Origin of the sequence: Pseudomonas hormoni (genome assembly GCF_018502625.1) — a bacterium.
GTDB lineage: Bacteria > Pseudomonadota > Gammaproteobacteria > Pseudomonadales > Pseudomonadaceae > Aquipseudomonas > Aquipseudomonas hormoni.
The window spans coordinates 3,742,514-3,857,224 of record NZ_CP075566.1 but is presented as its reverse complement, the minus strand read 5'-3'; the positions used below and the strand labels follow the sequence as shown (position 1 = coordinate 3,857,224).

General features: G+C 60.1%; 102 protein-coding genes and 2 pseudogenes (2 of these 104 only partly in view). 43 read left to right on the top strand and 61 right to left on the bottom strand.

Annotation, left to right across the window (positions count from 1 at the left end):
- From KJF94_RS17880 to KJF94_RS30260, 4 genes and pseudogenes are all read left to right on the top strand, one after another.
- Positions 1 to 138 carry the 3' portion of a hypothetical protein gene (locus tag KJF94_RS17880; protein ID WP_007898892.1) on the top strand. 234 nt of this gene lie to the left of the window's left edge, so the window shows 138 of its 372 coding nt (coding positions 235–372); its start codon lies beyond the left edge, outside the window; the stop codon is at positions 136 to 138.
- On the top strand, positions 139 to 546 hold the full coding sequence (locus KJF94_RS17875; RefSeq protein ID WP_214377589.1) for an SEL1-like repeat protein: 408 nt from the start codon (positions 139 to 141) through the stop codon (positions 544 to 546).
- A gap of 72 nt (positions 547 to 618) precedes the next feature.
- Positions 619 to 1,653: an alpha/beta hydrolase family protein gene (locus KJF94_RS17870; protein ID WP_214377588.1), complete on the top strand. Its 1,035-nt coding sequence runs from the start codon at positions 619 to 621 to the stop codon at positions 1,651 to 1,653.
- Between the two features lie 164 nt (positions 1,654 to 1,817).
- Positions 1,818 to 1,958: pseudogene (locus tag KJF94_RS30260) on the top strand (short-chain dehydrogenase); the annotation flags it as partial.
- 137 nt (positions 1,959 to 2,095) lie between these two features.
- Here the strand turns inward: KJF94_RS30260 and KJF94_RS17865 are convergent.
- Positions 2,096 to 3,886, bottom strand: coding sequence for a bifunctional diguanylate cyclase/phosphodiesterase (locus KJF94_RS17865; protein WP_214377587.1), 1,791 nt, complete (start codon positions 3,884 to 3,886; stop codon positions 2,096 to 2,098).
- Positions 3,887 to 4,032: 146 nt separating this feature from the next.
- Entirely contained in the window at positions 4,033 to 6,114 is a 2,082-nt protein-coding gene (locus KJF94_RS17860; protein WP_214384894.1) for a carboxy terminal-processing peptidase, read from the bottom strand.
- 138 nt (positions 6,115 to 6,252) lie between these two features.
- Between KJF94_RS17860 and KJF94_RS17855 the strand changes: the two genes are divergently transcribed.
- Positions 6,253 to 7,215, top strand: a complete 963-nt coding sequence (locus KJF94_RS17855; RefSeq protein ID WP_214377586.1) for a zinc-binding dehydrogenase — start codon at positions 6,253 to 6,255, stop codon at positions 7,213 to 7,215.
- Positions 7,216 to 7,329: 114 nt separating this feature from the next.
- On the opposite strand, the gene KJF94_RS17850 is transcribed toward KJF94_RS17855, so the two are convergent.
- From KJF94_RS17850 to KJF94_RS17825, 6 genes are all read right to left on the bottom strand, one after another.
- Entirely contained in the window at positions 7,330 to 7,983 is a 654-nt protein-coding gene (locus KJF94_RS17850) for an HAD family hydrolase (RefSeq protein WP_084321105.1), read from the bottom strand.
- A 34-nt stretch (positions 7,984 to 8,017) separates the two neighbouring features.
- Entirely contained in the window at positions 8,018 to 9,007 is a 990-nt protein-coding gene (locus tag KJF94_RS17845) for an ABC transporter ATP-binding protein (protein WP_214377585.1), read from the bottom strand.
- Positions 9,004 to 9,804, bottom strand: a complete 801-nt coding sequence (locus KJF94_RS17840; protein WP_214377584.1) for an ABC transporter permease — start codon at positions 9,802 to 9,804, stop codon at positions 9,004 to 9,006. The genes KJF94_RS17845 and KJF94_RS17840 overlap by 4 nt, the downstream gene beginning before the upstream one ends.
- On the bottom strand, positions 9,791 to 10,627 hold the full coding sequence (locus tag KJF94_RS17835) for an ABC transporter permease (protein ID WP_214384893.1): 837 nt from the start codon (positions 10,625 to 10,627) through the stop codon (positions 9,791 to 9,793). Before KJF94_RS17835 ends, KJF94_RS17840 begins: the two co-directional genes overlap by 14 nt.
- 5 nt (positions 10,628 to 10,632) lie before the next feature.
- The gene (locus KJF94_RS17830) at positions 10,633 to 11,439 is read right to left on the bottom strand and encodes an alkaline phosphatase family protein (RefSeq protein WP_214377583.1); all 807 of its coding nucleotides are present in this window, start codon (positions 11,437 to 11,439) and stop codon (positions 10,633 to 10,635) included.
- A 128-nt stretch (positions 11,440 to 11,567) separates the two neighbouring features.
- Positions 11,568 to 12,635, bottom strand: a complete 1,068-nt coding sequence (locus KJF94_RS17825) for an ABC transporter substrate-binding protein (RefSeq protein WP_214377582.1) — start codon at positions 12,633 to 12,635, stop codon at positions 11,568 to 11,570.
- Positions 12,636 to 12,985: 350 nt separating this feature from the next.
- On the opposite strand from KJF94_RS17825, the gene KJF94_RS17820 reads away from it, so the two are divergent.
- Positions 12,986 to 13,699 carry a UTRA domain-containing protein gene (locus KJF94_RS17820; RefSeq protein WP_214377581.1) on the top strand — a complete coding sequence of 238 codons (714 nt, stop codon included), beginning with the start codon at positions 12,986 to 12,988 and terminating at the stop codon, positions 13,697 to 13,699.
- A 23-nt stretch (positions 13,700 to 13,722) separates the two neighbouring features.
- On the opposite strand, the gene KJF94_RS17815 is transcribed toward KJF94_RS17820, so the two are convergent.
- Positions 13,723 to 14,490 (bottom strand): DODA-type extradiol aromatic ring-opening family dioxygenase, encoded by a 768-nt coding sequence (locus KJF94_RS17815; protein WP_214377580.1) that lies wholly within the window; start codon positions 14,488 to 14,490, stop codon positions 13,723 to 13,725.
- Positions 14,491 to 14,593: 103 nt separating this feature from the next.
- Between KJF94_RS17815 and KJF94_RS17810 the strand changes: the two genes are divergently transcribed.
- Positions 14,594 to 15,250, top strand: a complete 657-nt coding sequence (locus tag KJF94_RS17810; protein ID WP_214384892.1) for a thiopurine S-methyltransferase — start codon at positions 14,594 to 14,596, stop codon at positions 15,248 to 15,250.
- Between the two features lie 171 nt (positions 15,251 to 15,421).
- Here KJF94_RS17810 and htpX read toward each other — a convergent pair whose 3' ends face one another.
- A complete protein-coding gene (htpX, locus tag KJF94_RS17805) occupies positions 15,422 to 16,309 on the bottom strand; it encodes a protease HtpX (RefSeq protein WP_214377579.1) in 888 nt (295 codons plus the stop codon).
- A 318-nt stretch (positions 16,310 to 16,627) separates the two neighbouring features.
- Entirely contained in the window at positions 16,628 to 17,839 is a 1,212-nt protein-coding gene (locus tag KJF94_RS17800; RefSeq protein ID WP_008030363.1) for a pyridoxal phosphate-dependent aminotransferase, read from the bottom strand.
- 225 nt (positions 17,840 to 18,064) lie between these two features.
- On the opposite strand from KJF94_RS17800, the gene msrB reads away from it, so the two are divergent.
- The 3 genes from msrB (at position 18,065) to KJF94_RS17785 (ending at position 19,591) form a co-directional block, all read left to right on the top strand.
- Positions 18,065 to 18,460 (top strand): peptide-methionine (R)-S-oxide reductase MsrB, encoded by a 396-nt coding sequence (gene msrB / locus KJF94_RS17795; protein WP_033059242.1) that lies wholly within the window; start codon positions 18,065 to 18,067, stop codon positions 18,458 to 18,460.
- Positions 18,461 to 18,647: 187 nt separating this feature from the next.
- Complete coding sequence (locus KJF94_RS17790; RefSeq protein ID WP_145314951.1) at positions 18,648 to 19,133, top strand: glutathione peroxidase; 486 nt, start codon at positions 18,648 to 18,650, stop codon at positions 19,131 to 19,133.
- On the top strand, positions 19,130 to 19,591 hold the full coding sequence (locus KJF94_RS17785) for a MarR family winged helix-turn-helix transcriptional regulator (RefSeq protein WP_214377578.1): 462 nt from the start codon (positions 19,130 to 19,132) through the stop codon (positions 19,589 to 19,591). The genes KJF94_RS17790 and KJF94_RS17785 overlap by 4 nt, the downstream gene beginning before the upstream one ends.
- On the opposite strand, the gene KJF94_RS17780 is transcribed toward KJF94_RS17785, so the two are convergent.
- Positions 19,575 to 21,896: a hybrid sensor histidine kinase/response regulator gene (locus KJF94_RS17780; RefSeq protein WP_214377577.1), complete on the bottom strand. Its 2,322-nt coding sequence runs from the start codon at positions 21,894 to 21,896 to the stop codon at positions 19,575 to 19,577. The two genes, KJF94_RS17785 and KJF94_RS17780, sit on opposite strands and share 17 nt — an antisense overlap.
- A gap of 168 nt (positions 21,897 to 22,064) precedes the next feature.
- On the opposite strand from KJF94_RS17780, the gene KJF94_RS17775 reads away from it, so the two are divergent.
- Positions 22,065 to 22,955 (top strand): ATP-binding protein, encoded by an 891-nt coding sequence (locus tag KJF94_RS17775; RefSeq protein ID WP_214377576.1) that lies wholly within the window; start codon positions 22,065 to 22,067, stop codon positions 22,953 to 22,955.
- A complete protein-coding gene (locus KJF94_RS17770; RefSeq protein WP_017337388.1) occupies positions 22,952 to 23,434 on the top strand; it encodes a GAF domain-containing protein in 483 nt (160 codons plus the stop codon). The genes KJF94_RS17775 and KJF94_RS17770 overlap by 4 nt, the downstream gene beginning before the upstream one ends.
- On the opposite strand, the gene KJF94_RS17765 is transcribed toward KJF94_RS17770, so the two are convergent.
- From KJF94_RS17765 to KJF94_RS17725, 9 genes are all read right to left on the bottom strand, one after another.
- The gene (locus tag KJF94_RS17765) at positions 23,435 to 26,377 is read right to left on the bottom strand and encodes an HD domain-containing phosphohydrolase (RefSeq protein WP_214377575.1); all 2,943 of its coding nucleotides are present in this window, start codon (positions 26,375 to 26,377) and stop codon (positions 23,435 to 23,437) included.
- A 50-nt stretch (positions 26,378 to 26,427) separates the two neighbouring features.
- Positions 26,428 to 29,733, bottom strand: a complete 3,306-nt coding sequence (locus tag KJF94_RS17760; RefSeq protein WP_214377574.1) for a transporter substrate-binding domain-containing protein — start codon at positions 29,731 to 29,733, stop codon at positions 26,428 to 26,430.
- A gap of 8 nt (positions 29,734 to 29,741) precedes the next feature.
- Entirely contained in the window at positions 29,742 to 30,368 is a 627-nt protein-coding gene (locus KJF94_RS17755) for a response regulator transcription factor (protein ID WP_214377573.1), read from the bottom strand.
- 244 nt (positions 30,369 to 30,612) lie between these two features.
- Entirely contained in the window at positions 30,613 to 31,017 is a 405-nt protein-coding gene (locus KJF94_RS17750) for a response regulator (protein ID WP_214377572.1), read from the bottom strand.
- Between the two features lie 171 nt (positions 31,018 to 31,188).
- Complete coding sequence (locus KJF94_RS17745; protein ID WP_214377571.1) at positions 31,189 to 32,517, bottom strand: deoxyguanosinetriphosphate triphosphohydrolase; 1,329 nt, start codon at positions 32,515 to 32,517, stop codon at positions 31,189 to 31,191.
- Between the two features lie 68 nt (positions 32,518 to 32,585).
- Positions 32,586 to 33,749, bottom strand: a complete 1,164-nt coding sequence (locus KJF94_RS17740; protein WP_214377570.1) for an EAL domain-containing protein — start codon at positions 33,747 to 33,749, stop codon at positions 32,586 to 32,588.
- Positions 33,750 to 33,872: 123 nt separating this feature from the next.
- Entirely contained in the window at positions 33,873 to 34,214 is a 342-nt protein-coding gene (locus KJF94_RS17735; RefSeq protein WP_214377569.1) for a hypothetical protein, read from the bottom strand.
- Positions 34,211 to 34,600, bottom strand: a complete 390-nt coding sequence (locus KJF94_RS17730) for a phage holin family protein (RefSeq protein WP_214377568.1) — start codon at positions 34,598 to 34,600, stop codon at positions 34,211 to 34,213. Before KJF94_RS17730 ends, KJF94_RS17735 begins: the two co-directional genes overlap by 4 nt.
- A gap of 2 nt (positions 34,601 to 34,602) precedes the next feature.
- Positions 34,603 to 34,917, bottom strand: a complete 315-nt coding sequence (locus tag KJF94_RS17725) for an ElaB/YgaM/YqjD family protein (protein ID WP_017340000.1) — start codon at positions 34,915 to 34,917, stop codon at positions 34,603 to 34,605.
- Between the two features lie 305 nt (positions 34,918 to 35,222).
- On the opposite strand from KJF94_RS17725, the gene KJF94_RS17720 reads away from it, so the two are divergent.
- Positions 35,223 to 36,431: an ammonium transporter gene (locus tag KJF94_RS17720; protein ID WP_214377567.1), complete on the top strand. Its 1,209-nt coding sequence runs from the start codon at positions 35,223 to 35,225 to the stop codon at positions 36,429 to 36,431.
- 1 nt (position 36,432) lies between these two features.
- Here KJF94_RS17720 and KJF94_RS17715 read toward each other — a convergent pair whose 3' ends face one another.
- Positions 36,433 to 38,145, bottom strand: coding sequence for a cation:proton antiporter (locus KJF94_RS17715; RefSeq protein WP_214377566.1), 1,713 nt, complete (start codon positions 38,143 to 38,145; stop codon positions 36,433 to 36,435).
- A gap of 209 nt (positions 38,146 to 38,354) precedes the next feature.
- Here KJF94_RS17715 and KJF94_RS17710 point away from each other — a divergent pair, with 209 nt between their 5' ends.
- The 3 genes from KJF94_RS17710 (at position 38,355) to KJF94_RS17700 (ending at position 40,038) form a co-directional block, all read left to right on the top strand.
- Positions 38,355 to 38,591, top strand: coding sequence for a glutaredoxin family protein (locus KJF94_RS17710; protein WP_214377565.1), 237 nt, complete (start codon positions 38,355 to 38,357; stop codon positions 38,589 to 38,591).
- Positions 38,592 to 38,755: 164 nt separating this feature from the next.
- On the top strand, positions 38,756 to 39,076 hold the full coding sequence (locus KJF94_RS17705) for a transcriptional regulator (RefSeq protein WP_214377564.1): 321 nt from the start codon (positions 38,756 to 38,758) through the stop codon (positions 39,074 to 39,076).
- Positions 39,077 to 39,147: 71 nt separating this feature from the next.
- Entirely contained in the window at positions 39,148 to 40,038 is an 891-nt protein-coding gene (locus tag KJF94_RS17700) for a pseudouridine synthase (protein ID WP_214377563.1), read from the top strand.
- 71 nt (positions 40,039 to 40,109) lie between these two features.
- On the opposite strand, the gene KJF94_RS17695 is transcribed toward KJF94_RS17700, so the two are convergent.
- Together KJF94_RS17695 and mobA are read right to left on the bottom strand one after the other, a co-directional pair.
- Positions 40,110 to 40,331 (bottom strand): YgdI/YgdR family lipoprotein, encoded by a 222-nt coding sequence (locus tag KJF94_RS17695; protein WP_214377562.1) that lies wholly within the window; start codon positions 40,329 to 40,331, stop codon positions 40,110 to 40,112.
- A 78-nt stretch (positions 40,332 to 40,409) separates the two neighbouring features.
- Positions 40,410 to 41,012, bottom strand: coding sequence for a molybdenum cofactor guanylyltransferase MobA (gene mobA, locus KJF94_RS17690; RefSeq protein ID WP_214377561.1), 603 nt, complete (start codon positions 41,010 to 41,012; stop codon positions 40,410 to 40,412).
- Between the two features lie 81 nt (positions 41,013 to 41,093).
- Between mobA and moaB the strand changes: the two genes are divergently transcribed.
- Both moaB and KJF94_RS17680 read left to right on the top strand, forming a co-directional pair.
- Positions 41,094 to 41,633, top strand: a complete 540-nt coding sequence (gene moaB, locus KJF94_RS17685) for a molybdenum cofactor biosynthesis protein B (RefSeq protein ID WP_214377560.1) — start codon at positions 41,094 to 41,096, stop codon at positions 41,631 to 41,633.
- A gap of 22 nt (positions 41,634 to 41,655) precedes the next feature.
- Positions 41,656 to 42,843: a molybdopterin molybdotransferase MoeA gene (locus KJF94_RS17680; RefSeq protein ID WP_214377559.1), complete on the top strand. Its 1,188-nt coding sequence runs from the start codon at positions 41,656 to 41,658 to the stop codon at positions 42,841 to 42,843.
- A gap of 66 nt (positions 42,844 to 42,909) precedes the next feature.
- On the opposite strand, the gene KJF94_RS17675 is transcribed toward KJF94_RS17680, so the two are convergent.
- Positions 42,910 to 43,215 (bottom strand): hypothetical protein, encoded by a 306-nt coding sequence (locus tag KJF94_RS17675; RefSeq protein WP_214377558.1) that lies wholly within the window; start codon positions 43,213 to 43,215, stop codon positions 42,910 to 42,912.
- Positions 43,216 to 43,441: 226 nt separating this feature from the next.
- On the opposite strand from KJF94_RS17675, the gene yegS reads away from it, so the two are divergent.
- A complete protein-coding gene (gene yegS / locus KJF94_RS17670; RefSeq protein WP_214384891.1) occupies positions 43,442 to 44,359 on the top strand; it encodes a lipid kinase YegS in 918 nt (305 codons plus the stop codon).
- Here the strand turns inward: yegS and KJF94_RS17665 are convergent.
- The 3 genes from KJF94_RS17665 to KJF94_RS17655 form a co-directional block, all read right to left on the bottom strand.
- On the bottom strand, positions 44,343 to 45,002 hold the full coding sequence (locus KJF94_RS17665) for a response regulator (RefSeq protein WP_214377557.1): 660 nt from the start codon (positions 45,000 to 45,002) through the stop codon (positions 44,343 to 44,345). The two genes, yegS and KJF94_RS17665, sit on opposite strands and share 17 nt — an antisense overlap.
- A complete protein-coding gene (locus tag KJF94_RS17660; protein WP_214384890.1) occupies positions 44,999 to 45,892 on the bottom strand; it encodes a sensor histidine kinase in 894 nt (297 codons plus the stop codon). Before KJF94_RS17660 ends, KJF94_RS17665 begins: the two co-directional genes overlap by 4 nt.
- Before the next feature lie 341 nt (positions 45,893 to 46,233).
- Positions 46,234 to 46,701: a hypothetical protein gene (locus KJF94_RS17655; RefSeq protein ID WP_214377556.1), complete on the bottom strand. Its 468-nt coding sequence runs from the start codon at positions 46,699 to 46,701 to the stop codon at positions 46,234 to 46,236.
- Positions 46,702 to 47,163: 462 nt separating this feature from the next.
- On the opposite strand from KJF94_RS17655, the gene KJF94_RS17650 reads away from it, so the two are divergent.
- Entirely contained in the window at positions 47,164 to 48,099 is a 936-nt protein-coding gene (locus KJF94_RS17650) for a chemotaxis protein CheV (RefSeq protein ID WP_084321141.1), read from the top strand.
- A gap of 205 nt (positions 48,100 to 48,304) precedes the next feature.
- Complete coding sequence (locus KJF94_RS17645) at positions 48,305 to 49,111, top strand: MOSC domain-containing protein (protein WP_214377555.1); 807 nt, start codon at positions 48,305 to 48,307, stop codon at positions 49,109 to 49,111.
- Between the two features lie 72 nt (positions 49,112 to 49,183).
- Here KJF94_RS17645 and ppnP read toward each other — a convergent pair whose 3' ends face one another.
- The 9 genes and pseudogenes from ppnP to KJF94_RS17605 form a co-directional block, all read right to left on the bottom strand.
- Positions 49,184 to 49,468 (bottom strand): pyrimidine/purine nucleoside phosphorylase, encoded by a 285-nt coding sequence (gene ppnP / locus KJF94_RS17640; protein ID WP_214377554.1) that lies wholly within the window; start codon positions 49,466 to 49,468, stop codon positions 49,184 to 49,186.
- 69 nt (positions 49,469 to 49,537) lie between these two features.
- Entirely contained in the window at positions 49,538 to 50,080 is a 543-nt protein-coding gene (locus KJF94_RS17635) for a 3'-5' exonuclease (protein WP_084321143.1), read from the bottom strand.
- A 71-nt stretch (positions 50,081 to 50,151) separates the two neighbouring features.
- Positions 50,152 to 50,673, bottom strand: a complete 522-nt coding sequence (locus KJF94_RS30610) for an acyl-CoA carboxylase biotin carboxyl carrier protein subunit (protein WP_446000273.1) — start codon at positions 50,671 to 50,673, stop codon at positions 50,152 to 50,154.
- A pseudogene (locus KJF94_RS17630) lies at positions 50,646 to 52,113 on the bottom strand (acetyl-CoA carboxylase biotin carboxylase subunit); the annotation flags it as partial. The gene KJF94_RS30610 and the pseudogene KJF94_RS17630, both read right to left, overlap by 28 nt.
- Positions 52,114 to 52,232: 119 nt before the next feature.
- Entirely contained in the window at positions 52,233 to 53,030 is a 798-nt protein-coding gene (locus KJF94_RS17625; RefSeq protein ID WP_214377552.1) for an enoyl-CoA hydratase/isomerase family protein, read from the bottom strand.
- Positions 53,027 to 54,184, bottom strand: coding sequence for a citronellyl-CoA dehydrogenase (gene atuD, locus KJF94_RS17620; RefSeq protein ID WP_214377551.1), 1,158 nt, complete (start codon positions 54,182 to 54,184; stop codon positions 53,027 to 53,029). The genes KJF94_RS17625 and atuD overlap by 4 nt, the downstream gene beginning before the upstream one ends.
- A 24-nt stretch (positions 54,185 to 54,208) precedes the next feature.
- Positions 54,209 to 55,825 carry a geranyl-CoA carboxylase subunit beta gene (atuC, locus tag KJF94_RS17615; RefSeq protein ID WP_214377550.1) on the bottom strand — a complete coding sequence of 539 codons (1,617 nt, stop codon included), beginning with the start codon at positions 55,823 to 55,825 and terminating at the stop codon, positions 54,209 to 54,211.
- 3 nt (positions 55,826 to 55,828) lie between these two features.
- On the bottom strand, positions 55,829 to 56,698 hold the full coding sequence (locus tag KJF94_RS17610) for an SDR family oxidoreductase (protein ID WP_214377549.1): 870 nt from the start codon (positions 56,696 to 56,698) through the stop codon (positions 55,829 to 55,831).
- Between the two features lie 12 nt (positions 56,699 to 56,710).
- The gene (locus KJF94_RS17605) at positions 56,711 to 58,501 is read right to left on the bottom strand and encodes an acyclic terpene utilization AtuA family protein (RefSeq protein ID WP_214377548.1); all 1,791 of its coding nucleotides are present in this window, start codon (positions 58,499 to 58,501) and stop codon (positions 56,711 to 56,713) included.
- A gap of 175 nt (positions 58,502 to 58,676) precedes the next feature.
- Here KJF94_RS17605 and KJF94_RS17600 point away from each other — a divergent pair, with 175 nt between their 5' ends.
- The 3 genes from KJF94_RS17600 (at position 58,677) to KJF94_RS17590 (ending at position 61,295) form a co-directional block, all read left to right on the top strand.
- Positions 58,677 to 59,303, top strand: coding sequence for a TetR/AcrR family transcriptional regulator (locus KJF94_RS17600; RefSeq protein ID WP_084321150.1), 627 nt, complete (start codon positions 58,677 to 58,679; stop codon positions 59,301 to 59,303).
- A gap of 93 nt (positions 59,304 to 59,396) precedes the next feature.
- Positions 59,397 to 60,215, top strand: a complete 819-nt coding sequence (locus tag KJF94_RS17595; protein ID WP_214377547.1) for a substrate-binding periplasmic protein — start codon at positions 59,397 to 59,399, stop codon at positions 60,213 to 60,215.
- 75 nt (positions 60,216 to 60,290) lie between these two features.
- On the top strand, positions 60,291 to 61,295 hold the full coding sequence (locus KJF94_RS17590) for a GNAT family N-acetyltransferase (protein WP_214377546.1): 1,005 nt from the start codon (positions 60,291 to 60,293) through the stop codon (positions 61,293 to 61,295).
- 110 nt (positions 61,296 to 61,405) lie between these two features.
- Here the strand turns inward: KJF94_RS17590 and KJF94_RS17585 are convergent, their stop codons facing one another.
- Positions 61,406 to 61,954 (bottom strand): RNA polymerase factor sigma-70, encoded by a 549-nt coding sequence (locus tag KJF94_RS17585; protein WP_017339972.1) that lies wholly within the window; start codon positions 61,952 to 61,954, stop codon positions 61,406 to 61,408.
- 373 nt (positions 61,955 to 62,327) lie between these two features.
- On the opposite strand from KJF94_RS17585, the gene KJF94_RS17580 reads away from it, so the two are divergent.
- Together KJF94_RS17580 and KJF94_RS17575 are read left to right on the top strand one after the other, a co-directional pair.
- On the top strand, positions 62,328 to 75,326 hold the full coding sequence (locus KJF94_RS17580) for a non-ribosomal peptide synthetase (protein WP_214377545.1): 12,999 nt from the start codon (positions 62,328 to 62,330) through the stop codon (positions 75,324 to 75,326).
- Between the two features lie 181 nt (positions 75,327 to 75,507).
- Entirely contained in the window at positions 75,508 to 76,320 is an 813-nt protein-coding gene (locus tag KJF94_RS17575; protein WP_214377544.1) for an alpha/beta fold hydrolase, read from the top strand.
- 142 nt (positions 76,321 to 76,462) lie between these two features.
- On the opposite strand, the gene dsbG is transcribed toward KJF94_RS17575, so the two are convergent.
- The 4 genes from dsbG to KJF94_RS17555 form a co-directional block, all read right to left on the bottom strand.
- Positions 76,463 to 77,233 (bottom strand): thiol:disulfide interchange protein DsbG, encoded by a 771-nt coding sequence (dsbG, locus tag KJF94_RS17570; protein ID WP_214377543.1) that lies wholly within the window; start codon positions 77,231 to 77,233, stop codon positions 76,463 to 76,465.
- Positions 77,209 to 78,075, bottom strand: coding sequence for a TlpA disulfide reductase family protein (locus tag KJF94_RS17565; protein ID WP_214377542.1), 867 nt, complete (start codon positions 78,073 to 78,075; stop codon positions 77,209 to 77,211). Before KJF94_RS17565 ends, dsbG begins: the two co-directional genes overlap by 25 nt.
- Complete coding sequence (gene dsbD / locus KJF94_RS17560) at positions 78,075 to 79,811, bottom strand: protein-disulfide reductase DsbD (protein ID WP_214377541.1); 1,737 nt, start codon at positions 79,809 to 79,811, stop codon at positions 78,075 to 78,077. The genes KJF94_RS17565 and dsbD overlap by 1 nt, the downstream gene beginning before the upstream one ends.
- A 98-nt stretch (positions 79,812 to 79,909) precedes the next feature.
- Positions 79,910 to 80,623: a hypothetical protein gene (locus KJF94_RS17555; protein ID WP_214377540.1), complete on the bottom strand. Its 714-nt coding sequence runs from the start codon at positions 80,621 to 80,623 to the stop codon at positions 79,910 to 79,912.
- 358 nt (positions 80,624 to 80,981) lie between these two features.
- On the opposite strand from KJF94_RS17555, the gene KJF94_RS17550 reads away from it, so the two are divergent.
- The 5 genes from KJF94_RS17550 to KJF94_RS17530 all read left to right on the top strand — a co-directional run bounded on the left by KJF94_RS17550 (position 80,982) and on the right by KJF94_RS17530 (position 85,489).
- Positions 80,982 to 81,665 (top strand): response regulator, encoded by a 684-nt coding sequence (locus tag KJF94_RS17550; RefSeq protein WP_214377539.1) that lies wholly within the window; start codon positions 80,982 to 80,984, stop codon positions 81,663 to 81,665.
- On the top strand, positions 81,662 to 82,987 hold the full coding sequence (locus KJF94_RS17545; protein ID WP_214377538.1) for an ATP-binding protein: 1,326 nt from the start codon (positions 81,662 to 81,664) through the stop codon (positions 82,985 to 82,987). Before KJF94_RS17550 ends, KJF94_RS17545 begins: the two co-directional genes overlap by 4 nt.
- Positions 82,988 to 83,204: 217 nt before the next feature.
- A complete protein-coding gene (locus KJF94_RS17540; RefSeq protein WP_214377537.1) occupies positions 83,205 to 83,726 on the top strand; it encodes a GNAT family N-acetyltransferase in 522 nt (173 codons plus the stop codon).
- Between the two features lie 41 nt (positions 83,727 to 83,767).
- Complete coding sequence (locus tag KJF94_RS17535; RefSeq protein ID WP_214377536.1) at positions 83,768 to 85,180, top strand: aspartate aminotransferase family protein; 1,413 nt, start codon at positions 83,768 to 83,770, stop codon at positions 85,178 to 85,180.
- An 81-nt stretch (positions 85,181 to 85,261) separates the two neighbouring features.
- Positions 85,262 to 85,489: an MbtH family protein gene (locus KJF94_RS17530; protein WP_027925781.1), complete on the top strand. Its 228-nt coding sequence runs from the start codon at positions 85,262 to 85,264 to the stop codon at positions 85,487 to 85,489.
- Positions 85,490 to 86,509: 1,020 nt separating this feature from the next.
- Here KJF94_RS17530 and KJF94_RS17525 read toward each other — a convergent pair.
- The 8 genes from KJF94_RS17525 to KJF94_RS17490 are packed head-to-tail and all read right to left on the bottom strand — an operon-like array spanning position 86,510 to position 92,754.
- Complete coding sequence (locus KJF94_RS17525) at positions 86,510 to 87,412, bottom strand: metal ABC transporter substrate-binding protein (protein WP_214377535.1); 903 nt, start codon at positions 87,410 to 87,412, stop codon at positions 86,510 to 86,512.
- Complete coding sequence (locus KJF94_RS17520; RefSeq protein WP_214377534.1) at positions 87,412 to 88,311, bottom strand: metal ABC transporter permease; 900 nt, start codon at positions 88,309 to 88,311, stop codon at positions 87,412 to 87,414. Before KJF94_RS17520 ends, KJF94_RS17525 begins: the two co-directional genes overlap by 1 nt.
- Complete coding sequence (locus KJF94_RS17515) at positions 88,311 to 89,159, bottom strand: metal ABC transporter ATP-binding protein (RefSeq protein WP_214377533.1); 849 nt, start codon at positions 89,157 to 89,159, stop codon at positions 88,311 to 88,313. Before KJF94_RS17515 ends, KJF94_RS17520 begins: the two co-directional genes overlap by 1 nt.
- Positions 89,156 to 90,082: a metal ABC transporter substrate-binding protein gene (locus tag KJF94_RS17510; protein WP_214377532.1), complete on the bottom strand. Its 927-nt coding sequence runs from the start codon at positions 90,080 to 90,082 to the stop codon at positions 89,156 to 89,158. The genes KJF94_RS17515 and KJF94_RS17510 overlap by 4 nt, the downstream gene beginning before the upstream one ends.
- Positions 90,083 to 90,117: 35 nt before the next feature.
- Positions 90,118 to 90,690, bottom strand: a complete 573-nt coding sequence (locus KJF94_RS17505) for a DUF6162 family protein (protein ID WP_214377531.1) — start codon at positions 90,688 to 90,690, stop codon at positions 90,118 to 90,120.
- Positions 90,687 to 91,016: a hypothetical protein gene (locus KJF94_RS17500; RefSeq protein WP_214377530.1), complete on the bottom strand. Its 330-nt coding sequence runs from the start codon at positions 91,014 to 91,016 to the stop codon at positions 90,687 to 90,689. Before KJF94_RS17500 ends, KJF94_RS17505 begins: the two co-directional genes overlap by 4 nt.
- The gene (locus tag KJF94_RS17495) at positions 91,013 to 91,555 is read right to left on the bottom strand and encodes a thiamine pyrophosphate-binding protein (RefSeq protein WP_214377529.1); all 543 of its coding nucleotides are present in this window, start codon (positions 91,553 to 91,555) and stop codon (positions 91,013 to 91,015) included. Before KJF94_RS17495 ends, KJF94_RS17500 begins: the two co-directional genes overlap by 4 nt.
- Positions 91,552 to 92,754 carry a PepSY-associated TM helix domain-containing protein gene (locus KJF94_RS17490; protein WP_214377528.1) on the bottom strand — a complete coding sequence of 401 codons (1,203 nt, stop codon included), beginning with the start codon at positions 92,752 to 92,754 and terminating at the stop codon, positions 91,552 to 91,554. Before KJF94_RS17490 ends, KJF94_RS17495 begins: the two co-directional genes overlap by 4 nt.
- A 300-nt stretch (positions 92,755 to 93,054) precedes the next feature.
- On the opposite strand from KJF94_RS17490, the gene leuC reads away from it, so the two are divergent.
- Together leuC and leuD are read left to right on the top strand one after the other, a co-directional pair.
- Positions 93,055 to 94,476, top strand: a complete 1,422-nt coding sequence (gene leuC, locus KJF94_RS17485; RefSeq protein WP_214377527.1) for a 3-isopropylmalate dehydratase large subunit — start codon at positions 93,055 to 93,057, stop codon at positions 94,474 to 94,476.
- A complete protein-coding gene (gene leuD, locus KJF94_RS17480) occupies positions 94,473 to 95,087 on the top strand; it encodes a 3-isopropylmalate dehydratase small subunit (RefSeq protein ID WP_214377526.1) in 615 nt (204 codons plus the stop codon). Before leuC ends, leuD begins: the two co-directional genes overlap by 4 nt.
- A gap of 114 nt (positions 95,088 to 95,201) precedes the next feature.
- Here leuD and KJF94_RS17475 read toward each other — a convergent pair whose 3' ends face one another.
- The 3 genes from KJF94_RS17475 to KJF94_RS17465 form a co-directional block, all read right to left on the bottom strand.
- A complete protein-coding gene (locus KJF94_RS17475) occupies positions 95,202 to 96,152 on the bottom strand; it encodes a LysR substrate-binding domain-containing protein (protein ID WP_214377525.1) in 951 nt (316 codons plus the stop codon).
- Positions 96,153 to 96,170: 18 nt separating this feature from the next.
- Positions 96,171 to 97,046, bottom strand: a complete 876-nt coding sequence (locus tag KJF94_RS17470) for an alpha/beta fold hydrolase (RefSeq protein ID WP_214377524.1) — start codon at positions 97,044 to 97,046, stop codon at positions 96,171 to 96,173.
- 239 nt (positions 97,047 to 97,285) lie between these two features.
- A complete protein-coding gene (locus KJF94_RS17465) occupies positions 97,286 to 97,744 on the bottom strand; it encodes a VOC family protein (protein WP_214377523.1) in 459 nt (152 codons plus the stop codon).
- A 267-nt stretch (positions 97,745 to 98,011) separates the two neighbouring features.
- Here KJF94_RS17465 and KJF94_RS17460 point away from each other — a divergent pair, with 267 nt between their 5' ends.
- The 3 genes from KJF94_RS17460 (at position 98,012) to KJF94_RS17450 (ending at position 100,739) form a co-directional block, all read left to right on the top strand.
- Complete coding sequence (locus KJF94_RS17460; RefSeq protein ID WP_214377522.1) at positions 98,012 to 99,226, top strand: SfnB family sulfur acquisition oxidoreductase; 1,215 nt, start codon at positions 98,012 to 98,014, stop codon at positions 99,224 to 99,226.
- A 2-nt stretch (positions 99,227 to 99,228) separates the two neighbouring features.
- Positions 99,229 to 99,894 carry a methionine ABC transporter permease gene (locus KJF94_RS17455; RefSeq protein ID WP_214377521.1) on the top strand — a complete coding sequence of 222 codons (666 nt, stop codon included), beginning with the start codon at positions 99,229 to 99,231 and terminating at the stop codon, positions 99,892 to 99,894.
- A 74-nt stretch (positions 99,895 to 99,968) separates the two neighbouring features.
- A complete protein-coding gene (locus KJF94_RS17450) occupies positions 99,969 to 100,739 on the top strand; it encodes a MetQ/NlpA family ABC transporter substrate-binding protein (RefSeq protein ID WP_214377520.1) in 771 nt (256 codons plus the stop codon).
- A 158-nt stretch (positions 100,740 to 100,897) separates the two neighbouring features.
- Here the strand turns inward: KJF94_RS17450 and soxR are convergent, their stop codons facing one another.
- Positions 100,898 to 101,347: a redox-sensitive transcriptional activator SoxR gene (gene soxR, locus KJF94_RS17445; RefSeq protein ID WP_214377519.1), complete on the bottom strand. Its 450-nt coding sequence runs from the start codon at positions 101,345 to 101,347 to the stop codon at positions 100,898 to 100,900.
- A 95-nt stretch (positions 101,348 to 101,442) separates the two neighbouring features.
- Between soxR and KJF94_RS17440 the strand changes: the two genes are divergently transcribed.
- Positions 101,443 to 101,808, top strand: a complete 366-nt coding sequence (locus KJF94_RS17440) for an antibiotic biosynthesis monooxygenase (RefSeq protein WP_214377518.1) — start codon at positions 101,443 to 101,445, stop codon at positions 101,806 to 101,808.
- Here the strand turns inward: KJF94_RS17440 and KJF94_RS17435 are convergent.
- From KJF94_RS17435 to msuE, 4 genes are all read right to left on the bottom strand, one after another.
- Complete coding sequence (locus KJF94_RS17435; RefSeq protein ID WP_084323532.1) at positions 101,805 to 102,908, bottom strand: sigma-54 interaction domain-containing protein; 1,104 nt, start codon at positions 102,906 to 102,908, stop codon at positions 101,805 to 101,807. The genes KJF94_RS17440 and KJF94_RS17435 overlap by 4 nt on opposite strands.
- 20 nt (positions 102,909 to 102,928) lie before the next feature.
- Positions 102,929 to 104,116 (bottom strand): acyl-CoA dehydrogenase family protein, encoded by a 1,188-nt coding sequence (locus KJF94_RS17430; RefSeq protein ID WP_214377517.1) that lies wholly within the window; start codon positions 104,114 to 104,116, stop codon positions 102,929 to 102,931.
- 209 nt (positions 104,117 to 104,325) lie between these two features.
- Positions 104,326 to 105,471, bottom strand: coding sequence for an FMNH2-dependent alkanesulfonate monooxygenase (ssuD, locus tag KJF94_RS17425; protein ID WP_214377516.1), 1,146 nt, complete (start codon positions 105,469 to 105,471; stop codon positions 104,326 to 104,328).
- A gap of 10 nt (positions 105,472 to 105,481) precedes the next feature.
- A complete protein-coding gene (gene msuE / locus KJF94_RS17420; protein WP_084323526.1) occupies positions 105,482 to 106,045 on the bottom strand; it encodes an FMN reductase in 564 nt (187 codons plus the stop codon).
- A gap of 514 nt (positions 106,046 to 106,559) precedes the next feature.
- Between msuE and KJF94_RS17415 the strand changes: the two genes are divergently transcribed.
- From KJF94_RS17415 to KJF94_RS17400, 4 genes are all read left to right on the top strand, one after another.
- A complete protein-coding gene (locus KJF94_RS17415) occupies positions 106,560 to 106,829 on the top strand; it encodes a hypothetical protein (RefSeq protein WP_214377515.1) in 270 nt (89 codons plus the stop codon).
- 98 nt (positions 106,830 to 106,927) lie between these two features.
- Entirely contained in the window at positions 106,928 to 107,542 is a 615-nt protein-coding gene (locus tag KJF94_RS17410) for a LysE family translocator (protein WP_214377514.1), read from the top strand.
- Between the two features lie 161 nt (positions 107,543 to 107,703).
- Positions 107,704 to 108,861 carry a cysteine desulfurase family protein gene (locus KJF94_RS17405; protein ID WP_214377513.1) on the top strand — a complete coding sequence of 386 codons (1,158 nt, stop codon included), beginning with the start codon at positions 107,704 to 107,706 and terminating at the stop codon, positions 108,859 to 108,861.
- Positions 108,862 to 108,926: 65 nt separating this feature from the next.
- A complete protein-coding gene (locus tag KJF94_RS17400; RefSeq protein WP_214377512.1) occupies positions 108,927 to 110,735 on the top strand; it encodes an aminopeptidase P family protein in 1,809 nt (602 codons plus the stop codon).
- On the opposite strand, the gene KJF94_RS17395 is transcribed toward KJF94_RS17400, so the two are convergent.
- Entirely contained in the window at positions 110,728 to 111,648 is a 921-nt protein-coding gene (locus KJF94_RS17395) for a LysR family transcriptional regulator (RefSeq protein ID WP_214377511.1), read from the bottom strand. The genes KJF94_RS17400 and KJF94_RS17395 overlap by 8 nt on opposite strands.
- A 104-nt stretch (positions 111,649 to 111,752) precedes the next feature.
- On the opposite strand from KJF94_RS17395, the gene KJF94_RS17390 reads away from it, so the two are divergent.
- Positions 111,753 to 112,751: a zinc-dependent alcohol dehydrogenase family protein gene (locus KJF94_RS17390; protein ID WP_214377510.1), complete on the top strand. Its 999-nt coding sequence runs from the start codon at positions 111,753 to 111,755 to the stop codon at positions 112,749 to 112,751.
- Here the strand turns inward: KJF94_RS17390 and KJF94_RS17385 are convergent.
- Positions 112,748 to 113,338: a 2-hydroxychromene-2-carboxylate isomerase gene (locus KJF94_RS17385; RefSeq protein WP_214377509.1), complete on the bottom strand. Its 591-nt coding sequence runs from the start codon at positions 113,336 to 113,338 to the stop codon at positions 112,748 to 112,750. The two genes, KJF94_RS17390 and KJF94_RS17385, sit on opposite strands and share 4 nt — an antisense overlap.
- Before the next feature lie 36 nt (positions 113,339 to 113,374).
- A complete protein-coding gene (locus tag KJF94_RS17380) occupies positions 113,375 to 114,103 on the bottom strand; it encodes an SDR family oxidoreductase (protein WP_214377508.1) in 729 nt (242 codons plus the stop codon).
- 92 nt (positions 114,104 to 114,195) lie between these two features.
- Here KJF94_RS17380 and KJF94_RS17375 point away from each other — a divergent pair, with 92 nt between their 5' ends.
- Positions 114,196 to 114,711, top strand: the 5' portion of a protein-coding gene (locus KJF94_RS17375; protein WP_214377507.1) for a TetR/AcrR family transcriptional regulator. It continues 45 nt past the right edge of the window; only the first 516 of its 561 coding nucleotides appear in the window; the start codon lies at positions 114,196 to 114,198; the stop codon falls past the right edge of the window.

Sequence of the window (114,711 nt, the reverse complement as noted above, 5' to 3'; positions counted from 1 at the left end):
CGCACCGGTTTTTTCGAATGCGTCGAGCGTCTGGGGCGTTTCTCCGGGCCGTCAGATGGTGTCGCTGCTGCGTCCTGGCATGCCTCGGAAGTGGTGCGAGTGTTCGAGTACGAATACCCCGAATCGGCCGAGGCCTGAGTGTTTTTGCGACTCAAGGCGCGGGCTGGTTACTGGCTGGCCCGTCGGCTTTTTCACTGGTCGTGGTTCGTCCGCCAACCCCGTGGCTGGAGTTGGCTCGAAGGCCAGTTTGCCCGCATGGCCAACTTGGGTGACGTCGGCGCTCAAAGCTTCTATGGCCACATTCTGGCCTTTCGCGGCGTTGGCTTGGGGGCTCGTGAGGAAGGTGTCCGATTGTTGCGCCTGGCGGCGTTGGCGGGGGATGGCAAAGCGGCGTATCAGGTGGGTGTGATCTGCCTGGCCGGGACGGCGAGCAAGGCGCCGGATCCGGTGGAAGCAGCGCGGTTTTGGCGGATTGCGGTGCAGGCTGGGCATCCGTTGGCTGAGATTAAGTTGAAGGGATTGCTGAGCAATAGTTCTTCTCAGTGATCCATTGGGGAACGCACCTGGCGATGGACGTCAGGTGTTGATGAGTCGATCTAATCAAGGAAGATAAAAACATTGAAAACAGCTCTCTGCGCTCTGTTATTGGTTTGCCTGACCGCAAACGCACTCGCAAACGATAACTTTATCGGCTTCCAGGCCTTCACGCTGCCCGACCCGCAAAACGACCGCCCACTGGAAATGGTCGTCTGGTACCCCGCCGCAACCACCGCTACCCCTCAATTGTTCGGCGACAACCCAGTGTTTGTCGGCGTCCTCGCCGTGCCCAACGCGCCACCGACCGCCGGTGAACATCCATTGGTGGTGCTCTCCCACGGTTTCGGCGGTAACTGGATCCACCAGACATGGCTGGCCAGCGCACTCGCCCAGAAGGGTTACATCGTGGCAGCGGTCAACCACCCCGGCACCACCAGCCGCGACCGTAGCCCTCAAGCCGCCGCACAGCTATGGCAACGCCCCGCCGACCTAAGCCGAGCCATCGACGCGGTCACGGCTCAGCCACAACAATTCGGCGCAGTCGCCAAGCATCGAATCGCAGCAGTGGGCCACTCACTCGGAGGCTGGACCGTCCTGGAAATCGCCGGCGCACGTTTCGATCCTGACCGCTTCACCAAGGACTGCAACGCCCACCCGAAGTTGGCCAGTTGCACCGCTTACAAACAGATTAACCCCGCAGGTACCCCGGAATCGAAGGCCCGGTTGGCCGCCGACTTGAGCGATAAACGCGTCACCGCCGTTGTTTCATTGGATCTGGGCTTGTCGCGCGGGATGACCGATGAAAGCCTTGCGGCGCTGCCGGTTCCGATACTGGTGATCGCAGCGGGCGTGCCGTCTGAAGAACTTCCTGCTCAGTTGGAGTCTGCCGACTTGACCAAACGCCTGCCTCAAGCATCGAAGCGCTACGTTGAGATCAGCGATGCCAGTCACTTTAGCTTTATGGCGGTGTGCAAACCTGGAGCGGTAGCGATGCTTGAAGAAGCGGTGCCGGGTGATGGGATTATTTGTGGAGATGGGGAGGATGGGAGGCCGCGTGAGGTGATTCAGGAGCAGGTTATTTCGCTGATTGATGAGTTTCTATCGCGGTCTCTATAAATCACAACGCTATGCAATCCTGCCTCCGCTGTGGATCAACAGCACGTCAGAAACAAGGCAATCTTGATAGGAGCAGCAAGTCCAAAGAAATGCTTTAACGAGGAGGAAAAGCGGGCTATCGAAGGTTGGAGCATCTGGCAGTGGGTGAATGCGATCCTGCTGAACTGACCATGCGCGGTTCTATTGAGTGCGATTCCATGATTCTCAGCGACTGCGCGTTGCTTTGCGCCATTCCGTTGCGTGATGGTTGTGATGTGCTGGATGTGGTTGGGCGGGGGTTGGGCGCGCGGTCAGCGGCTGACTAGATCCAGAGATTTTGGTTGTCTGGTCGGGCCTCTTCGCGGGCAAGCCCGCTCCCACAGGGTTTTGTGTCGTTCACCATAATCACGAACGACACAAAACCCTGTGGGAGCGAGGCTTGCCCGCGAAGGCGTCCGTTCAATCACCGCTGCCCAATGATCAAATCCTCGTTTGGCACCGGCACCACCAAACTATCAATCACATGCACGCTATACCCCGGCACATTCTTCGCGTGATGCTTGGCCTGTGACGCCATTTCGGCCAACTGGCTCGCATCGAGTTGTCCACAGGCCTGTGGATGTAAATGCACCACGCCGATCGACAGTGACAGCAGCGGAAACTCCTGCCGCACACCCTGACGGTTCGGGGCGATGAAGCAGCCGGCCTCCAGGTGTTCGCTGCGGTAGAAGCGCCGGCACTGGCTCTGGAAATCGTCGAGCAACTGGTTCAAACGTTTGCGCCAGTCTTCCGGCCCGAGCACCAGCAGGAAATCGTCACCGCCGATATGGCCGACAAAGTCGCGGGAAGGGTCGACGCGGTCATTCAGACATTGCGCCAGGCACAGCAGGACTTCGTCCCCACGGCCGTAGCCGTAAATGTCGTTGAAGGGTTTGAAACTGTCGATGTCCACGTAGCAGATCACCGATTCCCGTTGCTGTTGCAGCAGGCGCGTCAGGCACTGCTGGATCGGCACGTTGCCGGGCAGCAGGGTCAGCGGATTGGCGTAGCGGGCCTGCTGGATCTTCAGTTCGGTAATCAGCTTCAGTACATCGATCACCCGGCCCAACCCCAGATACCCGCCGTTCAGGGTAATGATGAAGTCTTCTTCAATGCGTTGTCGGGCGCGGCTGGTGATCAGGCGGCTGACCTGTTGCAGCGACTGGCTCATCTCGACGGCGAGGAAGTCGTCATTCATCAGCCGGCTGATCGGCTTGCGGGCGAACAGGTCGGTGGCAAAGGGTTTGAGCAGCGCGTCAGAGAGCGAATGCCTGTGAACGATGCCGCAGGGATGGCCGTAGTCGTCGAGCACCGCCAGCGAGTTCAGGTTGGCCTGGCGGCGGAAGGCTTCCAGTACCGTCGCTGTCGGCGTATCGCGCGCGACCGCTGGCTGATCGTTCAAAAGGTCGCTGAGGTCGCTGCCTTCGTCGTTCAGCGCCACGGCGGAGCTGTCCTGCTTGGGCATCAGGCTTCGAGCATCCCTTGGCGGATGTTCCTGGGGCCGACAGAGCAAATAGCCCTGGACCAGATCGACGCCCATATCGGTCAACACCGCGAGTTCCTCCGGCAGCTCGATACCTTCAGCAATCACTTGAGCCCGAGAGGCTTTGGCGATTTGCATGATTGATCCGACAAATTCGCGTTTGAGGGCATCCTGATGAATGCCGTCGATGAAGTGCCGGTCGATCTTCACATAGTCAGGCCGCAGCTCGGACCACAGGCGCAGGCTCGAATAACCCGCTCCCAAATCATCCAGCGCAATGGAGAAGCCCATCGCCCGATAGTGATGCAGGGCGTTTTGCAGCAGCTGGAAATCGTCGGTCGGGGTCTGTTCGGTGAGTTCGATGACCACCTGGCTGGGCGGTATGCCGAAATCCTGCAGCAGTTGCAGGGTACGACCCGGTTGGTGAGCCGCTTCGAGCAGGGATTCCGGTGATACGTTGAGAAAGAGTTTGCCGGGCAGTTGCTGTTCATTGAAGCGTCGGCAAGCGCTCTCACGGCAGGCAATTTCCAGCTCGTTCAAACGGCCGGCCTGACGGGCGACGGCGAACAAGGCGACAGGCGAGTGCAACGGGCTGTTGGAGGGGCCGCGGCTGAGGGCTTCGTAGCCGATAATTCGTCGTTCAGAGAGCGAAATGATTGGCTGGAACAGGCTGTGCAAACCGCTTTGAGTCAGTATTGAACTCAACGCACTCAGCTGTTCGGTAGTGGTCATGGCGATCTCTGGCGATAAAAAAAGGACTGGGAGCGCTCTTGGATAAAAAGAGGCTCCCAGTCCTTTATTTCACGACAGAATGATGACTGTTTGATGACGCTACGGAGGCGTCAGCATTAAATTGCCATCATCTTGCTTGTCACCCCTTAGTGCTTGGCGACCGCGGTATTGAGTTTCAGGTAGTCCAACAGAATCCGACCGGTCTCGCTCAGGTAGGCATCGTCTTCTGGTTTGGTCTTGTCCGGCTCGGCCGCAAGGGCGTCTTCGTCTTCTTTCTTCAGCTCTTTGAGCGGCTCTTCGCCTTTGGCCTTGCGACGGATATTCTCCATGGCAAGCTGCTTGGCTTCGATATCGGCGTGTTGTGCACGACGATCGGCTTCATTGAGGCTGACGGTTTTTTCCGCCATCAGTTTCTGCGCCAGGGCCAGTTTGTCGCGGATGAATACGAACTCCGCATCCTTGGCCGAGCGCACGTCATGCTCGGATTTGAGCTGGGTGATGTACGGTTTGAACGGATCGGTCGCAGGCTTGATCGCCGCGCGGATGGTGTCCCACGGCATGGCTTCCGGCAGGGCACTTTCACCGATTTCCTTGGTGTCGATGATCGACGGGTAATCGATGTCCGGCAGAACGCCTTGATGCTGCGTGCTCTGACCGGAAACCCGATAGAACTTGGCCAGGGTCAGTTTCAGTTCGCCATGGTTCAGCGGCTGAATGGTCTGCACGGTGCCTTTGCCGAAGGTCTGGCCGCCGATGATCAACGCGCGGTGATAGTCCTGCATGGCGCCGGCGAAAATCTCCGAAGCCGAGGCGGACAAGCGGTTGACCAGCAACGCCATCGGGCCTTTATAGAACGCGCCCGGGTTTTCATCTTCCAGCACATCGACCCGGCCATCGGCGTTACGCACGAGAACGGTCGGACCTTTGTCGATGAACAGACTGGTCAACTCGGTGGCTTCCTGCAAGGAACCGCCGCCGTTGTTGCGCAGGTCGATGACCACGCCGTCGACTTTGTCTTTCTGCAGCTCGGTCAGCAGTTTCTTGACGTCGCGCGTGGTGCTCTTGTAGTCCGGATCACCGGCACGGAAGGCCTTGAAATCCAGGTAGAAGGCCGGGATCTCGATGACGCCGAGCTTGTAGTCCTTGCCGTCCTGTTTCAGGTTGAGGACTGACTTCTTCACCGCCTGGTCTTCAAGCTTCACCGCTTCGCGGGTGATCGGCACGATCTTGGTGGTCTGGTCGTTCGGCGCATTGCTGGCCGGGATGACTTCCAGGCGCACAACGGTGCCTTTCGGACCACGGATCAGCTTGACCACTTCGTCCAGACGCCAGCCAACCACGTCGACCATCTCTTTGTTGCCCTGGGCAACGCCGATGATCTTGTCGGCCGGTGCGACCTGCTTGGTTTTGTCGGCCGGGCCGGCCGGCACCAGACGCACGACTTTCACCTGATCGTTGTCGCTCTGCAACACGGCGCCGATGCCCTCGAGGGACAGGCTCATGTTGATGTCGAAGTTCTCCGCATTATCCGGCGACAAATAATTGGTGTGCGGGTCATAGGACATGGCGAAGGTGTTGATGTAGGCCTGGAAGATGTCTTCCGCACGGGTCTGGTCCAGACGCGCAAGCTGATTCTTGTAACGCTTGGTCAGGGTTTCCTGAATCTGCTTGGAATCCTTGCCAGCAATTTTCATCCGCAGCACTTCGTCCTTGACGCGTTTGCGCCACAGGTCGTCGAGCTCTGCGGTGGACTTGAGCCAAGGGGCGTCCTTGCGGTCGATCAGCAAGGTTTCCTTGGTGGTGAAGTCAATCTTGTCGACGCCCTTGTTCAGCTCCGCAAGGGCAAAGTCCAGACGCGCTTTTACGCGGTCCAGGTAGCGCTTGTAGATGGTGAAACCGGCGTTGAGGTCGCCGCTTTTGAGGAAGTCGTCGAACTGGGTTTTCCACTTGTCGAATTCGGCAATGTCGCTGGCCATGAAGTAGCTGCGCGACGGATCCAGCAGCTTGAGGTAGCTGTCGTAGATGATCACGGAGCGCGCGTCATCGAGCGGCGGCTTGCTGTAGTGGTGGCGCTTGAGTAACTCGACGACATTCAGGCTGGCGATCACTTCGTCACGATCAGGCTGAAGCTTGTCCCAACTATTGGCTGCGAACGTATTGCTCGACATCGGCATCAGGCCGATACCAATAAATAGGGCGAGGGCGGTGCTGGGGAACAGATGCTTCATGCTGATTCGACGCGGGGACAATTGATAACGCATATTAGGCCGTCTTTGAAGTCGCCGGTTCCACAAGGGCCGGTCGCATAATGCAAAAAGCCCGGCGATACAGCTTCGGGCTCAGTCCAGACTCACTATGGAGGCACTGTGAAAGCATTGCAAGGCGTGGAAGGTCAAGTGGAGTGGCTTGAAGAGCCCAGTCCTACATGTGATGTAGGGCAAGTTCGCATTCGTGTGGCGGCAGCGGGCCTCAATCGCGCCGATTTGTTACAGAAGGCGGGACTTTATCCGCCACCGCCGGGGGCCAGTCAGGTACTGGGTCTAGAGTGTTCCGGGGTGATCAGCGAGGTCGGCCCGGGGTCGTCGTGGCAGGTCGGTGATCGGGTCTGCGCCTTGCTGGCCGGGGGTGGGATGGCCGAAGAGGTGGTAGTCGACGGACGGCATGTGCTGGCGGTGCCAGAAGGATTGTCCCTGACCGAGGCGGCAGCGCTACCCGAAGTCTATGCGACCGTTTGGCTGAATTTGTTTCAATTGGCTGCGCTCAAACCGGGTGAGAAAGTTCTTCTGCACGCCGGAGCAAGTGGAATCGGTTCAGCTGCCATTCAGCTGTGCAAGGCGTTTGGCAACCCATGCTGGGTCAGCGTCGGTTCTGCCGAGCGGCTGGCTTACTGCGAAGCGCTGGGTGCTCAGGGGGGCGTGGTACGCACCGACGATCTTGAAAGTCTGAGCGACCTGGGTCCGTTCGATGTGGTTCTCGACCCGGTCGGCGGCAACTACGCCGCACTGAACCTGAAACTGCTGGCCCGCGATGGCCGTTGGGTGCTCATCGGCTTGATGGGCGGCCGTGAAGCGAAGCTGGATCTGGCGCAGGTGCTGGCCAAGCGTGTGCAGCTGCTGGGTTCGACTTTGCGCAGTCGTGACGATCAGTTCAAGGCGGATTTGTTCACTGATTTGAGCCAGCATGTCTGGCCGCTGTTTGCCGAAGGGCGGTTGAGTCCGCAGTTGGCCAGGACGTTTCCGATCAAGGATGCGGAAGCGGCGTTTGCCGAGTTGGCGAGCAATAAGGTGGCGGGGAAGTTGGTGCTGGTGATCGACGAGAGCCTGACCTGATATCACCGATCCCTGTAGGAGCGAGGCTTGCCCGCGAAGAACGATGACGCGGTGTGTCAGTTAAACCTCGTTATCGTTCTTCGCGGGCAAGCCTTGCTCCTACAGGGTTCTGCGTTATTTCCAGATATGGATCGGCCAGCCGGCTTTTTCGGCGTGTTCGAGCAATACCGGATCAGGGTTTACCACGTGTGGGAAATCTACCTTCAGCAGCAGCGGCAAATCGTTGCGTGAGTCGGAATAGAAACTCGCGCCCTCAAGGTTTTCCTCTTCCGCATCCAGCCATTCCAGCAAGCGCGTGATCTTGCCTTCGCGGTAGGTCAGCGTACCGACGGTGTGGCCGCTATAAACCCCATGCAACACTTCCAGCTCGATGCCCAGAATCTCGTCGATGCCCAAACGATCGGCAATCGGTCTGACCAGGTGCGTACCCGACGCCGAGATCACCAGAATCCGGTCACCCGCCTTGCGATGCGCGGCGATGGCTTTGGTGGCGTCACTGAAAATGATCGGCTCGATGAAGTCTTCCACCCACGGCCCCACCAGATGGTCGACCTCTTCCGGTGTGCGGCCGATCATCGGCTCGAGGCTGAAGGTCATGTAATCCTCCATGCGCAGCTTGCCGTGGCTGTAAGCGTCCATCAATTCGTTGTTCTGACGCATGAACGACTCGGGATCGACCCAGCCCAGGCGGCCCATTTGCTCGCTCCAGAGGGTGGCGCAGTCGCCGTGGATCAGGGTTTCGTCCAGATCAAAAATTGCCAGGGCCATCAGTGCAGTTCTCTCTTCAACATCAGCAAAGGCATCAGGCTACCTCACACAGGGCCGTCGGATCGATGGAAAGCGCCAGACGCTGACCATCGGGATGCAAATCGGCCGCCGAGCGGTTGAGCACATCCACCACCAGTTCCACGCCCCGGGCCTCGACCCGGTAGCGGATCACGTTACCCAGCAGGCTGTGGCTGCGCACTTGTGCATCGAGTTCGCCGTTCAGGCTCAGTTCGATGGCTTCCGGGCGAATCGCGATGCGATGGGTGATTGGGCGTTGCAGCAGTTTCGTCGCGCTGTCGGCGTCCAGCAGGTTGTAGTTACCGATGAAGCCGGCGGCAAAAACATCCACTGGCGCGGTGTACAGGGTTTCGGCGTCGCCGCTCTGTACGATCTTTCCCTGATTCATCAAGAAAATCCGGTCAGACATGGTCAGTGCTTCTTCCTGATCGTGTGTGACGAAGATAGTGGTCAGGCCGAGTTCGCGCTGGATCTGACGGATCTGTTCGCGCAAGTGCTTGCGAATGCGCGCATCGAGGGCCGACAGCGGTTCGTCCAGCAGCAACAGGCGTGGACGAGTCACCAATGAGCGGGCGAGGGCGACACGCTGACATTGACCGCCGGACAGTTGATGCGGATAGCGCGAGGCAAAGTCGTTCAATTCCACCAGTTTCAACACTTCGGCAACGCGCTTGTGGCTGTCGTCGCTGTTGACCTTTTGCATGCGCAAACCGAAGGCGACGTTTTGCTCAACGGTCATATTGGGGAATAAGGCGTAACTCTGAAACACCATGCCGATTCCGCGCTTCTGCGGACTTAACGGCACGATATCGACACCATCCAGCAAAATCTTCCCGCCATCTACCGAGGTCAGACCGGCGATGCAACGCAGTAGCGTGGATTTGCCGCAACCGGACGGGCCGAGGAGGGTGACAAATTCACCCTTCTGGATTTCGCAGTTGATGTCGCTGAACACCGTGGTGCCGGCGTAGTTTTTCTGTAGATGTTGGACGCTGACATAGCTCATTCGCTTTTGTCCTTGTTCAAGATATTGGCCACCCAGGTCAGAACCAGCACAAATAAGAAGTAGGAAATCACCAGCGCACTGGTGAAGTGGCCGCTGCTGTTGCGCATGTTGTTGAGGTAGACCTGCAGCGTTTCGTAGCGGGTGCCGACGAGGATGTTGGCGAACACGAATTCACCGAACAGGAACGAGAATGACAGCAGCAATGCCACCATCAAACCCTTGCGCAGGTTCGGCAGTACGACCAGGAACGCCGCTTGCCAGGTGCTGGCGCCGAGCAGTTGGGCGGCGTCCATCAGGTCGCGCAGGTTGATGGCTTGCAGGTTGTTGGTGATGGCCCGGTACATGAACGGCAGTGCGATGGTGAAGTAGCAGCCGATCAGAATCCACGGCGTACCGACCATCGCAAACGGTCCCGAACCGTAGAGCTGCAGCAGCCCCACCGCCGACACCACTGGCGGCACCGCGAAAGGCAGCAGGATCAGAATGTTCATCAATGCATCGAGTTTCGGGAAGTGGTAATGCACCACGAACAACAGCGGCAGAATCAGCACCACCGCCAGGATCAGCGAGCCGACGCAGACCAGCAGCGATTGGCCGAAAGCACTCAAGAAACGCGGATCGCTCCACAGCTGCACGTACCATTTGATGCTGAAACCGCTGGGCAGAATGGTTGCCGACCAACTGCTGGAAATCGAGTAGATAAAGGTGCCGAGCAGCGGCAATATCAGAATGGCAAACAGCACGTAGACCACTACCCGATGGTAGATGCCGACAGAACCCGATTCAGCGCGAGACATGGTAGCTCCTCTTCAACAGCAGCTGATGCACAACGGTCACCAGAGTCATCAACGCCACCAGCACCACGGCCAGGGCGCTGGCCAGGTTCGGGTCCAGGGAAATGTCGCCGGAGACCATCGCCGCAATACGGATCGTCATCACGTTGAAGTTGCCCGTGGTCAGGGCGTACACCGTGGCGTAGGCGCCGAGGGCGTTGGCCAGCAGGATCACGAAGGTGCCGAGCAGCGCAGGCGTCAGCACCGGCAGACCGATGTGGCGCCAGAACTGCCAGCCGTTGGCGCCGAGCAGTTCGGCGGACTCCCGCCAGTCTTCACGCAGGGCATCAAAGGCCGGGTAGAGCAGCAGCACGCCCAAGGGAATCTGGAAGTAGGTGTAGAGAATGATCAACCCGGTTTTCGAGTACAGGTTGAAGTCCTGAATGATCCCGGCCTGCTTCAGCATGATGGTGAAGCTGCCGTTGAAACCCAGCAGGATGATGAACGCGAAAGCCAGGGGGACGCCGGTGAAGTTGCTGGTCATGTTGGCGAAGGCGTTGACGAAGTTGCGCAGCTTCGAGTCGACCCGGCGCAGGGAGTAAGCGCCGAGCACGGCGATAATGATCCCGAATACACTGGACCAGAAACTGATCTCGAGGCTGTACTGGATCGCCTGTAAGTAGAACTTCGAGCTGAAGATCCTGGTGAAGTTGGCGATGCCCCAGCCGGACTCTTCCGATTCCAGACTGTTGATCATCACCCACAGTAGCGGGGCGATCTGGAACACGATAAAGAACAGGGCGAAAGGCACCACGCACAAGGCTGCCAGCCATTTTCCGCGAGTCATGGCGTTCACTTGAGCAGCTCCCGGCACACTGGTTTGTCGTGGGCCACGCCCAGCAGTTCGCAGACGGTGCCGCAAATCTCGGTTTGTTTCGGTGCGGCGCTGGCGTTGAAACTGAAGGCATCACCGAGCACAAACAATGGAACTTCGCGCTCTTCGGGCAGCAGGCCGTTGTGGGAGCGATCGTTGTTCATGCCGTGGTCGGCGGTCACCAGTACCTGATAGCCGGCGTCGAGCCAGCCTTGCAGGTAGTCGGCGAGGATGATGTCCGCCGAGCGGGCGCTGTTGCGGTATTGCGGGGTGTCGAGGCCGTGCTTGTGCCCGGCGTCGTCGATGTTCATGGGGTGCACCAGCAGGAAATTCGGCGCATGGCGCAGGCGCAGGTTTTCCGCGTCGGCGAACAGGTGCGAATCCGGGTAATGGTCGCTCCAGTAGAAATGTCCGTGCTGAATCGGCAACTCGGCGTTGTCGGTGTGACGGTCCCGGGCGGGCACGAACGGCGAACGGTTATACAGCTCGCTGACCCAGTGATAGGCCGCAGCGGCGGTTTTCAGTCCCGCGTCAGTAGCGTAGTGATAGATGCTGCGCTGATTGGACAGGCGCGAAACGTTGTTGTGGACAATGCCACTGTCGATGGGCGTGACGCCGGTCAGGATGCATTCATACAGTGGACGGGACAGGGCCGGCAGTTCGCACTCCAGTTTGTAGAGCGCCGCGCGTCCTGCGCCAACATAAGCCTGCAGGTGCCCCATGGCGTGGCGCGCAACCTCGTAATTGAGGCCGTCGAGCACGACAAGGATGACGTTGTGCTTCATAGGGGCGGAACTCCGCGAAACAGGTGGATCGATAAAATTTGCAGAAGCCGGCTTGCTGGCGATCCATACGCTGCGGTCTGTCTGAGCACCGCAGTGATGCAATCGCCAGCAAGCCGGCTCCTACAGTGTTACTTCATCTCAACGATGACTTCTTCGTTCCACTTCTGCGGCAGGGCCTTGGAGGTCTTCTCCCACGCGTCCGCGTCCTTGATCGGCGTTACTTTTTTGTACTGCTCGTTCGGCAGCAGGTTGGCCTTGACGTCATCCGGCAGTGTTATGTGCTCGGCACGGATCGGACGGGCGTTGCCGCGCGCCAGGTTGATCTGGCCAGCGTCGCTGAAGATGTATTCGCGGGCCAGTTTGGCGGCGTTCGGGTGCTTGGCGTATTTGTTGATGATGGTGGTGTATCCGGAAATCACCGCGCCATCGGAAGGAATCAGCACGGTGTAGTCATCCGGGTTCGCCATCTTCGCCTTGTAGCTCAGACCATTGAAGTCCCAGACCACGCCGACTTCGATTTCACCTTTTTCCATGGTGGCAATCACCGGATCGGTCATCGACAGACGACCTTGCTTGGCGATTTCGGCGAACATCAGCAGGGCGGGCTTGATGTTTTTCTCATCGCCACCGTTGGCCAGCGCGGCGGACAGAACGCCGTTTGCCGCTTGGGCCGAGCTGCTTACGTCACCAATGGACACTTTGTACTTGCCGTTTTTAAGGTCGGCCCATTTGGTCGGTGCCTCTGAACCATGCAACAGCTTGTTGTTGATGATAAATGCGATGGTACCGGTGTAGGCCAGCGCCCAGTTGCCGTCCTTGTCCTTCGCCCAGCTCGGGATCTGGTCCCAAGTGCTTGGCTTGTAAGGCTGGACAACCTCTTGCTTGACCGCAATCGGACCGAACGCTGCACCGACGTCGCCGATGTCGGCGGTGGCGTTGTCTTTTTCCGCTTTGAACTTGGCGATTTCCTGGGCCGAGCTCATGTCGGTGTCGATGTGTTTCAGGCCGTAGTTCTTGGCCAGGTCGTCCCAGGTACCTTTCCAGTTGGCCCAGTTGTCGGGCATGCCGACACTGTTGACCTCACCTTCCGCTTTCGCTGCGGCTTCCAGGGTTTTCAGATCGGTATCAGCCGCCATGGCGGCGGTGCACAGGGCGATGGTCGAGCCTAACAGTGATGCCAGGAAAAGCTGTTTCATTCCGAAGCTCCTTTGGTCGTTATCAACGCTGGGATTGCGGTGGTGTTGGTCTAGGTCAGCAATACCTGATCCAATCTAGGCGCCTCTGATGACATTTTGATGTCGACCAGCGGTACTCCTCTATTTTTTGTGCAACAAGGCTCAGGCTTCTGGATAAGCGTAGACCATGACTAAAGAGCTGATATAAAAGGACTTGGCGATGAAATTGCAGTCGCCTGACCGAACCGTTCAGCGCCTTTGTCATCTGTCAGTCATGTGCAGTGCCTAGGCTTGCTGAACGTTGACAGAGCCGTTTCAAATGACGGTTTCGCTTTGAAACAGTGCTGGTCTAGTCCAGATAGGTAACATTGATGCGCATTGAGACAACCAAAGCGGTGACAGCCATCGGGCAGGTTCTTCAGGAACAGCTCGATCACGGGCTGCTGGCGCCCGGCAGCAAGTTACCGGCGGAGCGCAAGCTCAGTGAGTTGTTCGGCACCACACGCATTACCGTGCGCGAAGCGTTGTTGCAGTTGGAGGCCCAAGGGCAGATTTATCGGGAGGAGCGTCGCGGCTGGTTCGTGTCGCCGCCGCGCCTGGCTTATAACCTGATGCAGCGCAGTCACTTTCACGCCATGGTCAGTGCTCAGGGGCGGGTGCCATCCACCGAGGTGATTTCGGCGCGGCTGCAGCCAGCGTCGGCAGCGGTCTGTGCCTGGCTGCAGTTGCCAGCGTTGTCGAGCGTGATTCAAGTCTGCCGGGCGCGGCGAATTGATGGGCGGCTGGTGCTGTACGTGGAGCACTACCTCAATCCGCAGTATTTTCCGGGGATTCTGGAGTTCGATCTGAATCAGTCGATCACCGAACTGTACGCACGGCATTACGACTTGCATTACGGGCGGGTGCGTTTCGAGATCGTGCCGACGGCGCTGTCGGTGGATGCGGCGGCGGCTTTGCGAGTGTCGGTCGGGAGCCCTGGATTACGCATCGCCCGGGTCAATTACGACCAGCATGAGCGGCTGATCGATTGTGACCTGGAGTTCTGGCGGCACGATGCGATTCACGTCGGTGTCGATGTGGTCTGAGCCTGGCCGCCGAAGATTTTTCATCAACCGAAGCGATAGATATCCATACCCAGGGCACCCATGGTGAACCCCTTATGGCTGACGCTGAAAGTCCCGCCAGCACCACGGGCGAAGTACAGCGGCAACAAATGTTCATCACTTGGGTGGTTGCGCACAGCGTTCGGTGCTTGCTGACGATAGTCGTGCAACGCGGCTTCGTCGTTCGCTTCGAGTTTCTCGATCATCCAGTCGCGGAATTCCCTGGCCCACGGTTCAACGCTTTCCGGGCCGGCATGCCAGTCCAGTTCTCGCAGGTTGTGGGTGATGCTGCCGGAGCCGATCAACAGAACGCCCTGTTCGCGCAGGCTGCCCAGTGCGCGCCCTACGCGGGTCTGCAGGGCAGGGCCGCCGCGTGTAGGCAGCGAGACTTGCACCACCGGGATATCGGCCTGCGGGTACATCAACGACAAAGGCACCCACACGCCATGGTCGAAGGGACGTTTGGTGTCGATGCGTGCAGGCAAGTCACTTCGCTTCAGCCACTCGACAACCTCAGCCGCCAGTTGTGGATCGCCAGGTGCCGGGTATTGCACCTCGAACAATGCCTTGGGAAAGCCACCGAAGTCATGCCAGGTTTCAGGTTGCGGATTGCCGCTGACCAGCAGCTCATTGCTTTCCCAGTGGGCGGAAACAATCACGATGGCCCTGGGTTTCGGCAATTCGGCAGCCAGGCGCACGAGGGCCGGCCCGCTGGCGCCGGGTTCCAGGGCCAGCATGGGTGAGCCATGGGATATATACAGGCTGGGCAACATCAATGAGCTCCTGAGAGTTAAGATGGCGTCATCTTCAGTCAGATCATTGATCTAAATCTAATATAAGTTTTAGGGTGTTTTGATCGAATTTTCGGAGATATTTATGCAGCCGGAGTTTTGGCACAAGCGGTGGACGTCGAATCAGATCGGCTTTCATCTGCCGGAAGTGAATCCATATCTGCAACGGTACTGGCCTCAGTTGGGCCTGGAGGACGGGGCGCGCGTACTGGTGCCGTTATGTGGGAAAAGCCTGGATTTGCTATGGCTGGCGAAATGCGGTCACGAAGTGTTGGGTGTCGAGTTGTCGGAAAAAGCAGTGGAAGACTTTTTCCACGAGCACCAATTTGACCCGGACGTCAGCGATCAAGGGCCTTTTACGGTGTATCGGGCGGGTTCGATCGAGATCTGGTGTGGTGATTTCTTTGCCTTGACTGCCGGCGATGTTGCCGATTGCAGCGCACTGTACGACCGCGCTGCGTTGATTGCCTTGCCACCGAAGATGCGAGAGCAATACGCCGCTCATTTGAACCGGATTCTCCCGAAGGACGCTTCAGGGCTTTTGATCACGCTGGATTATGACCAGACGCAAAAGGACGGGCCGCCGTTTGCCGTGCTTGATGATGAAGTGCAGCGGTTGTTCGGCGCGGTGTGGTCGCTGAAGATTCTGGAAGACCAGGATGTCCTGGGTGAGAGCTGGAAGTTTATCGAGAGCGGAGTGACGCGGCTTGAAGAGCGGGTTTATCGGGTTTCCAGTCGTTAAGTTGTGTTGATTGTGCTGGCCTCATCGCGAGCAGGCTCGCTCCCACAGGAGAATGCATTCCAATGTGGGAGCGAGCCTGCTCGCGAAGGGGCCAGAATGAGCGCCTCAACAATCAAGCAGACAAAAAAAAGGCCCGCATTACTGCGGGCCTTTTCTTTAGTGCGGAACCTCTCAGCCCCGGCGACGCAGTGCGTCGATGCGCGCTTCCAGCGGCGGGTGGCTCATGAACATGCGGGCGAACCCTTGTTTGATGCCACCATTGATACCGAACGCATTCAGGGTGTCCGGCATGTGCACCGGCAGGCCTTGTTCTGCACGCAGTCGTTGCAGGGCGCCGATCATCGCGTTGGTACCCGCCAGGCGTGCACCGGCTTCATCCGCACGGAATTCGCGTTTACGCGAGAACCACATGACGATGGAGCTGGCGAGAATGCCCAGGACCAGTTCGGCGAAAATGGTCGCCACGTAGTAGGCGATGCCCTGGCCTTCTTCGTTCTTGAAGATCACCTTGTCGACAAAGTTGCCGATGATCCGTGCAAAGAACATGACGAAGGTGTTCACCACGCCCTGGATCAGCGCCAGCGTGACCATGTCACCGTTGGCCACGTGGCCGATTTCGTGGGCCAGAACCGCTTTCACCTCATCGGGCGAGAATCGTTCGAGCAGGCCCTGGCTAACGGCGACCAGCGCGTCGTTCTTGTTCCAGCCGGTGGCGAAGGCGTTCGCCTCGTAGGCCGGAAAAATCCCGACTTCCGGCATCTTGATCCCGGCTTCGCGGGACAGTTGCTCGACCGTTTGCAGCAGCCATTGCTCATGACGTGTGCGCGGCTGGGTAATGATCTGGGTGCTGGTGCTCATTTTCGCCATCCACTTGGAGATGAACAGCGAGAACAACGAACCGGCGAAACCAAAGACCGCACAGAAAATCAGCAGCTGATTGAGGTTGAGATCAACCCCATTGGCCGCCATGAACCCGTTGAAGCCGAAAAGGCTCAGGGTGATGCTGGCAATCAGCACGACCGCCAGGTTAGTGGCCAAAAACAGCAGGATGCGCATCATGGTTGTAAAAATCTCCTTTTGCTAAAGATGTAGCGTACTGCGGGGTATATAAGGTGCTGCACCGGGCTATTCAACCGGGTGACTATTTCAAACTGTGTCCTACAGCAGAAGTCTAGCCGCTTGCAGGGCGTTTCCGACGTGGATACGGGAAGCGATTGTCAGCCGATTCGCATCGTAAGCCCCGTCAGTGTTGGACGCGGTCACGAAACGGGGAGTCGGTGGACAATTGAAGCGGGGATGCCCGGCGAGGGATAAAGATATGTTGCTGAATTGATCCGCGTGCGACTTTCGTAAAAAAGTCGCACGCGGCCAGACCGATTACTGGCGATAGGATTTGAGGAAGTTGCCGATCCGTCCGATGGCCATGTCCAGGTCATCGACGCGCGGCAAGGTCACGACGCGGAAGTGGTCCGGCCATGGCCAGTTGAAGGCGGTGCCTTGCACCACCAGCAGCTTTTCCGACAGCAGCAGATCGAGCACGAATTTCTCGTCGTTGTGGATCGGGCAGACTTTCGGGTCAATGCGCGGGAACGCATACAGCGCGCCCATCGGCTTGACGCAGCTCACGCCGGGAATGTCGTTGAGCAGTTCCCAGGTTCGGTTGCGCTGTTCCAGCAGACGCCCCTGCGGCAGCACCAGGTCATTGATGCTCTGGTAGCCGCCGAGGGCAGTCTGGATCGCGTGCTGGCTCGGCACGTTGGCACACAGGCGCATGTTCGCCAGCATGTCGATGCCTTCGATGTAGCTTTGCGCGTGATGTTTCGGGCCGGAGATGGCAATCCAGCCGGAACGGAAACCGGCGACGCGGTAGGACTTGGACAGGCCGTTGAAGGTCAGGCACAGCAGGTCCGGCGCCAGCGAGGCGGTGCAGATGTGCACGGCATCGTCGTACAGAATCTTGTCGTAGATCTCATCGGAGAACACCACCAGATTGTGCTGACGGGCCAGCTCCAGCATGCCCAGCAGGACTTCTTTCGAATAGACCGCGCCGGTCGGGTTGTTCGGGTTGATGATCACCAGCGCTTTGGTGTTCGGAGTGATCTTGGCCTTGATGTCGGCCAGGTCCGGCCACCAGTTGGCCTGTTCGTCGCACAGGTAATGCACCGGATTGCCGCCGGACAGGCTCACGGCGGCGGTCCACAGCGGATAGTCGGGAGCCGGCACCAGCACTTCGTCGCCGTTGTTGAGCAGGGCCTGCATCGACATCACGATCAGTTCGGAAACGCCGTTGCCCAGGTAGATGTCTTCAATGCCGACGCCTTCTACCTGCTTCTGCTGGTAGTACTGCATGACGGCTTTACGCGCGCTGAACAGACCCTTGGAGTCGCTGTAGCCCTGGGCCGTCGGCAGGTTGCGGATGACGTCCTGGAGGATTTCGTCCGGCGCTTCGAAACCAAAGGGCGCCGGGTTGCCGATATTCAGCTTGAGGATGCGATGGCCTTCCTCTTCCAGGCGTTTGGCGTGCTTGAGCACTGGGCCGCGAATGTCGTAGCAGACGTTGGCGAGCTTGTTCGATTTGCTGACCTGCATGGCGATGTGTTCCCGAAAATGAACGATCCAGGCGGCGTTTGAACAACCGTGCTGGGAATCCTGCGTATTCACACAGGCTGACGCCTTGAGAGGCAGCACTCATAAATCCGTTTGAATGCGCGTGGTCTGGCTGCCAGACTGGCGTTTGACGAGGCGCAATCATACGTGCCGCCCGATCCGTGGAAAAGGTACAGATCGGGCTTTTTCAGCTGCCGAGGTGTGATGATGGAAAAGTTGGAAAAAACCCTGGAAGAATGGCGGGCGATGCTCGATCCGGAGCAGTACAACGTTTGCCGCCTCAAGGGCACCGAACGCCCGTTCTCCGGCAAATACAATGACAGCAAGGTCGACGGTGTTTACCACTGTATCTGCTGCAACGAGCCGCTTTTCGACTCCAAGACCAAATTTGATTCCGGTTGCGGCTGGCCGAGCTTCTATGCACCGATCGGCGACAGCGCCATGGTCGAGATCCGTGACGTCAGCCACGGCATGATCCGCACCGAAGTGGTCTGCGCCAAATGCGATGCGCACCTGGGGCACGTGTTCCCGGACGGTCCGCCGCCGACAGGCCTAAGGTATTGCATCAACTCGGTGTGCCTGGACCTGGTACCGCGCTCGTAATGCGAGCCCTGTAGGAGCGAAGCTTGCTCGCGAAGGCGTCGGCTCAGTCAACATCAGTGTTGAATGTTAAGACGCCTTCGCGAGCAAGCTTCGCTCCTACAGATATTCAGCGTCCAACAATTTAAATTGCACACAATTCAATTGCTCGCTATGTTTGCCTCATCTTCCCCCACATAGAGCGCACATCATGAGCGACAACCTGCTGAGCATCCCGTGCACCACCATCAAGGGCGAGCAAAAAACCCTGGCTGATTTCGCCGGCAAAGCCGTGCTGGTGGTCAACACCGCGAGCAAATGCGGTTTTACTCCGCAATACAAAGGTCTCGAGGAACTGTGGCAGACCTACAAGGACCAGGGCCTGGTGGTGCTCGGTTTTCCCTGCAACCAGTTCGGCAAGCAGGAGCCGGGTAACGAAGGGGCGATTTCCGAGTTTTGCGAGCTGAACTACGGTGTCAGCTTTCCGTTGTTCAAAAAGATCGACGTTAACGGCACCGGCGCCCATCCGCTGTTCGTGCAGTTGAAAAAACGTGCGCCGGGTGTACTGGGTTCCCAGGGCATCAAGTGGAACTTCACCAAGTTCCTGATCGGCAAGGACGGCCAGCTGGTCAAGCGTTTCGCTCCGGCGACCAAGCCGCAGGACCTGAGCCGCGAGATTGAAGCCCTGCTCAAATGAACACCTTGTCCGTCGATTCCCTGAAGCTCGACAGCCAGCTGTGCTTCAAGCTGTACGCCGCCTCGCGGGCGGTGATCCGCGCGTACAAGCCTATGCTTGATCAACTCGGCCTGACCTATCCGCAATACCTGGCGATGCTGGTGTTGTGGGAATGGCAGGAGGCAGCGCCGGAGCAGCCTACGGTCAAGGCTCTGGGCGAGCGCTTGGCGCTGGACTCCGGCACGTTGACGCCGCTGCTCAAGCGACTTGAACAGTTGCAACTGGTTCAGCGCCAACGTTCGGCGCGGGATGAGCGTGAGGTGCACCTGAGCCTGTCGCCAACCGGCAAGGCGTTACGTGATCAGGTCGGACCGCTCAAGGCCCGTCTGCTGTGCGACAGCGGCGTCGATCTGGACCGGCTCAATGACTTGCGCGATGGCCTCGATCACCTGTTGGGGCAGATCAGGTCACTGTCGTAGTCGGCATCCATAAATCCAGCAGCGCGGCCAGTTCTTCCCGCCGGAATGGTTTGGCCAGGTAGTCGCTCATGCCCGCCGCACGGCAGCGTTCGCGCTCTTCGGACATGGCGTTGGCGGTCAGGGCGACGATGGGCAACTGCGGCCAGCGCCCGCTGCGACGGATTTGCCGACTGGCTTCGTAGCCGTCCATCACCGGCATGTTGCAGTCCATCAGGACCAGATCGAACTCACTGTGTTCCAGCTGATCCAGCGCTTCACCGCCGTGAGCCGCGACAATCACCTCGCAGCCGAGTTTTCCGAGCATGCCCTTTGCCACCAACTGATTCACCGGATTGTCCTCCACCAGCAGCACCCGACCCCGTCGCTGAGGTGAGAGGGCTTCCAGGCGTGCATCGTTGAGGATGTTGATTTCCGGCTGCAGGATTCGCCGCAGTGTCTGGTACAGCGCATTGCGCGCCAGCGGGCGCGCCTGTTGTTGCAGAGGCGCCAGGGCGCTGGCCTGTTCGCTGGGCATGAAACTGCCATAGGCGGTCACCAGCAAAATTGGCGCGGTACAGTTGGGGCGCAGGCCAAACAGGCATTCCGGGCAATCGGTGATCACAATGTCGGGCTTCAGACCGATCATTGAGTCATCGATCGAACGCTGCTGGTAATCGAGCCCCCAACCCGGCAACAGGCTTTTCAACAGTTCTGCCAGGCCGCTGCTTGCAGCGGTAATCGCGATGACCTTGCCGCGCAGCGTCATCGGTGGCAGGGCGCGGGTGTGGCAGGGCAGGGGCAGATCGGCGCAGAACTGGCTGCCGAAACCCGCTTCCGAGCTGATGGTGAGGCGCCCCTGCATGGCTTCGCAGAGGTTGTAGGTCAGCGCCAGCCCCAGCCCGGTGCCGCCGAATTGTCGGGTAATGCCAGCGCCGGCCTGGGTAAAAGGCTGGAAAATCTTGACCTGGGCGTCCTGGGCGATACCGATGCCGGTGTCGCAGACTTCGATTCTGACGCCTTCTTCGAACGTCGACAGGCGCACATCGACCCGACCGAATCGGGTGAACTTGAGCGCGTTGGACAAGAGGTTGCTGACGATCTGCCGCACGCGAGTCGGGTCACCGAGCACCAGTGCCGGAAATGCCGGATCGATCAGGCACGTCAGCTCGACGCTGGGCGCCGCGTTCTGCGACAGCAGGTTGGCGGTGTCCTCGATAAGGGAGCCGAGGTCGAACGGAATGTGTTCGAGTTCGAGCTGGCCGGCGTCGAATTTCGACAGGTCGAGAATATCGTTGAGCAATTCCACCAGCACTTTGCCCGAGTCATGGGCGATGGACAGTTGTTGCTGTTGCTCGGCATTCAGCGGGCCGTCCAGGGAAAGGGCGATCATCCCCAACAAGCCATTGAGGGGCGTGCGGATTTCGTGGCTCATGTTGGCGAGGAACGCCGAGCGCGCCTCGGCCATGTCCAGGGCCGTACTGCGCGCGACTTCCAGTTCCTGATTGGACTGGCTGAGCCGACTGTTGATCGCCTTGAGCTCAGCGGTGCGAGCCGACACGATGTTTTCCAGTTGCCCGAGGTAGTCGGTCAGACGGTTTTCGGCATTGCGTCGCTGCTGGATTTCGGTGGCGATGTTTTCGAACTGCTGGTTTGCAACTTTGACGAGCACACCGATCTCATCGTTTTCATGGCCCGCCGGGTACTCCAGCCAGGTGGGTTCGACGCTGCGCGGGTCGCGGCTGCTGAGTTCGCGGATGACTCGCACCAGCGGTTTGGTCAGCATCACGTAGAACAACGCCAGCAGGATGCCGGTCAGGAGCAGGCTGCGGGCGAAACCATTGAGCAGGGTGATTTCGGCCCGGCGCAGGAACCGGTTGCCGAATGAATAGGTGTCGACGTCCAGACGCAGCGTGCCGAGGGATTCGCTCGGCAAGTGATCCAGATACAGACGGTCTTCGAATGCGCGGTCGGCACCGAACAGGAAGTCGCTGATCACCCGATAGCCGCTCTGCACGCCAGGCCGCTTGACGCTGGCCAGCACGGTGCCGTTGTTGTCGGTCAGTTGCGCGCCGATGATCGCCGGTGAGCGCAGCAGGCCCAGGGTCAGTTCCTGGGCGAGTTCGGCGTCGATGTTGTAGGCAATGCGCGAGGCGGGGTTATGGCTGATTTCCAGTAAAGACAGTATTTCCCGGTTGATGGAGGCGTCTTCACTGGCATAATCGATGCCTATTTGCAGCAGACTGAGCAGCGTGCCCAGAATGAAACCGACCAGCACGGTAAGCCGGGCTTGCTTGTAGGACAGCCGGTTGGTGAACTTGATATCCATGGGGTATTGAACCACTTCCGTTTCCCTTCGCTGCTCAAGCATAGTCGATCATGCATGGATACCGATGTTCTCGCGAGCCCTTGTGCAACAAGGGATGACCCGGGCACCGAACGCCGTGTTCCGTTGCTGTAGCGCCATCATTACTGTGAACGTGCCCGAGGAGAAGACGTGGATTCCCGATTGAATGCTTTTCTTGAACGCGCCGATGCCGTTCTGGCCCGTATCGAACCGCTGCTGCCCGCACCTCGGCAAGCCATCGACTGGACGCAATGCCTGGCCGCACGCTGGCAGCGCGAGGGACGCAGCGGTTTTCTGATGCCGCTGGAGGTCAGCCTCGACATGCGCTTGTCCGATCTGATCGGCGTCGACCGGCAACTGGAGCAACTGGGGCGCAATACCCAACAGTTCATCGACGGCATGCCGGCCAACCACGCATTGCTCTGGGGCTCGCGTGGCACCGGTAAATCGTCGCTGGTGCGCGCCTTGCTGGCCGAACACGCCAAGGCCGGTTTGCGGCTGATCGAAATCGAGCGTGATCACCTGGCGGACTTGCCGCGGGTGGTCGAACAGATCGCCAAGCTGCCCCAGCGCTTCGTGCTGTTCTGCGATGACCTGTCGTTCGAATCGGGCGAAGGTGATTATCGCGTGCTCAAGAGCGTGCTTGACGGTTCCCTCGAACAGGCACCGGACAACGTTTTACTGTACGCCACTTCCAACCGTCGCCATCTGGTTCCGGAAAAGGAAAGCGACAACGAAAACTGGAAACGGGTCGACGGCGAACTGCATCCCAGCGAGGCCGTGGAAGACAAGATCGCGCTCTCGGACCGTTTTGGCCTGTGGCTGTCGTTCTATCCGTTTACCCAGGAACACTTCCTCAATGTGGTTGAGCACTGGATCGGTCAACTGGCCGACAAGGCCGGTCTGAAATGGCAGCGTGACGAAGAACTGGACATCCTCGCGGTGCGCTGGGCCACCGGCCGGGGCAATCGCAACGGACGTTGCGCCTATCAATTTGCCCGCTATTGGGTCGGGCTCAAGCTGTTGGAGCACAAGGCATGATCGATTTACAACAAAGCGGCCAGGGCCTCGAAGGCTACGGCATGCTGCACGCACAGCTGGAATCCTTGCTGGCGGACGAGCGGGACTTCATCGCCAACGCCGCGCAGTTTTCCGCGTTTCTGTACAACCAGCTCGATGACCTGAACTGGGCCGGTTTCTACCTCAATCGTAATGAAGAACTGGTGCTCGGCCCGTTCCAGGGGCAAATCGCCTGCGTGCGAATCCCCTTCGGTCGCGGCGTATGCGGCACGGCGGCGGCGACCTTGCAGACGCAGTTGGTCGAAGACGTGCACGCTTTCCCCGGACATATCGCCTGCGACAGCGCGTCGAACAGCGAACTGGTCGTGCCACTGGTCAAGGACGGCCGCCTGATCGGCGTGCTGGACCTCGACAGCCCGAAGCTCGCGCGGTTTACCGCTGACGATCAAGCCGGCATTGAAAAACTGGCGGCCATTTTCCTGCGCCTGACCGATTGCTGATCATGCCTTGAGGCCTGCCTTGACCAGCAGGCCTGACGGATCCACCGCGTCGATCTGCTGTGGATCAAGAAATCGATCGGCGTACTGCCGGTAGATTTCGGCGTTGATAAACAGCCCGAACAATTCGGGGTCGATGTGGGCATCCCGGCACATGGTGGCCATGATGCCCAGCGCCTCGCTCAAGGATTTGGCTTTCTTGTAAGGGCGATCAGCGGCGGTCAGTGCTTCGAAAATATCGGCAATCGCCATCATCCGCGCCGGCAGGCTCATTTCTTCGCGCTTCAACTGTTTGGGATAACCGGTGCCGTCCATTTTTTCGTGGTGGCCGCCGGCGATTTCCGCGACATTGTTGAGGTGGCCGGGGAAGGGCAGGTGGCTGAGCATCAGGATCGTCTGCACCATGTGGTGGTTGATGATGTAACGCTCCTCGCGAGTCAAGGTGCCCCGGGCAATGCTCAGGTTGTAGAGTTCGCCCCGGTTGTACTTGTAGCGCGGCACGTCGAGTTTGAAACCCCAGGGATTGTCTTCCGGCATCAGTTCGCCCTCGGCGCGTTCGAACAGGTGCTCGGGTTTGTCCGCCAGCAACGGCTCGCTGACCGGCAGGGTCGGCGCCGGTGTTCGCGCCTGGCGCCGGTTCTCTTCCCAGGAAACACCCAATCGGTCATCCAGGGTTCGGGTCCAGGTGCGTTTTGCCAGGCTGCGCAGGCGTTGCAGATCGGCATCGGCCATCGCCTCGCCGCCGAGATTGCAACGGGCAACAAACGCAAAATCATCGTCGAGCCCCGCCAGCGTGGCATTGCGCAGTTCCGCCAGGTGCTGCTCGTCACCACCCTGGGCAAGGGCCTGCCAGTAGCTGATCCAGGCATCGCGCTTGAGCACTTCGAAACGGGTGCGGATTTCGTGAATGCGGTCGTTCAGGGTTTCCAGCTTCGTGGCTTTATCGACGACGTATTCCGGCGTCGTGACCTTGCCGCAGTCATGCAGCCACGCAGCGATGTGCAGCGCCTCCCACTCGTCTTCGGTGGGTTGATAACCGCTGAAGGCGGGGTCCTGACTGGCCGCGGCAGCCTGGGCGAGCATCAAGGTCAGCGCCGGTACGCGCTGGCAGTGGCCGCCGGTGTAGGGACTTTTGGCATCAATCGCGCCGGCCAGCAGTTGAATGAAGGCGTCCAGCAACTGTTTCTGTTTGGCTTGCAGGCGTTGACTTTCGATACTCACGGCGGCTGCACCGGACACGGCCTGAAGGAACGCAATGCGGTCCGGACGAAGCTTCTCGAGATCGCTTTGGTCCCCGCTGTCCTCCAGCAGCAGGATCAGCAGGCCCACGGTTTCGTTATGACGATTGTGCAGGCGGATACCGATCAGATGCACCCGCGGGCACTCCATCGCCAGCAACACTTTCTGCAAATCCCCCGCCTGTTCGAAACCGAGACTGATGACCACATTGTCGGCATTCGACAACTGCAGCAGCCATTCAGGGCTTTGTGGGCCGCCGGGCTCGTGGCCGCGAATGTCGAACATTGGCAATGCCTGTGAAATGTCGTCGATGACCAGACCGTGAGGCACCATGCGATCACCGTCATTTTCCCGCAGGTAGATAAGACCAGCCTGGGCCTGGCCGATTTTCACGGTTTCGAACAACACCCGGTCCAGCAAGGGCGCGAACCGGGTCTCGGCGCTCAGGCTGTCGGTGATCTGGAAAAAACTCGCCAGGGTATCTTTCATGCGGGTCATCGACACACTCAGTTGGTCGACTTCGAGCACCGGCGAGCGACGAGAGACCGGGAAATGGAAATTGAAACTGCGAATGGCGTCGGCTTCCTGCACCAGTGCGCGAAGGGGTTTGACCAGGATTCTCGAGGTCAGCCAGCCCAGCGGCAGGCACAACAGCAACGTGGCCAACGTAATCAACGCACCTTGCCAGCGCATGCGGTAGGCCTCGGCGAGCAATTCGTCTTCCGGCACCAGCAGCGCCAGTTGCAGTCCCTGGGGACCACCCTCCTGCATGTGACTGCGGGCAACGATCCATTGGCGGCCGGCGGCCTTTAGCCGATTGCCTGTTGGCGGGTTGTTCAGCAATGCGCCGAGACTGGGGCTCAGGTCAGCGGCCTTGCTCAGGCGGGCGGTCTGGTCGTCGACGATCAGCTTGTTGCTGTCGGGGTAAGCGATGGCATTGCCTTCGGCATCGAACAGCACGATTTCGGTACTGGGGGTGACGACATGTTTGGCCAGGGTCGCGGACAGTTCGGCCAGCGTCAGGTCGGCGCCCAGGATTGCGTGGGCACCGCTGCGGCGGGCCAGGGTGGTGCCGACGTTGTGGGTGGAGAAAAAGAGGTAGGGTTCGGTGATGATCTGATCGCTGTTGCGGCGGGCATTGGAAAACCAGTTACGTGTTCGCGGATCGTAGGTGTCGTCGGGATTGTCCTGCCGACCGACGAGGTTCAGGTCCTGATCGAAAAACAGAGACTGGGAATGCGCCGGGCCGTCGTTTCGCTCGATGCTCCACACCTGATATACCGCGTTGCCGGGAGCGTTGAGCAGGGTTTTCAGGGCGGCGGTCCGCAAGGGGCGAACCATGAAGAAATCACCGTTGTCGTAGCCCAGGTACAGCGAGGCCAGGTCAGGGTTGTCCTTGAGCGACTGGCTGAAGGGACCGAGCAGCGCCAGGCGTTGTTCCAGGTGAGTAGCCTGCGCCGCCGGGTTGTATACCAGCAGGCTCAACAGATGATGGATGGGTTCATAGGTGGCGTGCAGGTCCAGCCGGACGTCCTGCTCGATGCGCTCGAAGAGCTTTTCACTGCTGGAAAGAATGATCTGCGTGGTTTGCCGATAGTTGAAAATGCCCAACACCACGCCAGTCAGCAGCAACAGCAGGGTAAACATCACACTGATGTGCACGTGCAGGGGAAACCGCCGTTGATCCGGGCGCAGTGGGCTGGGCATTGCGGCGTCTCTCCATGATGGTTAACACACAGCTCAGCGACCAAGCATAGTTAAGGCTCCATCGTTCTGCTTTTGTCGTTTTGACCCATTTGTTGCTGCAATGCCTGCTCCAGCTCGAGCATTGCGCGTTCTACGGACTTCCTGCATTCGGCCACTTCGTCATGATAAAAAACTTCATGGCAGGCCTGTTCGAGCGCTTCGCAGCTATCGATCAAACGGTTGGCCTGGACAATTCGGGCTGCGCCCTTGATTTTGTGGGCGATATCGAGAAACAACTGCGGATCGTTCGACCGGGATAGCGCCTGCAACGCTTGTCGGTCCAGACGGTTGCTGGTGAGCAGTTCGGTCAACAGTCGCAGGTCTAATGCCGGGTTGCCCCCCGTCAACAAGTGCAGTCCTTTGAGGCTGAAGGCGGGACCTCGGTCGGTCGGTACGATGCCTGCAACCCATTGACTCAAGGCGGTCAGCGTCAGCGGCTTGAACAGGCAGTCGTCCATCCCGGCCTGTTTGCAGCGCTGTCGTTCTTCCGGTTGTGCGTTGGCGGTAAAGCCCAGAACGGTGCAGGGGGGACGATCGGATTGCTGTTCATGGTCGCGGATAGCGCGAGCGAGTTCGTATCCATTCATGACCGGCATGTTGCAGTCGACGATCACCAGATCGAACAACCCTGTCTTCCAGGCTTCGAGGCCTGCCTCGCCATCCTCGGCAACGCCGAATCGATGCCCTAGAAACTCCAGTTGCTGACACATCAGCAAGCGATTGGCCGGGTGATCGTCGATCACCAGAATGTTCAAGGGCGCAGTGGACGTGTGGATGGGCGTTTCAGTGGTTTGCGGCACCTGCTCGACTGGCAGAGTGGGCAGAAGCAGCGAAACCTGGACCTGCGTGCCGACTCCGGGCTGGCTGCCCAGTTGCAGGCTGCCGCCCATCATTTCGCACAGACTTCGGCTGATCACCAGACCCAGACCGGCGCCGCCTCTGCCTGACTGCCCGGTGCCACTGGCCTGGGCGAAAGGTTCGAACAGTCGTCGTTGATCCTGTTCGCTGATCCCGATGCCGCTGTCCTCAACCTGCAACAGCATCCGGACTTGCTCGGGTTCAGCCGTCGCCAGCAACTCAACGGTGATCCTGACCTGGCCCTGTTCCGTGAATTTGATGGCGTTGCTGACCAGGTTCGACAGCACCTGCTTGAAACGCATTGGGTCCAGCAGGACATCGATCGCCGGATTGGCCGGGTTGAGCTCCAGCAGCAGTTCAAGGTTTTTCTGACGAGCCAGGCCCTCGAAGATCCGCACGACCGACCCCACGATTTCATTCGGATTCACCCGTTCCGGGCTCAGGCTCAGACGCCCGGATTCGATCCGTGCAATGTCGAGAATGTCGCCGATCAGTTCCAGCAGGTCCTTGGCCGAGTTGTAGGCCACGTCAATGGCCGGACGGTCTGGATGGTTGCTCTCGATGCGCTTCAGCGTCAGTTCGAGCATACCGATGACCGCATTCATCGGTGTGCGGATCTCATGGCTCATGGTCGCCAGAAACGTGCTTTTGGCGCGGTTGGCTTCATCGGCACGTTCCTTCGCACAGCGCAGCTCTTCGAACAGTTGGCGCCGCTCGGTCAATTGATCGTTCAGCGCGCGCTCTGCCGCCTGACGCTGTTTGATCTGGCGACGCATGTAGGCATTCCAGGCAGCGGAAAGCAGTAGCAGCACGCCGGCCCCGATCACGATCTGATAGAACAATCGCTGGTAGTTGCGCCAGGTGCTTTGCGAGGACGCCGAATAGCCACGCCAGCGGCTGTTGATGATGCCCAGTTCTTCCGGCGCGATGCTCAGGAGTGCCTTGTTGAGGATGGCGTTCAGCTCTTTGGCCTCTCGCCCGGTCGCCAGGGAAAATGCGGCCTGCCGGGTGCCGATGGTGGTCCGGATCTGAAGTGTGTGCTCGAAAAGCCGTGATGAAATGAAGTAGTTGGCGATGACCAGTGAATTCACCGAACCTTCTGCCTTGCCTTCGGCGAGCAACTCAACTGCGCTGAACGCGTCCGGTGTTTCAATCAACCTGATTCGCGGGAACTCGCGGCGCAGATAGTCCACCAGTGGGTTGCCCTGGGCGATGGTCAGGCGTTTGCCCTCCAACTGCTCAAGGTTTGCCGGGCTGTCGGCGGCTTTGCGAGTCAGAAGGACGAAGGAGTTTTGCAGATAAGGACGGGTGAAGTTCAGCGCTGTATCACCTTCGGTGCTGGGGAGCAGGGCGGCGATCACGTCGGCTTTATCGTCCTTGATCTGTTCGATCATTTCGTCATCGTTTCGGCTGCGTCGGATGTCGAAGCGCAGGCCGGTGCGCAATCTGATCAGTTCGAGCAGGTCTGCAGTGACACCGCGAAAATTGCCATTGCTGTCGAAAAACGACAGCGGCGCAAGGGCCTCATTGACCACCACGCGCACGACCGGATGTTGCGCCAGCCATTGTTCCTCCGGGTCGGTGAGTTGTAGCTTCTGGTCGGTGAGCAGAATGTCGCTGCCGGCACTCCAGCGCTCGGCGATGTTCTGCCGTTCGCTGGCGGGGATGGCCATGAGCATGGCATTGATGATCCCGAGCAATTCCGGGTTGTGCCTGTGCACGGCAAAGCTGAAACCGTGGGCTTCGTGTTTGCCGAAGTTGGCCATGCGGATGTTGTTCAGGTAACCCTTGTTGATCATGTAATGGGTCGAGATGGTGTCGCCCAGGAAGACATCGGCCTGATCGAAGGCCACCGCATTGATCGCATTCTGGTAGGACGGATAGGACGTAATGGTCGCTTTGGGGTACAGAGCCCTGACTTCCTCCAGTGGCAAGTAGTGATACACCATGCTCAGCCGCAAGCCGGCAAGGCCATCGGTCAGGGATCGGGTTTCTCCCTCCCGCGTCACCAGAACCGGCTGGTCCACGGCGTAGGGCGTAGAAAGCACGATATCGGCATTGTGAGCCTCAAATCCATTGGCCGTGCCGAGCAGATCCACCTCGCCTTTTTCCAGTGCCCTGATGGCAGCCCCGCGGGACGCAAAGCGCTGGACCTTCACCGGTAAACCGAGGGTCTTGCCGAGGATGCCTGCATAATCGGCGGTAAAACCTTCGTAATCCTTGCCGCTGACGGTCATGTCGAAAGGAGGATAGTCCGGGGCCGACGTGCCCAGGATCAGTTCGCGCTTGCCCGTTATCCATTTTCGTTGCGATAGATCCAGTTGAACATCCAGATGCCTGATCGTCGAGCGACTGAGCAGGGTGAAGTGTTCGCTGGCAGTCTGCGAAGCAGGCACGGAGGTGCTCAGGCATAAACCTGCAGCCACGAGAATCAGATAATCCTTTATGCGACGGGGCATCCTGTGTCTCACACTAATGCGTTACGTTTTGCCATTTCGATGAGTTCAACCAGGGATTTGGCTTTGAGTTTCTGCATAAGTCGTTTTTTATAGGTGCTGACAGTCTTGTTGCTTAGAAACATGCCTTTTGCAATTTCCTTGTTGGTACGGCCTTGTGCAAAAAGTTGCAATACCATCAGCTCCCTATCGTTGACTGACTTGAACAGTTCCAGTTCGGCGTAACGCACGTCATCACCACGGACAGGATTCAAGGCCTGACTGGGGAAGTAGTTGTAACCTGACAATACCGCCTTTATGGCGCTGACCAGTTCACTCAGCTCTTCCTGTTTGCAGACATAACCTGACGCCCCGGATTGCATGCAGCGAATACCAAACAGTGTCGGGCACTGCGCAGTCAATACCAGTGTTTTAAGCGGTGTACTCATTGCGTTGAAACGCGCGAGAACTTCAAGGCCATCCAGCTTTGGAATGCTGATATCGAGAATGACCAGGTCAGGCATGCATTCACGCACCATCTGCATGGCGTCAACCCCATTGTCGGATTCGCCGACAACTTTGTAACCTTCGTGCTCCAGTAACATTCGGACGGCAAGACGGATGACAGGGTGATCGTCGACAATAAAAACGGAGTTCATAATCAAATCCCATACGAGCTCAAATAAAGCGCGCACCTTAGCTCAGATAGTTGATGGGACGCATGAACTGACGGACCTCAAGCAGCAATATAGGAAAAGTCCTACAAGCGAAAAGGAATGGGGCTACGAATCAACTAGGTTTTGAATGAGGACGGGTGGAGTTACTGGTGTCAGTCGGTGTTTCAAAGTTTTACTTCGCAAGTTTCAAGTAGTGCTTGGATGGAGTGTGTCGAAATTTGTTTTTTTATAATTGGATTGAGCTCAATAATTTTCTGAATTCGAATTGTTTCAATGGTTTTGTCAAGTAACCAAGTAGGGGCAGTCCGTGTGCGTTTGCTGTTTTTTCAAGTCTTTCAAGTTCTGTGCAGGTCAGACTGCTTAATAGTATTGCCTGTTTGATCATCCCTCGATGACTGGCGAATTTGACCAGATCCAGCCCGGGAAGATCGGGTAGGCATTGATCGCACAACAGAATGTCAAATGGTTGCACCGCCGCCAGCATTTGTTGCAAGGCACCTTGGGCACTGTCGGAGGTCGTCAGTTGGGTGAAACCGTAACTTTCAAGCAGGTACTGTGTCGCCCTTAGTTGAAAGGGATGATCTTCCACCAGCAGGATGCGCAAATCGTCTTCGAACCTGGGATTACTCACGCTTTATCTCTCATACAGAGGGGCCTGTCATTATTTCGCGAGAATGGCGAGCAATCGATCAGTTTGCTCGGCGTGAGGTGTAGGGGAATTCGGTGAATGCTGAACGCACTTGGGGTTTCAGTGGCTGATCAGCCATTCCTGATGGTGTAATGGCTGTTCAGTCGGGTTTCGTCAGTGGCTCGAACGGCCGGTCATCTCCAGCGCCATTTCGCTGGCATAGCTGTCGGTCATGCCGGCGATGAAATCAATCATGCGCAGGAACGAAGTGTGTAGCGGGCCGTAAGGGTCGGGCGCGTTGTTGCCCAACAGATCAAGGATGCGACGACTCTTGAAGGACGGCGTCCGACCGTTGTGCTGTTCCAGCGCCGCGCCGCAGAACGCGTTGAGCAGGATTTCCAGCGTGGTATAGGCGCCGATCTCGTGCAGGGTCTTGCGCTTGTCCTGGAAGATCTTTTTGCGCGCCATGTCTTTGGCATTCAGTACGCAGCGTTTGGCGGGGCCGTGCATGTGTTCCACCAGATCGCCAGGCAGCGTGCCGGCCAGCAACGCGTCCTGTTGCTCGACAAAGGCGCGGGCTGCGGCGTTGGTCAGGTGCTCGATGGCTTTGCCCCGCAGGATTGCCAGTTTGCGTCGACGCGAATCCCGCGGGCCGAGCTGACGATAGGTCTCCGGCAGATCGTCGCCCACCAGGTCCAGCAACAGGGACTCGACTTCGGCGTACTCCAGCAACTCCATTTCCAGGCCATCTTCGAGGTCAATCAGCGCGTAGCAGATGTCGTCGGCAGCCTCCATCAGATACACCAGCGGATGGCGTGCCCAGCGTTGTTCCTCAAGTTGCGGCAGGCCGAGTTTATGAGCGATCTGCTCCAGCAGCGGCAGTTCACTCTGATAACAGCCAAACTTGTGTTTCTTGTAACCCAGTGAATCGGCGTGCTTGGCCGTCCATGGGTATTTCAGATAGGTACCCAGCGTGGCGTAGGTCAGCCGGGTGCCGCCATCGAACTGGTGATATTCCAGCTGGGTGAGCACCCGGAAGCCCTGGGCGTTGCCTTCGAAATTGAGGAAGTCATCACGTTCGACTTCGCTCATTGCATCCAGCCATCCACGGCCGGCGGCTTGCTGGAACCAGTGACGGATTGCGTCTTCACCAGAGTGACCGAAGGGTGGATTGCCTATGTCGTGGGCCAGGCAAGCCGATTGCACCACCATGCCCAGGTCGCTGGGTTCGCACCAGTCAGGCAGTGCGCTGCGGATGGTTTCGCCGACGCGCATACCCAGCGAACGGCCGACGCAACTGACTTCCAGCGAGTGGGTCAGGCGCGTGTGGATGTGATCGTTGCTGGAGACCGGATGAACCTGGGTCTTGCGCCCGAGGCGGCGAAACGCGCCCGAGAAAATGATGCGGTCGTGGTCTTTGTGGAAAGGGCTGCGGCCGAGTTCTTCCGGGCTGTGCAGAGGCTTTCCGAGGCGTTCGCGGGTGAGCAGGGTTTGCCAATCCAAGGCTGGTTCTCTCCGTCAGGTGACTGAGCGCCTAGCTTCCCGTTTCACACCGATGCCTGCAAGCGGAACTACAGCCCGGCGGCATCGATATCGATGAGTAGCAGTCGTTCGCCGTTGTTGAAAAACTGCCCGGCAGTGAGGCAGTACTGGTTGCTGGTGGCGTCACGGTAAGTGTTGGAAAGCGTCAGCCGGCGCTCATCCCAACCCTCTGCCAGCAAATGATAGAAGTACGGACGCCATGACCAGTTGTGTCCCAGGTAACGATCGTCGGCTTCCCAGCCGTTGTTGCGCCATTCAAGGTTCGGTGTCAGTTGCGTGCCATGGCGGTCGCATTGATAGAAGCGCAACAGCCAGGGAAAGGCGTCCAGCTGTGGCAAGGCACTGAGCGGCGCGCACGCCTGGGCCCACGTTTGCAGGATCGCCATCAGTTCGCTGAGTTGCTGGCGCATGATCATCAGTCGGCCGCGTTCAGCCAGTTTCTGTTGGACATAGCGCTGACGCAGTTCGGCGAAGCGCTCGACAAAAGCGTCGGTGGCAAAGAAGTCGGCTTGCGCGCGGGCGAACAGAAAACCCTGCACATAACGCGAACCACACTCCAGGGCAAAATTCAGTTGCGCTTCGGTTTCCACTCCTTCGGCAATGATCCAGCAACCGGTTTTTTCCGCCATTTGCGCGAGGGCCTTGACCACGTCACTGCTGGGCCCGCCCAACGCAGCGGCCTGGAACAACCGCATATCCAGCTTGAGGATGTCCGGTTGCAGAGCGAGCACACGATCGAGCTGTGAGTAACCGGCACCGAAATCATCGATGGCGATCCGCGCACCGGCTTGCCGATATCGCGCAACCACGTCTGCCAGGCGTTGGATGTCGCCGCCCAGTTCGGTGATCTCGAAAACAATTCGCTGTGGGTCGACGCCATGCCGGTTCAATTGCTTAAGGCTTGGCAGCGCTTGGTCCGGGCGCAAGCGACTGATCCAGCGCGGCGACATGTTCAGGCTGAGAAACCAGTCGGCGGGCGCTTCGTGCAAACGGCTCAGGGCGTTATCACGGATCTGGCGATCCAGACGGCGGAGGGCTATGGCCGGGGTTCGCGGGTCGGCAAACAGCGGCCCCACGGAGGTCAGTTGACCGTCGGCCTGACGCAGTCGACCCAATGCCTCGACGCCGGCGATACGGCCGGTGGCGGTATCGATGAACGGTTGAAAGCAGGCGAGCGGTTGCCCGTCGATCACGAGGCCTCCTTAGTAGGTCTTGTTTTTGGATGAAACCTGATGACCGGGGAGGCACGCAGGTCTGAACCTCTCGATAAAGAGGTTCATCCCGGTGATGTTGCAAGAATGCAGCCAGATAGTGGCTTAGTGTTTAGGCGCAGAACCTTGCATGACCAACTTGATCAAAGGTCCCAGTGTGGTGCCCAGGCGTACCAGTCGAGTCAGGCTGCTCACGCCGCCGCTCCTGGTGCCCTTGCCGGTCAAAAAGCCCAGCAGGGTCACGGCCGCCACGCCCCAGAGCGGGGCATGCTTGATGCCGAAACCGTCCTGCAGGTTTTGCGTCATCCCGCGCACCCGCTGCAAGGGTTGCAGCAGTTGCGCGGATTCGTGGCGAATTTCCTGGCGATGCATTTCCATGCGCAGGCGAATCAGCGCCTTGCGCATTTCCGTGCGCGAGCTGTTGTGAGGCAGTTCAGGCAGGTTCATGGCAGCAGGCGCTCCCGATCATTGGCCAATTCTTCCAGGGTGCCATGGAAGGGCGAGGACTCATCAAAGATCGCCGCCCTCAGGCGCATCCCGCAGAAGATGCACGCAAGGGTGTAGAACACGCAGAGCCCGATGATGGCGGGCAGACGATAAGTGTCCCAAAACAGGATCAGAACAAGCGTCGACAACCCCACCAGCAACAGCAAGGCAAACACCAGTGCCAGGCCTGCGAACAGCAACAGGCTGACGGTGCGCGCTTTTTGTTCCTGCAATTCAATGCCGAACAGTTCGACATGGCTGTGCAGCAATCCAAGGAATGCGGCACCCAGGCGCCGCGGTGAAGAGCTTGGGCCCGTCGCGGACGAGCCGGATTCGCCGATCGCCATAATCAGCGCCGGGTTGCCAGCAGACCAATCAGGAAGCCCACACCGGCCGCGATCCCGACCGATTGCCATGGGTTGGCCTGTACATAGTCTTCGGTGGCGGTAACGGCGGCTTTACTGCGTTCGCGCAAGGAGTCTTCAGTCAATTTCAAGGTTTCGCGTGCACGCAGCAGACTGTCGTGGATTTGCTCGCGCAACTCATCAGCCTGATCGCCAGCCAGTGTTGCGGTGTGTTCCAGCAACCGTTCAGTGTCGCTGACCAGTGTCTGAAAGTCGTTCATCAGGATTTCTTGAGCAGTCTTTGCCTTGATGCTGGCCATTGGTGATCTCCGTAAGTGGCTTCTGTTGCGTTCGAGTATGAGCCTTGCGTGAAGGTTCAGTGCAAATCACTGGTACAACTTTTGCTATGTCGTGGTGCGCCGGCCCGCGTGATTGCGCTGTTGTCGGGCAGGAATAGAGCAAAACCTTAACTCAAATAATGAAAACCCGCGCAAAGGTTCCCGCCTTGTGCGCCAAAGCGGCACATCAGGATCAATGTGTAGATCCTGAAAGGTTGCAACTTGGTGCATGAATTGTCTGCGCGAACTGCTTTGGTGCTTTTTTAGCCTTCAGGTCTGCCAACTCCATGGAAAATCTGCAAAGCGCTGTGGCCAGTCTGGTCCATAGCTCCAACACGTTGTTCATCTTGATTGGTGCTGTCATGGTTTTGGCCATGCATGCCGGTTTTGCCTTTCTCGAAGTCGGTACGGTTCGACAGAAGAACCAGGTCAACGCCTTGTCGAAGATCCTCAGCGACTTCGCCATTTCGACCCTGGCCTACTTCTTTATAGGCTATTGGATTTCCTACGGAGTGACCTTCCTGCAACCGGCGGCGGTGATCAACGCCGATCATGGTTATGGCCTGGTGAAGTTCTTCTTTCTGCTGACGTTCGCGGCTGCGATACCCGCGATCATTTCCGGCGGCATCGCCGAGCGCGCCCGTTTCGTGCCGCAGTTGTGTGCCACGGCCCTGATCGTGGCGTTCATCTATCCGTTTTTCGAAGGCATGATATGGAACGGTAATTTTGGCCTGCAAGCCTGGTTGCTGGAGCGCTTTGGCGCCAGTTTTCATGATTTCGCCGGCTCGGTGGTGGTTCACGCCATGGGCGGCTGGTTGGCTCTGGCGGCAGTGTTGTTGCTCGGGCCAAGACAAGGTCGCTATCGCGACGGAAGACTCGTGGCGTTTGCACCCTCGAGCATCCCGTTTCTGGCGTTGGGGTCGTGGATCCTGATCGTTGGCTGGTTCGGTTTCAACGTGATGAGCGCGCAAACCTTGCAAGGGGTCAGCGGGCTGGTGGCGGTGAACTCGCTGATGGCCATGGTCGGTGGCACCATGGCGGCGCTGATCGTTGGGCGCAATGACCCGGGCTTTTTGCATAACGGCCCGCTGGCCGGGCTGGTGGCAATCTGCGCCGGTTCCGATCTGATGCACCCGGTAGGAGCGCTGGCGACAGGCGCCATCGCCGGGGCGCTGTTTGTCTGGTGCTTTACTGCGGCCCAAGGCAAATGGCACATCGATGACGTATTGGGTGTCTGGCCATTGCACGGCCTGTGCGGTGTCTGGGGCGGAGTCGCTTGCGGCATCTTCGGCCAAAGTGCCTTGGGTGGTCTGGGCGGCGTGAGCCTGATCAGCCAGTTGATCGGCACCACGCTGGGCGTGGTCGTGGCGCTGGCCGGTGGCTTCGCGGTGTATGGCGTGATCAAGGCGCTTCATGGCCTGCGCCTGAGCCAGGAAGAAGAGTATTACGGCGCAGACCTGTCGGTGCACAAGATCGGCGCCGTGAGCCAGGATTGAGTCAGTTCTCTTCATCGTTGGCGCCGGGATAAAAGCCGTGCAACAGGCGATAGCGGTCACGCCGTATCTGGTCGGCCCGCTCCTGGACCTGATGCGCGGGTAAACCCAGCATGATCAACGCGTGGGAGGCGAGCATCAGGCTCGACTCCAGCAATTCGGGCACGACTTCGCTGGCGCCGGCTGCTTTCAACTCGGCCAGTTGGCTGTCGTCCCGAGTGCGTACCAGGATTGGAACGGTCGAGTTTAATCGGCGCGCCTCCTTGAGAATCAGTAACGCGATATCGGCCTGGTCCACGGCGATCACCAGCAGCCTGGCGCGTGACAGTCCTACCGCCAGCAGCAGTTCACCGCGCCGTGAGTCGCCATAGTGCACACAGGTTTCACTCACGGCGGCTTCCTGGACACGCACCGGATCGGTGTCCAGCGCGATATAGGGCTGCAGCGCATTGCGCAGCGCTCGCCCGATTGACTGACCGACACGACCGTAGCCACAGATCACCACATGGCTGTGCAATCCGGCGTTAAGCGCACTGATTTCCTCGAGTTTGGCTTCTTCGTTGGGCTTGCGGTGCAGACGTGTCGCGATGCGGGGCGCCACGCGCAGCAACAGCGGCGTTAGCAGCATCGAGCAGAAGGTCGCAGCCAGCAGCAGCCCGCCGAGGTCGGCGGGCATCATTTTGTTTTGTTGCATCAGTGCCATCAACGCGAAGCAGAACTCGCCGCCCTGGGCCAGTGCCAGACCGCTGCGCCAGGCAGTTTCAACATCACTGCCGCGCCATTTGACCAGCAGCGCGACCACGCAACCCTTGATCAGCAGCAACCCCAGGGTCAGACCGAGGATCAGCAAGCCGTGGCTGAGGAACAACTGCAAATCGATGAGCATGCCAATGCTGACGAAGAACACCCCGAGCAGAATGTCGCGGAACGGGCGGATGTCGGCTTCGATCTGATGGCGATAGTGGCTTTCTCCCAGCAACATGCCGGCGAGAAAGGCACCCAGGGCTGGGGAGAGTCCGAGCAGGTGAGTGAGCCAGGCCGTCAGCAAAACAATCACCAGTGCCAACAGTACAAACAGTTCCGCAGAACGGGCGGCCGCCACTTCATGGAATAGCCGTGGCAGCAACCAGCGACTGGCCATCAACAGGCCGACGAAGAGCACAACGGTCTTGCCGAGCGTCACCGGTAACGCCCAGTACCAGGCCTGATCGCTGTTGCCGGCAAACACCGGCACCAGCGTCAACAGCAACACTGCCACGATGTCCTGGAACAGCAATACGGCGATTGCATTCTGGCCGTGGCTGCTGAAAATCTCGCCGAGACTGCCCAGTTCCTTGCTGACAATGGCCGTGGAAGATAACGACAGACCGGCTCCGAGCAGCAGCGCAGGCGTCGCCGAGATGCCGAACAGCATCAGCAAACTCCCCAGCAATATCGTGGTGACCAGCACTTGCTGGCTGCCGAGCCTGAACACCACTTTGCGCAACGCGAGCATTTTCGACAGGGAAAACTCGAGCCCGAGGGAGAACAGCAGGAACACCACCCCGAGCTCGGCGAGGTCGGGCAACTCTTCACTTTCATTGATCCAGTTGAACGCCGTGGGGCCGATCATCAGCCCCACGCACAGGTAACCCAGCACCGGTGGCAGGCGCAGGCGCTGGAACAGTGCAATCACCACCAGGGAGGAGGCGAAAATGATCAGCAGGTTGGCGAACACGAAAACTCCGATGACAAGCGCTGGCTACTCAAGCGTAGAGGCAAAAAAAGACGCGAGGGTCGCCTAATTGACATTCAGTCCGACTGATTTGAGTCAGGAGTTTGCCGAAAGCCTTTGAATTCCACCTTCTCCGGCCACGTGGGGCAGTGGCTCGACTGCTTCTGATCGCGGGCCTAGAATGTACGCCTACTTTGCCGGGTCCTGTGCTCATGCCTCCTGAATGTCAGCTTTTCGGCACCCTTGGGTGCCATCTTTGTGAAGTGGCCGAAGCCATGCTGATGGAATTTGTCGAGCACGGTCTGATGGTCGAGCTGGTGGATATTGCTGAGGACGAATCATGGTTCGAAGCCTACAGTTTGCGCATTCCGGTTCTGCGACGTCTCGATAACGGCGCCGAACTTGCCTGGCCCTTCGATTCCGAGCAGGTCGTGGCGTTCCTGCGCTGACCTCGACATCTTTTCCGAGCCCCATCCGTCGCGGTCTTCGTTCCGGTCATTGGCGCAATTCAGGTTATTCGGTTACTGTATGTTCATACAGTTGATCGGATTGCCTGTCATGTTTGCCCTGTCGGGGACTGGGCAGGTGATCCCGGAAGTCAGAGGGAAGAATCGTGGTCAATGTCGAACAATTGAAGAACAGCGTGAACCGGATGTCGGTGGACGTGGTGCGTGAAGCCGTCCTCGAGTTGCAACTGGATGGTCTGGTCACGGAAGGGAAAACCCCGTTCAACAAGCTGCATTTCAATACCTGTTTCGCCGAAATCGAAGCACTCTTCCAGCGTGCGGGTTATCACCGGCAACTGGATGTCGTGGGCTATCAGGGGTTGTTGTACGCACTTTATGATCCGGGGCGCTGGGAAGCGGTCGATGTGTTGCGCTGGCTCAAGGAGTTCACCGAAGCGGCGACGCGCTCGCAGTCGATTCCGGCCTGAGGATTCTCTTCTAGGTTCGTTCCGGCCGCTGCTGGATAATGCCGCCCTGTATCGAGAGTCCGAGCGTTCGTATGTCCACTTCATCTTTTTCTGCTGCACACAACCAGGCCAGCACACTCTACTTGCCGCCTGGGTCGTGGCAGACCGTACTCGATTGCCTGTGTGAACACTTCAGCGCCATCGGTCGTGAACAATGGCTGGACAGAATTGCTCGTGGCCGTGTCCTTGACGGGGATGGCGCGCCAATCGCCCTTGATCTTGCCTACAAGGAAGGTCTGCGAATTCACTATTTTCGGGAAGTACCGGATGAAAAGCCGATCCCTGTGATCGAGTCGATTCTGTATACGGATGAGCATCTGGTGGTGGCAGACAAACCGCATTTTCTGCCCGTGACACCGGCGGGCGAATACGTAGAGCAGACGCTGCTACGGAGGTTGATTCGCCGATTGGATAATCCGCATCTGGTGCCTTTGCATCGCATCGACCGGCATACAGCGGGGCTGGTGCTGTTTTCAGCCAACCCCCAGAGCCGTTCCGCCTACCAGTCGTTGTTTCCCACGCGGCAGATCGAAAAACGCTACGAAGCCATTGCCGGGGCATTGCCTGACCGGGCCTTTCCCCTGGTCCACAAGAGTCGGCTCATCGATGGCGAGCCTTTCTTCCGCATGCAGGAAGGACCGGGCGTCAGCAATACCGAGACGGCTGTCGAAGTCAGGGAGAAGAATGGCGATCTCTGGCGCTACGGGCTTTACCCGGTGACGGGCAAGAAGCATCAGCTGCGGGTACACATGACGGCCCTGGGCGCCAGCATCTGCAATGACCCGTTCTATCCGCACGTCCTCAAGGATGTCGAAGACGACTATGCCAACCCGTTGAAGCTTCTGGCACAGGGGTTGCGGTTTGTGGACCCGGTTACCGGTGAGCAAAGAGACTTTGAAAGCACCATCACCCTGCAGTGGTGATGGCCGTTTTTCAGCCATGAAAAAGCCCGCGTAAAAAGCGGGCTTTTCTGTATCCGGTATCGCCGAAAGGGTTACAACTCTTTAACGGTACGAACCTGATCCTTGTTCACGCGGGTTTTCTTGCCGTCCAGTTGCTCGAACTCGTAGAAACCAGCGTCGTCGTCGTATTTTGGCGTGTCGACGGCCTGGATTTCGCGACCATCATTCAAGGTGATCACAGCAGGCGATGAGCAACCTGCAAGGGTCGCGAGGCCCAGTGCGAGCATGAAAGTGGCGAGGGTCCGGTGTGTCATGGGTGTGTCTCCGAATAGGAATTCTTTTGGTTACTGACCGTCAGACGTATACAACGCGCGCAAGTTCCTTGGCTAGTGTCAATCTGACTCGGTGTTGTGAGCGCTCAGCAGTTCCGGAGTATTGAGGTTGGCCAGGCGAGGATCGTTGTCAGGGCATTGCAAAGCAATCGCGCCCAGTTTTCGCATGAGGCGGCCCGGACTGCGTTCACCTTCCTGCCAGGCCTTTTCGAACGCTTCACTCAGGGCTACGGGGATGATGCAGAGCAAGGGTTCCCAGTGCTCCCCGTGACGCAACATCATGGGTTTGTCCGGGTGCTGGCTGGCCGCTTCGCGCATGCTGTGGAGCAGCGCAGCATCGATGCGTGGTACATCGCACGGCAAAACCATCAGATACTCATGGCGAGCGGCCTTCAGGCCTGCACGAATACCGGCCAAGGGCCCCGGAAAGCCACCTTCATCGTCATGGACCAGCCGGTCGGCGTAGGGCGCGTACTTTTCCAGGTTCCTGTTGCAGGAGATGATCAGGTCATCGCTCACCGGACGGGTTTTGCGCTGAAGATGTGCAATCAGTGGCTCGCCCTGCCACTCGATCAACCCTTTGTCCTGACCGCCCATACGTTGGCCGCGACCACCTGCCAGGAGCAGAATGGAGCAGGGTGACAACTGTGTATTCAAGGTCATGGCAGGTCTCCATGGAGGCGGTAAAAAAAGGGGGCGCTGTGATATAACACCGGGCTGTTTCTCCTACAACTGGACGAGCCTATGAAAGCCAAGGCTGATGTACCTTTCGCGCCGCTCAACATTGCAGTGCTGACGGTCAGCGACACCCGTACCCTGGAAACCGACACGTCAGGTCAGGTCTTTGTTGACCGCTTGAGCGCTGCCGGCCATAACCTGGCCTTCCGGGTTCTGCTAAAAGATGACCTCTACAAAATTCGCGCGCAAGTTGCCAGCTGGATTGCCGACGATGTTGTGCAGGTGGTGTTGATCACTGGCGGCACCGGCTTCACGGGGCGCGACAGCACCCCCGAAGCGGTGAGCTGCCTGCTGGACAAGCAGGTCGACGGCTTTGGTGAGCTTTTCCGGCAGATTTCGGTAGCAGATATTGGCACCTCCACTGTGCAATCCCGTGCCCTGGCCGGTCTCGCCAATGGAACGCTGGTGTGCTGCTTGCCGGGTTCGACCAACGCCGTGCGCACCGGGTGGGATGGCATTCTTGCCGAACAACTGGATTCCCGGCACCGCCCGTGTAATTTCGTTGCTCATTTGAAACAGGCGGCACCCTGTGAATCCCGCGGGTAAGCCAGGCAAGTCAGGCAGCCTGATGGCCGTCGAGGTGGCACTGGCGCGCTTGCTGGAAATGGCCGAAGCCACACCGATTGCCGAGCGTGAACGCCTGCCGTTGGCGCAGGTTCAAGGCCGGGTGTTGGCCGTTGACCTGGTCTCGACACTTGATCTGCCGCCATGGCCCAACAGTGCGATGGACGGTTACGCCTTGCGCATGGCCGACTGGACGGGAGAGCCGTTGTCAGTCAGCCAGAAGATTTTTGCAGGTAATGCTCCGGAACCTTTGAAGCCCGGCACCTGCGCGCGAATCTTTACCGGTGCGCCTGTTCCTGCAGGTGCCGACTGTGTCGAGATGCAGGAAAACGCCGAGGTCCTGGCCGATGATCGAGTACGTTTCATCGAGGCCCTCACGTCAGGACAAAACATCCGTCCACAAGGCCAGGAAACCACCGTCGGTGAGTTGATTCTGGCTGCGGGCACACGCCTTGGCCCGATCGAGCAGGGGCTCGCTGCATCCCTGGGATGCGCCGAGCTGGATGTGATTCGCAAGGTGCGCGTTGCGGTACTCTCCACCGGCGATGAACTGGTTGAGCCGGGTCAGGCGCTGGGACTTGGCCAGATCTACAACAGCAATCGAGTGTTGCTCTGCAGCTGGTTGCAGCGTTTGGGCTGTGAAGTGATCGACGCCGGTATTCTTCCAGATAACCTTGAGACGACTCGTGCTCGCCTCGGCGAGTTAAAAGATGTCGACCTGATACTGTCGACCGGTGGCGTATCGGTAGGTGAAGCCGATTTTCTGGGCATTGCCCTGCGGGAAGAGGGCGAGCTCACGTTGTGGAAACTCGCGATCAAACCGGGCAAGCCGCTGACGTTCGGGCATTTTCGTGGGGTTCCGGTGATCGGGCTACCCGGTAACCCGGCGTCGACCCTGGTGACCTTTGCCTTGTTGGCGAGGCCGTATCTTTTGCGCCGTCAGGGGGTAAAAGACGTCGAACCCTTGAAGGTGCAGGTGCCGGCAGGATTTGTCTGGCCCAAGGCAGGCAATCGACGCGAGTACTTGCGAGGACGTCTGGAGAGCGGCCGGGCAATCATTTACAAGAATCAGAGCTCGGGTGTGCTGCGCAGCGCTGCTTGGGCCGATGGTCTGGTCGAAGTGCGGGAAGATCGCACGCTGGTGGAAGGTGACAGCGTAGGCTTCATCCCACTGAGCGAAGTCCTGGGCTGATCCCTGCCGCACATCTGTCACATAAACCCGGTTCATCGAACCGGGTTTTGCGTTCATGGCGTCCTCTTATCGAGCGAGAAGTGCCACCAACTGGTCGAAACGACTGTTGGCGATCCACCCCAGAAGCCCGAGAACCACGGCTGTTCCGCCGGCCGAGTAGGCGAGCCTGTGTTTGATGGACTTGACGTCACCCCGTACTTCTTCCATGTCTCTACGAATGTATTCGAGGTGCGTTTCCAGTTCAACGACACGAGGTTCCATTTGAACTTCTCCAGTGGATTTTGCGCATTTGAATTCGGCTTGATAGCTGGCCCGCCTTTCTGCGAGCGGTGTGACCGGCGTAACCGGCAACCTGATGTCATGGCTTTGCATGATACGTCCCTGTAGTTCCTGCTGATGACTGATAAACCGTACCGTCAAGTTGTACCAATCAGAGTTGGGGGTCAATTGAGCCGATTCCTCAGGTTTTGTAAGAAAAAATCCCGCCTTGTAGGACCTCAATACCGCTCGACTTGAAATAATTCATTTTTTTGCGACTTTTATGGGGCGCAGCGGGGTCACATTTCCCATATGGAATTCAATCATGGGAGTGACCACAATGGGCGAACGCAAGGCACTGTTGATTCTGCACGGCAAGCAAGCGCTCAACGAGGAAGTCCGGGCAGCCGTCAAAGAACGGCGCGCACAAGGGTGGGAATTGGCGGTCCGAGTGACCTGGGAGGCCGGCGACGCACAGCGGTTGGTAGACGAAGCGCTGACGGCAGGCTATACGCAGCTCATCGCCGGCGGTGGTGACGGGACGTTGCGCGATATTGCCGAGGCCATGGCAGCGCGTTCGACCCAGGCCAGTCTGGTGCTGATGCCATTGGGAACCGCCAACGATTTCGCCCGCGCCGCCGGTGTGCCTCTGGAACCCGCACAAGCCTTGAATCTTCTGGACACTGAACCGCGTGCCATCGATCTGGGCGAGGTTGGCGGGCAGGTGTTCCTGAACATGGCCACGGGCGGCTTCGGTAGCCAGGTCACGGCGAACACCTCGGAAGACTTGAAAAAAGTGCTGGGTGGCGCGGCTTATCTGTTCACCGGTTTGTCACGCTTCAGTGAGTTGCATGCGGCCTATGGTGAGCTGCATGGCCCGGATTTTCAGTGGAGTGGCGACCTGTTGGCGCTGGGCATCGGCAATGGTCGACAGGCGGGCGGCGGTCACGTGCTGTGCCCGAACGCACTGGCAGACGACGGTCTGCTGGATATCAGCATTCTGCCTGCACCTCAGGAAGTGGTCGGTACGTTGAAAAGCTTGCTCGCCGATGGTTTCGGTATCGACAGCATGTTTGTGCGTGCCCGCTTGCCCTGGGTCGAGATCAAAGTCTCGGAAGGCCTCTACATCAACCTTGATGGCGAACCGCTGGAAGGTGAAAGCCTGCGCTTCTCGGCGCGTCCGGCGGCACTGCGGGTACATTTACCCGAGCATTCGCCACTGCTGGGTGTTCCTGTAGCGATCAATCGTCCAGGCTGATGATTTGCTCACGCACGGCGAACAGGACCAGGCCCGCCACATCGTAGATCTGCAAGCGCTTCATGATCTGCGAGCGATGGGTCTCAACCGTCTTGATGCTCAGGCCCAGGCCGTTGGCGATTTCCCGGGTGGATTTTCCGCGAACGATCAGCCGCAGGATTTCCAGCTGACGCGCCGTCAGGTTGTGCGAGTCGGCGGGTTCCGGCTGGTACTTCTGGTTTCGGGTCAGCGCCTGGTTGATGACGGTATGGGCAATGGCCGGGCTCAGGTAGCGCTCGTTGTTGCGCAGGGCATCCAGCGCATGTTCGAGTTCGGTGGCCGTTGTGTCCTTGAGCAGGTAGCCGTGGGCGCCCGATTCCAGTGCCTGCATGATGAGCGCCGGGTCGGTGTGCATCGACAGGATCAACACCTTGCTTTGCGGGCGTACTCGCTTGAGTCGCTGCAAGGCTTCAAGGCCTCCGGTTTCCTTCATGGAAATATCCAGCAGCACGATGTCCGGGGACAGTCGCTCGACCATCTCGAGCAACTGCGAGCCGTCATTGGCCTCACCGATTACCGCGTAGCCGGGAATATCCAGCACCAGAGCGCGCACGCCAGCTCTGATCAGCGAGTGGTCATCCACCAATAGTAAGTTACAAGTCAATGCATAACCTTATTCGTACTGGCCCGTTCCAGCGCACGTGGCGCCCACGGGAAGAGAGCTTCGATTTGTGTGCCTTTTCCCGGCTCGCTGGTCACGTGAAGGGTGCCGCCCAACTGGTCGATCCGTTCCGACATCCCGGCCATTCCACGTTGTCCCTCACGGCCGGGATCTGTCGCCGGCGCGAAACCCAGGCCGTCATCGCTGATCAACAGCGTCAGGCCTTGAGGTTGGCGTTGCAGGCGAACCAACAGATTTTTCGCTTCGGCATGGCGCAATATATTGGTCACAGCTTCCTGGGTGATTCGAAAGGCGGCGACAGCCATTTCTTCCGGTATGCCGGTCAATCGTGAGTGGCACTCCAGGCTCCAGTGCACCTGCGTATTAGCCAGTGTCTTGAGCAAATGCGCACGCAGACTGGCTTCCAGCCCAAGGCTGGTCAGCTGCCTGGGATTGAGAATGGCCGATACATCCCGAACTTTGGTCAGGGTTTCTTCCAGCGTGTCGCAGAGCGTCGAGCATTGATCTTGCAGCTCTTCGGGCATTCGGCGTTTGAGCCATTCACTTTGAAGTTTTGCCGCCGTCAGTAACTGGCCGATATCGTCATGCAGTTCCCGACTGAGCCGGTGACGTTCGTTTTCCTGAACCTTCAATAATCGGTCGGCCAGCTCTTGTGGTTCGAACTTTATAGACTTGCGCGAGAGGCAATGCTGCACCAGGACGCATGCCAGCGCCGCCATATTGAGCAGCAGCAGACTGAGAGGCAGGCGGGTGGACAGGCTATAGATCGCCAAACTGCCGAGCGCCGAGCAGGCACACAGCAACAGCGTGAACCGGCGCGCGTTTTCTCGGGAGGGTGGCCACGTGGTGATTGACTTGAGGCTGGCGTACATAGCGGATGGAGCCAATGGATGTTCGCTGCGGGCAGACCGGTCATGTTGACTGACGGGTCTCTGTCTGAGTCACTCTGCCATTAATTGACGTCAACTAATGGTCGGCATAATACCACTTAAGATACCGTTGGTCGCGTTTGGTATATATGTCCGCACAGTCAGGAAATTAAGGGGCTGGACGTTAGTTCCACAATGGAAAAAGTTTGCCGGCAAGAGAGGGTTATTTGTATTGAGCTGTCGTTGACAGATATGAAGTATTCAATTGCGACATGAGCGTGCTCAAGTTAAAGAGTGGCTTCATGGCAATAAGAATACGAGCCATCGCATAGTTGTAAGGGAAATTAAGCCTGGCGTTCCGAAAAAGAAACGAGCCTGAACGGTTTTGAATGAGCGGGCGGCTGAAACTGGCTTTGTCCGACCTGAAAGGCAAAGGCCTCGATCAGCGATGTCTGTTCGCTGTCATCCAGGCTGAGCTGGCCGGTGTTTTGATCGATCAGTTCGAGTTGCCACGCCATCAATGTGAAACAGTCTTTCAGCGCGCTCAGTGCCTGATCATGCAGGTCTACGTGATTCTGGGCATGATTCAGCAGGCCATGAATATGCAGAGAAAAGTCCGAAACCGCGACCAAAGCCAAGGCGTCAGCCTTGCTGGCCAGTTTGAGGAGGGTGCTCATCATGCAGTCGATGGCGTCCTTGTCATTGCTGATCAGTTGCAAATGACTCAGGCATTCCTCGGACTTGGCCAGGAGCGTTTCAGCCTCGACCAGAAACACCGGGAGCCGCTGGGCCCACTCTTTACGGTTCGGCATGCTTATCTCCACAACGTCATGTCAAATGAGGGAATGTCGTGTGTGTCTGCCAGGACCATCAGGGACCCGGCGTTGCAGTGCCGTTGTGAGATCGCGCTCCGGCCGGCACGGAAGCAGGCGGGAGAATTCGATAGGGTGGATGGCCACTGACCTGCGATCGCACACAAAAGCCTGACTCCGTTCATGCAATGAGAATGGCGTCACATTAATGGCTATTGGATATTGCGAATATCAGGTTGGGCCTGATTGTTACTAGGGGAATCCCTTACACAGGGGAACCTAACGTGCGAGCCGTTGTCGCGCCGCAGGGATTGAAGCAGATGAATTGAGGTGGCCAGTAAAGCATGATGTTAATGTGACATCAATGCCTGGGCATGGCATTTTGTATGGGGGTCAAGGTCCGGCAAAAACAGCCGATAACCTTCTTTAGTGAATTCATCCGAACAAGCTCAGGAGTCATTGATGGCCGGCATTCTCGACACGGTAGACCAACGCACGCAACTGGTGGGTGAGAATCGCCTGGAAATTCTCATGTTCCGGCTGGCTGGGCGGCAATTGTTCGCGATCAACGTTTTCAAGGTGCAGGAAGTGTTGCAGCTGCCGAAGCTGACCCTGATGCCCCAGCGCCATCCGTTTGTCTGCGGTGTAGTCAACCTGCGTGGCCAGACGCTTCCGGTGATTGACCTGTCTCAGGCCATCGGCATGCGTCCGCTGGTGCCAAGCCCGACCAGTACGATCATCGTCACCGAGTACAACCGCTCGGTGCAGGCGTTCCTGGTCGGCGGCGTGGACCGCATCGTCAACATGAACTGGGAAGCCATTCTGCCACCACCGACCAGCGCCGGCCGTCAGCATTACCTGACTGCCATCAGCAAGGTCGATGATCAACTGGTGGAAATCATTGACGTCGAGAAAGTCCTCGCCGAAATCGTCCCGTACAACGCCAAGGTGTCCCGCGACAAGCTCGACGATCCGGTCCTGGAACGCGCCCGTGGCCGCGAAGTGCTGCTGGTGGACGACTCCAACGTGGCGCTCTCGCAATTGCGCGACACCCTCGGCCAGTTGGGCGTGAAGATGCACATCGCCAGCGACGGCCTGAAAGCGCTGAACATGCTTAAGGGCTGGGCCGATACCGGCGTGAACATGACCGACAAACTGCTGATGGTCTTCACCGACGCAGAAATGCCGGAAATGGACGGCTATCGCCTGACCACCGAGATCCGTAACGATCCGCGTCTGCGCGGACTTTACGTGGTGCTGCACACCTCGCTGTCCGGCAGCTTCAACGATTCGATGGTGAAGAAGGTTGGCTGCGACAACTTCCTCTCCAAATTCCAGCCGGACAAACTGGTCGACGTGGTGCGCCAGCGCCTGATGCTCGACGAAGTGCCTGCCTGACCACGATTCAAAGGCTGCCCACGGTCAAACTGTGGGAGCGGGCTTGCTCGCGAAGGCGGTTTTACATTCAACATTTATGTCGACTGTTCCACCGCTTTCGCGAGCAAGCCCGCTCCCACAAGGTATGCAATATTCAATTCTCAATCTTTGATTCGGCGATCAAGCTCGTATAGGGTGGCGTTTTTTGCCCACCAGGGAGCTGGACATGCTGCGTCTGAGCGCGCTTTATCGTTTTCCGTTGAAATCCTGCAAGGCAGAGTCCCTGCAACAGGTCGGCCTCGACAAACTGGGGCTGGACGGGGATCGACGCTGGATGCTGGTGGACGAGGCCAGCGGGCGCTTCCTGACCCAGCGTGTCGTCGGACAGATGAGCCAGTTGTCGGCGTTATGGAATGCTGAAGGTGGCCTGACCCTCAGTGTCCCCGGGCGTTCGGCGATCGATATTGCCTTGCCGGCCAGCGACGCGGAACTGCGCGGCGTCACCATTTTCAAAGACAGTTTGCGTGTGCCCGATGCCGGTGATGAGGCGGGCGCCTGGGTCAGCGAATTCATCGGCAAGCCGACTCGACTGGTGCAAATTCCTCTTGATCGCGCGCGCATCACTCAGGCGGGCTACGGCAAGGACGACGATCAGGTGGCCTTCGCCGATGGCTTCCCGTTGTTGCTGATCGGGCAGGCCTCTTTGGAGGACTTGTCGCAGAAAGTCGGCCAGACGCTGGAAATGCTGCGCTTTCGACCGAATCTGGTCATCGAGGGCAGTGAGGCGTACGCCGAGGATGGCTGGAAGCGTATCCGCATCGGCGATGTCGAGTTCCGCGTGGTCAAGCCGTGTTCACGCTGCATCCTGACCACCATCGATCCGCAAACCGGGGTGCGCAGCGATGATCGTGAACCGCTCGCAACCTTGCAGAAATACCGGGCTCAGGAAGAGGGCGCGATGTTCGGCCAGAATCTGGTCAACGATGGCAATGGCCGACTCGAAGTCGGCATGCCGGTCACGGTGCTGGAATAAACGACCCTGAATGAAAAATGCCCGTGTCCAAGGACACGGGCATTTTTTTGTACTGTGAAAAAAACGGGGGAATTAGCCGCGGTATTCGCACAGGTAAGCGGTGTCGACGGTCACTTTCAGCTGGAACTTGCTGTTGGCTGGCACGTTGAACTGGCTGCCGGCGGCGAAGGTTTCCCAGTCGGTGCTGTCTGGCAGTTTCACGGTCAGGGCGCCGGTCACCACGTGCATGATTTCACGCTGGCTGGTGCCGAATTCGTACTCGCCCGGAGCCATGACGCCGATGGTCGCCGGACCTTCAGCAGTGCCAAAGGCGATCGACTTGACGGTGCCGTCGAAGTACTCGTTGACTTTAAACATGGGCGATTCCTCGAAAAGGGCTAAAAAGGGCCGGCCAGTATGCACAAGGCCCTCGGCGACGTCACCTCTCTAGAGGGGCAGAATCAGCGGTAACAGACGCGCTGTATTGCGCGCATCCTCCAGCGCCCGGTGCTGCTGGCCGGTGAACTGCATGCCCGCCAGTTGCAGCGCGCCGTTGAGCCCCAGTGGACGTTCCAGGCGTCGGGCCTTGGCAAAGCGCTGTTTGAGGTTCATGTGCGGCACGCGGCTCAGTTCGCTGTCGAGTTGCAGCTTCTGCCATTCCTGCAGCAGTTGCTTGCGATCGTAATCACCCCAACTCGCCCAGCCTTCCAGCCGCGAATGATGTTGGCCGAGCCAGCGTTCAAAGGCTGGCCAGACCTCGGTCAGCGGCTGTGCGCTGTCGATATTGGCCTGGGTGATGCGGGTCAGCTCTCGGCAAAACGGCGTGAGCAGGGGCCGGCGCAACGGGCGCACGAAACGCTGGAAATGATCCAGCTCCCGACCCTGGCGGTCCACCAGCGTGGCACCGATTTCGATGATTTCCATTTCCGTAACCGGCCAACCCCCTTCATCGGTGGTGGCTTCCAGATCAATGACCAGCCAGTGAGGCATTGCAGGGTTCCTGGTATCCGCATCCTGATAGGGCTTGAGCGTAGCCAAACCCGGCGGATCCGCCTAGCGGCTTATTCGACCTCCAACAAAATCTGACGATTTTTCACCTGGTCACCGACCCTGACCTGCAAGCGTTTGAGCACGCCGTCGATGCCTGATTTCAGCGGATGTTCCATTTTCATGGCTTCCAGCACCACCAGCAGCTGCCCTTTGCTGACCGGGCTGCCTTCAGTGACCAGCACATCGACGATGGCGCCGTCCATTGGCGCCTTGAGCGTGCCGGAGCTGGCGCTGGCCGCGCTGCTGACCAGCGCTTGTGTGCAATCCATCAGCCGCAGACTTCCGGGACGGGTGAAGAGCCAGAGTTGCCCGGCGTCGAGACGGTAGGCATGACGCCGGCGGATGCCATCGATTTCCAGGGTGGCCCAGCGTCCGTCGCACTGGATGACGCTCAGTTCGAACGCCTGTCCGGCGGCTTCAACCCGGTACGGTTCGCCCGGTACCGCGTTCAATTGCACCGGCCAATCCTGATCCTCCAGGCCGATGCGATAGTGCAGCGGCACACTGGCGTTATTGCGCCAACCGGCCAGCACGGCGGGATGAGCCTGGGCTGAAGCCTGATAGAACAGCGCAGCAGCAATCGCCAGTTCTTCGGCGCTGGGTACATAAGGATGCAGGCAGGGATGGTCGGCGAAATACCTCGGGATGAACCCGGTGCTGAACTCGCCACTGATGAATTGCGGATGTTCCAGCAGTCTGGCAAGCAGGCGCTGATTACTGGCGAGACCGAGCAGCACGCTGTCTTGCACCGCCCGCAGCAACTTGCGCCGGGCTTCTTCACGGGTGGCGCCGTGGGCGATGATCTTGCCCAGCAGCGGGTCGTAGAACGGGCTGACCTGCTGCCCCTCGGTCAGGCCATGATCGACTCGTACGCCGCCCTGAGATGCCGGTTCCCAGGCTGCGATCCGCCCGGTTTGTGGCAGAAACGTTTGGGTCGGGTCTTCGGCATACAGGCGCACTTCCATGGCATGGCCGGTGAGTTGCACCTGATCCTGGCGCAACGGCAACGGCAGCCCTTCGGCGACGTGCAGTTGCCAGGCCACCAGATCCAGGCCCGTGATCAGTTCTGTGACCGGGTGTTCCACCTGCAACCGGGTATTCATTTCCAGAAAGTAAAACTGCCCGCGCGCATCCAGCAGAAATTCCACGGTGCCAGCGCCGACGTAGTTCACCGCACGACCGGCCTTGAGCGCTGCTTCGCCCATGGCCTGACGCAGTTCGGCCGTCATGATCGGGCAGGGCGCTTCCTCGATGACTTTCTGGTGGCGGCGCTGGATCGAACAGTCGCGCTCGCCGAGGTAGATCAGGTTGCCCTGTTGGTCGCCGAACAGTTGAACCTCGACGTGACGCGGGTCGATCAACGCTTGTTCGAGGATCAGCTCATCGCTGCCAAATCCATGCAGCGCTTCGGAGCGCGCGGTGCGGATCTGCGCCAGCAACTCACTGGCCTCGTGCACCAGACGCATGCCCCGTCCGCCACCGCCGGCACTGGCCTTGATCATCAGCGGAAAACCGATGCGTTCGGCTTCGCGGCTCAGCGTCGCATCATCCTGCTCGGCGCCCTGATAGCCTTTGATACACGGCACACCGGCGTCGAGCATGGCGAGTTTCGACAGGCGCTTGCTGCCCATCAGTTCGATGGCTTCGGGGCTGGGGCCGATGAAGGTCATGCCAGCGTCGCGGCAGGCGCGGGCGAACCCGGCGTTTTCCGAGAGGAAACCGTAGCCAGGGTGGATCGCGTCGGCGCCGGTGCGGCGGGCGGCATCGAGGATGGCCGGGATGTTCAGATAGGATTGCTGCACCGGGGCCGGGCCAATGTTGATGGCTTCGTCGGCGATCTGTACATGGAGCGCGTCGGCATCTGCGTCGCTGAATACGGCGACGGTGCGGTAGCCCAGGGCCTGGGCGGTGCGCTGGATTCGGCAGGCGATTTCACCGCGGTTGGCGATCAGGATTTTGCTGAGTCCGGGCATGAAGGTCTTCGCTCAAGTTGTTCGGTAAATTTGAGGGCCTCTTCGCGGGCAAGCCATGCTCCTACAGGATTTTGTGAACGACAAAGGACCTGTAGGAGCATGGCTTGCCCGCGAAGCTTTTAAGAGGCCCACCCCGGTTTGCGCTTCTGCACGAAAGCCATGGTCCCTTCGACCCCTTCAGCCCCGGTCACCGCTTCGCTGAACCACTCCGCCGCTTCATCCAGCAAGGCATCCGAAGGCTGCCCAGCACTCGCCAGCAACAGCTTTTTGGTCGTCGCATTCGCCCCCGGCGCGCAGCACAGCACATGGGCCAGAACTTCATCGAGACGCTCGGCCAGCGCTTGCGCGTCATGCTCGACAAAATGCACCAGACCCATGCGCCGGGCGTGTGTGCCATCAAATCGCGCTGCAGTCAGTGCCAACCGTCGAGCCTGGGTCAAACCGATACGCTGAACCACGAACGGTGCGATCTGCGCGGGCAGCAAGCCGAGGCTGGTTTCCGGCAGACCGAATTGCGCCTGGTGATCGGCCAGGGCGACATCGCTGACGCACGCCAGCCCCAGACCACCGCCGAGCACCGCGCCTTGCAGCACCGTGATCACCACTTGCGGCGCGTGTTGCACTTCCTGCAACAGCGCGCCAAACGCCCGATTCAAATCGCGGTAGGCCGAAGGTCCCTGAGCTCGGGCATTGGCCATGTCCTTGATGTCGCCACCGGCGCAGAAGTGCCCGCCGGCACCGCCGATCACCAAGGCCCGAATTTCACGGTCATCGCGCACTGCCGACAGCACCGAACGCAACTCGGCGACCATCTGCAAGCTCATGGCATTGCGGCATTCCGGGCGGTTGAGGGTGATGTGCAGCACGCCGTTATGCGGCTCGAGCAGGAGTGTCTGGCAAACCGGCAGGGTGCTCATTTCCTTTTCCCCGGCAGGATGCCCATCAGTTTGCAGATGATCCCCAGCATGATTTCGTCGGCGCCGCCGCCAATCGATACCAACCGCACGTCGCGGTAGGCGCGGGCCACCGGGTTGTCCCACATGAAGCCCATGCCGCCCCAATATTGCAGGCAGCTGTCGCTGACTTCGCGGCCCAGTCGTCCGGCCTTGAGTTTGGCCATCGACGCTAGGCGCGTGACGTCCTGACCTTTGATGTATTGCTCGGTGGCCTGATAGACCAGCGCCCGCAGGCATTCGACTTCGGTTTGCAGCTCAGCGAGGCGGAAGTGGATGACCTGATTGTCGATCAGTGCATTGCCGAAGGTTTTGCGTTCCTTGCAGTACTCGATGGTGCTGTCGATGCAGTATTCCAGGCCCTTGATCATGTTCGCGGCACCGAACAGGCGTTCCTCCTGGAATTGCAGCATCTGCATCATGAACCCCGCGCCTTCATGCCCGATGCGGTTGCGTTGCGGTACGCGCACGTTGTCGAAAAACACCTGGGCCGTTTCCGAGCTGCGCATGCCGAGCTTGTCGAGGTGCGAACTGAGGCTGATGCCGGGGGTGTTCATCGGCACCATGATCAGCGATTTGTTGATGTGCGGCTTGTCGTCCGAGGTGTTGGCCAGCAGGCAGATGAAATCGGCGCTCGGCGAGTTGGTGATCCACATCTTGCTGCCGTTGATCACGTAGTCGTCGCCGTCCTTGCGGGCGGTGGTTTTCAAGCCGGCGACGTCGGAACCGGCACCGACTTCCGACACGCCGATGCAACCGACCTGTTCGCCGGTAATCGCCGGCCGCAGGAATTCTTCACGCAGTTCATCGGAGCCGAAGCGTGCCAGCGCCGGCGTGCACATGTCGGTCTGCACGCCGATGGACATCGGGATCCCGCCGCAATGAATGGTGCCGAACTCTTCGGCGGCGACGATCGAATAGCTGTAGTCGAGCCCCATGCCGCCGAATTTTTCCGGTTTGGAAATCCCCAGCAAGCCGAGCTCCCCCGCCTTGCGAAAGATGTCGTGGATTGGGAAACGCCCGGCCTTTTCCCACTCCTCGACGTGCGGGTTGATCTCGTGCGCGACGAATTGGCGAACGGTGCGGCGCAGTGCTTCGTGTTCCTGGGTGAAGATCATTTTTATTGTTCTCCTCTGGCCGGTTCAGAACCGGGCCACGCCAAAACTATTGGTTTGCAGCGGCCGCATGTCGGCCTCATGACAGATGTCCAGCAAGTAACCTAGCAACGTCCGGGTATCCCGGGGATCAATCAATCCGTCATCCCAGAGATTGGCGCTGCCATACAGCGCGGTGGACTGGCTGTCGAGTTTCTGCGCGGTGACCTGCTCCAGCATGTCGAGCATTTTCGGGTCAGGTACCAGACCGTCCTTGAGCTGTTTGGCCTCGGTGACGATCCGCAGGACCTTGCCGGCCTGAGCGCCGCCCATCACCGCCGTGCGGCTGTTGGGCCAGGCGAAGATGAAGCGGGGGTCGAGGCCGCGGCCGCACATCGCATAGTTGCCGGCGCCATAGGAACCACCGACAACGATCGTCAGTTTTGGCACCCGGGCGTTGGCCACCGCCTGGATCATTTTGGCGCCGTGCTTGATCACGCCTTGTTGTTCCGACTCGGTGCCGACCATGAACCCGGTGGTGTTGTGGAAAAACAGCAGCGGCGTCCGGCTCTGATCGCACAGCTGAATGAACTGCGCAGCCTTGCTCGCGCCTTTGGGCGTGATCGGGCCGTTGTTGCCGATGAACCCGCAGGCGCGCCCCTGAATCTGCAGATGACCGCAGACGGTCTGTTGATCGAACTCACCCTTGAACTCGAGGAAGTTCGAACCGTCGGCGATTCGCGCGATGATTTCGCGCACGTCATAGGGTTTTTTCGGGTCGTCGGGAATCAGCCCGAGCAGTTCGTCGATGGGGTAGAGCGGTTCTTGATGGTGACGTTCGGGTGCCCATTGCAACTGATCATTCCACGACAACAGGCTGACAATCTCCCGCACCTGACGCACGCCATCGGCATCGTTCTCGGCCAGGTATTCAGCGGTGCCGGCGGTTTGCGCGTGCATCTCGGCGCCGCCCAGTTCCTCATCGGTAGCGACCTCGCCGGTGGCGGCCTTGAGCAGGGGCGGCCCGGCGAGAAACAGCTTGGCTTTGCCGCGCACCACCACCACGTAATCCGACAGCCCCGGCTGATACGCGCCGCCTGCCGTGGCCGAGCCGTGGACCACGGTGATTTGCGGCAAGCCCATGGCCGACATCCGCGCCTGATTGGCAAAGCTGCGCGCGCCTTCGACGAAAATCTCCGCTGCGTAATTAAGGTTGGCGCCACCGCTTTCAGCGAGGGTGATCACCGGCAGTTTGTTTTCCATGGCGATCTGTTGCAGGCGCAGGGATTTTTTCAAGCCGCTGGGGGAGATGGTTCCTCCCTTGATCGCGCTGTTGTTCGCCACCACCAAGGCACGAACGCCGGATACGTAGCCGATCCCGGCGATCAAGCCGCCGCCCGCCGAGCTGCCATCCTTGTCGTCATGCAATTTGTAACCGGCCAGGCTTGCCAGTTCGAGGAACGGCGCACCGGGGTCGAGCAACAGGTTGAGGCGTTCACGGGGCAGCAATTGCCCGCGCTTGTCGAACTTCGCTTTGGCTTCGGCCGCTTTGTTCAGCAGGTTTTGTTCGAGCTGACGGACTTGCTCGATACCGGCCAGCATCGCGGCACGGTTCCGGGCGAACTGTTCGCTGAACGGGTCGACTTGCGACTCAATGACCGGCATGACTTATTCCTTGTCCTTGAGCACGTCCGGTAAGTACGCGCGGTGGAAACCGTTGAACGACTCACTGTTGGTCGCCTTGTGGATCGGCCACGCCCGGCCGCCAAGGCTGGCGGCGCCGTCGATACGCAAGGTGCTGCCACTGACAAACGCCGCGGCCGGGCTGAGCAGGAACACGATCGCGGCACTGACTTCCGATTCGGTGCCGATGCGTTTCAGCGGCACGTGTTCGCGCAAGGTCGGAATCACCGCTTTGAACGCGCCTTCGTAAGTGTCCATGCCGCTGGAGGCGATCCAGCCCGGCGCCACCGCGTTGACCCGCACACCGGCGTAACCCCATTCGAACGCAGCGGTCTTGGTCAGGTTGTCCATGCCCGAGCGCGCCGCGCCCGAGTGACCCATGCCGGGCATGCCGCCCCACATGTCGGCGAGCATGTTGACGATGGCGCCGCCGTGTTGGCTCATGGATTGATTGAACACTTCCCGGGCCATCAGGAAACCGCCCACCAGATTGGTGCGCATCACGGTTTCGAACCCCTTCTGATTGATCGAGGCCAGCGCCGACGGGAATTGGCCGCCGGCATTGTTGACCAGTCCATGAATCGGACCGTGCTTGCGGATCAGTTCGCTGACCAGATGCTTGACCGCTTCCTCTTCGCGAATATCGCAGGTCTGCCAATCGGCCTTGCCGCCATCCTCGACAATTTCAGCGGTCACGGATTTCAGTTTGTCGGCAGTGCGCCCGATCAACAGCACATGGGCACCGAGCGCCGCCAGTTCATGAGCGGTGCAGCGGCCGATGCCGCTGCCGCCACCGGTGACGATGATGTTTTGTCCGGCAAACAGATCAGCTTTGAAAATCGAATCGTAGGCCACGGCGGCAGTCCTCTAGTTGACCTGGTCGGCGATGCGCTGAGGCACCGGAATCTGGATGTCCAGCAGTTGTTGGGCGAAGGCTTTGCCTTGCGGATCGATCCGCAGGCTGGCCACGCCGCCCCCGCCCAGGGCGTTTTCCAGCAGAAAATTAAGGCTGTGGGTCGCGGGCAGATACCAGCGCTCGACGCGTCCATGAATCGGGTCGAGCACGTGGCTCATCCAGTCGACGATCACTGCCGGGGTCAAGGCTTCGGCGATCCACGGCAGGTACTCCGGATCGCGGGCCATGACGCCGATGTTGCTGTGATTGCCCTTGTCACCGGAGCGTGCAACCGCGAGTTTGATCAGTGCCACGCTGGCATCGGCGCGACCTGTGGGTTTCGGTGGTTCGAACGGCACCGGCAGGTCCGCGGTGGCGAGCGCGTCGAGGGCGGGCAGGGCGCACGGGTGACGCTGACCGTTGAGATCAATGTCCAGCGTGCAGGCCGTTTTGTCGATGAGGAACGAAAACAGCCGGATCAGCGGATACACCGTCGGCCTGCCGCCGACGATCCCTGTCAGCCCCGGGGCCATGCCGGTGGCGGCCTGGGCAATTTCCCGGGAGAACACGATCAAGGCCTGTTTGCTCGGGTGGCGCACGGCGAGTTTGATCACCACTTCGCGACTGTCCTGTCGCTGGCCATGGGGGCCGTAGGTCGCCTCGCTGCCCAGGAGTTCGATGTTCACTTCGCTGTAAGGCGCCCAGCCGCGCTGACTGAAGATTTCCGAGGTCTTGTTGATGATTGCTTCGCTGACACGCCGGGCCTTGTCCACCGCATCGATCCCGGCGATCAGGCAACTGGCGGTGCAGCGGAAGCCGTCCGGATATGTCGCGCTGACCTTGTATTGATCAGTCGGAGGCAAACCCTTTGCACCATGCACCTGAACCGCGTTCCTGCCTTGTTGCTGAAGTTTGACCTGAGAGAAATCGCAAACCACGTCGGGCAAGAGATAAGCCTGCGGGTTGCCGATTTCATAGAGCATTTGTTCGCCGACGGTGAGGGGCGTAACGAGGCCGCCGGAGCCTTCGGGTTTGCTGACAAGGAACTGGCTGTTGGCACTGACTTCGACGATGGGGAAACCGATGTGTTCGTAGTCGGGGACATCGCGCCAGTCGGTGAAGTTGCCGCCGGTGCACTGGGCGCCGCATTCGATGATGTGCCCGGCGAGGGCGGCTTGAGCGAGTTTGTCGTAGTCGTGCCAGGACCAGCCGAATTCATGCACCAGCGCAGCGCTGACCACGGCGCTGTCGACCACGCGCCCGGTGATCACGATGTCCGCGCCCAGACGCAAGGCTTCGACTATGCCCGGCGCGCCGAGGTAGGCATTGGTGGAAACGCACATCGGCGGCAAGGGTGCGCCGCTGAACATTTCGTGGAGGCCGCGGCTGCTCAGCTGTTTGAACTGCGGTTGCAGATCATCACCCAGCAGCACCGCGATCTTCAGCGGCACGCCAGCCTTGTCGCAGGCCGCTTGCAGCGCAGCGGCGCAGGCGTGTGGATTGACGCCGCCGGCGTTGCTGATGACGCGGATTTTCTGTTCGGTGAGTGACCCCAGCAGAGGGCTGAGGACTTCGATGAAGTCACTGGCGTAGCCGGCCTGTGGATCTTTCATCCGCGCACCGGCCATAATCGACATCGTGATTTCGGCCAGATAATCGAACACCAGATAGTCCAGGCGCCCGCCGTCCACCAGTTGCGCGGCGGCGGTCGAGGTGTCGCCCCAGAAGGCGCTGGCGCAACCGATGCGTATCGTTTCAGGCACAGCCCTTTCCATAGCCACCTCCGACAAACGTGAATCGAGACTACCAAGCAAGCGCTTGGTTTGTAAACGGTTGAAATATCTTCGGCCCGAGCGCTTGCTTGGTTGCCTTCGTCAGCTTAAATTGCCCGCGCAACCCCGCTGTTTTAGCGGTGAATACGACTGTAGGAGAGAACGGGTGGACGAGCAAAAAGCCCTGAGGGTCATGCGCGAACTGGTCGACAGCGGCCAGTTGACCGACCCGGACAGCGCCCGTGGCAAGCTGCTGCAAGTTGCGGCCCACCTGTTCCGCAATAAAGGCTTTGAACGCACCACGGTGCGCGATCTGGCCGGTGCCGTGGGCATTCAGTCGGGAAGTATTTTTCATCACTTCAAAAGCAAGGACGAGATCCTGCGGGCGGTGATGGAGGAAACCATTCGCTACAACACCGCGTTGATGCGTGCCGCGATCGCTGAAGCCGACAACGTGCGCGAGCGGGTGCTGGCGCTGATTCGCTGCGAATTGCAGTCGATCATGGGCGGCAGCGGTGAGGCCATGGCGGTGCTGGTGTACGAATGGCGTTCGCTGTCCGAAGACGGCCAGGCAAAGGTCCTGGCGCTGCGCGACATCTATGAGGACCTCTGGCTGCAGGTGCTGGGGGAGGCCAAGGACGCGGGCTTCATCCGCGGCGACGTGTTCATCACCCGCCGTTTTCTGACCGGTGCGCTGTCGTGGACCACGACCTGGTATCGCGCGGATGGCAGCATGAACCTCGATCAATTGGCCGATGAGGCGTTGATTCTGGTGCTGGAAGAAAAACAATAATTTCGCGCAGGGCAGCAAGAAACTGGCTAAGTGGCGGAAACCGCCTAGCTTGAATGGATTGATGCGTATTTTTTTGGGGAGTGGGAAGTTTTGATGTCTTCGCCAATTCGGACGGCCTCACGGCTTTTGCTGGCGGCGCTTGCGGCGTTGTGGGTATTGCCGTCCCCCGCTGCACAGCTGGTGCGGGTTGGTGCCGCGCATTTTCCGCCTTATACCGTGCGCCCGGAATCCGGTGCCGACACCGGTCTGTTGCCACAGTTGGTCGAAGCGCTCAATGCGTTACAAAGCGACTATAAGTTCGAGCTGGTGCCGACTTCCATTCCGCGACGCTTCGGTGACTTCAAGCAGGGCCGGGTGGACATGGCGATTTTCGAGAACCCGGGCTGGGGCTGGAAGGAGATTCCCCACACCAGCGTCGACATGGGGCTGGAGGACGCCGAGATTTTTGTCGCGCAACGAATCCCGAATCGTCAGCAGAACTACTTTTCCGACCTCGCCGGCAAGCGTCTGGCGCTGTTCAGCGGTTATCACTACGAGTTCGCCAACTTCAATGCCGACCCGAAAGTCCTCGCGCAAAACTACAACGCCACACTGACCTATTCCCACGACAGCAACCTGCTGATGGTGCTGCGCGGACGCGCCGACATTGCCCTGGTGACGCGCTCTTACCTGAGCGATTACCTGCTGCGCAACGAGAAGGTCGCTGATCAGTTGCTGGTGTCCCAGCGCATCGATCAGGTCTATCACCACTACGCCATTCTCCGTCCCGAGGCACCGATCACCGGCGAGGCGTTCGGCAAGTTGCTGCAAGGGTTGCGGGACAACGGCCAGATGCTGAAGATTTTCGATCCGTACAAGATCGCCATCGTGCCCGTCTCGCACGCTGAGAACGCGCCGCAGGTCGCGAATTAACCGACTTCTCTTAAATTTCCCGCACGGGATCACGTCACATCGTTGAACTGTCGACGATTACCGTGAGCCCGACCCATGCCCGATCTGAATGACCTGACTGCCCTGGCCTTGCCGACGGGCAGTCGCCTTGTCGCTGAAGAAAGCGAAAACCGGCTGAGTCTGAGCCTGGACGCGCAACCGCTGATTACCCTGCGCCTGACACGCGAGCCCGAGTTGCAGGTGCGGGTCGAAGCACGCCTCGACACTCAGGCATTGTGGGCCGCCTGTTATTGGTTGTTTGCCCGTGACCCCGCGTGTCAGCACCTGGCGTGGCACCTCGATGAGGCTCCCGTTGAAGCCTTGCTCAGTGGATTACTGATCCCGAACGAAACGGCCGGCCAGTATCGCTGCGAGCGCGCGTTGTTCTGGCAGTTGCCGCAGCCCTGGTTGGGGGCATCGATGACCGGCAGCTATCCACAACAGAGGGTGATCAGCGGCGGCAAGCGCCATCCGTTGCGGCCAGTGAAGCCACGCGGTGAGGTCTATCGGCGTTTCGATGCCCGACTGGGCGCATGGATTTCCCTGCGAACGGTGGATATCGACCTCGACCTTGCGCGGTTCAACCGCTGGCAGAACAGTGCGCGGGTGGCGAGTTTCTGGCAGGAAGAGGGCAGCCTCGAACAGCATCGCGAGTACCTGGGCAAACTCGAAGCTGATCCGCACACCGTGACGCTGATCGGCTGTTTCGATGACCAACCGTTTGCCTATTTTGAAGCCTACTGGGCCAAGGAAGACCGCATTGCGCCGTTCTACGAGGCGGGCGATTACGACCGTGGCATTCACATGCTGGTCGGCGAAGAAAATCATCGCGGTCCGCACAAGGTGGCGAGCTGGTTATCGGCGTTGACGCATTACCTGTTTCTCGACGATCCACGCACCCAGCGGGTGGTCGCCGAGCCGCGCGCCGATAACGCGAAGATGATCGGGTATATGCAGGGGCAGCGTTTTCACTGCGAGAAAGAGTTCGACTTCCCGCACAAGCGCGCGGCGTTGATGGTGTTGGGGCGGGAGCGGTTTTTTGAGCGGTGTGGGTTGGCGTGATGCTTGGGGACTCAAGATCTGTGCCGGTCTTGAGTCAGTCTTCGCGGGCAAGCGTCGCTCCTACAGGTTCAGCGCAAACCTTGTAGGAGCGAGGCTTGCCCGCGAAGCTTTTAACGACGGGCGAAGGTGTCAGCGCGACTGCCCGACACCTTGCGGCAATGCACCAACGCATCACGAATCATGAAGTTCACCAGGGTCGGCGAGACACCGAGTTCCTTGGCGATGTCCTTTTGCGGCACACCGTGCAGGCGGTACATCTCGAAGGCGTAGCGGGTGCGGCTCGGCAGCTCCGTCAACGCGTCGGCGATGTTCTCCAGGGTCGAGAAATTGATGTGCGAGGTTTCCGGCGAAGCGCCTTGAATCACCACGTTCAGCCCTTCCTCTTCAGGCCCCGAATACTTCTGTTCCAGCGCCTGTTTGCGGTAGTGATCGATCGCCAGGTTGCGCACGATCTGGAACAGGTAACTGAGCTGAGCCTTGATCGAGGATGTGATCTGCGGCGCCGATTGCAGGCGGAAGAACGCATCCTGAACAACATCTTCGGCACGTGACCGGCAGCCGGTAATACGGGCAGCAATCTTGACCAGAATCAGTCGATTGTCGACGAACGCCTGAAGTAGCGGTGAATCGCACCTGCTTGTGGATACTTGTTCCGTCATGGAAATCACCTTGCTGCAAATAGGGTCGTGGGACGACAGGAGAATCGGAGCCGTCCTACACATCGAGCGACAAATTATTCTGAATGATAATGATTGTCAATTGAGAAAGAGAAGTAATGCTCTTCAAAGGTGCACAGTGAGAACTGCGACACGCTGACGCAGCCGCGCCCCCGTTGACGATCAAGCCTGCCGACTAATTATTTTCAGACGTCATCCGTTCTCATTGGTGAATGGCTCCGGGCGCTAGCCCCGGCCGAAACAGCATTCCCAATGCCTTGCGCGGTCGGCGAAGACCGCGTCCTGCATGCCCCCGAAGGGGCGTGACGTCAGAAAACCGATTCCATTTGCAAGCCGAATTCAGGCAGGAAACCTCATGACCGACGCGTTCGAAATACCTGGCACACTGGTCCAAGCCCTTCAGCGCCGCGCGGTCCTGACACCGGATCGGGTGGCTTTGCGTTTTCTCGCCGAAACCCCGGATCAGGCAGTAGTGCTCAGTTATCGCGAGCTGGATCAACGGGCGCGCACCATTGCCGGTGCGTTGCAGGGCGAGACGGATTTCAGCGATCGCGCGGTGCTGTTGTTTCCCAGCGGTCCGGATTACGTCGCGGCGTTCTTTGGTTGCTTGTATGCGGGCGTGATTGCGGTGCCGGCTTATCCGCCGGAGTCGGCCAAGCGTCATCACCAGGAGCGCCTGCTGTCGATCATCAGCGACGCCGAACCGCGTCTGCTATTGACCAGCGCGGGCCTGCGCGACGCGTTGCAGCAAATTGAAGGCGCGCCGCCGCTGTTGTGCGTCGACACCCTTGATGCTGCGATGGCGGAGCGTTGGGTCGAGCCGAACCTCGAAGGCGATCACATCGCTTTCCTGCAATACACCTCCGGCTCCACGGCGCTGCCTAAAGGTGTGCAAGTCAGCCACGGCAACCTGGTGGCCAATGAACTGCTGATTCGCCACGGTTTCGGCATCGACCTGAACCCGGATGACGTGATCGTCAGCTGGCTGCCGCTGTACCACGACATGGGTTTGATCGGCGGCCTGTTGCAACCGATTTTCAGTGGTGTGCCGTGCGTGTTGATGTCGCCGGCGTACTTCCTCGGTCGGCCGTTGCGCTGGCTGGAAGCGATAAGCGAATACGGCGGCACCATCAGCGGCGGGCCGGATTTTGCCTATCGACTGTGCAGCGAGCGGGTCAGCGAATCGGCGCTGGAACGCCTCGACCTGAGCGGCTGGCGCGTGGCGTATTCCGGTTCCGAACCGATTCGCCTCGATACCCTGGACCGTTTCGCCGAGAAATTCGCGAGCTGCGGTTTCACCCCGGACAGTTTCATGGCGTCCTATGGGTTGGCGGAAGCCACGTTGTTCGTCGCGGGCACACCACGTGGCGAAGGCATCGGCAATCTGCGGGTGGACGATCAGGCTTTGGCACAAAACCGTGCCGAAGCGGGCGAGGGCAGCGCGATCATGAGTTGCGGCATCAGCCAGCCGGATCACGCGGTGCTGATTGTCGATCCATTGGCGCTCAACGAACTGGCCGACAACGCGATCGGCGAAGTCTGGGCCACCGGGCCGAGCATCGCCCACGGCTATTGGCGCAACCCCGAGGCCAGTGCCAAGACCTTCGTCCAGCTCGCCGGAAAAACCTGGCTGCGCACCGGTGACCTGGGTTTCATGCGCGACGGTGAGCTGTTCATCACCGGGCGCCTGAAAGACATGCTGATCGTTCGCGGCCACAACCTGTATCCGCAAGACATCGAACAGACTATCGAGCATGAAGTGGAAGTGGTGCGCAAAGGTCGCGTCGCCGCGTTCGCCGTGAACATCGACGGTCAGGAAGGCATCGGCATCGCCGCGGAAATCAGCCGCAGCGTGCAGAAAATCCTGCCGCCCGAAGCGCTGATCAAAGCCATTCGCCAAGCCGTGGCCGAGGCGTATCAGGAAGCGCCGAGCGTGGTGGTGTTGCTCAATCCGGGCGCATTGCCCAAGACCTCCAGCGGCAAACTGCAACGCTCGGCGTGCCGCAATCGCCTGGCGGATGGCAGCCTCGACAGCTACGCGGTGTTCCCGTCGGCCACCACGGAAAACGAGGCGAGAACCGAGTCGGGTTCCGAGCTGCAAACCCTGATCGGCCAGATCTGGTCCGAGCAATTGCAGGTCAAACAGGTCAGCGCCGATGACCACTTCTTCCTGCTCGGCGGCAACTCCATCGCCGCCACTCAAGTGGTTGCGCGCTTGCGTGAAGAGCTCGGTCTGGAGCTGAACCTGCGCCTGCTGTTCGAAGCGCCGACCCTCGGCGCATTTACTGCCGCGGTCGCGCAGCAACAACAGGACGGCGGCCTGGCTCAAGGTGCAATCAGCACGCTGTCGCGCAGCGAAGCGCTGCCGCAATCCCTGGCGCAAAACCGTCTGTGGATTACCTGGCAACTGGACCCGCAAAGCAGCGCCTACAACATTCCCGGCGCCTTGCGTTTGCGCGGCGAACTGGACGAAGACGCTTTGCGCGCCAGTTTCCAGCAACTGATCGAACGCCACGAATCCCTGCGCACGCGCTTTTTCGAACGTGACGGCGTAGCGCTGCAACAGGTCGATGCCGCCGGCGAATTCAACCTGCAACTGATCGACATCAGCGATCTGCCCGTCGCCGAGCGTGAAGCCCGCGCGCAACAACTCCGCGAGGACGAAGCGCACACCCAGTTCGATCTGGAGAAAGGCCCGCTGCTGTGGGTGACGCTGGTACGCCTTGATGATGAGGATCACCAATTGCTGGTGACGCTGCACCACATCATCGCCGATGGCTGGTCGCTGAATGTGCTGATCGACGAGTTCTCGCGCCTGTACGCTGCCGCGTCCCAAGGGCAAACGGCAACACTCGCGCCTTTGCCGACCCAGTACGCCGACTACGGTAGTTGGCAGCGTCAATGGCTGGCGCAAGGCGAGGGCGAACGGCAATTGGCCTACTGGAAAGCGCAGTTGGGCGATGAGCATCCGACCCTGAGCATGGCCACCGATCACCCATGTTCGGCGCAACAGCTGCACAGCGCCGCACGCCACACCGTCCGGTTGGGCGCGCCCCTGAGCGATGCCATTCGCCAGACCGCCCAGGCCCACGATTCCACTTCATTCATGCTGTTACTCGCGGCGTTCCAGAGCCTGCTGCATCGCTACAGCGGCCAACGCGACATTCGCATCGGCGTGCCGAACGCCAACCGTCCACGCCTGGAAACCCAGGGCCTGATCGGCTTCTTCATCAACACACAAGTGCTGCGCGCCGAAGTGGATTCGCGGTTGCCGTTTGTTGAGTTGCTGGCGCAAACCCGCCAAAACGCATTGGGCGCACAAGCGCATCAGGACCTGCCGTTCGAACAACTGCTGGAAGCCTTCCCGCAAGCCCGCGAACAGGGCTTGTTCCAGGTCATGTTCAACCACCAGCAGCGGGACCTGAGCGCACTGCGTCGCTTGCCCGGTCTGCTCGCCGAAGAACTGCCGTGGCACAGCCGCGAAGCCAAGTTCGACTTGCAACTGCACAGCGAAGAAGACCGTAACGGTCGCCTGAGCCTGTCCTTCGACTACGCCAGCGAACTGTTCGACGCCACCACCATCGAGCGACTGGCCGAGCATTTCAGCAACCTGCTGCGCGCCATTTGCGACCAGCCGAAAACGGCCATCGGCGACCTGCAACTGTTGGCGCCAAGCGAGCACGATCAGCAAGCGTCGTGGAGCGCCGCGCCGTGCACACCGGCGAGCCAATGGCTGCCGGAACTGCTCAACGAACAGGCCCGCCTGACGCCGGAACGCACCGCACTGCTGTGGGACGGCGGCAGTCTGGACTTCGCCGAACTGCACACCCAGGCCAACCGCCTCGCGCATTATCTGCGGGACAAAGGCGTCGGCCCGGACGTGTGCGTGGCCATCGCTGCCGAGCGTTCGCCGCAGTTGCTGATCGGTCTGTTGGCGATCATCAAGGCCGGTGGCGCCTATGTGCCGCTGGACCCGGATTACCCGGCCGAGCGACTGGCGTACATGCTCAGCGACAGCGGCGTGGAATTGCTGCTGACCCAAACCCGATTGCTCGACCGACTGCCGGACACCGATGGCGTCAGCGTGATCGCCATGGATGCGCTGCACCTGGAGAACTGGCCGAGCCAGGCGCCGGGTCTGCATCTGCACGGCGACAACCTCGCTTACGTGATTTACACCTCCGGTTCCACCGGCCAGCCGAAGGGCGTCGGCAACACCCACGCAGCCCTCGCCGAACGCCTGCAATGGATGCAGAACACCTATCGCCTGATCGACACCGATGTGCTGATGCAAAAAGCGCCGATCAGTTTCGACGTCTCGGTATGGGAATGCTTCTGGCCGCTGATCACAGGCAGCCGCTTGCTGATTGCCGGCCCGGGTGAACATCGCGATCCGCACCGCATCGCGCAGCTGGTTCAGCAATACGGCGTGACCACGCTGCACTTTGTGCCGCCATTGCTTTCGTTGTTCATCGACGAACCGCTCACCGCCGAATGCACCAGCCTGCGTCGTGTGTTCTCGGGCGGCGAAGCCTTGCCTGCCGAGTTGCGCAACCGCGTGCTGGAACAACTGCCGGCCGTGCAACTGCACAACCGCTATGGCCCGACCGAAACCGCGATCAACGTCACCCATTGGCATTGCAGCACGGCCGATGGCGAGCGCTCGCCGATTGGCCGTCCGTTGGGCAACGTTATCTGCCGGGTGCTCGACAGCGAACTCAACCCGGTGCCGGCCGGTGTGCCGGGTGAGCTGTGCATCAGCGGCCTCGGTCTGGCCCGTGGTTATCTGGGCCGTCCGGCCCTGACCGCCGAACGCTTTGTCGTCGATCCGTTGAGCGAGCAGGGCGCACGTTTGTACCGCACGGGCGACCGTGCACGCTGGACCGCCGAGGGCGTGATCGAATACCTCGGTCGTCTCGATCAACAGGTCAAACTGCGTGGCTTTCGCGTCGAACCGGAAGAAATCGAAGCGCGTCTGCTGGCTCAGAACGGCATCGCTCAAGCGGTGGTGCTGGTGCGCGAAACAGCGGCCGGTGGTCAACTGATCGGTTACTACACCACCACTGAAACCAGTGAAACAGAAGACGCGCAAGCCGCACGCCTGAAAACCGCGCTGGCGGCCGAGCTACCGGAATATATGGTCCCGGCGCAACTGATGCGCCTGGAAGAAATGCCCCTCAGCCCAAGCGGCAAACTCGACCGTCGCGCCTTGCCGGAACCCCAGTGGCAAGTGCGCGAACACGTTGAGCCGGTCACTGAACTTGAACAGCAGATCGCTGCGATCTGGCGTGAAGTGCTGGGCTTGAAGCAGATCGGCCTGCGTGACGATTTCTTCGCCCTCGGCGGTCACTCGCTGCTGGCCACGCAAATCATCTCCCGCACCCGGCAGGCTTGCGACGTCGAGTTGCCGCTGCGGGCCTTGTTCGAAAACAGTGAACTGGGCGCATTTGCCCAGCAGGTCCAACAGATCCAGGCCAGCGGCAGTACCAACAAGCAACCGCCGATCGAGAAAGTCGACCGCAGCCAACCGGTGCTGCTGTCCTATTCCCAGCAGCGCATGTGGTTCCTCTGGCAGATGGAGCCGGACAGCCCGGCCTACAATGTCGGCGGCATGGCGCGGCTGCGTGGAGTGCTGGATGTCGGACGCTTCGAGACGGCGTTACAAGCGCTGATCATGCGTCACGAAACCTTGCGTACCACGTTCCCGAGCGTCGACGGCGTGGCGCAGCAAAGGGTGCACCCGGAAACCGGGATGCGCATGGACTGGAAGGATTTCTCCGCGCTGGATGCCAACGGCCGGGAATGGGCGGTCCAGCAATTGGCCGACGACGAAGCCCATCAGCCGTTCGATCTGGAAACCGGACCGCTGCTGCGCGCCTGCCTGGTCAAGACCGCTGAGCAGGAACATTACCTGGTGCTGACCCTGCACCACATCGTCACCGAAGGCTGGGCGATGGACATTTTCGCCCGGGAACTCAGCGCGCTCTACGAAGCGTTTGTCGATGATCGTGAGTCGCCACTGGCGCCGCTGCCGGTGCAATACCTCGATTACAGCGTCTGGCAGCGTCAGTGGCTGGAATCCGGCGAGCGTCAGCGTCAGTTCGACTACTGGACCGCGCAACTGGGCCGCGAACATCCGCTGCTGGAATTGCCTGCCGACCGTCCGCGTCCGCCGGTGCAAAGTCATCAGGGCGAGCTGTTCCGATTCGACCTGAGCGACGACCTCGCCGCACGGGTTCGCGCCTTCAATGCGCAAAACGGTCTGACCCTGTTCATGACCATGACCGCCGCGCTGGCCGTGCTGCTTTACCGCTACAGCGGCCAGACCGACCTGCGTATCGGCGCGCCGGTGGCCAACCGTATTCGCCCGGAAAGCGAAGGGTTGATCGGTGCGTTCCTCAACACCCAGGTGCTGCGTTGCCAGCTCGACGGGCAGATGTCGGTCAGCGAGTTGTTCGAGCAGGTGCGTCACACCGTGATCGAAGGCCAGTCCCATCAGGACCTGCCGTTCGATCATCTGGTGGAGGCCTTGCAACCACCGCGCAGTGCTGCGTACAACCCGCTGTTCCAGGTGATGTGCAACGTGCAGCGCTGGGAATTCCAGCAAAGCCGCACGCTCGCCGGCATGACTGTCGAGTACCTTGCCAACGATGCGCGTGCGACCAAGTTCGACCTCAATCTGGAAGTTACCGACCTTGATCATCGTCTCGGTTGCTGCCTGACTTACAGCACGGATTTGTTCGACGAGCCGCGCATTGCGCGCATGGCCAAGCACTGGCGCAATCTGCTGGAAGCGCTGCTGGCCGACCCGCAGCAGCGCCTCAGTGAACTGCCTTTGCTCGAAGCCACTGAGCAACGACACCTGCTGGACAGCCTCGGCGTCGAGCCGGGTGAACATCGACTGGATCAGTGCATCCATCACCTGTTCAGCGAGCAGGCCCTGGCGCGCAAGGATGCGCCGGCGCTGACGTTCGCCGGTGAAACCCTGAGTTACGCCGAACTCGACAGCCGTGCCAATCGCCTGGCCTGGATGCTACGCGAGCGGGGTGTCGGGCCGCAGGTTCGCGTCGGTCTGGCACTCGAGCGGTCGTTGGAAATGGTCATCGGCCTGCTGGCGATCCTCAAGGCGGGCGGCGCCTATGTGCCGCTCGATCCGGAATACCCTCTCGATCGCCTGCATTACATGATCGAAGACAGCGGCGTCGGTTTGCTGCTCAGCGATGCGGCGATGTTCAAGGCCCTCGGTGATCTGCCATCCACCGTCGCCCGTTGGTGCCTGGAGGAGGATGCTGCGGAACTGGCCAACTACCCGGCCACCGAGCTGCCGTTCATCAGCCTGCCGCAACACCAGGCGTACCTGATTTACACCTCGGGCTCTACCGGTAAGCCGAAAGGCGTGGTGGTGTCCCACGGTGAAATAGCCATGCACTGCCGCGCGGTCATCGAGCGCTTTGGCATGCGTCCGGACGACTGCGAGCTGCATTTCTATTCGATCAACTTCGACGCCGCGACCGAGCGTTTGCTGGTGCCGTTGCTGAGTGGTGCTCAGGTTGTCTTGCGCGCCCAAGGCCAGTGGGACGCCGAAGAAATCTGCGGGTTGATCCGTCGCCACAACATCAACATCCTCGGTTTCACCCCGAGCTATGGCAGCCAACTGGCGCAGTGGCTGGCGACTCAGGGCGAAACCCTGCCGGTGCGCATGTGCATCACCGGCGGTGAAGCGCTGACCGGCGAACATCTGCAGCGGATTCGTGCGGCGTTCAAACCGAGCCTGTTCTTCAACGCCTACGGCCCGACTGAAACCGTGGTCATGCCGCTGGCCAGTCTGGCGCCTGAGCAGCTGGAAGAGGGCATGGGCAGCGTGCCGATCGGCAGCGTGATCGGTGCTCGCGTGGCGTACATCCTCGACGCCGATCTGGCGTTGGTGCCGCAAGGTGCGACGGGTGAGTTGTATGTGGGCGGCGCCGGTCTGGCGCAGGGTTATCACGACCGTCCGGGCATCACGGCGGAGCGGTTCGTGGCTAACCCGTTCGTGGCCGATGGTGGGCGGATTTATCGCACCGGCGACCTGGTGCGTCAACGTGCCGACGGACTGGTGGAATACCTCGGACGCATCGACCATCAAGTGAAAATTCGCGGTTTCCGCATCGAGTTGGGCGAGATTGAAACCCGCCTGCTGGAACATCAATCGATCCGTGAAGCCGTGGTTTTGGCACTGGACGCACCGAGCGGCAAACAACTGGTCGGCTATCTGGTCACTGAGGTAGCGGATCAGGACGAAGCACAACAAACCGAATTGCGCGAAGCCCTCAAGGCTCACCTGAAATCGCAACTGCCGGATTACATGGTGCCGACGCACCTGATCCTGCTGGCCAGCATGCCGCTGACGGCCAACGGCAAACTCGACCGTCGTGCGTTGCCGGCACCGGATCCCGAGCTGAATCGTCAGGACTATGTGGCCCCGAGCAACGAGCTGGAACTGACGTTGGCGCAGATCTGGTGCGACGTGTTGAACGTTGCGCAGGTCGGTCTCAACGACAACTTCTTCGAACTGGGCGGCGACTCGATCCTGTCGATCCAGGTGGTCAGCCGTGCGCGGCAGCAGGGCATTCACTTCAGCCCGCGTGACCTGTTCCAGCACCAGACCGTACAAACACTCGCCGCTGTGGCGAGCCGCACCGAACAGGTCACGGCCGAGCAAGGTTTGCTCACCGGCGAATCGCGTCTGACGCCGATCCAGCACTGGTTCTTCGACACCGACATGCCCGAGCGTCAGCACTGGAACCAGGCGTTGTTGCTGGAACCGACCGTTGTGCTGGAACCTCATCGTCTGGAGCAAGCGCTGCTGGCGGTGATCGAACAGCACGACGCCTTGCGCCTGCGTTTCTCTGAAGCCGCAGGCGAATGGAGGGCGGCGCACCAGAAGGTGGGAGGCGCGCCGGTGCTGTGGCAAGTGCGGGTGTCGGCGATGGATAAATGCGCGGCACTGTTCGCCGATGCCCAGCGCAGCCTTGACCTTGAACAAGGGCCGTTGATGCGTGCGCTGCTGGTCGATGGTCCTGAAGGCCAGCAACGGCTGTTCTTCGCGATCCATCACTTGGTGGTGGACGGCGTTTCCTGGCGCGTATTGCTCGACGATCTGCAAACGGTGTATCGCCAACTGGCGGCTGAACAGTCGGTCAAACTGCCGGCGAAAACCAGCGCCTTCAAGGACTGGGCCGCACGCTTGCAGGCGTATGCCGGCAGCGAATCCCTGCGTGAGGAGCTGAGCTGGTGGCAGTCGCAACTGGCCGGGCCGAGCGTCGGATTGCCGTGTGACCGGCCTGAGGGCGGCCGGCAGAATCGTCACGCTGAAACCGTCAGCGTGCGCCTCGATAGCGAGTACACCCGGCAACTGTTGCAACAGGCACCGAGCGCCTATCGCACCCAGGTAAACGACCTGTTGCTGACGGCATTGGCCCGCGTGCTGTGCCGCTGGAGCGGTCATGAGTCGGCGTTGATTCAACTCGAAGGCCACGGTCGCGAAACGCTGTTCGACGAAATCGACCTGACCCGCACCGTGGGCTGGTTCACCAGCGCTTATCCGCTGCGCCTGACCCCTCTGAACATCGAAGAAGCCGCCGGGCAGGGTGCCTCGATCAAGGCGATCAAGGAACAACTGCGCGGCGTGCCGCACAAAGGGCTGGGTTATGGCGTGCTGCGTTACCTCGCCGATGCCCCGTGCCGTGAAGCCATGGCTGCGTTGCCGGTGGCGCCAATCACCTTCAACTACCTCGGCCAGTTCGACCAGAGCTTCGGCGCGGACGCGTTGTTCCGTCCGCTGGATGAAGCCGTCGGTGCCGCCCACGATCCGAAAGCGCCGCTGCCCAACGAGCTGAGCGTTGACAGTCAGGTCTACGGCGGTGAACTGGTGCTGCGCTGGACCTTCAGCGCCGAACGCCATGACGCGCAAACCATCCGCGAACTGGCGGACGCCTACCTCGGCGAATTGCAGAGCCTGATCGAGCATTGCCTGCGTGACGAGGCGGGTGGCCTGACGCCGTCGGACTTCCCGCTGGCGAAGCTGACCCAGGCGCAACTCGACGCACTGCCGATTCCGGCCGCCGCCATCGAAGACGTCTACCCACTGACGCCGATGCAGGAAGGCATGCTGCTGCACACCTTGCTGGAGCCGGGCACCGGTCTCTACTACATGCAGGATCGTTATCGCATCAACAGCGAACTCGATCCCGAGCGTTTCGCCGAGGCCTGGCAAGCGGTGATCGCCCGTCACGAAGCCTTGCGTGCGTCTTTCTGCTGGAACGTCGGCGAAGACATGCTGCAAGTTATCCACAAGCCGGGCAGCACGCCGATCGAGTATCTCGACTGGACCGCCATCGCCGAGGCCGAGCAAGAACCGAAACTGCAAGCACTGCTGAAAAGCGAGCGCGAAGCCGGGTTCGATCTGCTCAACCAGGCACCGTTCCACCTGCGTTTGATCAAAGTTGGCGAAGCACGCTACTGGTTCATGATGAGCAACCACCACATCCTCATCGATGCCTGGTGCCGCTCGCTGTTGATGGCGGATTTCTTTGAGATCTACACCGCGCTGGGTGAGGGTCGCGAGGTCCAATTGACCGTGCCGCCACGTTATCGCGACTACATCGGCTGGCTGCAACGCCAGAGCCTGGACGAAGCGCGGCAGTGGTGGAAAACCAACCTGCAAGGCTTCGAACGGACCACGCCGATTCCGAGCGACCGACCGTTCCTGCGTGAACATGCGGGCGACAGCGGCGGCATGATCGTCGGTGACCGCTACACCCGTCTCGATGCCCGCGACGGTGCACAACTGCGTGAACTGGCGCAGGCCCATCAGCTGACCATCAACACCTTCGCCCAAGCGGCGTGGGCCCTGGTGCTGCGGCGTTTGAGCGGTGATCGCGACGTGCTGTTCGGCGTCACGGTGGCCGGGCGTCCGGTGGAAATGCCGGAAATGCAACGCACCGTCGGGCTGTTCATCAACAGCATCGCGCTGCGGGTGAAAATGCCCGAGGACGATCAGCGTTGCAGTGTTCGCCAGTGGCTGAGCGGCTTGCTCGACAGCAACATGCAACTGCGCGAGTACGAATACCTGCCACTGGTGAGCATTCAGGAAAACAGCGAATTGCCGAAAGGCCAGCCGCTGTTCGACAGCCTGTTCGTGTTCGAAAACGCCCCGGTGGAAGTCTCGGTGCTCGACCGTGCGCAGAGCCTCAACGCGACCTCGGATTCTGGTCGGACCCACACCAACTTCCCGCTGACGGCGGTGTGCTATCCGGGCGATGACCTGGGCTTGCACCTGTCTTACGACCAGCGTTATTTCGACGAGTCGACCGTCGAGCGCATGCTCGGTGAGTTCAAACGTTTGTTGCTGGCACTGGTCGAAGGTTTCCATGGCGACATGACGGACTTGCCGTTGCTCGGCGCCGAGGAACAAGACTTCCTGATTCATGGCTGCAACCAGAGCGAACACGATTACCCGCTGGAGCAGAGCTACGTGGCGTTGTTCGAAGCGCAGGTGGCGTTGCATCCACAACGGATCGCCGCCAGTTGCCTCGATCAGCAACACAGTTACGTGGAGCTGAACCAGCGCAGCAACCGCCTCGGTCATGCGCTGATCGCGGCGGGTGTCGGGCTGGATCAACCGGTGGCGTTGCTGGCCGAACGTAACCTCGACCTGCTCGGGATGATCATCGGCAGCTTCAAGGCTGGGGCGGGTTATCTGCCGCTGGACCCGGGGCTGCCGAGTCAGCGTCTGAGCCGGATCATCGACCTGAGTCGTACGCCGTTGCTGGTGTGCACTCAGGCCTGTCGCGTCCAGGCGGTGGCGCTGCTGGAGGAATTCGGTTGCGCCAGTCGGCCGAAGTTGTTGGTGTGGGAAGATGTTCAGGCGAGCAATGTGTCGGTGGCCAATCCGGGCATCTACAGCGGCCCGGACAACCTCGCCTACGTGATTTACACCTCGGGTTCGACCGGTCTGCCCAAAGGCGTGATGGTCGAACAGCGCGGCATGCTCAATAACCAGTTGAGCAAGGTGCCGTACCTCAATCTCAGCGACGCCGATGTAATCGCGCAGACTGCTTCACAAAGCTTCGACATTTCGGTCTGGCAGTTCCTTGCCGCGCCGTTGTTTGGCGCGCGGGTCGACATCGTGCCGAACACCATCGCCCACGATCCGCAAGGTTTGCTGGCGCATGTGTCGGCCCAGGGCATCACCGTGCTGGAAAGCGTGCCGTCGCTGATTCAGGGCATGCTCGCCCAGGAGCGCATGAGCCTCGACGGCCTGCGCTGGATGCTGCCGACGGGTGAAGCGATGCCGCCGGAACTCGCGCACCAATGGCTGCTGCGCTACCCGGACATCGGGCTGGTGAATGCCTACGGGCCGGCGGAATGCTCGGACGACGTGGCGTTCTTCCGCGTCGACGTGGCCTCGACCCGCGGCAGCTATTTGCCGATTGGTACGCCGACCGACAACAACCGTTTGTACCTGCTCGATGGCGCGCTGGACCTGGTGCCGTTGGGTGCGGTGGGCGAGTTGTGCGTGGCCGGCACGGGTGTCGGGCGCGGTTATGTCAGCGATCCGCTGCGCACGGCGCAGGTATTTGTGCCGAACCCGTTTGGTGAGCCGGGGGATCGTCTGTATCGCACTGGCGATCTGGCCCGTCGGCGCAGTGACGGCGTGCTGGAATACGTCGGGCGGATCGACCATCAGGTGAAGATTCGCGGTTACCGTATCGAACTGGGTGAAATCGAAGCGCGTCTGCACGAGCAACCCGAGGTCCGCGAAGCGGCGGTCGGTGTGCAGGAAGGCGTGAACGGTAAACACTTGGTTGGCTATCTGGTCGCAGCGGATTCGGCACTGAATCCGACCGAGCGTCTGGAGCGCATCAAGCAACGCCTGCGCGCCGAGCTGCCGGAATACATGGTGCCACTGCACTGGTTGTGGCTGGAGCGGATGCCGCTCAATGCCAACGGCAAACTGGATCGCAAGGCGTTGCCGGCGCTGGAGATCGGCCAGTTGCAGAACCAGGATTACCAGGCGCCGCGCAATGAGCTGGAGCAGACGTTGGCGGATATATGGGCCGAGGTGTTGAAGGTCGAGAAGGTCGGTGTACGCGACAACTTCTTCGAGTTGGGCGGGCATTCGCTGCTGGCGACGCAGATTGCCTCGCGGGTGCAGAAATCGCTGCAACGGGATGTGCCGCTGCGGGCGATGTTCGAGTGCAGCACGGTGGAGGAACTGGCGGAGTACATCGACGGCTTGGCCGCGAGTGACATCACCGAGGAGAAGGTGGATCGGTTGAATGACTTGATGGCGGAGTTGGAGGGGCTCTGATTTTCCAGCGTCTGTAAGGGCCTATTCGCCAGCAGGCTGGCTCCCACATTTGAACTGTGTTCGCAGAACAAATGTGGGAGACAGCCTGCTGGCGATGGGGCCACTGAAAGCACCACAAGGTTGACTGTGGAACCACAGCAGCACAGTCTCCGTGCTCCAGTTTTCACAAAGGAAACAGTCAATGCCCCTCGTTACGATTGACGGACAACCCCTTCACTACATCGATAAAGGCACCGGCCCCGCAGTGCTGCTCGCCGGCAGCTACCTCTGGGACCAAACCATGTGGGCGCCGCAGATTGCCGCGCTGTCGCAGCAATACCGGGTCATCGCCCTGGACCTGTGGGGCCACGGTGAATCAGGCCCGCTACCCGAAGGCACGCAATCGCTGGATGACATTGCCCGTCAGGCACTGGCGTTGCTCGATCATCTGGACATCGACCGGGTCACGCTGGTCGGTCTGTCGGTAGGCGGCATGTGGGGCGTGCGCCTGGCCTTGTCGGCGCCGCAGCGAATCAATGGCCTGGTGCTGATGGACACCTACGTCGGCGTCGAACCGGAACCAACTCGCCAGTACTATTTTTCGCTGTTCAAACAGATCGAAGACACCGGCGTGATTGCCCCGCAACTGCTCGACATCGTGGTGCCGATCTTCTTCCGTCCGGGCATCGATCCGCAGTCGGCGCTGTATCAGGATTTCCGCGCGAAACTGGCCGCGTTGCCGCCGGAGCGCCTGCGTCAAAGCATCGTGCCGATGGGCCGGATTACGTTTGGTCGGGATGATTTGTTGCCGCGTCTGGGCGAGTTGAAGGCTGACACCACGCTGGTGATGTGTGGCGATCAGGACAAGCCGCGGCCGCCGTCGGAGGCGCATGAAATGGCCGGGTTGATCGGTTGCCCGTGTGTGCTGGTGCCGGAGGCGGGGCATATCTCCAATCTGGAGAATCCGTCGTTTGTGACTGAGGCTTTGCTGAAGTTTCTGGCTGAGAGAAATTAGTCGATCGTATTGACGCCTTCGCGGGCAAGCCTCGCTCCTACAGGATTTATGTCGATTGCAAATATTGTGATCGACATAAATCCTGTAGGAGCGAGGCTTGCCCGCGAAGAGGCCGGCAAAAACACTAAAGAATCAGGAAAAACTACTTCGGCCCGAGAATCTTCACCAACTTGTCCGGCGAAGGCGCACCTTGCTGCTGTTGCAACTCACCCTTGTCGTCCATGTAGAAAATCGCCGGCGTCGCCTGCAACTCCAGGTCTTCCATCAACTGCATGTTCGCCGCCAGTTTCGCCTCTATCGCTGGCGGTATGTCTTTGAGGGCCTTGAGCGAACTGGCCTTGCCGGCACCTTCGTGCTCTTGCAGGGCTTTTTGTGGATCCTTGGCCGCCAGCAGCGCGGCTGATTTGCCCGGACTGTCCTCACGAATAATGCCGACCATGATGTGCCGCAATTGCACCTTGCCGGCCTTCACCCACGGCCGCGCCTGTTCCCAGAACATGTTGCAGTAAGGGCAGTTCGGATCGCTGAACAGGTACACCACACGTGGTGCGTCCTTGTTGCCGTCACCGATCCAGTTGCTGGCTTCCATCTTGCCCCAGACTTCCTTGGCCATCGGCGCGTAAACCAGCTTCTGCAAGGGCGCGCTGCTCAGGTCATTGCCTTCGGCGTCGTACAAACTGCCCAGCAACACATGTTTGCCATCCGGGGTCAGGTACAGGGCCATGCCGCGGTTCTGGTACTGCGCGGCATAACCGCGCAGACCGTCGGGCGCGTCGAACTGGCCGACGATTTTGGCGCCCTTGGCTTCGATCTTCTTGATCGCTTCGGGCAGTTCTTCAGCGGCCTGTACCGACGGCAAGTGCAGCAGGGCGGCGCCCAGGGTCAGCGTCAGCAGGTGGCGGAGGCGGGGCATGGCAATTTCCTTGAAGAGGTGGCCGGTACGGCAGGATTCGGGGTCTCGAAGTTTTCCAGGGCGCGAGCCAGGCTGGCTTCCGACAGCTCGCCCAGGTGGCTGCCCAACAGGCGACCGTCGGGGCTATAGAACAGCGTAGTCGGCAACGCCATCGAGCCGACCGCCTGGCCCAACCGGCCACTGCCGTCGAACAGCACGTTGGACAGGCTCAGGCCCTGGGTTTCCAGAAAGGTGCTGACGCTTTGCATGCTTTCGGCCTGATTGACGAACAGAAAGGTCAGGTCCGGGCGGTGTTGCTGGGCGTTTTCCAGTACCGGCATTTCCCGACGGCACGGCGGGCACCAGGTGGCCCAGAGATTGATCACCAACGGTCCGCCCTTGTAGTCCGCCAGTTGCACGGTTTCGCCAGCGGCATTGCGCAGGGTAACGTCCGGCAGGCGCGTGCCTTGTTCGTAAATCGTCAGCGAGAAGGTGGCCAGCACCCAGAACGCCAGGCCGCTGGCCACGCCGAAGCCCAACGGACGGCGCAAGCCCGGCCGACGCCAGCCGCGATACAACGTGGCGAGTAACAGCACGATCACGCCGGGCAACGCGAGGAAACCGCCGTCGCGCAAGTCGATGACTTGCCACGGATCATTGCGATAGTGCGTCCAGTAGAGCGCCACGAAGCTGACCCGGGCGGCCAGCATGCCGATCAGGAACAGGCTGAACAGCGCCGACTCGGGATTCTCGCCACCGCGCTTGGCCGCCCGCCAACCGACAAACGTCGCCAGCGCCAGGGCACTGATCAGCAGCAGGTGGTTAAGCGCGATGGCAAACGTGCCGAGGGTAAAAGTCAGCATTAACGGGCGTCTCGGGTGGTGGTCCAGCGTTGCAGGAAAGTGTCGGCATCGACCTCGCCGGTGATGCGCTGGCTACGACGCTCGATGCCGTCGGCGCCGATCCACAGAAAACTCGGTGGCCCCGGCACTTTATATCGGCCGAGCAGTTCGCGGCTGGCGGCATTGTCGGCGGTGACGTCCAACCGTAGCAAGCGCACGTCGTTCAAGGCGTCAAGGACACGGGTTTGGCCGAAGACCTGTTTTTCCATGACCTTGCAGGACACGCACCAGTCGGCGTAGTAGTCCAGCAACACCCATTGGCCCTGAGCCTGCGCCGCGTCGAGTTCCCGTTGCAACGCGGTCGGGTCCTTGATCGTGGTGAAGGCGTCGTGGCCAACCGGGCGGGCGACATTGCTCGCATTGGCAGTGCTATAGACCTGCAGCGGTTTCAACAGGTCATCACTGCCGCCTGCCGCACCGATCATCAACAGGCTGCCCCAAACGCCGAGCAACAATGAGCTGGCACCGAACAGATGCGCGACGCGGCCGAAACCTTCCGACTGTTTCCAGGCGCTGTAGGCGGCAATCAGCAACAACGCACCACACAGGCCGATCCACAGCGATTCGTCCAGCACCGGCCGCAGCATCAGCAGGGCCGTGGCCAGGAACAGGAAGCCGAATACGCCTTTGAGCAAGTTCATCCATGCGCCGGGTTTAGGCAGGAAGCGATTGCCGACCGTCACCAGCAACAGCAGCGGCACACCGATGCCGATGCCCATGGCGAACAGAATCAACCCGCCGTGCAACGCGTTGCCGCTTTGCGCGATGTAGAGCAGGGCGCCCGCCAGCGGCGCGGTCATGCACGGGCCGACCAGCAAACCGGACAAGGCGCCCAACACGCCCGCACCGATCAGGCTGCCACCACGCTGATTACGGGAGACATTCTCCAGCCGATCCCGCACAGCCACCGGCAATTGCAGTTCGAAGAACCCGAACATCGGCAGTGCCAGCAACACGAACACCGCGGCGAAAGAGCCCAACAGCCAAGGGTTTTGCAGCAGCGCCTGAAGGTTCGCACCGAGCAGCGCCGCCAGTACGCCCATCGCTGCATACACCAGCGCCATGCTCACGACATAGCTGGTGGCCAACGCAAAACCGCGTTTGGGCGTGGCGCCACTGCCAACGATCAAACCGGCCAGAATCGGCAGCATCGGCAACGAACAAGGGGTGAAGGCCAGCAACAGGCCCAGACCGAAAAACACCAGCAAACTCCAGCCCAGCGCCCGTTGTTGCAGGCCGCTGGCCAGGGCTTGGTCCGGGGCTTCGTCAACCACGGACGTGACCGCTTTTCCGCCCAGATCCACGACCTGGGTTTGCGGCGGATAACACAGACCGGCATCGGCGCAGCCCTGGAAACCCACCTTGATTTGCCCTGTGGCGCCCGCCGGGATCTTCAGTTCCAGGCCTTGACGATAGACTTGCTGTTCGCCAAAAAACTCATCGCTGTGGGATTCGCCTTGGGGCAATGTCGGCTTGAGCTCGGCGGGCAGGCCATCAAACTTCAGGCGTTGCTGGTACAGGTAGTAACCATCCGCGATCTGCCAGTAGAGCTGTGTTTCCCCGGACTCCAGGCGTTCGGAGGTGAAAATGAACGCTTTTTCGACGGGTAGAAAGTCGGGTTTGGTTTCGAACGGGTTGGTCCCCGCCTGGGCCAGACCCGAGATCAAGAGAGCAAAAAAGAAAAAAAGTCGACGCATGGTTCAGGCTTGTCCTTGTGCAAGTGAGTGCACAATGGTGGGTGGCGATTAACCGGTGATTAACCGCCACGCAAGACTGCCATGGGCCGTGATGAAGCTCAGTCGCGCAGCAGACCGGGCCACGTGTCGTCACTGACTACATAACGGTCTTCGACTTTGTTGTCCGGGATGTTGTAAACGAGGCACTCGTTATTGGTCAGGAAGATGTATAGGAGACTACTGGCAAACGTTCGATCATTTTGTGCGGCAGTAATGATTCGATGCATATATGGCTCCAGGCCGGGCCATGTGGTGTTGTTGATGGTTTCAATCCTCACTGAAGCCTCAATATCCTGTGCGCTTCCCAAGTCGACATACAGCGATTTGCCGTTGTTCATGAGAAGTCTGATTGGCGCCCGTCCAAATGACGAGGTGCGCCACCATGTGCCGAAGATGATATTGTCAAAATACGGAAGAAGGCACTTCCATATCGATTTGGCAACAGGGGTGCGACGGATAACTTTGTCTGTGTCCTGGTCATATTTGCAGACCATCGGCACGCGATCATAATAGAAAAGCCAGAGATGATCCTGGTCGGTATTATTCGAGCGTTCTACTTCAACATGCGTGGTGGTGAACCCAAATCGTAAGTCTTTGACGTGCTCGTGAAAGTCGTGCCAACTACTATGATTGATCGCTTTCGGGAAGCCCTCGGCTGCTTTTTCATCTGCGATATCAAATCGAGTGTAAGTGTTACTGTCTTTGAAGAAGAAATAAATTTTGTCTTTCCCAGAGCGCCAGTCAACGGCAACAAAGTTTTTAAGTTTTGACATGGTCTGATTCCTTTCGTTTTTAGAGAGCTTTTCAAGTGTGTTGAAAAAGATTGAGTAAAGTAGGTTTCAATATGTTCTTTACTGAATCTTGGTTGTGTCGGGTTCTGGTTTTAATTCTATAGCTTGATAGAGGGTGGGCGTGGTGTTTTTTAAAAAGTATTTGTTGCGGTGTTTGGCAGAGTGAAGATGAGGTGTCTAGTTGTAGTTGGTTTGTATCGCGGCCGTACTTTGCACTTGTACAGGCTTTTGTTATGCAATATTTAGCGTCAGGATTTCTGCTTTTATCCTGTCTCTGACTTCGACATAATCGAGGCTTAATGTCGATTTGATTGAATAGCCGTTTTTAATGGAGCTCACCATGCACGTACTGGTTTGCGAAGACGATGAGCTGATTGCCAGCGGCATTGTCGCCGGCCTCACCGCTCAGGGCCTGACGGTGGAGCACGTGGCCACGGCCTCGGCTGCCCGGGCGATGCTCAAGGTCGCCGAGTTCGACGTGATGGTGCTCGACCTCGGGCTGCCGGATGAAGACGGTTTGAAGCTGTTGCAGCAGTTGCGAAACAGCGGTCTGGAAATCCCGGTGCTGATCCTCACCGCTCGGGATTCGGTGACCGATCGCGTCGACGGCCTGCAAGCCGGTGCCGATGACTACTTGCTCAAGCCGTTCGACCTGCGTGAACTCGCCGCGCGCCTGCATACCCTGTTGCGACGGGTGGCGGGGCGCAGCGTCAACCTGATCGAGCACGGCCGTCTGACTTATGATCCGAGCAGCCGCGAAACCATGCTTGGCGGTCAGCCGGTGGATTTGTCGCGACGCGAGCAATCGCTGCTGCAGGCCTTGCTGCATAACCGTGGTCGGGTGCTGTCCACCGAGCAGTTGAAAGACAGCGTCTACGGTTTCAACGATGAACTGGAAAGCAACGCCCTCAACGTGCATATCCATCACCTGCGGCGCAAACTGGGTAACGGCATTGTTGAGACCGTGCGCGGCCTGGGTTATCGCCTCGGGCCGGCCGATGGTGGAGAGGAATTGAAAAAGTGATGAGCCTGCGTTTGCGCCTGAGCCTGACACTCGGTGCCGCCTTTGCGCTGATCTGGGCCCTGGCGGCAGCCTGGATGCTCAGCGACCTGCGCAACCAGATGATGTTTTCCCTCGACCAGCGGCTGGTGGCATCGGCGCGCATGGTCGCCGGCCTGATGGAACAATTGCCAGCCTTGCCGACCAAGGGCGAGGGCACCCATTTCAGCGCGGAACAACTGAACATTCCGGGTGGCATGGCGTGTCAGGTCAGCTCCCTGCGCGGCGAAATCCTCGCCCGCAGTCACACCGATCCGCAACAAACCCTGGAAGCCGAGAAAATGGGCTTCCACGATCAGATGATCGACGGCGCGCCGTGGCGCAGCTTCACGCTGGCCCGTGGCGATCTGCGCATCACCACTGCTGACCGCCAGATTGAGCGTGAAGCCCTGAACATGTCGATCCTGCTGGCCGCCTCGGTGCCGGTCGGCGTGGCATTGCTCGGTTGCCTGTGCCTGCTCTGGCTGGGTATCGGCCAGGGGTTGGCGCCGCTGAATCGCATGCGCGATGCCTTGATGCGACGCAGCGCCGACTCGCTCGAACCTTTGCAGATCCAGCCGCTGCCCAGCGAATTGCAACCGTTGCTGGATACCCAGAACCAGTTGTTCCAGCGTATCGGCAAGACCATCGAGCGCGAACGCCGACTGACCGGTGACGCGGCCCACGAATTGCGCAGCCCGCTGACAGCGATCAAGACGCACCTGCAAGTGGCGCGCATGACCGACGGCGCAGCGCGGGATCAATCCCTGGCCCGGGCCGAGGAGGGCGCCGACCGCCTGCACCGGACCCTTGAGCAACTGTTGCTGCTGGCTCGGGTCGAGGGCAGCCTGTCGTTCGACGATGGTGTGCAATGCAGCGCCGAGCAAGTGGCGAAACTGGCGATTCAGGATGCCGCCAGCGGTGATCGTCAGCGGATCAAATTCAAGGTGCCGCCGGTACTCTCCCATGCCCCGGTGCAAATGCCCGCCGTGCTGTCGATTGCGGCGCTGCGCAATTTGCTGGACAACGCGCTGCGCCATACCCCGAACGATGGTCCGGTGGAACTGAGCCTGGAGACCACCGGTAGCCGCGTACAGTTTGTGGTGCGCGACCATGGCCCGGGCATTGCCGAAGACGATCTGCAACACCTGACGCAACGCTTCTGGCGCAACGGCCAGAGCACCGGTTGCGGCCTGGGGCTGGCGATTGTCCAGGCGATCGTTCAGCGGTGTGGTTGCACGCTGCATTTCGACAGCCGGCCGGATGGCTTGCGGGTTGAGTTGAGCATGCCGTTGCAACCGGTCTAATCAACCACATACACCCTGTAGGAGCCGAGCTTGCTCGCGATGGCGGCCTGATATTCAACGTTGATGTTGACTGTACGGACGCCATCGCGAGCAAGCTCGGCTCCTACAGAAGATCGGTGTTGCACATCAAATGTAACTTCTCTCCATTGGCATTTCTGTCACCTGCGACGCTATCGTCCCCGACAGCTTTTTCTCAATGGATTGAGGTCACAGCGCCATGGATGCCCCCCTACATATTTGCAAGGCAACCCCCGCCGACGCCGGCATCATCAGCCGGATCGTCGATTGTTCGATCCGCGTCGGCTGTGCGCTCGATCATCGCAACGACCCGCGAACCGTCGCCACCTGGACTCACAGCAAAACTACTGAACACATTAAATCGTGGCTGACCGATCAACGGTTGTACCTGAATGTCGCCCTGTTGCAGGACAAACCGGTCGGCGTAGCGATGGCGGCGGTCAGTGGCAAGGTCGCGTTCTGTTACGTACAGCCGGAGTGGTTTCGACGCGGTGCAGGACAGGCGCTGGTACACGATCTCGAAAGCTGGTTGATGGACAAAGGCTTGGCCAGGGCCCGACTCAACAGCACCCGAACCAGTGAAGCCTTTTACCGTCATCTGGGTTATCAGCCCTGCGCCGAAACCTTCACCGTCGCCGGACTCCACGCCATCCCCATGCACAAGGCGCTGACGCCACCTTCACAGAAAGCTGATCAAGGGTCTAAATCCTCGGCGCGCTGATGCGTTTCCAGAACAGGAAAACCTTATTGAGGGGTCGAGAGATGTCAGTCGCTACCAGCCTTATGGAAGATCAGTCGGCCCGGATCACTCCGGCGCCGGCCGAGACGCTGTATCAGTTCAACGAATCGCCATTGCTGGCACGCCAGAGTCAGCAGGAATCGAATGCCCGCAGCTACCCGCGACGCATTCCCCTGGCCCTGAAGCGTGCCAAGGGCATTTATGTCGAAGACGTTGAAGGCCGCAGTTTCATTGACTGCCTGGCCGGCGCCGGGACGTTGGCCCTGGGGCATAACCATCCGGTGGTGATCGAAGCGATCCAGCAAGTGCTGACCGATGAACTGCCGCTGCATACCCTCGACCTGACCACACCGGTCAAGGACCAGTTCGTCCAGGACCTGTTCGGTCTGCTACCGCCGGCGCTCGCCGCTGAAGCAAAGATCCAGTTTTGCGGCCCGACCGGCACCGACGCGGTGGAAGCTGCGCTGAAACTGGTGCGCACCGCCACCGGGCGTAGCACCGTGCTGTCATTCCAGGGCGGTTATCACGGCATGAGCCAGGGCGCGCTGAGCCTGATGGGTAGCCTGGGGCCGAAAAAACCCTTGGGCGCGTTGCTCAGCAGTGGCGTGCAGTTCATGCCGTATCCCTACGATTATCGTTGCCCGTTCGGCCTCGGCGGCGCTCAAGGCGTGCAGGTCAATCTCAACTATCTCGATAATTTGCTCAACGATCCCGAGGCCGGCGTGCAATTGCCAGCCGCCGTGATTGTGGAAGTGGTTCAGGGTGAGGGCGGGGTGATCCCGGCTGACCTTGACTGGTTGCGCGGCGTGCGGCGCATCACCGAGAAGGCGGGCGTGGCGCTGATCGTCGACGAAATCCAGAGCGGTTTTGCCCGCACCGGCAAGATGTTCGCCTTCGAGCACGCCGGGATCATTCCGGATGTGGTGGTGATGTCCAAGGCCATCGGCGGCAGCCTGCCACTGGCGGTGGTGGTGTATCGCGACTGGCTCGACACCTGGCTGCCGGGCGCCCATGCCGGGACGTTCCGCGGCAATCAAATGGCGATGGCTGCGGGCTCCGCAGTGATGCGTTATCTGGTCGAGCACAAGGTCTGCGCACACGCTGCCGCCATGGGCAAACGCTTGAGTGAACACCTGCGTATTCTTCAACGAGACTTCCCGCAACTGGGCGATATTCGCGGTCGCGGCCTGATGCTCGGCGTCGAACTGGTCGACCCGACGGGCGCGCCGGATGGTCAGGGTCATCCGCCGATTTTTGCTCGTCTGGCGCCGCTGGTGCAGCGTGAATGCCTCAAGCGTGGGCTGATTCTTGAGCTGGGCGGCCGTCATGGCGGTGTGGTGCGTTTCCTGCCGCCCCTGGTGATTACCGCCGCGGAAATCGATCGGGTCGCGGAGATTTTCGGCCGGGCCATGGCCGCTGCCACCGCCGGCCTCTAAATTTTCCGGGCCCCGGAACGTTCTTTCTACATAACGGCTGCGCACGCAGTGCAGCCCACCTTACAGCGATGGAGAGACACCATGACGTCAGTATTCGACCGCGAGGACATCCTCTTTCAGGTCGTGGTCAACCACGAAGAGCAGTACTCGATCTGGCCCGACTACAAAGCCGTGCCGGAAGGCTGGCGCACCGTGGGCAAGAGCGGGCTGAAAAAGGAATGCCTGGCTTACATCGAAGAAACCTGGACGGACATGCGTCCGTTGAGCTTGCGCAGGAAGATGGAAGAGCAGGCGGCTGTGGCTCACTAACGTTTTCGCGCAAAGAGAAGCCCGCTGGACCGGTAAGGTCAGCGGGCTTTTTTTGCTTTGGGCGTTGTGTTGTCTGGAGGTGTGTTTCGTGAGTACACATTGATCCCTGTGGGAGCGGGCTTGCCCGCGATGGCTGAGTGTTGGGCGACATAGGGTTTGATGGTGTACATATCCGTTTCTGCGGTAACGGCCACTTAGGGTTCCGCCCTGACGGCGGGTTACTTGGAGAAGCGCCAAGTAACCAAGCGCCTGCGCCCCTGACGTACGGTGGCTCGCTAAGGCTCGCCATTCCCTCGCTCCGGTCCTGCTCCGTGGGCCCGCCGCCATCGGCCATCCATGGCCGGGGGCGGCTACCGCGGCATCCTTGCCGCGGTGCCCACTACGCAGAACCTGCGCTCGGCCTTCCGACGGGGCAGATCAAAATCAAAAGCCAGATCAAAAGCAAAAGCGAGGCGGCCTGATAGCCGGCCTGAAGTTCGTCAGGTTCATCGGGGTGAACACCGATGTCATACCCCCAACAATCCCCCTGTAGGAGCGAGCTTGCTCGCGAAAAACGTCCAGGCAATGCGTTCATCCAGGCAGGACGCATCATCGTTAACGTCCATCGCTGGCAAGCCAGCTCCTACAGGGGAATGCGTACGATCAATGAGCCAGGTCGGCCCGAAGGCCGCCTCGCGGTGCTGTGGCGGTGTTCGCCCTCTCGAGAGGCCGAGTGGAGGTTCTGCGCAGTGGGCAACCCGGCATGGATGCCGGGTTAGCCGCCCCCGGCCATGGATGGCCGATGGCGGCGGGCCCACGGAGCAGGACCGGAAGGAGGGCATGCCGAGCATTAGCGAGGCACCGAACGAAAGGGGCAAAAGCGCTTGGTTACTTGGCGCTTTTCCAAGTGACCCGCTGTAAGAGCGGAACCAATAGCCGCCGTTACCGCAGCAACGGATATGTACACCAAGAGCAATCAATGGAATCGAGCCAGCTCCGAACAGCGTTCCGACGAAGAACGATAACGCGGTACGGCTGACGTCAGGCGCCACTCAACCCCTTAATCACCAAATCCACATTCCCCTCCAGCTCACCCACCGGATCCTCCGCATCCACACTCAACACCACCAACCGGCTACCGGCCTCACTAATCACCGCTTTCACCGCCTCCGAAGGCTGCCGATGATGCAACACCACCGACACATCATTGTCCTTCAGCGTCGCACCCAATTGCTTCAGCGCTTCGGGCGTCCACTCGGCATCCGGCCGCGCATCGAGCCCAATCAGCTCCAGATTGAGCCCGCCAATCAGATAGCCAAAGTGATCGCTCAAGCTCATCACACTCAGGTTATCGGCACTGGCCATACGCGCTTCGCTGTCGGCACTGAACTTGAGCAAGCGCTGCTTGAGCGCCGCCAGGTTCGCCTCGATTTTCGGCTTGGCCTCGGGCGCCAGGCGCACCAGGTCCGCCGCCATCACATCCGCCATGCGCCCCATGTTGTTGCTGGAAAACCACGGCTGACTGTTCAAGCCATCTACCTTGTTGCCCGGTTGCACAGCGATGCCGGGCAGGGCGCCGTCCACCGGGCGCGCGGCATCGACTTCGATAATACGAATGTTGCTGCGCCGGGAGATCGGGTACAGCGGATCATCCGCCCACAGCGAGCGCAGACCAATCACCGCATCGGCATCCGTCGCCAGTTTCGCCAGCGCCGGCGCGCCACGCCCGGTGAAGTAAGCGGTCTGACGGCTGCCGGGCAGGTTCGCCGGTGCCGCACGTTCAAGGTTGACGTTAGTGCCCTTGAGCAACACTTCGCCCAGCCCGTAAGTGATCGGCAGGGACGCCAGCACGTGCAGCGGTTTGGCGCTGTCCGCCGCAAACGAGGTGTTAACCAGCCCGCACAGGGCGACGGCCAGAGTCAGTTGACGCAGAGAAAATGACATTATCCAAGGTTCCCTTTCAGACTGGGGACAACACCGCGCGCTATGGCGGCGAGGGCGAAGGCGATACCGGCCACCAGAATGATCGCGGCGCCGGACGGCATAGGCAGGTCGAAGACAATCGGTGCAAGAATTCCGCACAGCGTGCTGACCGTCGCGATCAACACCGAGCACCAGAAGAACCCCTTCAGCGACTGGCTGAGTAAGCGCGCCGCCGCTGCTGGAATCACCAACAACGCACCGACCAGAATCGCACCGATGACTTTCACCGCCGCCACGGTGATCAGCGTCACCAGAATCACAAACAGGTAATCCAGGGTCTTTACCGCGACGCCACGCACCGCCGCCAGTTGCGGGTTGAAACTGGCGAGCATGATGCGGTTGTAAAGCGGCAACGCCAGCGCCATGACCAGCGAACCGACGATGGCCAACACCAGCAAATCGTTGCCGTTGACTGTCAGCACCGACCCGAACAACACGTTTTCCAGAATGTGCACGTTGATCTTGCCCGCCAGAATCAGCAGCAGGCTCGCGCCCAGCGCCAACGACACCGACAGGAACACGCCGATCAGCGTGTCCGGCGCCAGACCCGTACGGTTGCGCAGGTAGTTGAGCAAAATGCCGAACAACAGGCAGTAACCGAACAGGCTGCCATACGGCCCGGTGTAGGGCTCGCCGAGCAGAATGCCGATGGCCACGCCGGTCAATGCGGCATGACCCACGGCTTCGGAGAAAAACGCAAAGCGCTTGACCACCACCAGCGTGCCCAGACCGCCCAGCACCGGGCCGATCAGCAACCCGGCGAGCAGGGCGTTGACCACGAATCCATAGGCCAGCGCTTCAGGCAGATAACCTGAAGATGCCCAACCCTGAACCATCAAACGAAAGGCTTCGTAACTCATCAGGCAGCGCTCCGTGGATGGGTGGAGAACAGCGTCAACAATCTTTCGGGCGTCAGTGCCTGCTTCGGTGTGGCATCGAACAGCACCCGGCGATTGAGCCCGGTGACGCGATCCGCCAGACGCCCGACCGCTTCCAGGTCGTGCTCGATCCACAGCACAGTGATGCCGCTCTTGCGCCAGTCCCCCAGCAACCGCTCAAACACCTGAATACCCGCCTCATCGAGGGCCGACATCGGCTCGTCGAGCACCAGCAACTGCGGCGCCGGAATCAGCCCCTGCGCCAGCAACACGCGCTGACGCTCGCCACCGGACAGCGCGCCCATGCGCCGCTTGCGCTTGTCCTGCATGCCGACCCGCTCCAACGCCTCACCAATCGCCGCCGCGTAATGCTTGCTCAAACCGAGAAACGCCGGACGCCGTTGACACATGGCAGCCATGAAATCGTCGACGGTCATCGGCAACCCGCGATCGAATTCCAGTGCTTGCGGCACGTAGCCGATGGTCCCGGGTTCACCCGGCCATTGCAGGCTCAGGCGACCCTGATGCGGCATCTGCCCGAGCAGGGTCTTGATCAACGAACTCTTGCCGCCACCGTTGGGGCCGACCAGCGCATGCACGCTGCCGGGCTGCACCTGGAAGGTCACCTTGTCGAGGATCGTCGTGCGACCCAGCGTCAGGCTGACCTCCGCAAAGTCTAGGGTTGGCCCCGAAACCTGTGGGAGCGAGCCTGCTCGCGATTGCGGTGTGTCATTTAACGATGATGTCGGCTGACTGGACGCCTTCGCGAGCAGGCTCGCTCCCACAGGGGATTCGGGGTTGGTCGAACCGATAGTTTCTTTAGCCGTCATGCGCCCGACTCCTGAATCGCCCGGACCACGGTGTTGAGGTTGCCGGTCATTTCCTTTTCGTATTTGTCGGCGGTGTATTCGCCATAGGAAATGTGCGACAGCGGGTACAGCTTCACCCCGGATTCACGTTGGATGGTGTCGACGTAGGTCGACGGGAAGTCCATCTCCGAGAAGATCACTTTCACGTCCAGTTCGCGCAGTTGATCGATGGTCTTTTTCAGCTGGCTCGGGCTCGGCTCGATGCCGTGCGCCGGTTCGACCACGGCGGTCACTTCCAGGCCGAATTCGCGCAACAGGTAGTCATAGGCCGCGTGAACCGTGGCCACCCGCAGTTCGGCATTCGGCGCCTGGGTCAGTTTCGCCAGGGCGTCGGCGCGCATCTGCCGCAGGCGTTTGCCGTAGGCGCGAGCGTTCTGGGTGTAGGTCTTGGCGTTGTCCGGGTCGAGCTTGCCCAGTTCACGGGCGATGTTGTTGACCTGGGCGATGGACGCGCTGATCGACAGGAAGGTATGCGGGTTCACGACCTTGCCGGCACCGCGAGCGGCGACACCGGTGGCGGCCAGCAGCGGTACGTTTTCGTTGGCCTCGATCACCGGCACGTTCGGCGTTTCGCTGGCAGCGATCATGCGGTCGGCGAAGTCGTCATGGCCGACGCCGTTGAGCACGATCACGTCCAGCCCGCTGATGCGCTTGATGTCTTCGGCGCGGGGCTCGTAGGCATGGGGGTTGAAACCGGCCGGAATCAGCGGCACCACTTCAGCCTTGTCGCCGACGATGTTGGCCACGTAGCTGTAATAAGGGTGCAGGGTGATGCCGATGCGCAGGCGCTTGGCTTCGTCGGCGCTGGCCAGGGGTGTCAGCAGGCAGGCGAGCAGCCCGACCAGCAGCAGGCGCAAGAAAGAGCGTTGAGATGAAATAGGCATGGGAAAGCGGTCTTCTCTCGGGTGAAGGCGAAGGTTCAGTGCCGATGCTGGCGGGTCACGCCGGCATCGAATTGCGCGACGATCTGCTGCCAGCCGGCGCTTTCCAGCGCGGCGTCAGTGAGGTCGGTCGGGGCCTTGAGGTCGGCGGCGCGGTTGAGCCAGGTGTCCGGCGCGTCATCCTCAGCGGTCAGGCGCATCAGAAACGAACCGGCCACGGCGGGCGCCTGGCTCTGGCCGAAGTAGGCCTTGGCATCAAGCAATTGCCAGGCATGAGCGCCACGGCTGACGGAACTGTCGTCCTGGGCAAACGGCGCAAAGCCCTCGTCGGCGAGGGTTGCAGGTGTCGGCAGGGTTTGCTGTTCCTGACGCAGCAGGTGAATCTCGTCCAGCGTCACCCGCAGGTCGGCGTAGATGCCTTGCTCGGAAGCGCTCAGGTCGCGGCGCGCATCCAGTTGATGGCTGCTGACGTTGCTGGTTTCCTGGGACTCATGGCGCCAGGCGACCACCGAGCCGGCGACCGCCAGGATCATCAGACACAACAGCAGCACATAGAGGGTTTCATGGCCGGCACCGGCCGGGCGGACGACGTGCGTAGTAGGTGTACTCATGGGGCTTCGATGTCCGCTTGGTCGATCTCGACGACGTGGCCGGGGCCGGCATCGAACAGCACGTAGAACTCGGCGCTGGGTTTCTTGAAGGTCAGTTTGGAATCGGCCCCGAGCTTGCCCGGCACCAGGATGGTTTCGTCGTAGCCGATCACATCGAGGGTCACGCCCGGTGCGCCGCTGCCGTCGGAGAAACCGCCGGTGCACTGGATCTGCTCGGCGTCGATGGCCTTGCACTCGCACATCGGGTTGTGGGCCAGGGCACTGGCGCTGAAACCCGCGCACAGCACCAGCAAAACAGCGTGGAGAGGGCGAAGTGCGTTGCTCATGGTTTGCCTCCTTGTTTGTTCAGCCACTCCAGGGTGGCGGGGGATGCCTGGCTCAGCGGAATGGACGCTTGATGCATGGCGCCGTCCCAGCCTTCCATGGTGATCCACAGCTCGGCGTCGGCCTGGGTCTTTTCCGGGATCGGCAGCATGGCGCCCATGCGGTAAGGCGTGCCAAAGAAAATCACCCCGGCGGCGCGCAGGCTGCGCGGCTTGCCAATGCGCAGGTAAGTGGCCTTGACCTGCTCGCGGCAGCTGTCGCACAACGCCGCGTTGAAGCTCTTCATGTAACCGGCCGGGCCATCGAGGCGCGGTGCTTCGTTGCGGAATTCCGCCAGACGCAGGCTCCACGGCCCGACCTGAACTTCCCCGATTTCCCGCTCACCCAGGCCGGTGTCCCCGCGAAACAGCGCGGCATCGGCGAAGTATTTAGGCATGAAGCCCAGCGGCACCAGCAACAGCAGAACGTTGATGTGGAAGCGCCATTTGTGCCAGAAGCGGCTCAGTCTTGAACCCGGTTTTTCGGCGGCGAACAGGCTCATTGGCTGACCTCCGTGGTGTCGCGGCTCGTGGCTTGAGCGGCATCGGCAGTGCGCGGACGTTTGTTGCTGCGCTTGAGGGCGTTGGCCGTGGCCAGGGCGGTGCGCTTGGTCCAGATCAGCAGGCCGCTGAGGACCATCATGCTCAGGAGCAGGCCAAAGAAGAACCAGATCAGCTTGATCCAGATCCCGCCGAAATCACCGGTGTGCAGCGGCCGCATCGATTCGGTCACCAGCTCCAGCCCGGAGCGGTCCGAGAGCAGGCGGGTGACGGCAACATCGCCGGTGTACGGGTTGATCTCGGCGGTCTGGAACATCAGCGGATACCAACTGCGGCCGCCCACCGAGAGGTAACTGTAGGCATTGGCGGGCAGGCTGACGAAGCTGTCTTCGAGGCCGGGAATGCGTTCCTTGGCTTCGCGGATCGCGGTTTCCAGGCTGATCATCGGTGCTGGCGAGCCATCGGCGGTGAGGGGCACGCTTTCTCGCGGAACCACGGGCGCCACCGGGGCGGTGGAAATTGTGATCTGGTTATCGAACATGAACGCTTCGATCAGGAACCAGGTACTGGTCACGGAAATCACTGCGATGAACCAGATCGACCAGATACCGCTGAGTCGGTGAAAGTCGCCCCAGAAAATCCGCGCGCCATGACGAATGCGCACGGTCGGCCGCAAGAAACCTTTCCAGAAGCGTTTGTAGACCACCAACCCGGTAATCAGCGAAGCCAGCAGCGGCAGGCTGAGAAACGACACCAGGTACCAGCCCCAGCTGTAGCCGTTGGTGAACGGCACCAGCCACCAGCCATGCAAGGCGCGGGTGAACGCCCTGAAGTTGAATTGCGGGGCCGTGCCCTGGATCACGCCGCTGTAAGGGTTGACGTAAACCACCACCGAACGGCCGTCGGGATAGGTGACTTCCACGTCCAGGGCGAAATGCGATTCGTCGGGTCGGCTGATGCTCTCGACCAGGACCTGCGGCTCGGCCTGCTTGATCGCCGCGATGAGCTGGTCGTAGCTCAGCAGCGGTGCATCGTCTGCGGGTTGGCTGGCGCGCATCTGCGGGTTGGCCAGCCAGACGATTTCCTGGCTGATCACCGCCAGCGTGCCGGTCACACAGACGATCAGCACAAAAAACCAGATGGGCAGTGCCAGCCAGCTATGGACCAGAAACCAGATTTTTGAACGGGATTTCTTAGACATGATCAAGGTCTTGTAGTGATGAGAGGGCCTTGGCTGCGGGCTTCCCAGCGTGGGGTCCATGAAAAGTACGGTCGTGGCTTTTGCCTACGCGAACCGACTGCATCTATATAAGACGAATGAGAATCAGAAATCCCGAACCGGGATATGAAAGTAAATGTTTCGTATTGCTGAGAACACAGATCCCTTGATCCAACACGAAACATGGTTCACGGGATCACTCTCCGGCCATTGATGGGGCCGGGCGACTGCCTAAGATGGGGCGCAGACGCCTGAAACCCGCGAGCCTGAGCGAACAATCCCATGACTTCAGCAAGAACCCTTTACAACAAACACATCGATTCCCACACGGTGTGTCGTCTCGATGACCAGGGCCACGTCCTGTTGTACATCGATCGCCAGGTCATCAACGAATACACCAGTCCCCAGGCATTCAGCGGTCTGCGCGAGGCCAGGCGCGGGGTCTGGCGCCCCGGCACCGCGCTGGCGGTGGTCGATCACGTCAACCCCACGGCACCGAATCGCGTGGCCGCCATGCCGGACGCCGGCGGGGCGCGGCAGGTGTCGTACCTGGCGGAAAACTGCCGGGACTTCGGCATCGAATTGCTCGACATCCTCGACAAGCGCCAGGGCATCGAACACGTCATTGCCCCGGAGCAGGGCTTCATCCTGCCGGGCATGGTGATTGCCGCAGGCGACAGCCACACCACCACGTACGGCGCCCTCGGCGCGTTCGGTTTCGGCATCGGCACCTCGGAAATCGAACACCTGCTGGCGTCCCAGACCCTCGTCTACAAACGCCTGAAAAGCCTGCGCGTGACGGTGGACGGCGTACTGGCGTCGGGGCTGACGTCCAAGGACGTGATCATGGCGCTGATCGGCCGGATCGGCGCGTCCGGAGCCACGGGCTATGCCATCGAGTTTTGCGGTTCGACCATCGATGCGCTCAGCGTCGAGGCGCGCATGACCATTTGCAACATGGCGGTGGAGGCCGGGGCGCGTGGCGCGTTCATGGCGCCGGATGAAAAAGTCTTCGCCTACCTAAAGGACAAACCCCGCGCGCCCAAAGGTGCGTTGTGGGACCAGGCCGTCGAGCAATGGCGCGCCTTGCACAGCGACGCCTATGCGCAGTTCGACCGCGAAGTGTCGCTGGACGCCAGCGCGCTCGAGCCGATGGTCACCTGGGGCACCAGCCCGGACCAGGCATCACCGATCGGCGCCCGCGTGCCGGACCCGCAAGATGTCAGCGACCTGATCCTGCGCCAGGACATGCGCCGCGCCCTGACTTACATGGGCCTCGAAGCGGGCATGCCGCTGAGCGACATCGTCATCAGCCACGCGTTTATTGGTTCCTGCACCAACGCCCGTATCGAAGACCTGCGCGACGCCGCCAGTGTGGTGCGCGGCAAACACGTCGCCGAACACGTGCGGGCGATGATCGTGCCGGGCTCCACCGAAGTGCGCAATCAGGCTGAAGCCGAAGGCCTGGCGGCGATCTTTATCGAGGCCGGGTTTGAGTGGCGTCAGTCCGGCTGCTCGATGTGCCTGGCCATGAACGACGACGTGTTGGCGCCGGGCGACCGCTGCGCCTCCAGCACCAACCGCAATTTCGAAGGCCGCCAGGGCGCCGGCGCCCGCACGCATTTGATGAGCCCGGCGATGGTCGCCGCAGCCGCGATCACCGGCCGCTTGACCGACATCCGCCACTTTGGAGACCGCGCATGAGCCTGCAACCGTTTACCCACGTCAGCGGCAAGGCTGCGCCGATGCTGGCGGCCAACATCGACACCGACGTGATCATGCCCAAACAGTTTCTCAAGGGCATCGACCGCGCCGGGCTGGATCGAGGGTTGTTTTTTGATTTGCGGTTTTTACCGGATGGTCGACCCAACCCCGAGTTCGTGCTGAATCAGCCAGCGCGGCAGGGTGCGAGCTTCATGGTGGTCGGACCGAATTTCGGTTGTGGGTCGAGCCGGGAGCATGCGGTCTGGGGCTTGAAGCAGATGGGTATCCGCGCGCTGATCGGCAGCAGCTTTGCCGGGATCTTTTACGACAACTGCCAGCGCAACGGCGTGTTGCTGATTACCCTCGATGAGTCGGTGTTGCAACGGCTCGGCCGGGTCGTCAGTCAGGCTGAGGGTGCGCAGATCAGTGTTGATCTGCAGGCGCAGGAGATTCGCCTCCATGACGGCGAGGTCATCCCGTTCGAGATCGACACCTTGCGCAAAACCGCGCTATTGCTCGGCCTCGACGCCATCGGTAGCACCTTGCAGCGTAGCGACCAGATCAAAGCCTTCGAACGTGAGCATCTGGCGGCAAATCCCTGGCTGAGCTGAAATCGCCTTCGCGGGCAAGCCTCGCTCCTACAGGGATCGCGCGTTATTCGCGGACAATACAAAACCTGTAGGAGCGAGGCTTGCCCGCGAAGGGGCCCACCAATACACCAAAAATCAAACCGACAACCCCTCGAAATGCGCCTGCAAAAACTCCACACACGCCCGCAACTTCCCCGAGTACGCCAGCCGTGTCGGGTACACCGCCCAGACGTTGGCGCTCTGACTGTACTCGGGCAGCAACTGCACCAACCGCCCCTGATCCAGCAACGGTTTCACATCCCACAATGACCGCAGCACCACACCTCGCCCGTCCAGTGCCCACTGCAAGACAATCTCGCCGTTATTGGACGACAGCGGTCCGCTGACCCGCACGCTTTCTTGAACCCCGTCGCGTTCCAGATTCCAGATGCCGAACGCGTTGTCGCGCTCCTTGATCACCAGGCAATGATGCTGCTCCAGTTCGCTTAACGTCTGCGGCACACCCTGGCGTTGCAGGTAACCGGGCGCCGCACACACCACCCGCCGATTGCTCACCAGGCGCCGGCCGATGTGCTGACCGGGAATGTCGTCGCCGACACGGATCTCCAGATCGAAGCCTTCACTGACAATGTCCACCACCCGGTCGAACAGGTCGAGGCGAATCTCCAGGTCCGGATAACGCTCGGCCAGCAACGACACGGCCGGCGCCACGTGGTGACGGCCAAAACCGAAACTGCTGCACAGATGCAGACGCCCGCGAGGGCTGTCGTGGGCGTCGGAGAGTTCGTCGTGCAGTTGCTGGAAGTCATCGAGAATGCGCAACGCCCAGCGCTGCACGCGCTCGCCGTCCTCGGTCAGCGCGATGCGGCGGCTGGTGCGGTGCAGCAGGCGCGTGCCGAGGGTGGTTTCGAGAATCTGGATGCGTTTGCTGACGTAGGCGGGCGACAGGCCCAGTTCATCGGCGGCGGCGGCGAAACCGCTTTTGCGCACGACGGTGAGGAATACACGCAAGTCTTCGGGAAGGGGCACGGTGTCTTTCTTGGTGGTCATGACAGAACGGGCATTGGCGGCATGAGCCGCCAGCATAGCAGCGCGGCGGGGGTGTCAGCGCAGGAAACCCAGCACTTCGGCAAGCAGCAGTTCGGGGGCTTCTTCGGCGATGTAATGACCGGCGGGCAGCGTTTTGCCGCGCACGTCGGTGGCGACATGTTGCCATTCCTTGAGCGGTTCGAAACAGCGTCCGACCGTGCCTTCGGCGCCCCACAAAACCAGCAGCGGCAGGTTCAGATGATGGCCGGCGTCGATGTCGGCGCGGTCATGCTCCAGATCGATGCTGGCACTGGCGCGGTAATCCTCGCAGATCCCCCGCGCAGTGCCCGGCAGTTTCAGGCAGCGCAGGTATTCGCCAAAGGCTTCGGCGGTGAAGGGTTTCAGCCCGGCGCTGCGACTGCCCATCACGCTGCGCAAGTAGGCTTCGGGGTCGGCTTCGATCAGGGTTTCCGGCAACGGTGCCGGGCGGATCAGGAAGAACCAGTGCCAATAGGCGCGGGCAAAGGCTTCATTGGTTTGCGCGTACATCGACAGCGTGGGGGCGATGTCGAGCAGCACCATGCGTTGCACGGCGTCCGGATGATCCAGCGCCAGACGATGGGCGACACGGGCGCCCCGGTCGTGGGCCAGTACCGAGAATCGCTCGAAGCCCATGGCGTTCATCAGCGCCACGGCATCCTTGGCCATCTCGCGTTTGGAATAGTGTGTGTGGTGATCGTTGGCCGGCGGTTTACCGCTGTCGCCATAACCGCGCAGGTCGGCGGCGATCACGGTGAAGTGCTCGGCCAGTTGTTCGGCTACCTTGTGCCAGATGACGTGGGTCTGCGGGTGTCCGTGCAGCAACAGCAGCCCCGGCCCGCTGCCGCCGATGCGGTAGGCAATGTCGACACCGTTGACGTGGCGCTGGTCTTTCAGGAATCCGGCGAACATGGAGGTCTCCTTGTTGTAGTTGCCTGCATCCTGAAAGTGTTGAGCGGTGAGGGCAAGGCGCAAAGCGTGGTGCGCTTGTTCATGAAGTGTGTTCAAGGAATGTGTGGTGTTGCTGATGGCCTCTTCGCGGGCAAGCCTCGCTCCTACAGGTTTTGTGTCGTTCGCAATTTTTCCATACAACACAGAACCCTGTGGGAGCGGGCTTGCCCGCGATGAGGCCCGAACAGGCACTGAAAATATCAACCCTGCTTAAACATCTCCTTAGCCCGCTGCTCAATCTGCTCCTGACTCAAATCCTCCTTGCGTGTCGCCAGAAACCACAAATGCCCATAGGGATCCTTCAAGGTTCCCGAACGGTCGCCATAAAACTGATCCTTGACCTCGGACACCACCGTGCCGCCGGCCGCAATCGCCTGTTTGTAAGACGTGTCCACATCGTTCACATACAGGTGCAAGCCCACGGACGGTGACGTGTCCGGATTGCTCAACGGCCCCTGGTCGCACGGCGTACCGAGCATGATCGGGCAATCGCCGATGCGCAGTTCGGCGTGGCCGATGCCGCCGTCGGGCATGGACAGGCGCATGACTTCAGTGGCACCGAAGGCTTTCTTGTAGAACTCGATGGCTTCCGCCGCTTTCTGGATGCCCAGATATGGGGTGATGCTGTGATAACCCTCTGGAATGGGTTTGACGCTCATGATCGGTCTCCCTGTTCTTGTCTGAGTGAAAGGTGTTCCTTCGCCGATTTCCGGTCGAACAACTATAGGTCAGCCCTTTTCCGACAACCGAGTGCCCGACGAGCAGCAACGCCACTGTTCAGCTATCAACAGTGAAGTAACAGAATGCTCGGAGCGCGTCTGTTCAAACCCCGAAATTACCCCTGAACTACCCGAAAACACGGGCTCGGGCGGTCAGGCACAGAAGCTGCAATGTCCTCTGGTAAACACTGGTACCGAGAGACTTGTATGCCTGAATCTGCCGTTTATCCGATCAACCCGCCGGCCGCCCATCGGATCGCCGACGAAGCCGAAGCCTTGCGTGTGGCCGAGCGCGTCGCCGCGGTCTTGCTGGAACAGGACGCCGAGCGCGACCGCAGCCGCCAGGTGCCTGCCGAGATCGTCGACCTGTATTCCAACAGTGGTTTGTGGGGCATCAGCGTGCCGAAGGAATTTGGTGGCGCACAGGTGTCGTACGCAGTGCTGGCGCAGGTCATCGCGATCATCTCGGCGGCCGATCCGTCCCTCGGGCAGATCCCGCAAAACCACTATTGCCTGCTGGAAGACATCCGCCTGCAAGGCACGCCCGAGCAGCAGGCGCACTTCTTTGGTTTGGCGTTGCAAGGGCATCGCTTTGCCAATGCCCTGTCGGAAACCGGCGGCAAGAACGTGCAGGACATTCAGGCGACCATCCGCCGCTATGGCGACGGCCATGTGATCGACGGCCGCAAGGGTTACTGCACCGGCTCGCTCTACGCCCACTGGCTGGCGGTGCTGGCGCTGGATGAAGAGCAGAAGGGCCAGTTGTCCTTCGTCGAACGCGGCACCCAAGGGCTGGTGATCGTCGACGACTGGGACAGCATCGGTCAGCGCACCACGTCCAGCGGAACCGTGCTGGCCGAGGACCTGCACGTCGCGGCGTTCAACGTGTTCCCGACCTGGCGTTCGTACGAAAGCCCGACCCTGGCCGGCCCGTTCGCGCAATTGACCACCGCCGCCATCGACGCCGGCATCGCCCGCGCAGCCCTGCGCGACACCATTGCCTTCGTTCAGCAATCCGCTCGGCCATGGATTGATGCGGGCGTGGAAAAGGCCAGCGAAGATCCGTTGACCATCATTCAGGTTGGCGGTCTGGAGATTCGCCTGGAAGCCGCCGAAGCCTTGCTCGAACGCGCCGGTTGGGCGCTGGATGCGGCGCGTCCGGCACCCGATGAAGACAACGTCGCCCAAGCGTCCCTCGCCGTCGCCAAGGCCAAAGTGCTGACCACCGAAATCACCATCGAAGCCAGCAACAAACTGTTCGAACTCGGCGGCACCCGCTCGACCCTGAAGAAGCACAACTTCGACCGTCACTGGCGCAACGCCCGGGTGCACACGCTGCATGACCCGGTGCGCTGGAAGTACCACGTGGTCGGCAACTGGTTGCTCAATGGCGTGAAACCGCCGCGCCACGACTGGTCCTGATCATGGCCGAATTGTTCAAAAACATTTACTGGGCCGATATCGGCCAGGCCTGTCTCGACACGTTGAGCATGCTCGGCGCGGCACTCGGTTTTACCGTGCTGCTGGGATTGCCGTTGGGCGTGGTGCTGTTCCTGACCGGCAAGCGCCAGTTGCACGAAGCGATCGGCGTTTACCGGGTGCTGTCGGTGATCGTGAACACGCTGCGTTCGCTGCCGTTCATCATTTTGCTGATCGTGTTGATTCCCCTGACCACGCTGCTGGTTGGCACCTCGCTGGGCGTGCCGGGGACCATTCCGCCGCTGGTCGTCGGCTGCACGCCGTTCTTCGCGCGGCTGGTGGAAACCGCCTTGCGCGAAGTCGATCGCGGGGTGGTGGAAGCGACCCAGTCCATGGGCGGCACCACGTGGCAAATCATCCGCCACACCTTGTTGCCCGAGGCTCGCGGCGGGTTGCTGGCGGCGGTCACGGTGACCGCGATTGTGCTGGTGGATTACACGGCAATGGCCGGTGTGATTGGCGGCGGCGGTCTGGGCGACCTGGCGATCCGCTACGGCTACCAGCGTTTTCAGACCGACGTGATGGTGGTCACCGTGGTGCTGTTGCTGATTCTGGTCCAGGCCCTGCAAATGACCGGGGACCGATTGGTGGCGCGCTACAGCCGACGATAAATATTCGATTCAAAAAAAAACTCAGGCCCCACGTCCACCCCACGAGGGCCACTCAATCTGCCTAGGAGCACAACATGAAAAAGACCCTGGCCATTCTGGCTGCCCTCGTCTCGTTGAGCGTTCACGCCAACGAAAAACTCACCGTCGGCGCCACGCCGGTGCCGCACGCGGAGATCCTCGAGTTCGTCAAACCAACCCTGGCCAAGGAAGGCGTGGACCTGGACATCAAGGTCTTCACCGACTTCATCCAGCCCAACCAGCAGCTTGCGCTGAAGAATCTCGACGCCAACTATTACCAGTACCGGCCGTTTCTCGATGACTACAACAAGACCCGCCACACCGACCTGGTGCCGGTGGTCGGTGTGCACATCGAACCGTTCGGGGCCTATTCGACCAAAATCAAAAACATTTCCGAACTCAAGGATGGCGCCACCGTGTCGATCCCCAACGACCCGGTGAACACCGGTCGCGCGCTGGTGCTGTTGCACGAGGCTGGGCTGATCAAGCTCAAGGACCCGAGCAATACGCTGGCGACTCAGCGCGACATCATCGAAAACCCGAAACACCTGAAAATCCGTGAACTGGAAGGCGCATTGCTGGCGCGTTCGGTGAGCCAGGTGGACCTGGCGTTTGTCTTCGCCAACTACGCGCTGGAAGCGGGGATCGACACCAACAGCGCGTTGATCGTCGAGAAGGGCAAGAGCCTGTACATCGAGTTTTTGGTGGCCCGCCCGGACAACATCAATGACCCGGGTTTGCAGAAACTGGCCAAGGCGTTGAATTCCGATGAGGTTCGACAGTTCATCCTGACCCGCTACAAAGGGCAGATTGCACCGGGGTTCTAAGTTCACTCATAAACTGTGGCGAGGGAGCTTGCTCCCGCTGGGCTGCGCAGCAGCCCCAAAACCGGAGCATGCGGTGCTTCAGATGGACCGTGATAGCCGATTTTACGACTGCTGCGCAGCCGAGCGGGAGCAAGCTCCCTCGCCACAGGTGGAAACGATCACTCCAACAGCTGTGCGCCAGGCCCTTGCTCGCCCAGCACATCCCCAAAATTACGCAACGGACACGCCTCCATCGACAAACACCCACAGCCGATACAGCCGTTGAGCTTGTCCCGCAGCAAAGTCAGCTGATTGATCCGCTCATCGAGCTCCCGACTCCACTGAGCCGACAACACCTTCCAGTCCGCCGCCGTGGGCGCCCGGTTATCCGGCAGAATTTTCAACGCCTCACCAATCTCCGCCAACGGAATCCCCAGGCGCTGCGCCACCTTGATCAGCGCCACCCGCCGCAACACTTCCCGTGGATAGCGCCGCTGGTTGCCCTGATTGCGATTGCTTTTGATCAGCCCCCTGGCTTCATAAAAATGCAGCGCCGTGACCGCCACGCCGCTGCGGGCGGCCAATTGGCCGACGGTGAGTTCTTTATGCAGATTTTCCGAGGTGATCATTTGAAAAATGCCTCTTGACCTCTAGTTAACTCGAGGTTTTACCCTGCAGGCCTTCGGATCGCAAGATCCGTCTTACACGTCAGTGGGGACTTTTCATGCAAGCGCCAGAGAAAAATCGCAGCTTCACCCAGTTGATCGAATTCGAGATCGAACCCCATCAGCAACCTGCATTGGTGTCGGCGTTATCGCAGCAGACCGAACGTCTGGCCCAGGGCTACAGCGGATTTCTGAGTGCCAGTATTCAGGCCAGCGACGACGGCCGGCGGGTGCTCAATTACCTGCAATGGCAATCTCGCGAGGCGGGGGAAGCCGCGTTCCGGAGTTTCGAAAGCGGCGAGCAGGATTTCTGGCAGCTGATCCGAGCCCATCAGGCGAAAACCGTGATCTTCGGCTCGTTCCAGGTGCTGCACAGTCTGGAACGTAGCCACGACGACGCGTTGCACTGCAATCTGGTGGGTTAAATCGACAATTGCATCAAGCGTTCACCCTGCACGTTTTCCGTGGGCCGGCGCTTGTTCACCGCCAGTTCGCCGATCTTGATCAGCCGCGTGCGCGTCACGTTGCGGCTCAAGCCCAGCAGCGCTGCCGTGTGCACCTGGTTGTAATGACTGAAGCGGTAGGCCGCGCGCAACAGGGCGTCTTCGACCTTCTCGTGCAGCGCGCCGGCCTGTTCCTCGAACAGCTTCTGAAACGCCCGGTCAAGCAAGGCTTCCGGTGAGTCGTCGACGCCCGCGTGGTGATCGTCCTGACGTTCGATGCGCATGTTCGACAGGCGCAGGTCATCGCGTTCGATCACGCCGTTACGGCAGATCAGCAGGGTGTGGTGAATGACATTTTCCAGTTCGCGGATGTTGCCCGGCCAACTGTAGCTGCGCAGTTTCAGCTCGGCCTCTTTGCTGATGGTGACGGTGCCGTAACCCAGGCGCTGGCTATAGGCTTCGACGAAGTGTCGGGTCAGCGGCAGGATGTCGTCGGGGCGATCACGCAACGGGCTCAGTTCCAGGCTGACCACGTCGAGGCGGTAATACAGGTCCTCGCGAAAATGCCCGGCGTTGATGGCTTTTTCCAGTTGCACGTTGGTCGCCGCCAGCACGCGCACGTTGATCGGAATACTCTTGCGCGAACCCAGTCGCACCACTTCGCGCTCCTGCAACACTCGCAGCAGCTTGACCTGAATCGCCATCGGCAGATCGCCGATTTCATCGAGGAACAACGTCCCGCCATCGGCCTCTTCGAACCAGCCGGCCTTGGCGCTCAAGGCCCCGGTGAACGCGCCTTTTTCGTGGCCGAACAACTCAGCCTCGACCAGGGATTCGGAGAACGCACCGCAGTTCACCGCCACGAACGGTCGGTTACGCCGGGCGCTGAGGTTGTGGATATGTCGCGCCACCAACTCCTTGCCGGTGCCGGTTTCGCCAATGATCAGCACGCTGGCTTCGCTGGGCGCGACTTGTTGGATGTGGGCGAGCAGGGCCTGGGATTTCGGGTCTTCGAACACCTGGGCCGTGGCGCGGATGGAGGTGGCCAGGGCGGGCGAGGGCGGTAAGGTCAGCAGTTGCATGGGGCGTCTCCATGAGAAGGCTATGAATAGAAAGTCGGAATCGGCAGGGACTGGTTCAGTGCCCAATCGCCCAGTTCATGGAGTTTGTAATCCACCGGGTCGTGCAGGGTTTGCGTGCGCAGGTTGCGCCAGTGGCGGTCCAGCCGCAGGGAGGCGTGAGTCGAGCGCGCGCCGGTCACTTCGAACAGCCGGCTGCAGAGTTCGAGGCCGTTGCGGGTGGCGGCGACCTTGGCCGTGGCGATGGCCGTGGCCAGGTGTCCGCGTTCTTCGGCGCTGAGGTTCGGGCCTTTCGCCCAGGCCTTGTCGAGCAGGTCGGCGGCGCGTTCCACCAGCAAGCGAACGCCTTCAAGCGCCACCCAGAATTCGCCGTAATGGCCGAGCACGTACGGGTCCTGGCGCACATCCTGAGCGCTGGATTTGTGCCACGGCCGGGTTTCGGTGAGGGTGTATTGCCGCGCCTCTTCGAAGGCGCCTTCGGCAATGCCGAGGAACATGTGGGTGAACGTCAGCTGCGCAATCAACGGTCGCAGACAGGCGAACGGTGTGCTCAACGGTCCCGGATCGAGTAGCAGTTCTGATTCTTCGACTCGCACCCGTTCGAACGTGGCGCTGCCACTGTCGGTCTGGCGCTGGCCCATGTTGTTCCAGTCGTTGTGCAGGGTGATGCCGCTGCGGCCACTGGGAATGGCGGCGATCAACAGCTTGCCGCCGGCACTTTCGTCCACCGCCGAGGCGATCAGCATTTCCGAATCGCTGGCGCCGGAGCAGAAACTTTTCTTGCCGGAAAACTCGCGCCAGCCACTGAGCTTCTTCACCACGGTGCGGGTGTCCAGCGGGTTGAGGGCATTGCCCCAGAACCAGTTCTTGCGTGCCGTTTGTTCGAACCACGGCTGCCATTGCTCGGGCCGGGCGAACAGGCGCACGGTGGCGAGCATCAAGTGATGAAAACCGAAGACGTGGGCAATCGAGCTGTCGACCTTGGCGAACTCGCGCACGATGGTCAGGGTGTCACTCCAACTGGCGCCGAGGCCGCCATACTGGACCGGAATGCTCAAGGCGAGCAGGCCGCTATGGCGCAACGCGTCACGCTCGGCTTTCGGCGTACCACCGCGCTCGTCACGCTCGACAGCGGTCAACGCAAACTCGGCGGCCAGTCGGCGGGCGGTCTGCAAGGGAGATATCAGGGCGCTTTGCGGCTTGGCAGTCACGCGGGGTTCCTCATAGGATCGACACAAACCTCTTGGGGGCGGGCCTTTGTGGCGAGGGAGCTTGCTCCCGCTCGGCTGCGCAGCAGTCGTCAACCGGCTGATGCGGTCTTCCAGAGAAACCGCGCTGGCCTGTTATGGGACTGCTCCGCAGTCCAGCGGGAGCAAGCTCCCTCGCCACAATATTTCCAAATCCCCTGGAGACGCGTTTTCTAGGCCGTGGCTTTGGCGGGCAGCACGTCATTGGCGATCATTTCGCCAAACGGCCCGGTGAGGTTGGTGACACCGCGTCCGGCCAGGCTGGCATACGGTTCAGGCAACAATGGGAACACCAGCTCGGCAAAGCGATACGCCTCTTCAAGGTGCGGGTAGCCGGAGAAGATGAAACTCTCGATCCCCAAGTCCGCATATTCCTTGATGCGCGCCGCCACTTGCAGCGGATCACCCACCAGCGCCGTCCCGGCACCGCCGCGCACCAGGCCGACACCGGCCCAGAGGTTGGGGGCAATTTCCAGGTTGTCGCGACGGCCGTCATGCAACGCAGCCATGCGCCGCTGGCCTTCGGAATCGAAACGCGAGAACGACTTCTGCGCGGCGGCGATGGTCTCGTCGCTGATGTGTTCGATCAGTTTGTCAGCGGCTTTCCAGGCTTCCTCGGCCGTCTCACGAACGATCACATGCAGGCGAATCCCGAACTTCACCGTGCGCCCGTTGCGTGCCGCGCGCTCGCGCACATCGGCGAGTTTTTCGGCCACGGCGGCCGGCGGTTCACCCCAGGTCAGGTACACATCGACCTGCTCGGCGGCCAGTTCATGGGCGGCTTCGGACGAACCACCGAAGTACAACGGCGGATAGGGTTTCTGCACCGGCGGATAAAGGGCTTTGGCGTTTTGCACCTGCAAATGTTTGCCTTCGAAATCCACCGCTTCGCCTTGCAGCACCCGGCGCCAGATCTTCAGGAATTCGTCGGTGACTTCGTAGCGTTCGCTGTGATCGAGGAAGATGCCGTCGCCACGGTTTTCGTCCGGGTCGCCGCCGGTCACCACGTTGATCAGCAAACGGCCGTTGGACAGTCGATCCAGCGTGGCCGCCATGCGTGCCGAGACGGTTGGCGAAATGATCCCCGGACGAATCGCCACCAGATAGCGCAGGCGTTCGGTCAACGGCACCAGCGCCGAAGCGATCACCCACGAATCCTCGCAGGAACGCCCGGTGGGAATCAGCACGCCGTGGTAGCCGAGGCTGTCGGCGGCCTGTGCCACTTGCTTCAGATAATTGAGGGTCACCGGGCGGGCGCCCTGCGTAGTGCCCAGGTAATGGCCGTCGCCGTGGGTCGGCAGAAACCAGAAAACATCCATGAAGAGATCCTTAAGCGATTTTCAGCAGATTTTTGGGGTGCACGCCGAACAACGGCGCGGCGCGTTCTGCAGCAAGACGAATGCGGGCCTTCAAGGGCTCACTGGTTATTTGGTAATTGGCGAAATCGGCTTCGGTGGCGTAGACGCCGATCGGCAGGGTCAGCGCCTGGAAGAAACTGAACAGCGGCCGCAGTTGATGATCGAGGACCAGCGCATGCCGTTCGCTGCCACCGGTGGCGGCAAGCAGCACTGGCGTATCGATCAGCGCGTTCAGATCGATCAGATCAAAAAGGTGTTTGAGCAGGCCCGGGTAGGAACCGCGATAGACCGGCGCGGCGACGATCAGCAGGTCGGCATTCTCGATGGCTTGCAGCTCGGCTTCGATGTCTGCGCTCAGTTCCTGGCGCGAGAGTGCGGCGCCCAGTGGACGGGCAATGTCGCCCAGTTCGATCAGCTTGCTCTCGATCGGCAATTGCCCGGCCAGTTCGGCCAACAGGGCCTGAGTCAGCACTAAGGTGCGGGACGGCCGCCAGGTACCGCCGGACAGGGCAACGACTTTCAATGGACGCGACATGATCAGTTCCTTTTTAAACAGTTGCTCAGCGAGCAGTGAGTAGTCACAGGGCTTGAGCAAGAGCTGTACCAATCCATCGAGCCCACGTATTCCGTGGCCTGCAGCGTATTGATGAAAGCGCGCTGTGCGATTTGAAGGACTGTTTGTTGAATGACTGTTGCCTGGCGAACAGTTGCGTGGGCAACAGTTGTGAAAGGCGATGGGGTTGTTATAAAGGCTCTTTGTTATTCCTCAAAAGACCATTGGTTGATATTTATAGATCATTCGGAGATATGCGCGATCCTGTAGGAGCCAGGCTTGCCGGCGAAGGCGATCTCGCGGACGCCTTCGCGGGCAAGCCTCGCTCCTACGGATCGGGGGACTGTCGGGATTGGGATTACGCTGCGGCGCCCCCGCTGATCCAGTGCTACGCATGACCTCAATACCCACTATCGAGAGCGTTGATTTCTGCCCATCGAAAGGCGCGGGTAGCCTGTGTTCATTGCCCCGAACCCAGATGCCAGGACGTCACACCATGAAACCTCTATTCGCCACTTTCTTGCTGCTCGCGGTCTCCGTACTCGCCGGATGTGCCAGCCATGTTTCCCCGGAACTGCGGCCCTACACCGCTGAAGAAAGCAAGGAGCTGGCGCTGGAGGCGTTGAATCGTCGCGGTTTGTCCTTCGACGAATACCACTCGAAAAAAGCCGAATTGCTCGGCGAACCGCAGAAATCCTTCAGTTTCGACAAACAAGGCGAGATGAACGCCGAGCGTGCTGTCCAGCTTCACGGCCGTCCAAGCTGAGCGACTGTACTGCTCGAAGTTTCACCCAACTGTCCATGGGTTTCCCCCGGGGTGTGCGATAGGGTCAATACCTGACTGACCCTGATGGACTGCCACCCATGACGCTCTCGCTCGATCTGCTGCTGGGCTTCGCCCTGTTTGCCCTCGTCACCTCGATCACTCCCGGCCCGAACAACACTATGTTGCTGGCATCGGGCGTGAACTTCGGCTTTAACCGCACCATCCCCCATATGCTTGGCATTACCTGCGGCTTCTTTGTGCTCGTCGTGGCAGTTGGTTTCGGCTTGGGCGCTGTGTTTCAAACCTATCCGTTGCTCTACACCGTGCTGCGTTACGTCGGTGCGGCGTATTTGCTGTACCTGGCGTGGAAAATCGCGCATTCCGGACCGGTTTCCGAGGGTGAGCAGGGGGAGAGCAAACCCATCAGCTACCTCGGTGCGGCGGCGTTCCAGTGGGTCAATCCCAAGGCCTGGATCATGGCCATCGGTGCGATCAGCACTTACACGCCAATGCAGGGCTATTTCACCAATGTGGTCGTGATTGCGGCAGTCTTCGCCCTGATCAACCTGCCGAGCGTCGGTGTCTGGGCGGCGTGCGGCACGCTGTTGCGCAACGTGCTCAAGGACCGTCGCTGGTTGCGCCTGTTCAATTGGGGCATGGCCGCGCTGCTGGTGGTTTCGCTGTATCCGTTGTTGCTTGAAAGCTTTAGCTGACGCATTGCTTCATCCGGTTGCCCGATGCCTGTTAAGCTCGACTTCAGGAGCGTTCCTACGCACTTTTCAATGAAGTCGTACTTCTATTACGCATCCGATCAGGTATTGCTGGTTGACTGGTTCCCAGCACCTGATCCCGGAACAAGCTCTGCGAGTCTTTTATGAATAAACGTCCGTTGTATTTTGATTACGCCGCCACCACGCCGGTGGATGAGCGAGTCATCCATGTCATGGTCGAGTGTCTGGGTTTCTCCGGCAACTTCGGCAACCCGGCGTCCAGTTCCCATGCGTTCGGCCAGCAGGCCCGACAAACGGTCGAGCAGGCGCGCAAGCAGGTCGCCGAACTGGTCGGCGCGCAAGCAGACCAGATCGTCTGGACCTCCGGCGCCACCGAATCAAACAACCTCGCCCTCAAGGGCGTGGCCCAGGCCCGGGGCATATCCGGTGGCCATGTCATCACCAGCCAGATCGAACACAAGGCGATTCTCGACACGGCGAAGCAATTGCAGGACGCGGGTGTTGCGGTGACGTATCTGGTGCCGGACGAGGAAGGTCTGATCACCGCGCAAGCCGTCAGCGAGGCGATGCGCGAGGACACCTTTCTGGTGTCGCTGATGCTGGTCAACAACGAACTGGGTACGCTCAATGACATCGCGGCCATCGGCGAAGTGGTGCGTGCCCGCGATGCGTTGTTCCATGTCGACGCCGCTCAGGGCGCAGGGAAAGTGGCGATTGACCTGACGCGGTTGCCGGTGGACCTGATGTCGTTTTCGGCGCACAAGATCTACGGCCCCAAAGGCATCGGCGCGTTGTATGTCGGGCCTCGCGCGCAGCAGCGTTTGCAGGCGCAGATTCACGGCGGTGGCCACGAAGGCGGTTTGCGTTCCGGTACGTTGGCGACTCATCAGATCGCGGCCATGGGCGTGGCCTTCGCGTTGGCGGCGCAACTCTTCGATGAAGAGAAAGCCACGATCGCGCGCCTGCGTGAACGCTTGCTCGAGCCGCTGCTGAGCATTCCCGGCGTTCGCCTCAACGGCAGCGCCACCCAGCGCATTCCCCATACCCTGAGCCTGACCTTCAACGAAGGCGAGTTCAACTCGGCGGCATTGAGCACCTCGATCGCCTTTTCCGCGACCTCGGCCTGCAACTCCGCCAGCAATGCGCCGTCCCACGTGCTGCTTGCCCTGGGGCATGACGCCCGTTCGGCGAGTCGCACCATTCGATTGAGCCTGGGCCGGTTTACCACCGAGCAGGATATCGACCAGGCGGTACACCTGATCAAAGCCGCTTGCGCCAGTGCTCCGGCATTCTGGCAGTAGCGCCTTTAAGGGCCGACCGAGATCGGCACTCAACAATAATGATGAAGTGATTAGCAGGAGACACGATGAGTACGCAGCCTTCGATCAATGGATCGGTGCCCGAGCGCCTGGCGCACACCCGCGAGCTGATGAGCCGGGAGGGCATTCACGCCCTGCTGGTGCCGTCGGCCGACCCGCACTTGTCGGAATACCTGCCGGGTTACTGGCAAGGTCGGCAATGGTTGTCGGGTTTTCACGGTTCGGTCGGTACGCTGATCGTGACGCCGGATTTCGCCGGCGTCTGGGCGGACAGCCGTTATTGGGAGCAAGCGACCAAGGAACTCAAGGGCAGCGGCATCGAGCTGGTCAAGCTGCAACCGGGTCAGCCCGGGCCGCTGGACTGGCTGGCCGAGCAAACCCCTGAAGGTGGCGTCGTCGCGGTAGACGGTGCGGTGATGGCCGTGGCCTCGGCGCGTACGCTGGGTGGCAAACTCGAAGAGCGCGGCGCCAGTTTGCGCACTGATATCGATCTGCTGAGCACAGTCTGGAGCGATCGCCCAACGCTGCCGAACGAGCCGATCTATCAGCACTTGCCGCCTCAGGCGACGGTCAGCCGTGGCGAAAAACTCGCCAACCTGCGCGAGGTGTTGAAAGAGCGGGGCGCCGATTGGCATTTCATCGCCACCCTCGACGACATCGCCTGGCTGTTCAATCTGCGCGGCGGCGATGTGTCGTTCAACCCGGTGTTTGTTTCCTTCGCGCTGATCAGCCAGCAACAGGCCACCCTGTTCGTTGCCCTGAGCAAAGTCAGCGCCGAGCTGCGCGCGATCCTTGAGCAGGACGGCGTAACCCTGCGCGACTACAGCGAAGTGGCCGACGCCTTGCGCGCAGTGCCGAGCGGCGCGAGCCTGCAAGTCGATCCCGCGCGTGTCACGGCTGGCCTGCTGGACAACCTGGACAGCAGCGTAAAACTGGTCGAAGGCCTGAATCCGACGACACTGGCCAAATCGCAAAAAAGCCTGGCCGATGCCGAGCACATCCGCAAGGCCATGGAACAGGATGGCGCGGCGCTGTGCGAATTCTTCGCCTGGCTGGAGTCGGCGTGGGGCCGCGAGCGCATCACCGAACTGACCATCGACGAACACCTGACTGCGGCGCGCACCCGTCGTCCGGATTACGTATCGCTGAGTTTCAACACCATTGCCGCGTTCAATGCCAATGGTGCGATGCCGCATTACCACGCCACCGAAGAAGAGCACGCAGTGATCGAAGGCGACGGTTTGTTGCTGATCGACTCCGGCGGCCAATACCTGGGTGGCACCACCGACATCACGCGGATGGTGCCGGTCGGTACGCCAACCGATGAGCAGAAGCGTGATTGCACGCGAGTGCTCAAAGGCGTCATCGCGCTGTCCCGTGCGCAATTCCCTCGGGGTATTTTGTCGCCGTTGCTGGATTCCATCGCCCGCGCGCCAATCTGGGCGGAAAGCGTCGATTACGGTCACGGCACCGGGCACGGCGTGGGCTACTTCCTCAACGTTCACGAAGGCCCGCAAGTGATTGCCTACCAAGCCGCGGCGGCACCACAGACCGCGATGCAGCCGGGCATGATCACCTCCATCGAACCGGGCACTTACCGTCCGGGTCGCTGGGGTGTGCGGATCGAGAACCTGGTGTTGAACCGTGAAGCGGGCAAGAGCGAATTCGGTGAGTTCCTGAAATTCGAAACCCTGACTCTGTGCCCGATCGACACCCGCTGCCTCGAGCCGTCGCTGCTGACGTCGGACGAAAAACAATGGTTCAACGCGTATCACGCCGAAGTGCGCGAGCGTTTGAGCCCGTTGCTCGACGGCGCAGCGCTGGAGTGGTTGAACACTCGAACGGCCGCTATCTGATCGGCCTGAGTTCAGGCGCTGAATGCAGCGCCTGGCTCATGTAGTCGACAAAGGCTTTCACCCTGGCGGATTGGCGACGATTCGCCGGGGACACGGCATGGATCGGCAGCGACTGCGCAATGTAGTCCGGCAGAATCGCCGTCACTCGCCCGGCTTTCAAATCCTCGCTGAACAGCCACACCGGTGACAACGCAATCCCCAGTCCCCCCAGCACCATCTCGCGGATCGCCTCCGAGTTGTTGCTTTGTGCGTTGCCCTTGATCCGCACTTCGTGGCGCTGGGCATCGCTCTCATAAACCCACAGGTTCTGACTGTTCAGCAGGTTGAACTGCAGGCAGTTGTGCCCGCACAGTTCTTCCGGTGATCGCGGTTGGCCGTGTTGCTTGAGGTAGTCCGGCGCTGCGACGGTCACTCGATAAGTGGTGCCGATGTGGCGGGCGATCAGGCCGCTGTCGTTCAGCTCGCCGATTCTGAACGTGACGTCCAATCCTTCGTGGACCAAGTCCTGGTTTTGATCACTCAGTTGCAGGTCAATGTCGATGCCGGGATGGCGTTTCAGAAATTCCGCCAGGCGCGGGGCAATCTGCAAGCGCCCGAAACTCACCGAGGAACCGATGCGCAGGTGGCCGGCGATACGCTCCCTGCCGGACTGGAAGCTGTGCTCCGCCGCATCGACGGCCGCGAGGATTTGTCGACATTCGTTGTAGTAGCGCTGACCTTCATCGGTCAGGGAAAGCTGACGGGTGCTGCGGGCGATCAATTTTCCACCCAGTTCGGTTTCCAGCGCTTTTAACACTTTGCTGATGGTTGGCTGGCTGGTCCGCATCTCTCGGGCAACGGCAGAAAAGCTGCCGCGTTCGACGACCCGGACGAAGATCGCCATTGCATTGAGTTTGTCCACGGGGTTTCTCATTGATGCCAAATGGGCATGGTCACTATAGCTATATAGCGTCTTATCGGTATGAGTGAGTAGGAGGAAGATTTTTCCCACAGGCACCTCTGACGGGAATATGCGAAATGACTGACTTGATTGAAATGCGCGCTCTGATTGTCGACTCGGCTAATGCGCCGCTACGCTTGGCCTCCATTCAACGGCCTGTGCCCGAAGCGGGGCAGGTGCTGGTCAGGATCAAGGCCAGCGGGGTGAACCCGTTGGACGGGAAAATCCGCGCCGACCAGGCGGCTCATGCGCGTCAGCCGTTGCCAGCGACAGTGGGCATTGATCTGGCGGGAATTGTTGAAGGTGTGGGGGAGGGTGTAACCGGATGGCTGCCGGGCGACGAGGTTTATGCCATGGCCACCGGAATTGGCGGTGCGCAGGGCTCTTTGGCGGAATACGCAGCGGTCGATGCCCGGTTGCTGGCGCGCAAGCCCGGCAATTTGAGCATGCGGGAAGCGGCGGGCTTGCCGCTGGTGCTGATTACTGCGTGGGAAGGATTGGTGGATCGGGCGCGGGTGCGGCCGGGCCAGAAGGTGCTGATTCACGGCGGGGCGGGTGGAGTGGGTCATGTGGCGATACAAATTGCCCAGGCCTTCGGTGCCCAAGTATTTGCTACAGGTTCTGCAAGACATCAGGCAATCATCGAAGGTTTCGGCGCGACGTTTATCGATTACCGCCAGTCTTCGGTAGAGGAATATGTAGCGCAGCATACGGATGGGGAGGGCTTCGATATCGTCTATGACACGGTAGGCGGCGAAACCCTGGACGCTTCATTCAAGGCAGCGCGGGTTTATCACGGTCATGTGTTGAGCTGCCTCGGTTGGGGGCAGCACAGTCTGGCACCGCTTTCGTTTCGCGGGGCAACGTACTCTGGCGTGTTCACGTTGTTGCCATTGCTCACTGGTGTCGGGCGTGAGCATCACGGGGAGATTCTTCGCGAGACGGCGCGGTTGATTGAGGCGGGCAAGCTGATGCCATTGATGGATCCTCGGACGTTCACACTGGAAACTGCCGAGTCCGCCCATGAGCTGCTCGTTTCGGGAGCAGCTCAGGGGCGGTTGGTCATCGAGATTTAAGCCAGGGCTTCAAGGACGAAGTCGAGTCGATCCTGGCCGAAGAACAGTTGGTTATCGACAAACATACTAGGTGCGCCGAACACGCCGCGTTGCACGGCCTTCTCGGTGTTGTTCTTGAGCGCGGCTTTGACGTCTTCATCAGCCGTCAGGGCCAGCACTTCAGTGGGATCAAAACCGTTCTGCGTCAGCACGGTGGCGACGGTCGCCGGGTCATCGAGGTTGCGACCCTCAACCCAGATCGCTTTAAACAGGCAGTCGATAAAGGTCAGGAAGCGTTCCGGGTGGCGCAATTGCATGCCGCTGACCGCGCGCATCAGCATGAGTGTATTGATGGGGAAGTTCGGATTGAACTTCAGCGGCACGTCATAGCGTCTGGCGTAGCGATCAAGGTCCTGAAACATATAGGCGCCCTTGGCCGGAATGGTCGCTGGCGAAGCATTGCCAGTGGCCTTGAAGATGCCCCCCAGCAGGATCGGAATGTAGATCAGTTGACTGTCGATCTGCGCGCAGATTTTCGGCAGTTGGGTGTAGGCAAGGTAGGTGGCGGGGCTGCCGAGGTCGAAGTAGAACTCCACGGTTTTGCTCATGGTCGATGCTCTCTGATTATTGTTGTAGGGGAGGGCTTACCAGCGTTCGTTCCAGGGGCGCAGGTCCAGCTCGAAGGTCCAGGCGTCGCGAGGCTGGCTGTGCAGGTACCAGTAATTCTCGGCAATGTGCTCGGGATTGAGGATGCCGTCCTGATCCTTGGTCGCATACTTCTCGGGGAAAGTATCGCGAATGAAATCGGTATCGATGGCGCCATCGACGACGACGTGAGCAACGTGAATATTCATCGGCCCCAGTTCGCGGGCCATGCTCTGAGCCAGCGCTCGAATGCCATGCTTGGCGCCAGCGAACGCCGCGAAACCGGCAGCGCCACGCAGGCCGGCGGTAGCACCGGTAAACAGGATCGTGCCCCGTTGACGCTTGGCCATGCGCTTGGCCACTTCACGGGCATTGAGAAAGCCTGAGAAGCAGGCCATTTCCCATATCTTGAAATATTTGCGAGCGGTTTCTTCAAGGATGCTGCACGGCACGTTGGCGCCGATATTGAACACAAACGCTTCGATGGGGCCAATCTGGCTTTCAATCCGCTCGATCAGTGCAATCACGTCCTCTTCTTTGCGCGCGTCGCAGGCAAAGCCATGGGCTTCACCGCCAACAGCGTTAATGGCGTCCACCAACGGCTGGAGTTTGTCTGCGCTGCGCCGAGTAACGCACGCGACAAAACCTTCTTGAGCAAAACGTTTGGCGATAGCGCCACCCGTGGCATCACCTGCGCCGACAACCAGTACGACCTTCTTGTTATTCATGGGTAGATCTCTTTGGTAAACGATCGTTAGCTAAACGAACGTTATGCTACGATTGGGCAGGCGTCAAGACGAACAATCCTGAGGGAAAGACAATGCGTTACTCGGCCAGTCACAAACTGGAAACCAGGGAGAAGCTGCTGGAAAGCAGTGCGGTGTCGGCGAAGAAGTCCGGTTTCTCTACGGTCGGTGTCGATGCCTTGATGAAGGCAATTGGCTTGAGTGGCGGAGCGTTCTACAGCCATTTTTCGTCGAAGGATGAGCTCTTCGCTTCAATCGTCGAGCGAGAACTTTGTCAAAGTCTGGAACGTCTCGGGGCGGAACAGGACCGTGACAGGCTCGAACGCTGCCTGAAGCACTACCTGAGCATGTCACATGTCGAACATCCGGAGTCCGGTTGTGCGTTGCCGGTATTGGGCGCGGAAATTGCCCGTTCAGACTTGGTGATTCGCCAGCAAGCAGAGAAATGGATTTGTCAGCTTCAGGAGAGTTGGGCGCGGATTCTGGAGAGCGACAGCCTGGCATGGGCCATTCTGTCGCAATGCATCGGTGCGTTGGTGGTAGCGCGAATGCTGGCCACTCCAGAGATCCAGCGCACGGTGTTGAAGTCC

Excerpts from the sequence above, each read along its gene's own strand:
- msrB (WP_033059242.1), top strand. The coding sequence starts at position 18,065 with ATGGAAAAGTTGGAAAAAACCCTGGAAGAATGGCGGGCGATGCTCGAT.
- KJF94_RS17650 (WP_084321141.1), top strand. The coding sequence starts at position 47,164 with ATGGCCGGCATTCTCGACACGGTAGACCAACGCACGCAACTGGTGGGT.
- KJF94_RS17700 (WP_214377563.1), top strand. The coding sequence starts at position 39,148 with ATGTCCACTTCATCTTTTTCTGCTGCACACAACCAGGCCAGCACACTC.
- mobA (WP_214377561.1), bottom strand. The coding sequence starts at position 41,012 with ATGACCTTGAATACACAGTTGTCACCCTGCTCCATTCTGCTCCTGGCA.
- KJF94_RS17595 (WP_214377547.1), top strand. The coding sequence starts at position 59,397 with ATGTCTTCGCCAATTCGGACGGCCTCACGGCTTTTGCTGGCGGCGCTT.
- KJF94_RS17490 (WP_214377528.1), bottom strand. The coding sequence starts at position 92,754 with ATGTCTAAGAAATCCCGTTCAAAAATCTGGTTTCTGGTCCATAGCTGG.
- KJF94_RS17675 (WP_214377558.1), bottom strand. The coding sequence starts at position 43,215 with ATGCAAAGCCATGACATCAGGTTGCCGGTTACGCCGGTCACACCGCTC.
- dsbD (WP_214377541.1), bottom strand. The coding sequence starts at position 79,811 with ATGCGTCGACTTTTTTTCTTTTTTGCTCTCTTGATCTCGGGTCTGGCC.
- KJF94_RS17830 (WP_214377583.1), bottom strand. The coding sequence starts at position 11,439 with ATGAAGCACAACGTCATCCTTGTCGTGCTCGACGGCCTCAATTACGAG.
- KJF94_RS17725 (WP_017340000.1), bottom strand. The coding sequence starts at position 34,917 with ATGGCCAGCATCAAGGCAAAGACTGCTCAAGAAATCCTGATGAACGAC.
- KJF94_RS17695 (WP_214377562.1), bottom strand. The coding sequence starts at position 40,331 with ATGACACACCGGACCCTCGCCACTTTCATGCTCGCACTGGGCCTCGCG.
- KJF94_RS17850 (WP_084321105.1), bottom strand. The coding sequence starts at position 7,983 with ATGGCCCTGGCAATTTTTGATCTGGACGAAACCCTGATCCACGGCGAC.
- ppnP (WP_214377554.1), bottom strand. The coding sequence starts at position 49,468 with ATGTTTAAAGTCAACGAGTACTTCGACGGCACCGTCAAGTCGATCGCC.
- KJF94_RS17535 (WP_214377536.1), top strand. The coding sequence starts at position 83,768 with ATGTCAGTCGCTACCAGCCTTATGGAAGATCAGTCGGCCCGGATCACT.
- KJF94_RS17815 (WP_214377580.1), bottom strand. The coding sequence starts at position 14,490 with ATGTTGCCCAGCCTGTATATATCCCATGGCTCACCCATGCTGGCCCTG.
- KJF94_RS17770 (WP_017337388.1), top strand. The coding sequence starts at position 22,952 with ATGATCGATTTACAACAAAGCGGCCAGGGCCTCGAAGGCTACGGCATG.
- KJF94_RS17590 (WP_214377546.1), top strand. The coding sequence starts at position 60,291 with ATGCCCGATCTGAATGACCTGACTGCCCTGGCCTTGCCGACGGGCAGT.
- KJF94_RS17655 (WP_214377556.1), bottom strand. The coding sequence starts at position 46,701 with ATGCCGAACCGTAAAGAGTGGGCCCAGCGGCTCCCGGTGTTTCTGGTC.
- KJF94_RS17495 (WP_214377529.1), bottom strand. The coding sequence starts at position 91,555 with ATGAGCCTGTTCGCCGCCGAAAAACCGGGTTCAAGACTGAGCCGCTTC.
- KJF94_RS17455 (WP_214377521.1), top strand. The coding sequence starts at position 99,229 with ATGGCCGAATTGTTCAAAAACATTTACTGGGCCGATATCGGCCAGGCC.
- KJF94_RS17755 (WP_214377573.1), bottom strand. The coding sequence starts at position 30,368 with ATGAACTCCGTTTTTATTGTCGACGATCACCCTGTCATCCGTCTTGCC.
- KJF94_RS17825 (WP_214377582.1), bottom strand. The coding sequence starts at position 12,635 with ATGAAACAGCTTTTCCTGGCATCACTGTTAGGCTCGACCATCGCCCTG.
- KJF94_RS17410 (WP_214377514.1), top strand. The coding sequence starts at position 106,928 with ATGACGCTCTCGCTCGATCTGCTGCTGGGCTTCGCCCTGTTTGCCCTC.
- KJF94_RS17760 (WP_214377574.1), bottom strand. The coding sequence starts at position 29,733 with ATGCCCCGTCGCATAAAGGATTATCTGATTCTCGTGGCTGCAGGTTTA.
- KJF94_RS17440 (WP_214377518.1), top strand. The coding sequence starts at position 101,443 with ATGCAAGCGCCAGAGAAAAATCGCAGCTTCACCCAGTTGATCGAATTC.
- KJF94_RS17390 (WP_214377510.1), top strand. The coding sequence starts at position 111,753 with ATGACTGACTTGATTGAAATGCGCGCTCTGATTGTCGACTCGGCTAAT.
- KJF94_RS17865 (WP_214377587.1), bottom strand. The coding sequence starts at position 3,886 with ATGACCACTACCGAACAGCTGAGTGCGTTGAGTTCAATACTGACTCAA.
- soxR (WP_214377519.1), bottom strand. The coding sequence starts at position 101,347 with ATGATCACCTCGGAAAATCTGCATAAAGAACTCACCGTCGGCCAATTG.
- KJF94_RS17635 (WP_084321143.1), bottom strand. The coding sequence starts at position 50,080 with ATGCCTCACTGGCTGGTCATTGATCTGGAAGCCACCACCGATGAAGGG.
- KJF94_RS17645 (WP_214377555.1), top strand. The coding sequence starts at position 48,305 with ATGCTGCGTCTGAGCGCGCTTTATCGTTTTCCGTTGAAATCCTGCAAG.
- KJF94_RS17505 (WP_214377531.1), bottom strand. The coding sequence starts at position 90,690 with ATGAGTACACCTACTACGCACGTCGTCCGCCCGGCCGGTGCCGGCCAT.
- yegS (WP_214384891.1), top strand. The coding sequence starts at position 43,442 with ATGGGCGAACGCAAGGCACTGTTGATTCTGCACGGCAAGCAAGCGCTC.
- KJF94_RS17385 (WP_214377509.1), bottom strand. The coding sequence starts at position 113,338 with ATGAGCAAAACCGTGGAGTTCTACTTCGACCTCGGCAGCCCCGCCACC.
- ssuD (WP_214377516.1), bottom strand. The coding sequence starts at position 105,471 with ATGGATGTTTTCTGGTTTCTGCCGACCCACGGCGACGGCCATTACCTG.
- KJF94_RS17680 (WP_214377559.1), top strand. The coding sequence starts at position 41,656 with ATGGCCGTCGAGGTGGCACTGGCGCGCTTGCTGGAAATGGCCGAAGCC.
- KJF94_RS17380 (WP_214377508.1), bottom strand. The coding sequence starts at position 114,103 with ATGAATAACAAGAAGGTCGTACTGGTTGTCGGCGCAGGTGATGCCACG.
- KJF94_RS17580 (WP_214377545.1), top strand. The coding sequence starts at position 62,328 with ATGACCGACGCGTTCGAAATACCTGGCACACTGGTCCAAGCCCTTCAG.
- KJF94_RS17820 (WP_214377581.1), top strand. The coding sequence starts at position 12,986 with ATGCGCATTGAGACAACCAAAGCGGTGACAGCCATCGGGCAGGTTCTT.
- KJF94_RS17585 (WP_017339972.1), bottom strand. The coding sequence starts at position 61,954 with ATGACGGAACAAGTATCCACAAGCAGGTGCGATTCACCGCTACTTCAG.
- KJF94_RS17465 (WP_214377523.1), bottom strand. The coding sequence starts at position 97,744 with ATGAGCGTCAAACCCATTCCAGAGGGTTATCACAGCATCACCCCATAT.
- KJF94_RS17525 (WP_214377535.1), bottom strand. The coding sequence starts at position 87,412 with ATGTCATTTTCTCTGCGTCAACTGACTCTGGCCGTCGCCCTGTGCGGG.
- KJF94_RS17500 (WP_214377530.1), bottom strand. The coding sequence starts at position 91,016 with ATGAGCAACGCACTTCGCCCTCTCCACGCTGTTTTGCTGGTGCTGTGC.
- KJF94_RS17470 (WP_214377524.1), bottom strand. The coding sequence starts at position 97,046 with ATGTTCGCCGGATTCCTGAAAGACCAGCGCCACGTCAACGGTGTCGAC.
- KJF94_RS17810 (WP_214384892.1), top strand. The coding sequence starts at position 14,594 with ATGCAGCCGGAGTTTTGGCACAAGCGGTGGACGTCGAATCAGATCGGC.
- KJF94_RS17435 (WP_084323532.1), bottom strand. The coding sequence starts at position 102,908 with ATGCAACTGCTGACCTTACCGCCCTCGCCCGCCCTGGCCACCTCCATC.
- KJF94_RS17450 (WP_214377520.1), top strand. The coding sequence starts at position 99,969 with ATGAAAAAGACCCTGGCCATTCTGGCTGCCCTCGTCTCGTTGAGCGTT.
- KJF94_RS17400 (WP_214377512.1), top strand. The coding sequence starts at position 108,927 with ATGAGTACGCAGCCTTCGATCAATGGATCGGTGCCCGAGCGCCTGGCG.
- KJF94_RS17475 (WP_214377525.1), bottom strand. The coding sequence starts at position 96,152 with ATGCTGGCGGCTCATGCCGCCAATGCCCGTTCTGTCATGACCACCAAG.
- KJF94_RS17835 (WP_214384893.1), bottom strand. The coding sequence starts at position 10,627 with ATGACTCGCGGAAAATGGCTGGCAGCCTTGTGCGTGGTGCCTTTCGCC.
- KJF94_RS17530 (WP_027925781.1), top strand. The coding sequence starts at position 85,262 with ATGACGTCAGTATTCGACCGCGAGGACATCCTCTTTCAGGTCGTGGTC.
- KJF94_RS17520 (WP_214377534.1), bottom strand. The coding sequence starts at position 88,311 with ATGAGTTACGAAGCCTTTCGTTTGATGGTTCAGGGTTGGGCATCTTCA.
- KJF94_RS17550 (WP_214377539.1), top strand. The coding sequence starts at position 80,982 with ATGCACGTACTGGTTTGCGAAGACGATGAGCTGATTGCCAGCGGCATT.
- KJF94_RS17395 (WP_214377511.1), bottom strand. The coding sequence starts at position 111,648 with ATGAGAAACCCCGTGGACAAACTCAATGCAATGGCGATCTTCGTCCGG.
- KJF94_RS17735 (WP_214377569.1), bottom strand. The coding sequence starts at position 34,214 with ATGAACCTGCCTGAACTGCCTCACAACAGCTCGCGCACGGAAATGCGC.
- KJF94_RS17730 (WP_214377568.1), bottom strand. The coding sequence starts at position 34,600 with ATGGCGATCGGCGAATCCGGCTCGTCCGCGACGGGCCCAAGCTCTTCA.
- htpX (WP_214377579.1), bottom strand. The coding sequence starts at position 16,309 with ATGATGCGCATCCTGCTGTTTTTGGCCACTAACCTGGCGGTCGTGCTG.
- KJF94_RS17860 (WP_214384894.1), bottom strand. The coding sequence starts at position 6,114 with ATGAAGCATCTGTTCCCCAGCACCGCCCTCGCCCTATTTATTGGTATC.
- atuC (WP_214377550.1), bottom strand. The coding sequence starts at position 55,825 with ATGCCGGTCATTGAGTCGCAAGTCGACCCGTTCAGCGAACAGTTCGCC.
- KJF94_RS17515 (WP_214377533.1), bottom strand. The coding sequence starts at position 89,159 with ATGACGGCTAAAGAAACTATCGGTTCGACCAACCCCGAATCCCCTGTG.
- KJF94_RS17625 (WP_214377552.1), bottom strand. The coding sequence starts at position 53,030 with ATGAGCACCCTGCCGGTTTGCCAGACACTCCTGCTCGAGCCGCATAAC.
- KJF94_RS17790 (WP_145314951.1), top strand. The coding sequence starts at position 18,648 with ATGAGCGACAACCTGCTGAGCATCCCGTGCACCACCATCAAGGGCGAG.
- KJF94_RS17660 (WP_214384890.1), bottom strand. The coding sequence starts at position 45,892 with ATGTACGCCAGCCTCAAGTCAATCACCACGTGGCCACCCTCCCGAGAA.
- atuD (WP_214377551.1), bottom strand. The coding sequence starts at position 54,184 with ATGATCTTCACCCAGGAACACGAAGCACTGCGCCGCACCGTTCGCCAA.
- leuC (WP_214377527.1), top strand. The coding sequence starts at position 93,055 with ATGACTTCAGCAAGAACCCTTTACAACAAACACATCGATTCCCACACG.
- KJF94_RS17765 (WP_214377575.1), bottom strand. The coding sequence starts at position 26,377 with ATGCCCAGCCCACTGCGCCCGGATCAACGGCGGTTTCCCCTGCACGTG.
- KJF94_RS17565 (WP_214377542.1), bottom strand. The coding sequence starts at position 78,075 with ATGCTGACTTTTACCCTCGGCACGTTTGCCATCGCGCTTAACCACCTG.
- KJF94_RS17785 (WP_214377578.1), top strand. The coding sequence starts at position 19,130 with ATGAACACCTTGTCCGTCGATTCCCTGAAGCTCGACAGCCAGCTGTGC.
- KJF94_RS17415 (WP_214377515.1), top strand. The coding sequence starts at position 106,560 with ATGAAACCTCTATTCGCCACTTTCTTGCTGCTCGCGGTCTCCGTACTC.
- dsbG (WP_214377543.1), bottom strand. The coding sequence starts at position 77,233 with ATGCCCCGCCTCCGCCACCTGCTGACGCTGACCCTGGGCGCCGCCCTG.
- KJF94_RS17800 (WP_008030363.1), bottom strand. The coding sequence starts at position 17,839 with ATGCAGGTCAGCAAATCGAACAAGCTCGCCAACGTCTGCTACGACATT.
- KJF94_RS17780 (WP_214377577.1), bottom strand. The coding sequence starts at position 21,896 with ATGGATATCAAGTTCACCAACCGGCTGTCCTACAAGCAAGCCCGGCTT.
- KJF94_RS17840 (WP_214377584.1), bottom strand. The coding sequence starts at position 9,804 with ATGTCTCGCGCTGAATCGGGTTCTGTCGGCATCTACCATCGGGTAGTG.
- KJF94_RS17460 (WP_214377522.1), top strand. The coding sequence starts at position 98,012 with ATGCCTGAATCTGCCGTTTATCCGATCAACCCGCCGGCCGCCCATCGG.
- KJF94_RS17845 (WP_214377585.1), bottom strand. The coding sequence starts at position 9,007 with ATGAGCTATGTCAGCGTCCAACATCTACAGAAAAACTACGCCGGCACC.
- KJF94_RS17540 (WP_214377537.1), top strand. The coding sequence starts at position 83,205 with ATGGATGCCCCCCTACATATTTGCAAGGCAACCCCCGCCGACGCCGGC.
- moaB (WP_214377560.1), top strand. The coding sequence starts at position 41,094 with ATGAAAGCCAAGGCTGATGTACCTTTCGCGCCGCTCAACATTGCAGTG.
- leuD (WP_214377526.1), top strand. The coding sequence starts at position 94,473 with ATGAGCCTGCAACCGTTTACCCACGTCAGCGGCAAGGCTGCGCCGATG.
- KJF94_RS17555 (WP_214377540.1), bottom strand. The coding sequence starts at position 80,623 with ATGTCAAAACTTAAAAACTTTGTTGCCGTTGACTGGCGCTCTGGGAAA.
- KJF94_RS17510 (WP_214377532.1), bottom strand. The coding sequence starts at position 90,082 with ATGCCTATTTCATCTCAACGCTCTTTCTTGCGCCTGCTGCTGGTCGGG.
- KJF94_RS17720 (WP_214377567.1), top strand. The coding sequence starts at position 35,223 with ATGGAAAATCTGCAAAGCGCTGTGGCCAGTCTGGTCCATAGCTCCAAC.
- msuE (WP_084323526.1), bottom strand. The coding sequence starts at position 106,045 with ATGTCGCGTCCATTGAAAGTCGTTGCCCTGTCCGGCGGTACCTGGCGG.
- KJF94_RS17405 (WP_214377513.1), top strand. The coding sequence starts at position 107,704 with ATGAATAAACGTCCGTTGTATTTTGATTACGCCGCCACCACGCCGGTG.
- KJF94_RS17575 (WP_214377544.1), top strand. The coding sequence starts at position 75,508 with ATGCCCCTCGTTACGATTGACGGACAACCCCTTCACTACATCGATAAA.
- KJF94_RS17710 (WP_214377565.1), top strand. The coding sequence starts at position 38,355 with ATGCCTCCTGAATGTCAGCTTTTCGGCACCCTTGGGTGCCATCTTTGT.